The organism is Alsobacter sp. SYSU BS001988 (assembly GCF_054796215.1).
Genome location: NZ_JBTAMK010000001.1, coordinates 394034 through 505842 on the forward strand (window position 1 = coordinate 394034; position 111809 = coordinate 505842).

Genomic DNA, 111809 nt, shown 5'->3' on the forward strand with positions numbered 1-111809 from the left:
GAGCACGGGGGCCTACCGGGCGCTCGTCTACGAGACGCCAGGCTTCACGGACTATTTCTTCTCCGCCACCCCCATCGCGGAGATCGCCGAGCTCAATATCGGGTCGCGGCCCGCCTCGCGGAAAGCCAACCGCCGCATCGAGGACCTCAGGGCCATCCCGTGGGGCTTCTCATGGGGGCAGAGCCGGGTGACGCTGCCCGGCTGGTTCGGATTCGGGTCCGCGGTCGAGGCGTTCCTGACCGAGGACCGCCAGGACAGGCTCTCCACCCTGCGGCGCATGAACGCCGAGTGGCCCTTCTTCCGCACGCTGCTGTCCAACCTGGACATGGTGCTGGCCAAGGCGGATCTCGCGGTGGCCCGGCGCTACGCCGAGCTGGTGCCGGACCGCGCCCTGGCGGAGGCGATCTTCGGGGCCATCGAGGCGGAATGGCGGCGGACGGTGTCGGCCCTGGAGGCGGTCACGGGCGAGACGCAGCGGCTGGCGGACAATCCGTCGCTGGCGCGCTCGATCGCGCACCGTTTCGCCTATATCGCGCCACTGAACCATCTCCAGGTGGAGCTCCTGCGGCGATGGCGCGCCGGGCAGGTCGACGACAAGGCGCAGCGCGGCATCCTCATCTCGATCAACGGCATCGCGGCGGGGCTGCGCAACACCGGCTGAGCGGCCTCACTCGGCCGCCGGCTGGCTCTCCAGGCGGTAGGGGTGGGCGGGATAGACGCCCAGGATGCGCACCTCCTTGGAGAAGAAGGCCAGCTCCTCCAGGGCGAGCCGCAACGGCCTCTCCTCGGGATGGCCGTCGACGTCCGCCAGGAACTGCGTCGCCGAGAACTCGCCGCCCACCATGTAGCTCTCCAGCTTGGTCATGTTGACGCCGTTGGTGGCGAAGCCGCCGAGGCCCTTGTAGAGCGCCGCCGGCACGTTGCGGACGCGGAACAGGAACGTCGTGACCGTGGGCCCCTGGCCCGCCGGCGCCCAGTCCGGCGACTTGGAGAGCACCACGAAGCGGGTCGTGTTGTGCTTCTCGTCCTCGACGTCGCGGGCGAGCGTCTCCAGGCCGTAGATCTCGCCCGCCAGGCTGGTCGCCAGGGAGGCGCGGGTCACGTCGTTCCACTCGGACACCTCGCGGGCCGAGCCGGCGGTGTCGCCCGTGATCACCGGCTTGGCTCCCAGCGTGCGGATGATCTTGCGGCACTGCCCCAGCGCATGGACGTGGCTGAACACCGATTTGACGGTCGCCAGGGTGGCCCCCTTCACGCCCAGCAGCTGGAAGTGGATCGGCAGGAAGTACTCGCCCACGATGTGCAGGCCGGAGGCGGGCAGGAAATGGTGGATGTCGGCGACGCGGCCCGCGATCGAGTTCTCGATCGGGATCATGCCGAGGCCCGCCGTGCCGTCCTGGATGGCCGCGAAGGCGTCCTCGAAGGTGGCGCAGGGCATGGGCTCCCAGTCCGGATGCACGTCCAGGCAGGCGATGTGGGAGTTGGCGCCGGGCTCGCCCTGGTAGGCGATGACCTTCTTGACGTTCGGCATGGAGGGTCTCGTGCGTTGTGCGGGAGGCGCGGCGCGCTCCGGCGGTGTCAGTGCGGGCGCCGGCCGGCGAGGATCTCGCGGGCGCGTTCGAGGTCGTGGGGCGTATCGACGCCGAGCGGGACGTCGTCGACGATCGCGATGTCGATGCGCATGCCGGCTTCGAGCGCCCGGAGTTGCTCCAGCCTCTCGCGCAGCTCGAGCGGCGCCGGGGGCAGCGACACGAAGCGCTCCAGCGCCTTGCGGCGGTAGGCGTAGAGCCCGATGTGGTGGAACAGCGGCCCGGGGCCGCTCGGGGCCGTCGCGCGGGTGAAGTAGAGCGCGCGGTAGAGTCCCGGGGCGATCGGGGTGGCGACCGGCTTCACCACGTTGGGATCGTTGCGCTCGTCCTCGCGGACGATCGGCGCCGCGATGGTGGCGATGTCGACGAGCGCGTTGGCGAGCGGCAGCACCGCCGCCTGCACGGCGCGCGGGTCGACGGTCGGCAGGTCGCCCTGCACGTTGACCACCACGTCGTGCCGGCCCTCCGGATCGAAGGCCTGCACGGCCTCGAAGATCCTGTCCGAGCCCGACGGATGGTCCGAGCGGGTCAGGACCGCGGTTCCGCCGACCGCCTCGATGGCGGCGACGATGGCGGGCTCGTCGGTGGCGACCACGACCGGGCCCAGCGCGGCCTCCATGGCGCGGCGCCAGACATGCACGATCATCGGCTCGCCGAGAATGTCCGCGAGGGGCTTTCCGGGCAGGCGCGTGGACGCCATCCGGGCGGGGATCAGCACGACGGGATCGGACATGGGCGGTTCCGGCCAGAGCGCGACCGCCGCGGGCGAGCCGGGCGGCAAAAAGTATCAAAGGGAACGCGCTTATACGAGTTGCCAAGAGCCTCGCAAAGCGGGTAATCATCCGCCGCCCTGCGGTCGCCGCTGCGGGAGTCCTTTCGCCATGGGCGTTCGGGCTCCGGTCGACGCACCCGGGGCATGGTTCGCCTTCCGCCCGCCTGCCGGGACCTCCCCAGAACCATCGAGCCGAGACAAGCCCACACGGGTCGGAGCAAGCGAATGTTCGGTATGGATTCCTTCGAGTTCAACAAGATCGCGGGGGCTGTGCTCGGCGCCTTGCTCTTCGTCATGGGCATGGGCATCCTCGCCGAGGCGATCTTCGCCGAGAAGCGGCCGATCGTGGCCGGCTATGCGCTCCCGTCCGCCGAGCCCGAAAAGGGCGGCTCCGCCGCCGAGCCGGCCGCCCAGTCCGAGCCGCTCCCCGTGCTGCTCGCCAAGGCGGACGCCAAGAAGGGCGAAGGCCTGATCAAGCCCTGCACGGCATGCCACTCCTTCGAGAAGGGCGGCGCCAACAAGGTCGGTCCCAACCTCTACGGCGTCGTCGACCGCCCGCTGGCCTCGCATGCGGGGTTCAACTACTCGGCCTCCCTGAAGGAGCACGGCGCCAAGGGCGAGAAGTGGGACTTCGCCGCGCTCGACAAGTTCATCGCCAACCCGAAGGGCTACATCCAGGGCACCGCCATGGGCTACGCCGGCCTGAAGGAAGCCGATCGCCGCGCCGACGTGCTGGCCTATCTGCGCTCGCTGTCCGACAGCCCCGTCGAACTCCCCAAGCCCTGATCCCAGGCGCCTGACGACACCGAAAGCCGGGCCCTGAGCCCGGCTTTTGCGTGAAAGGGCCGGCTCTGGCCCGCCGGCGAAAAAGCGACATAATCCGCACGACACATCGTGGAGCCGCCGGACCGGCGCGCGACGGGAGACCTCATGCGGATCGCCAGGACGACGACGAGCGGCGCAGCGCGCCCCAGGACCGGGATCGGGATCGGGGCGCGCCTCTGGGCCGCGCTGGCGGTGGCGGCGGGTGTGGTCGCCGCAGGGGCGCTCTTTCCGGCGCGAGCGGCCGAACCGGGCTGGCGGACCGCGACCTCCCTGCTGGGCTCGCCCAAATACCAGGACGGCTTCAAGCATTTCGACTACGTGAACCCCGACGCGCCGAAGGGCGGCGCCGTGCGCCTCGCCCGCCAGGGGGCGTTCGACAATTTCAATCCGGTGGTGGCCGGCGTCAAAGGACAGCTCGAGGGAGGCGTCGGGCTCGTCTATGAGCAGCTTACCGAGCAGGCGCTGGACGAGGTCTCGACCGCCTACGGGCTGCTGGCCGAGGCGGTGCGCTTCCCGGAGGATTTCTCCTCCGTCACCTATCGGCTGAACTCCCGGGCGCGCTGGCACGACGGCAAGCCGGTCACGCCCGAGGACGTGATCTTCTCCTTCGAATCCTACAAGGCCGTCAGCCCGCAGATGGCCTTCTACTACAGCCACGTGGCCAAGGCCGAGAAGACCGGCGAGCGCGAGGTGACCTTCACGTTCGACCAGCCGGGCAACCGCGAGCTGCCGCAGATCGTCGGCCAGCTGACCATCCTGCCGCGGCACTACTGGCAGGGTGCGGGACCGGACGGCAAGCCGCGCGACATCCGCAACACCACCCTCGAGGCGCCGCTGGGGTCGGGGCCCTATCGCCTCAAGGGCTTCGACGCGCAACGCAACGCCGTGTACGAACGGGTCGCCGACTACTGGGGCAAGGACCTGCCCACCCGCGTCGGCATGAACAATTTCGACCAGGTCCGGTTCGAATATTACCGGGACTCGACCGTCCTGTTCGAGGCGCTGAAGGGCGACCAGTACGACTTCCGCGTCGAGAACAGCGCCAAGAACTGGGCGACCGGCTACGACTTCCCGGCCGTGAAGGACGGGCGCGTCGTCAAGGAGGAGTTCAGCGAGCGCGCCAGCGGGCGCATGCAAGGCTTCGTCTTCAACCTGCGGCGCGAGCGTTTCCAGGACCAGCGGATCAGGCGGGCGTTCAACCTGGCCTTCGATTTCGAGGAGATGAACAAGACCGTCTTCTACGGCCTCTACCAGCGCATCGGCAGCTATTTCGAAGGCACGGAGCTCGCCTCCAAGGGCCTGCCGGAGGGGCTCGAAAAGCAGATCCTGGAGAGCGTCAGGGACAAGGTCCCGGCCAGCGTCTTCACCACGCCCTATGTCAACCCTGTGAACGGCAATCCTACGGCGGTGCGCGACAACCTGCGCGAGGCGGACCGCCTCTTGAAAGAGGCGGGCTGGGAGATCAAGGGCGGCAAGCGCGTCAACGCCAAGGGCGAGCAGCTGAGCGCCGAGTTCCTCGCCTATGATCCCACCAGCGAGCGCTTCATCCTGTTCTACAAGCCCTCCCTGGAGCGGCTGGGGATCGCGGTTTCGCTGCGCATCGTCGATCCGTCGCAATACGAGAACCGGATGCGCAGCTTCGACTACGACATCACCACGGATCTGTGGGCCCAGTCGCTCTCGCCCGGGAACGAGCAGCGCGACTTCTGGGGTTCGGCGGCGGCGGACCGGCCAGGGTCGCGCAACACGGCCGGCATCAAGGACGCCGGGGTGGACGCGCTGATCGACCGGGTGATCTTCGCCAAGGATCGCGACGAACTCGTCGCCGCCACCAAGGCGCTCGACCGGGTGCTGCTGGCCCACGACTATGTGGTCCCGCAATGGACCTCGCCCACGACCCGCACGGCGCGCTGGAACCGCTTCGGCCGGCCGGCCACGATGCCCCGCTACGCGTCCCCGGCGTTCCCGACCGTGTGGTGGTGGGACGCCGCCCTGGCGCAGAAGACCGGGGGACGGCAGTGAAGCGCCGCGACGCGCCGCCGCTCTCGGGCGGGGCGGACCCCTCATCCGACCTCGCTTCGCTCGGCCGCCTTCTCCCCGTTCCGGGGCGAAGGGCGCACCCGGCGCCGCAGCCGCAATCGGCCCCCTCTCCCCGGGACGGGGAGAGGGCTGGGGTGAGGGTGGCCGGGGCAGACCCCTCATCCGGCCCTTCGGGCCACCTTCTCCCCGCAAGCGGGGCGAAGGAAACGTCCCGCCGGGCCGTGCTGGCTGGTGGGGCAGGGCTTTTCGCGGCGGCGCTGGGCTGGAAGTTGGATGGCGCGTCGGCGCAAACTGGCCCGCCCACCCCAGCCGTGCCGCCCGCGGCCGTGGGGGAGCATCACGGCCTGTCGACCTTCGGCGAGCTGAAATACCCCGCCGACTTCCCGCATTTCGCCTACGTGAACCCGAAGGCGCCGGTCGGCGGCGCGGTGTCGCTGCAGATCAGCAGCACCTTTGGCAACCAGGCCTTCGACACGTTCGACACGCTGAACGCCTATGTGCTCAAGGGCAACGGCGCGGCGGGCGTCGAGATGCTGTTCGACAGCCTGATGGCGCGGGCGCTGGACGAGCCGGACGCGCTCTACGGGCTCGTGGCGAAGAGCGTCTCCACGGCCGAGGACGGGCTGACGCAGACCTTCCGCCTGCGGGCTGAGGCGCGTTTCCACGACGGCTCGAAGCTGACCGCGCAGGATGCGGCCTTCTCGATCATGCTGCTGAAGCAGAAAGGCCATCCGCTCATCGCCCAGACCCTCCGGATGGTGGAGAGCGCCGAAGCGCCCGAAGACGCCACCCTCATGGTGCGCTACGCCAAGGGCCGCTCCCGCGACCTGCCGTTGACCGTGGCGATGCTGCCGATCTTCTCCAAGGCCTACTACACGGCGAGGAACTTCGAGGACGCCACCCAGGAGCCGCCGCTCGGCTCCGGCGCCTACAAGGTCGGGCGCTTCGAGCAGGGCCGCTTCATCGAATATGGGCGCGTGGCCGACTATTGGGCCAAGGACCTGCCCGTCAATGTGGGCCAGAACAACTTCGCCGGCGTGCGCTACGAGTATTACCGGGACCGTCAGGTCGCCCTGGAGGGCTTTAAGGCGGGGTCGATCACCTTCCGCGAGGAGTTCACCTCCCGCGACTGGGCCAACGGCTATGACTTCCCCGCCGTGAAGGACGGCCGGGTGAAGCGCGAGGAGGTTCCGGACGAGACCCCTTCGGGCACGCAGGGCTGGTTCTTCAACACGCGGCGCGAGAAGTTCCAGGACCGGCGGGTGCGCGAGGCGCTGGGGCTGCTGTTCGACTTCGAATGGACCAACGCCACCATCATGTTCGGCGTCTACAAGCGCACGGCCTCGTACTTCGAGAACTCCGAGATGAAGGCCGAGGGGCCGCCCTCGCCCGAGGAGCTGAAGCTGCTGGAGCCTTGGCGCGGCAAAATCCCGGACGAGGCGTTCGGCGAGCCCTTCGTTCCGCCCGTGACGGACGGATCGGGGCAGGACCGCGCTTTGCTGCGGCGAGCCGACCAGCTGCTGCGGGAGGCGGGCTGCAAGCGCGAGGGCAATGCGCTGAGGCTGCCCCATGGCCAGCCCTTCGAGATCGAGTTCCTCGACTTCTCGGGCTCGCTGCAGCCGCATACGGGCTCGCTGTTCAAGAACATGAAGCTGCTCGGGATCGAGCCGCGCTTCCGCATCGTGGACGCGGCGCAGTACCAGCGGCGCACGGACGAGTTCGACTACGACATCGTCTCGCGCCGCTACGGCATGTCGCCGACCCCCGGCGAGGGCCTGAAGCTGATGTTCGGCTCGGCCTCGGCGAAGACGCCGGGCTCCTCGAACGTCGCCGGCGTCCAGGATCCGGCCGTGGACGCGCTGATCGAGGCGGCCCTGGCGGCCGATGCGCGCTCCGAGCTGGAGGCCGCGTGCCGGGCGCTCGACCGTGTGCTGCGCGCCGGGCGCTACTGGATCCCCATGTGGTACAAGGCCTCCCACTGGCTGGCCTATTGGGACATGTTCGGCAGGCCGGCCACCAAGCCCAAATACGACCGGGGCGCTCCCCGCACGTGGTGGTATGACGAGGCCAAGGCCAAGCGAATCGGAAAGGCTTGATGCGCAGCCGCTGCGTTCTCGTGTTCAACAATGCCCCTCATCCTGAGGAGCAGGCCCGCTTGGGCCTGCATCTCGAAGGACGAGGGGTCCAGAGCGCTCAACCACCGCTCACACGCTGGAGTCCCTCGTCCTTCGAGACGCATCGCCGAGGGGCGATGCTCCTCAGGATGAGGGGATTGGTGGATCGTGGGCCGCTGCGGTTAGATGCGCTCGCAATGACGACGAGGCGCTGAGCCATGTTCGCCTATGTGTCCCGCCGCATCCTGCTGATGATCCCGACGCTGCTCGGGATCATGCTCATCTCGTTCACGATCGTGCAGTTCGCGCCGGGCGGGCCGGTGGAGCGCGTGCTGGCGCAGTTGCAGGGCAACGACGCCTCGGCGACGTCGCGCATCGCCGGCGGGGCCGGCGGCGACTTCTCGGGCGGGGGCCAGACCCAGCCGGGCGGCTCCGCCGGCGAGGGATCGTCCAAGTACCGCGGCGCGCAGGGGCTGGACCCCGCCTTCATCAAGCAGCTGGAGGCGCAGTTCGGTTTCGACAAGCCGGCGCCCGAGCGGTTCGGGCTGATGCTGTGGAACTATCTGCGCTTCGATTTCGGCAAGAGCTATTTCCGGGACGTCTCCGTTCTGCAGCTCATCAAGGAGAAGCTGCCCGTCTCGATCTCGCTCGGGCTGTGGATGACGCTGCTCTCCTACGCCATCTCGATTCCGCTCGGCATCCGCAAGGCCGTGCAGGACGGATCGCGCTTCGACACCTGGACCTCGGCGGTCGTGATCGTGGGCTACGCCATCCCGGGCTTTCTCTTCGCCATCCTGCTGATCGTGCTGTTCGGCGAGGGCTCGTCCTTCATGCCGTTCTTCCCGCTGCGCGGCCTCACGTCGGAGAACTTCGCCCAGTTGCCCTGGTACGCCAAGGCGCTGGACTATCTTCGCCACCTGACGCTTCCCATCCTGTCCATGGCGCTGGGCGCCTTCGCCACCTCGACCTTGCTCACGAAGAACTCGTTCCTGGACGAGATCCGCAAGCAATATGTCCTGACTGCGCGCATGAAGGGGCTCACGGAGCGTCAGGTCCTGTATGGCCACGTGTTCCGCAACGCCATGCTGATCGTGATCGCCGGGTTCCCCGGGGCGTTCATCCACGCCTTCTTCACCGGCTCGCTGCTGATCGAGACGGTGTTCTCGCTGGACGGCCTGGGGCTCCTGTCCTTCGAATCGATCGTCAACCGCGACTACTCGGTCGTCTTCGCCAATCTCTACATCTTCTCGCTGCTCGGCCTCGTGGTGAACCTGCTCTCGGACCTCACCTACACGTGGATCGATCCGCGGATCGACTTCGAGACGCGGGAGGTCTGAGACATGGACGCACCCGTCGCGGCCCGCGCCTTCGGACCCGAAACGTCGCCCGGCGGGCCGCTCGCGCCGCCGCTGCCGCGCAAGGGCCTGCTGCGGCTGTCGCCGATCAACGAGCGCAGGCTGGCCAATTTCCGGGCCAACCGGCGGGGCTACTGGTCGTTCTGGATCTTCATGGTCCTGTTCGTGCTGTGCCTGTTCGCCGAATTCATCGCCAATGACCGGCCGATCCTGGTCCGCTACAAGGGCGAGTGGCTCGCGCCGGTCTTCGTCGACTATCCGGAGGAGAAGTTCGGCGGCTTCCTGGCGCAGACCGACTACCGCGACCCGGTGATCCGCAAGGAGATCGCCGAGAACGGCTGGGCCGTCTGGCCGCCGATCCGGTTCGCGTCGAACACCATCAACCTCGATCTGCCGACGGCGGCGCCCTCGCCGCCGACCTGGACCCTCGCCGACGAGGTCTGCCGCCCCGTCGCGGAGAAGAAGGCCGGACCGGACGCCGCAGGCCGGAAGCTCGGCTGCCGCAGCCTCGAATGGAACTGGCTCGGCACGGACGACGGCGGGCGCGACGTGCTCGCCCGGGTGATCTACGGCTTCCGCCTCTCGGTGCTGTTCGGCCTGATCCTGGCCGCGATCTCGTCCGTGATCGGCATCATGGCCGGCGCGGTGCAGGGCTATTTCGGCGGCAAGGTCGACCTCTATTTCCAGCGCGTCATCGAGATCTGGTCGGCGATCCCGTCGCTCTATCTCCTGATGATCCTGTCCAACTTCTTCCAGCCGTCCTTCTTCACCCTGCTGGGCATCCTTCTGCTGTTCTCGTGGGTGGCGCTCGTCCATGTGGTGCGCGCCGAGTTCCTGCGCGCCCGCAACTTCGACTATGTCCGCGCCGCGCGGGCGCTGGGGCTGAGCGACGCCAAGATCATGGTCAAGCACGTGCTGCCCAACGCCATGGTGGCCACCATGACGTTCCTGCCCTTCATCCTGAACGGCTCGATCACGACGCTGACCTCGCTCGACTTCCTGGGCTTCGGACTGCCGCCGGGCTCGCCCTCGCTGGGCGAGCTGCTGCTGCAGGGCAAGAGCAACATCTCGGCGCCCTGGCTGGGCCTGACGGGCTTCCTGGTGATCGCCGTCATGCTGTCGCTGCTGATCTTCATCGGCGAGGCCGTGCGCGACGCGTTCGATCCGCGAAAGACGTTTGGATGAGGCGATGGTAAACTGTGGTTGGGAGACGAGCATGAACAAGATCGTCCGGCGCCATTACCCCGTCAGCGCACTGCCGGATGACCTTCGGCGCGAGTTCGCCGATGCTCGCGAGGTCACGGTCACGATCGAGACCACGGAGCCGGATTCGATGAGCCAAGAGGATTTGGGCGCGCGGGAGCGTGACCAAGTCATGAGTTTCGAGGATATCTTCGCGCAGCGCCGCCCTCCTTTCCGCTCGGCAGAAGAGATCATGGCCGAGATCCGGGAAGGTCGGGACGATGAACGCTGAGCCCGCCCAGCGCGTCTATCTGGACGCGAACGTCTTCATCTACGCATTGGAGGGAACGGGAGAGATCGCGAAGCCGGCGATCGCCATCTTTGATCTTCTGCGCCGACATCGGGGGCACGGGGTCACGAGCGAGGTCACGCTTCTTGAAGTTCTGTCGAGAGCGAAGCGAAGCGGCGGCGCAGCTCTTCATCGACGGTATCTCGATCTGCTGGTGCTGAACGGTTACTTCGGCCTCGTCCCGGTCACCCGGTCCGTCATCTACGCGGCTGTCGAATACCGGGAACGCATTCAGTTGAGGGGCGGATCGGACCCTCTCCTGAAGAGGGCCATCGACGCCATTCACGCAGCCTCGGCGTTGTCCGAAGGGTGCGCCGCCGTGTTGACCAATGATCAGCGGATTCGGATGCCGGAAACAATACCTGTGATGCCCCCTGACGACGCTGCCTTGCGCTTCGTGCAGGCTCTCCTGTGACCCCCTCCCCCCTCCTCTCCGTCCGTGACCTTTCGGTCGTCTTCCGCCAGGGCGGAAAGACCACCACGGCGGTGGACCACGTGTCCTTCGACGTCCATGCCGGCGAGACGGTGGCGCTGGTGGGCGAGTCCGGCTCCGGCAAGTCCGTCAGCGCGCTTTCGGTTCTGAAGCTGCTGACCTATCCGCCGGCGTCCCATCCCTCCGGCGAGGTGCTGTTCAAGGGCCGGGACCTTCTGCGCGCCTCCGAGGAGGAGTTGCGCAAGGTGCGCGGCAACGCCGTCACGATGGTGTTCCAGGAGCCGATGACGTCGCTCAACCCGCTCCATCCGATCGAGCGGCAGGTGGGCGAGATCCTCTCGCTGCACAAGGGCCTTTCGGGCGCGTCCGCCCGGGCGAGGACGATCGAGCTTCTGGAGCAGGTCGGCATCCGCGACCCGGAAGGGCGGCTCGGGGCCTATCCGCACGAGCTGTCGGGCGGGCAGCGCCAGCGCGTCATGATCGCCATGGCGCTCGCGAACGAGCCCGATCTCCTCATCGCGGACGAGCCCACGACCGCGCTGGACGTCACCGTCCAGGCGCAGATCCTGAAGCTGCTCGCCCGCCTCAAGGCCGATCACGGCATGGCGATGCTGTTCATCACCCACGACCTCGGCATCGTCCGCAAGATCGCCGACCGCGTCTGCGTGATGACGAACGGGCGGATCGTCGAGACCGGGCCCGTGCGCGAGGTGTTCGAGAACCCGCAGCACGCCTATACGCGCAAGCTCCTGGCGGCGGAGCCGAAGGGCCGCCCGCCGGCGCCGAAGGCCGATGCGCCCGTGATCGTCGGCGCTGAGGACCTGAAGGTCTGGTTTCCGATCCGGCAGGGCTTCTTCAAGAAGGTCGTCAGCCATGTGAAGGCCGTCGACGGCATCACGATCGCGGTGCGCCAGGGCGAAACAGTAGGGGTCGTGGGCGAGTCGGGATCCGGAAAGACGACGCTCGGCCTGGCGATGCTGCGGCTGATCTCCTCGGAGGGGCCGATCGTCTATCTCGGCCAGCGCCTCGACGGGCTCGGCTCCAAGGACATGCGCCCGCTCCGGCGCGATCTGCAGATCGTGTTCCAGGACCCCTACGGGTCCCTGTCGCCGCGCCTGTCCGTCGCCGACATCGTCGGGGAGGGGCTGGACGCGCTCGAACGCGGGCTCTCCTACGAGGCCCGGCGGGAGGTCATCGCCCGCGCCCTCCTGGATGTCGGGCTCGATCCCGCCGCCATGGACCGCTATCCGCACGAGTTCTCGGGCGGGCAGCGCCAGCGCATCGCCATCGCGCGCGCCATGGCGCTGGAGCCGAAATTCGTCGTGCTCGACGAGCCGACATCGGCGCTGGACATGTCCGTCCAGGCGCAGATCGTGGACCTTCTGCGCGATCTTCAGCAGCGTCGAAACCTGGCCTACATGTTCATCAGCCATGATCTCAAGGTCGTCCGGGCCCTGGCCAACGAGGTGATCGTCATGCAGAACGGCAAGGTCGTCGAACAGGGGCCCGCCGCGGAGCTGTTCGCGCGTCCCAGGACCGACTACACGCGCGCTCTGTTCGCCGCCGCCTTCGACCTCGAGACCGCGGATGTCGGCGTGGTCCGCGAATGAGCGGCGCGCGCGCCTTCGTCATCGTGCTCGACTCGTTCGGCTGCGGCGGCGCGGAAGACGCCGGCGCCTATGGGGACGAGGGGGCCGACACCCTGGGCCATATCGCCGCCGCCTGCGCGCGCCGGGAGGGAGACCGGAGCGGGCTGCGCTCCGGCCCGCTGCGGCTTCCCTTCATGGACGGCCTCGGCCTGGGGCTCGCCGGGCAGGCGTCGACGGGCGGCGCGCCGCTCGACATCGGCGGCTCCGGCGCCCCGCGCGGACAGTGGGGCTATGGGGTCGAGACCTCGCGCGGCAAGGACACGCCGTCCGGCCATTGGGAGATCGCCGGAACGCCCGTGGATTTCGAATGGGGCTACTTCCCGGCCACGCAGCCGAGCTTCCCGCCGGACCTCACGGCGGCGCTCATCCGCGAAGGCGGCCTGCCCGGCATCCTGGCCGACAAGCATGCCTCCGGGACCGAGGTGATCGACGAGTTCGGCGCCGAGCATCTGCGGACCGGGAAGCCGATCTGCTACACCTCCGTCGACTCCGTGCTCCAGATCGCCGCCCATGAGGAGAGCTTCGGCCTGGAGCGGCTCTACGCCCTGTGCCGGATCGGCCGGCGCCTGTGCGATCCGCTGCGCATCGGCCGCGTGATCGCCCGCCCCTTCGTGGGCGCGCCGGAAACCGGCTTCACCCGCACGCCCCACCGCAAGGACTTCGCCATTCCGCCCCCCGCCGGCACGATCCTGGACCGGGCCGAGGCCGCGGGCCGGGCCGTCGTCACGGTGGGCAAGATCGGCGACATCTTCGCCCACCGGTCCACGGGCCGCGAGGTGAAGGCCGCCGGCAACATGGCCCTCTTCGACGCCATGCTGGACGAAGCGGCCGCGCTCGCCCGCGGCGGGTTCCTGTTCGCCAATTTCGTCGATTTCGACACCGAGTTCGGCCATCGCCGCGACGTGGCCGGCTACGCGGCCGCGCTTGAGGCCTTCGACCGGCGGCTGCCGGAGCTGGAGCGCCTGCTCCGGCCGGGCGACCTCGTGGTCCTCACCGCCGACCACGGCAACGATCCCACATGGCGGGGCACGGACCATACGCGCGAGCACACGCCCATCCTGGCTTTCGGGCCGGGCTTGCAGCCGCGCAGCATCGGGCGTCGCGAAACCCTGGCCGACATCGGCGAGACGGTCGCTCGCCATCTCGGCCTTCCGGCCCATGCGCCGGGAGCGAGCTGGATCTGACGCGCTCCGGCGCGGACGGTTTCGCGCCATAAGCGTCAACGTTGACGTTCCGGAAAGCTGGCGTAACCATGACTGTGCGATGCGGGCCCCTCCGGCGACGGCCGCGAGGGGCCTCGGCGTTTTTGCAGGGTCGCAAAGGACCGCCATGAGCACGGACAACCGAAGCACTCACATCCGGCTGACCTCGCACCCTGAGCCAGGCACGGGAGCGGCGCGGTTTCCGATCCGCTGGGGCGCGGCGTCCCCCGCCGAGCGCGGCCCGGTGATCGGGTCGGTGACCAACCCGGCGGACCGCAACGTCATCGGGGCGCATGGCGGGGCCTACTCGCTTTACCGGGCGCTCGCGGTCTCCTCCGGAGCGCTCAACCCGCTGATCCGCCCGGACCTCACCAACACGCATCCGGTGGTCGGGATCGGCCCGAACCCGCAATGGGGACAGCCCGGCAAGATCGTGTCGCTCGACCCCTGGGGGGCTATGACCGGGGAGGCCTTCGGGACCGAGATCGCCCAGGGCGTCGACATCCGGCCCAGCATCGCGGTGACCAAGGCGAGGCTCAACATGCCGGAGATCGTCGCCTCGCTGGCGACCGGCAGGCTGGCGGCCGACGCGAGCGTGCTCCTGCCCAGCGGCGACATCTCGGTGACCAAGATCGCCATCGACCCCGTCTGGCACCTGCCCGGGGTGGCGGAGCGCTTCGACGTCTCGGAGACCAAGCTGCGGCGCACCCTCTTCGAGCAGACGGGCGGCATGTTCCCGGAGCTGGTGACGCGGCCCGACCTGTCGGTGTTCCTGCCCCCGATCGGGGGCGCGACGGTCTACATCATGGGCGACCCCGCGGGCCTGACCGATCCGCGGCGCACCATCGCATGCCGCGTCCATGACGAGTGCAACGGCTCGGACGTGTTCGGCTCGGACATCTGCACCTGCCGGCCCTATCTGGTGCACGGGATCGAGGAATGCGTCCGCGAGGCCCAGAAGGGCGGCGTCGGCGTGATCGCGTATAACCGCAAGGAAGGGCGCGCCCTCGGCGAGGTCACCAAGTTCCTCGTCTACAACGCGCGCAAGCGGCAGGAGGGCGGCGACCAGGCGGCGACCTATTTCGAGCGCACCGAATGCGTGGCGGGCGTGCAGGACGCGCGGTTCCAGCAGCTGATGCCGGACGTGCTGCACTGGCTGGGGATCACCCGCATCGACCGGTTCGTCTCCATGTCGAACATGAAGCACGACGCCATCACGAGCTCGGGCATCGAGATCGTCGAGCGGGTGCCCATCCCGGACGAGCTGGTGCCCCCCGACGCGTCGGTGGAGATGGAGGCCAAGAAGGCCGCCGGCTATTACGCCCCGAAGGGCGCGCCCGGGCAGGACGCCTTGCGGGACACCGTGGGACGCCCCCTGGAGCGGTACTGATGGGGGCTGAGGCCATGGACGCGGCGCTCGCCCGAACGCTGCTGTCCCCCAAGGCCGTCCGCGAGCGGGCGCATCGCCTCCTCCATCTCGGCGTGGCGGGCGAACTGCCCCATTTCGAGGTGGATTCCGGCAAGCTGTGCCGCTGCGCCGACTATGTGACGGCCACGATCCGGCGCAACTATCCGACCCTGCAGATCCCGCTCCACGCCCGCTGGCGGCATTTCGCGGCGGGCGGGTTCGACCGCTGGGGGACGCTGGCGCGGGACGCCGCATGGCCGTCCAGCGCCGCGAAGGGCCGGGCGGCGTTCGACCTCGCCATCGTGAGCGTGCTCCTGGACGCGGGCGCGGGACCGCGCTGGCGCTACCGCGAGGACGCCAGCGGCGAGAGCTTCAGCCGGTCGGAAGGGCTGGCGGTGGCGAGCTTCGACATGTTCTCGGCGGGGCTGTTCTCGGCCCGGCCGAACGAGCCGCTGCGGGCCGATGCGGCGCGGCTCGCCGCCCTGGAGCCGGCCGGCGTCGCGCGGGCCTTCCAGGTCGGCCCCGAGAACCCGATGACCGGCCTCGACGGCCGCCTCGCCCTGCTGGCGAGGCTGGGCGAGGTCGTCGCGGCCGCCCCGGGGGTGTTCGGCCGTCACGACGACCCGCGCCCGGGCGGACTCTTCGACCATCTCTGCGCCCAGGCCGAGGGCGGCGTGCTCCCGGCCGAAGCGATCCTGCGGGCCATCCTGGACCATCTGGGCCCGATCTGGCCCGGCCGGATCACGCTGGGCGGCGTCAATCTCGGCGACACATGGCGCCATCCGAGCCTCGTCACCGACGACGCGACCTCGGGCCTGGTCCCATTCCACAAGCTCTCGCAATGGCTGGCCTATTCGCTGATCGAGCCGCTCCAGGACGCCGGGATCGGCGTCTCGGGCATGGACGCGCTGACGGGCCTCGCCGAATACCGCAATGGCGGCCTCTTCATCGACACGGGCGTGCTCACCCTGCGGGACCCGGCGCTGGCCGAGACGGCCCACCCGGTCGACGCTCCGCTCATCGTGGAATGGCGGGCCCTCACCATCGCGCTCCTGGACGACACCGCCGCTCTGGTCCGCTCGTCGCTGGGCCTCACCGCCGAGCAATTCCCGCTGGCCAAGGCGCTGGAGGGCGGCGCCTGGGCGGCCGGCCGCAGGATCGCCCGGGAGAGGAGGCCCGACGGGTCCCCGCCCCTGCAGGTCGTCAGCGACGGAACGGTTTTCTGAAGCGCTACGGTTCTCCCCGCCCTGCGCCGCTGTATGCTGGCGCGATTCCACTGGCTCGCATCGAGGTCGAAATGCAGGACGTCAGCCACCCCGGCGTCACCGTCGTGTCCCACCCGCTGGTCCAGCACAAGCTGACGCTCATGCGCGACCGGACGCGCTCGACCAAGGGCTTCCGGCAGCTCCTGAACGAGATCGGCATGCTGCTCGCCTATGAGGTGACGCGCGATCTGCCGACGGAGCTCGTCGAGACCGAGACGCCCATCACGTCGATGATGGCCCCGATGATCTCCGGCAAGAAGCTGGTGCTCGCCCCCATCCTGCGGGCCGGAGTGGGCTTTCTGGACGGCATGCTCACCCTCGTTCCGTCGGCACGCGTCGCCCATATCGGGCTCTACCGAGACCCGGAGACGCTGACCGCGGTGGAATACTATTTCAAGGCGCCGTCGGACATCGCCGAGCGGCTGGTCATCGTGGTCGACCCGATGCTGGCGACGGCGAACTCCGCCGTGGCGGCGATCGACCGGCTGAAGGAGCGCGGCGCCAGGGACATCCGCTTCGTGTGCCTCCTCGCCGCCCCGGAGGGCGTCTCGCGCCTGACCGGCGCCCATCCGGATGTCCATGTATGGACCGCCGCCATCGACGAGAAGCTGAACGACCACGGCTATATCGTGCCGGGCCTCGGCGACGCGGGCGACCGCATGTACGGCACGCGCTGACATGGCGAACCCGACCCAGGCCGTCTTCGACATCGGCGAGGTGCTGCTCGACTGGAACCCGCGCCACCTCTACCGCAAGATCATCCCCGACCAGGACCGCATGGAGTGGTTTCTCGGCGAGGTCTGCACGCCCGCCTGGAACATCGAGCAGGATCGCGGCCGGCCTTTCGCGGACGCCGTGGCGCTCCTCACCGAGCGGCACCCGGACCTCGCTGATGAGATCCGCGCCTTCGACGAGCGCTGGGTCGAGACCGTGGCGGACGTGGTCCACGGCAGCGTGGCGCTGCTGGAAACGCTGCGGGCGGCGGGCGTGCCGACCTGGGCGATCACCAACTTCTCGCACGAGAAATTCGCCATCGCGCGCCGTCGCTGGCCCTTCCTGGACGGGTTCCGGGACGTGGTCGTGTCGGGCGAGGAGAAGCTCCTGAAACCGGACCCGGCCATCTACCACGTGCTGCTCGACCGCAACGGGCTCGACGCCGCCGACTGCCTTTTCATCGACGACTCGCCCAGGAACGTCGAGGGCGCGCGGGCGGTGGGCATGCACGCCGTCAACTTCACCACCGCCGAGCAGTTGGCGCTCGACCTGCGCCGCTACGGCTTCCCGGTGTGAGCCGCGCCGAGCTTGGCGGGCGCGCGAATAGGGCGCGGAGCCTTGCGGTTTAACTCCTCTCTCGGTTCCCCATCCCCTCATCCTGAGGAGCATCGCCCCTCGGCGATGCGTCTCGAAGGACGAGGGACTCCAGACCGCACCACGATGCAGCGTCCTGGACCCCTCGTCCTTCGAGACGCAGGCCCAGGCGGGCCTGCTCCTCAGGATGAGGGGCGTTGGTGAAGGCTGGGCCGAGGCCGAATTTCGTTCCACGCGCACCCTGGCGAGCTCCTCTCTCGGCTCCCCCCATCCCCTCATCCTGAGGAGCATCGCCCCTCGGCGATGCGTCTCGAAGGACGAGGGACTCCAGACCGCGCGACGGTTCAGCCTCCTGGACCCCTCGTCCTTCGAGACGCAGGCCCAAGCGGGCCTGCTCCTCAGGATGAGGGGCGTTGGTGAAGGCCGGGCCGGAGCCGCCGGTTAGGGAGCCGGCGACAGCCGCTCAGGGCGGGCTGGCGATGAGGTGGCGCGACACCGCGTAGCCGATGGCCTGCGCGGTGTTGTTTGCGCCCAGCTTGTGGCGGGCGCTGTCCAGATAGAGCTTCACGGCGCTTTCCGAGATCGCCAGCGCGAAGGCCACCGATTTGTGCGGCATGCCGCGGCCGGCCAGCGTCAGCACCTGCCGCTCGCGCGGCGAGAGCGGGCGGGTCTCGTGATCCTCGTCGACCCACATGTCCATGACGGCGGCGTGGAACTCATAGGCCGCGACCACGACGGCGCCGACGAGGCTGGCGAGGCGGTCGCGCCACGCCTCGCGCGACTCGCGGCTGGTGACGCTGAACAAGGCGAAATCGCCGACCGCCCCGCGGATCGGGACCGTCAGGCCGTGGGGACCGATGCCGACCACGAGCCGATCGCGCACCAGTTGCGCCACCTTGGGATCGCTCTGGTCGAACTCGTCCCAGTCGATCGGCATGATGTTGTACTGCGCGAGCTTCATGACCGGGTCGATCTGGAAGTAGTCGTGATCGATGTAATGCTGCACCCAGGGTTCCGGGTAGCTCGTATAGAGCACGATGTCCCGATCGATCTCGCCCGGAACGAGGCGGACATGATAGGCGTAATGCGCGAGATCATGGGCTTTGATGAACGCCGCCATGCGATTGTCGATCGCGGTTTCGGCTGAACTTGGGGCGGAACCGTCCCTGTGCATGACTACCATCGCGAGGCCCTGAAAAGAGAAAGTGCGAGCCGCCAGCCGAGGCCTGGCGACCCGCTAATCTCTCCATCATAGCACAAGCGCGTAAGGTTCAGCCTGGCGGCTTAGCCGTTGGAGGCGACGACCTTCAGCTTGCAACCTTGCTGACGCTCCAGGCTTCCGGCCAACTGATCGCAGGTCTTTCTGAGTTCATCGGCGCAATCTTTCCGACCGAGGGCGCTCAAGGTCTCGGAACAAAAATACAAGCAGCCGATGACGTAGGTGAGCGTCGAAGTCTCAGGTGTTGCGGCTTTCACTTTGGACCTCCCATATTGCCCAAGATATCTAGTGAACGACGCAGAGGTCGCAATCTGCCCGAAAGGACAGGGCGGACGGGGACGGCGTCCCGCCGCGGCTTCGGGCTTGCGCCGGGAAGCGGCCTCGGCCACACCCTCGCCATGCGCAGCTTCGATACGCCGCTCCCGATCGACGCCGTTCTGGCGCCCCTGGCCGACGCCCTGGCGGAGCGGACCGGCGCGGTGCTGGTCGCGCCGCCGGGCGCCGGCAAGACCACGCGCGTTCCGCTGGCGCTGCTCGACGAAGGCTGGACCACCCTCGCCGGCCGCCCAGGCAAGCTGATCCTGCTGGAGCCGCGCCGCCTCGCCGCCCGGGCGGCGGCGAGCCGCATGGCGGCGACGCTGGGCGAGCAGGTCGGCGACACGGTGGGCCTGCGCGTGCGGCTCGGCTCCAAGGTCGGGCCGCGCACCCGCATCGAGGTGGTCACCGAAGGCGTCTTCGCCCGCATGATCCTGGACGATCCGGAGCTCGCCGGCGTCGCGGCCGTGTTGTTCGACGAATTCCACGAGCGCTCGCTGGACGCCGATCTCGGGCTGGCGCTGGCGCTGGACGCCCAGGCGGGCCTGCGCGAGGACCTGCGCATTCTGGTGATGTCGGCCACGCTGGACGGCGCCCGGGTGGCGCGCCTGCTCGGCGACGCGCCCGTGATCCAGAGCGAGGGCCGGGCCTTCCCAGTGGAAACGCGCCATGTGGGCCGCGATCCGCGCCGGCGCACGGACGAGCAGGTCGCCGACCTCGTGATGACGGCGCTGCGGGCGGAGCCCGGCTCCGTGCTGGTGTTCCTGCCCGGCCAGGGCGAGATCCGCCGCGTCGCCGCCATGCTGGCCGACCGCATCAAGGACCCGGCCGTCGACATCGCGCCGCTTTACGGCGCCATGGACCAGCGCGACCAGGACCTGGCCGTGCAACCGGCGCGACCCGGCCGCCGCAAGGTCGTGCTGGCGACTTCCATCGCCGAGACCTCGCTCACCATCGAGGGCGTGCGGGTGGTGATCGACAGCGGGCTGGCGCGCGTGCCGCGCTACGAGCCCGCCATCGGGCTGACGCGGCTCGAAACCGTGCGCGTCTCGCGCGCCGCCGCCGACCAGCGGCGCGGCCGCGCCGGACGCACGGAGCCGGGGGTCTGCTACCGGTTGTGGGAGGAGGCCGCCACAGGCGCGATGGAGCCCTTCGCGCCCGCCGAGATCCTGAGCGCCGACCTCTCCGGCCTCGTGCTGGACTGCGCCGCCTGGGGCGTCTCCGACCCCACGACCCTGCCCTTCCTGGATCCGCCGCCCCGGCCGGCGCTGGCCGAAGCGCGGGCGCTTCTCACCGAGATCGACGCCATCGACGCGCAGGGCCGGCTGACCCCGGAGGGCAAGGTGATCCGCGGCCTGCCGCTGCCGCCCCGCCTCGCCCGCATGGTGGCGAGCGCCGCCGCGCGCGGGCAGGCGGCGCTGGCGGCCGAGATCGCGGCCGTGATCACCGAGCGGGGCCTGGGCGGCGACGCCGCCCATCTCGGCCACCGGCTCGACGCCTTCAGGCGCGACCGCGGCCGCCGCGCCGAGGACATGCGCCGCCTCGCACGCGGCTGGGCCGAGGCGGTCGGCGCGCCGTTCCGGCCGGTAGACGTCGCGGAGGCCGGGGCCGTGCTGGCGCTCGCCTATCCGGACCGCGTCGCCAAGGCGCGCGGCGCGCCCGGCGCCTTCGTGATGGCCAACGGCCGGGGCGCGCAAGTGGAGCCGCACGACGCGCTGGCGCGCGAGCCCTTCCTGGCGGTGGCCGAGATTGCGGGCGGCGCCGCGGCCGCGCGGATCCTGCTCGCCGCTCCCATCGATCTCGAGACCATCGAGGCCGAATTCGCCGGCCATATCCAGACCACGGACGACCTGGCCTTCGACCGTCAGGCCGCCGCGCTGCGCGCGCGCCGCGTGCGGCGGCTGCAGGCGATCACGCTGTCGGAGCAGACCCTGCCGACGCCGGCGACGCCCGAGGCCGCGCAGGCGCTGGCGCGTGGGATCGCGACGCTCGGCGTCGGCCGCCTGCCCTGGAGCAAGGCGCTGGCGCAATGGCGCAACCGGGTCATGTTCCTGCGCCGCGCCGATCCCGGCTGGCCGGACCTGTCCGACGAAGCGCTCGCGGGTTCGGCGGCCGAGTGGCTCGCGCCCTTCATCGAAGGCCGGGCCAGCCTGGCGCAGATCACCGCGGACGACCTCGACCGCGCCCTGAAGGCGCTCGTGCCCTGGGACATGGCGCGCCGGCTCGAGGCCGAGGCGCCCACGCATTTCGCCGCCCCGACCGGCAACAACGCCGCCATCGACTACGAGGCCGAGGAAGGGCCCGTGCTGGCCATCCGGGTGCAGGAGCTCTTCGGCCTGAAGCAGCACCCGGCCGTCGCGAACGGCCGGCTGCCGCTGGTGCTGCATCTCCTGTCGCCGGCGCACCGGCCGATCCAGATCACCCGAGACCTCCCCGGCTTCTGGCGCGGCTCCTGGGCGGCCGTGAAAGCCGAGATGAAGGGCCGCTATCCCCGCCATCCCTGGCCGGACGACCCCGCCGAGGCGGCCCCGACCGCCCGCGCCAAGCCGCGCGGGACGTAGGGTCCGAGCTTATCGACCGAACCCTGCGCTGACCTCCATCCCCTCGTCCTTCGAGACGCAGGCCCAAGCGGGCCTGCTCCTCAGGATGAGACGCATGGGGATGACGGGGCGATTCCCGTCCATCGAGACGCCATGCTGCGCATGGCTCCTCGGGACGAGGGGCTTCGCAACTCCCGTGGACCCGGTCCCTAGGCGGACGCCGGCGGCGCCTTGCGCCGCATCGCCCCGAAGCCGGCCACGACGAGATCCGCCGTGGCCTGGTTGCAGGCCATCGGGATGTCGTAGACGAGAGCGAGCCTCGTCAGCGCCTTGACGTCCACGTCGTGCGGATGCGGCGAGAGCGGATCGACGAAGAACACCAGTCCGTCGAGCCGCCCCTCGGCGATCAGCGCGCCGATCTGCTGGTCGCCGCCGAGCGGGCCGCTCTTCATCAGGGTGACGGACAGGTCGGGACAGCGCTCCATGATGCGCGTGCCGGTGGTTCCCGTCGCGAAGAGCTCGCAGCGCTTCAGGTCGTCGCGATGCCGCTCGGCCCAGGCCACCATGGCGGCCTTCTTCTGGTCATGCGCGATGAGGGCGAGGCGGAAGCGGGACATGGGACGACCGGGGCCAGGACAGCCCCATCTATGCGGCGCCCCGCTTCGCGGTGGCAAGAGCTTCGGCCTGCGGTCAGTTTCCCCAGCGCTGCTGCCACTGGCGCTCGCCGAAGAAGCAGGCGCTTCTCGGCTCCGTCGCCTGGGCCGGGATCACCCTCGCGGGCCAGCGCGGCGGCGGGGCGAGCGCGACCTCCAGCAGGATCTTGGTGCGGATCGCGTCGATGAAGTGGCTTCTTTCGCGGATGGGGATCATGAAGGATCCCGGGCCGCCGATCACGCAGTCGCGATAGTATTCGTCGAGATTCTCGACCTCAGGAAAGCCCCCGTTGGGGCGATTGAGCATGATCGGGAGCCCGTTGATGGTGACGCCCTTGGCGAGGGCCTCGTCCCTCGCCGCGGTGACCGGCCGGCCCTGGTTGTTCGATCCGTCGCCGGAGATGTCGACCACCTGCTTCAGGCCGCGATAGTCGTTCTTGTCGAAGAGCGGGACGGCGAAGTCGATCGCCCCGGAGATCGACGTGCGGTAGAGCCGCCGGATCGGCTTGGCGGCGAGCTGGGCGGTGAACTCCACCGCGCTCTCTCGCCCGTCGATCACCATCCAGTCGGCCACGATCTCCTGGGTGTTGACGCCGGCCCACTCCACATAGGTGACGGCGATCTTGCCGTTGACGCCCTTGCGGATGGCGTCGATCACCTCGGGCGAGCGCAGCGCCTCGATATAGCCCTGCCGCTGCAAGGCCTGCTCCTCCGGGTCCATCGAATAGGAGATGTCCACCGCCAGCACGAGTTCGACGTCGACCTCGTTCGGGCCGTCCCGGGCCTGCGCGGGGGCGGGCTGGAGCGCCATCGCCAGAAGCGCCAGCAGGGCGACGCCCGCCGCCCTGGCGTCGAAGGCTCGCAGGCGAGCGGAACGACGATTCTCGCGGGCGCGATGCGAGAACGTGCGGCGGTCCGGCATAGCGCCCTCCCTGACATGGCCCCTGCGGCAGTGTGCCACCTGAGATTGTCCGCGCCAATGGGCTGCTCCTGCGATGTTTGCGCGCTTCACCTCGGCAGGGCGGCATGCCATCCTGCGGGCCGTAAACGGCTCTTTTTCCTGAGACGTGGCATTGAGGGGGACATTGCACATGCGGACCGTGATCCTGGGGATGGCCGCCGCCATCGTGATGAACGGCGCGGCCTTGGCGCAGGGCCAGGCCCTCAAGCCCGCGATCGTCTACGATCTCGGCGGCAAGTTCGACAAATCCTTCAACGAGGGCGTCTATAACGGGGCCGAGCAGTTCAAGAAGGACGCGGGCGTCGAGTATCGCGACTTCGAGATCCAGAACGATGCGCAGCGGGAGCAGGCGTTGCGCCGGTTCGCGCGGGACGGCTTCTCCCCCATCGTGGCGGTCGGCTTCAGCCAGGCGAGCGCGGTCGAGAAGGTCGCCAAGGAATTCCCCAACGCGAAGTTCACCCTCATCGACATGGTGGTGGACGCGCCGAACGTGCAGTCCATCGTGTTCAAGGAGCATGAGGGCTCGTTCCTGGTCGGCCTCCTGGCCGCAAAGGCGTCCAAGACCGGCAAGGTCGGCTTCGTGGGCGGCATGGACATCCCGCTCATCCGCAAATTCGCCTGCGGCTACGTGCAGGGCGTGAAATACGCCAACTCCTCCGCCGAGGTCCTGCAGAACATGACGGGCACCACCGGCGCGGCCTGGAACGATCCCGTGAAGGGCGGCGAACTCGCCAAGGCGCAGATCGACCGCGGCGCGGACGTGATCTACCACGCGGCGGGCGGCACCGGCGTCGGCGTGCTGCGCGCCACCGCCGACGCGGGCAAGCTCGGCATCGGCGTGGACTCCAACCAGAACATGCTGCATCCCGGCAAGGTCCTGACCTCCATGACCAAGCGGGTCGACGTGGCGACGATCGACTCGTTCAAGGCCGCCAAGGACGGGACCTGGAAGCCCGGCGTCACCGTGCTGGGGCTGAAGGAGAACGGCGTCGGCTGGGCCCTCGACGACAACAACAAGGCCCTGATCACGCCCGACATGAAGGCCGCCGCCGACAAGGCCGCCGCCGACATCGTCAGCGGCGCCGTGAAGGTTCACGACTACATGTCGGACCAGAAGTGCCCGTGAAGGCGTAGCGAGCCAGCCTCTCCGTCGTGCGTCCCAACACACAACACCCCTCATCCTGAGGACGATGCGCCAGCATGGCGTCTCGAAGGACGAGGGGATCCAGTTCGCTCCGGCATTGCAGCTTTCTCAAATCCCTCGTCCTTCGAGCCGCAGGCCCAAGCGGGCCTGCTCCTCAGGATGAGGGTGTTCTGGGGCGTTGGGACTGGAATTCGTTGGGTGCAAGTCGGCCTTTTGAGATGACCATCCCCGCATGAACGCCACGCCCGCCCCTCCCCTCGCCATCGAGCTCGTCGGCGTCGACAAGCGCTTCGGCGAGGTGCACGCCAACAAGGCCGTGGACCTCGCGGTGCGCAAGGGCTCGATCCACGGCGTCGTCGGCGAGAACGGGGCCGGCAAGTCGACCCTGATGTCGATCCTCTACGGCTTCTACGAGGCCGACGCCGGCGAGATCCGGATCAACGGCGCGCCAGCCCGCATCCGCTCGCCGGGCGAGGCGATCGCGGCGGGGATCGGCATGGTGCACCAGCACTTCATGCTGGTGGAGCCGCTGTCGGTGACGGACAACGTCATGCTGGGCGCCGAGGGCGGGCCGCGCCTCGCCGCCGGGGCCAGACAGGTGCGGGCGAAGCTCGCGCGGCTGGCCGCCGACTACGGCCTGGCGCTCGATCCCGACGCCGTGGTGGGCGACCTGCCGGTCGGGCTCCAGCAACGGGTGGAGATCGTCAAGGCGCTGGTCAGGGGCGCCGACGTTCTCGTCCTCGACGAGCCCACCGCGGTGCTGACGCCCGACGAGGCGGACGGGCTCTTCCGGCTCCTGCGGATCCTGGCCGACGAGGACAAGACCATCATCCTGATCACCCACAAGCTGCGCGAGATCATGGCGGTCACGGACCGCGTCTCGGTCATGCGGCGGGGCGAGATGGTGGCCACGCTGGACACCGCCGCGACGTCGCCCCCGGAGCTCGCCGAAGCGATGGTGGGCCGGCGGGTGCTGCTTCGGGTGGAGAAGGCGCCCGCGACGCCCGGCGCGGCGGCTCTGGTCGTCGAGGGCCTGCAGGTGCGGGACGCGCGCGGGTCCCTGCGCGTCGACGGCGTGTCGCTGACGGTGCGGGCGGGCGAGATCGTCGGCATCGCCGGGATCGCCGGCAACGGCCAGAGCGAACTGCTCGAAGCGCTGGCCGGGATGAGGCCGATCGCGGCCGGCGCGATCACGCTCGAGGGCGCGCCGCTGGGCCGCCAGGACCTCGATCCCGCGCGCCTGCGGGCCCGCGGCCTGCTGCATGTGCCGGAGGACCGCCTGCGGACCGGCCTCGTTCCGTCCTTCGAGGCCTGCGAGAGCGCCATGCTGGGCTTCCAGCAGGAGGCCCGATACGGCGCCGGGATGTTCCTCGACCGCAGCGCCATCGTGGCGCACGCCCGCGCCGAGATGGAGGACTACGACGTCCGCCCTCGCGCGCCGACGCTGAAGACCTCGAAATTCTCCGGCGGCAACCAGCAGAAGATCGTGCTCGCCCGCGAGATCGAGCGCGGCCCGAAGGTGCTGCTGGTCGGCCAGCCGACGCGGGGCGTGGACATCGGCGCCATCGAGTTCATCCACCGCAGGCTGATCGCGCTGCGCGACGCGGGGGTGGCGATCCTGCTGGTCTCGGTGGAGCTCGAGGAGATCATGGCCCTGGCCGACAGGATCCTGGCGATGTGCGGCGGTCGCATCACCGGCGAGCGGCTTCCCGGGCGCACCGACGAGCGCGACCTCGGCCTGCTGATGGCCGGCGTGTCGGACCGGGCCGCATGAGCGCCGCCCCGCTCGAGCTGCCCCGCTGGGCCGACTACGCGCTGGTTCCGGTCCTGGCGGTCGCCACGTCCTTCCTGGCCGCCGGCCTCGTGGTGCTGGCGATCGGCGAGAACCCGCTGGAAGCCACCGCCATCATGCTGCGCGGCGCGCTCGGCACGGGCGAGGGGATCGGCTTCACGCTCTACTACGCGACCAACTTCATCTTCACGGGCCTCGCCGTCGCGGTGGCATTCCACGCCGGCCTGTTCAACATCGGCGGCGAGGGCCAGGCCGCCCTGGGCGGGGTGGGGGCTGCCCTCGTCTGCCTCCGCTTCGAGAGCCTGCCGGCCTGGGCGCTGATCCCCCTGGCGAGCCTCTCGGCCGCGTGCTTCGGCGCGCTCTGGGCGCTGATCCCGGCCTATCTGCAGGCCAGGCGCGGCAGCCACATCGTCATCACCACGATCATGTTCAACATGCTGGCCTCCGCCCTGCTGGTGTACCTCCTGGTGAGCGTCATCGGGCGGCCGGACTCCATGTCTCCCGAGACGCGGACCTTCGGCCCCAACGCTCATGTGCCGTTCATGCATGTGATGGCGGCGGGCCTGGGCTGGTCCATCCCGGCGACGCCGCTGAACGCCTCCTTCCTGCTGGCCCTGGCGGCCTGCGCGGCCGTGTGGGCGCTGATCTGGCGCACGCGGCTCGGCTTCGCCATCCGGACCGTGGGGGCGAACCCCTCCGCGGCGCTCTATGCCGGGATCTCGATCAGCCGCATCACGGTGATCGCCATGCTGATCTCGGGCGGGCTCGCGGGCCTGCTGGCGGTGAACGAGATCATGGGCGTGCAGGACCGGCTGCTGCTGGAGTTCACGGCCGGCTACGGCTTCATCGGAATCGCGGTCGCCCTGATGGGCAGGTCGCATCCGGTGGGGATCGTCCTGGCCTCCGTGCTGTTCGGCGTGATGTACCAGGGAGGGGCGGAGCTGGCCTTCGACAAGCCGGCGATCACGCGCGACATGATCGTCACGATCTCGGGGCTGGTGATCCTGTTCGCGGGCGCGCTGGACGGGATCTTCCGCGGCCCTCTCAGCCGCGCCTTCGCGGCCCGTCGCCGCGCGGGGCCGTGAGCATGGATCTCGGCGGCGTCGCCATCGCGATCTTCGACTCGGGCGTGCGCCTCGCCGCGCCGCTGCTCTTCGCCTGCCTGGCGGGCCTGTGGTCGGAGCGGGCCGGGGTCGTCGACATCGGGCTGGAGGGCAAGATGCTGGCCGCCGCCTTCGCGGCCGCTGCGGCCTCCCATGCGACCGGGAGCGCCTGGGCGGGCCTCGGCGCCGGCGTCGCGGCTTCGGTCGCGCTGGGGCTGGTGCACGGGTTCGCCTCCATCACCCAGCGCGGCAACCAGATCGTGTCGGGCGTGGCGCTCAACATGCTGGCCGCCGGGCTCACCGCCCTCATCGGCAACGCCTGGTACCGGCAGGGCGGCCGCACGCCGCCTCTGGACGGCGCCATGCGCTTCGAGCCGCTCACCCTGCCCGGCGCGGCGCAGCTTCGCGAGACGCCGGTGCTCGGCCCGCTCTACGGCGAGATCGTATCGGGGCAGACGGCGCTCATCTATGTCGCGCTCGCCGCCGTGCTGGCGACCGCCGTCGTCCTGAAGCGGACCCGCTTCGGCCTGCGCATCCGCGCCGTGGGCGAGAACCCGGCCGCGATCGACACGGCCGGCATCTCGGTGACGGGGCTGCGCTATGCGGCGGTCGTCATCGCCGGCGTGCTGTGCGGCCTCGGCGGCGCCTATCTGTCGCTCGCCCAGGCGGCCGGTTTCCTGCCGCAGATGACGGCCGGGAAGGGCTTCATCGCCCTGGCGGCGCTGATCTTCGCCAAGTGGCGGGCCTGGCCGGCGCTCGGCGCCTGCTTCCTGTTCGGCCTGCTGGACGCCGTGGCCATCCGGCTGCAGGGCGTCAGCCTTCCCGGGATCGGACTGGCGCCCGTGCAGGCGATCCAGGCCCTCCCCTATGCGCTGACCGTCATCCTTCTGGCGGGTTTCATCGGCAAAGCCATCCCCCCACGGGCCTCCGGCCTGCCCTATGTGAAGGAACGCTGATGAGCATCGAGGGCCCCGCCGACCTGCTGGCCGCGGCCGTCGCCGCGCGCGAGCACGCCTATGCGCCCTATTCGGGCTACCGCGTGGGCGCCGCGGCCCGCGGCGCTTCGGGGCGGATCTATGCGGGCGTCAATGTCGAGAACGCCTCCTATCCGGTCGGCGTCTGCGCGGAGGCCAGCGCCCTGTCCGCCATGGTGCTGGGCGGCGATGTGAGCCTTGTCGAGATCGCCGTGACGGCGGAGGGCGCGGAGCTCGTCACGCCCTGCGGGGCGTGCCGCCAGCGCATCTTCGAGTTCGGCGGACGCCATGCCCGCGTGTGGGCCGCGGACGCGCAAGCCTATCGGCGCAGCTTCACCGCCGAGGAGCTTCTCCCCTTCGGGTTCGGGCCGCACGCCATGCAGCCCCGGGACCCCCGCTGATGCAGGACACGCGAATGCCCGATCGTTGCGCCGACGCCACCGCCCTGCTGCAGCCGAAAGTGGGCGGCCCGGGCAGCATCGCCGTGATTCTGGGGACCGGCCTCGGCGGCGTGGCGGACGCCGTGGCGGATGCGGTCGCCATCCCGTACGCCGACATCCCGGGGTTCCCCCGAAGCGCCGTGTCCGGCCATGCCGGGCGCCTCGTCATCGGCAGGCTGGAAGGCCGGCGGGTGATCCTGCTGCAGGGGCGCAGCCACTACTACGAATCCGGCGACGCCGGCGCGATGCGCACCCCCATCGAGACCTTGTCGCGCCTGGGCGTGTCCACCATCGTGATCACCAACGCCGCCGGGGCGATCCGAAAGGACGCCCAGCCCGGGCAGCTGGCGCTGATCAGCGACCATATCAACATGACCGGCGCCAACCCGCTGATCGGCGACACGGATGACGGGCGGTTCGTGTCCATGACGGACGCCTACTCGCCGCGGCTGAGGGCCCGCATCAAGCGCGCCGCCACGCAGGCCGGGGTGAAGCTGCACGAGGGCGTCTATTGCTGGGTGTCGGGCCCGAGCTTCGAGACGCCCGCCGAGATCAGGATGATGCGCGCCCTTGGGGCGGACCTGGTGGGCATGTCCACGGTGCCAGAGGTGATCCTGGCGCGGCGCTTCGGGATCGACGTCGCCGGGATCTCGGTGGTGACCAACCTCGCCGCCGGCATGGAGGGCTCGAGCCCTTCGCATGGCGAGACCAAGACCGTAGCTTCGACCGGCGGCATCGTGCTGAAACGGCTGTTGCTGGCGTTTCTGAAAGGGCTGGACGATGTCTGAACCCGCAGTCGACACGGCCCGGCGGCTGATCGGCCTCCTCGACCTGACCAACCTGGAAGCCAATTGCGGGCCCGGCGAGGTCAAGGCGCTCTGCGCCCGCGCGGCGGGGCCGCACGGCCACGTCGCGGCGGTCTGCCTCTGGCCGCAATTCGTCGGCGAGGCCTCGCGCGCGCTGCGCGACACCGGCGTGAGGATCGCGACCGTGGTCAATTTCCCCGCCGGCGGGGAGGACCTCGAGCGCGTTCTCGACGACATGGGCGAGGCCCTGGGCGACGGCGCGGACGAGATCGACCTCGTGCTTCCCTACCGGGCCTTCCTGCGCGGCGAGGCCGACATCGCGGCCGGCATGGTGCGCGAGGCCAAGGCGGTGCTGCAGGGCGGCCAGCAGCTGAAAGTGATCCTGGAGACGGGCGCCTACCCGGACCAGGCCAGCGTGGCGGAGGCCTGCCGCCTCGCGATCGACGCGGGCGCCGACTTCCTCAAGACCAGCACGGGCAAGATCGCCGTCTCGGCGACCCTGGAGGCCGCCGGGACGATGCTCCAGGCGATCGCGTCGTCCGGACGGCCGGTCGGCTTCAAGGCGGCCGGCGGGATCCGCACCTACGAGGACGCGGTCGCCTATGTGAGCCTGGCCGAGCGGATCATGGGCCCGGGCTGGGTCGCCCCCACCACCTTCCGGATCGGAGCCAGCGGGCTGCTGGCGGCCCTGATCGCCGTCGTCGAGGGCGGCTCGCCCTCGCCCGCCCCGAACGCCTATTGAGGTCGTCGTGATCCCGCAGGAAATCATCCGCCGCAAGCGCGACGGAGCGGAGCTGACAGCCGAGGAGATCGCCTTCGTGATCCGCGGCCTGACCAGCGGCGCGGTGACGGAGGGCCAGGCCGCCGCCTTCGCGATGGCCGTGTTCTTCCAGGGCATGACCATGGACGAGCGCGTGGCCCTGACGCGGGCCATGGTGGACTCCGGCGTCACCATGGTGTGGCCGGACCTGCCCGGCCCGGTCCTCGACAAGCATTCCACAGGCGGCGTCGGCGACAATGTCAGCCTGATGCTGGCCCCCGCCGTGGCCGCCTGCGGCGGCTATGTGCCGATGATCTCCGGCCGCGGCCTCGGCCATACGGGCGGCACGCTCGACAAGCTCGACGCCATCCCGGGCTATCGCTCCCAGCCCGACAACGAGCTCTTCCGCCGCGTCGTCGCCGACGTCGGCTGCGCCATCATCGGCCAGACGGAGAACCTCGCCCCCGCCGACAAGCGGCTCTATGGCATCCGCGACGTCACCGCGACCGTGGAGTCGATCCCGCTCATCACGGCCTCGATCCTGTCGAAGAAGCTCGCGGCCGGGCTCGAGGGGCTGGTGATGGACGTGAAGACCGGCAACGGCGCATTCATGCCGACCTTCGAGCTGTCGGCCGAACTGGCGGAAAGCCTCGCCGAGGTCGCGACCGGGGCGGGCCTGCCGACCACCGCCCTGCTGACCAGCATGGACGAGCCGCTCGCCAGCGCCGCCGGCAACGCCGTGGAGGTGATGAACGCGGTCGCCTACCTGACCGGCGAGCACCGGGGCGCCCGGCTGCATGAGGTCGTCGTCGCGCTCGGGGGAGAGATGCTGCTGCTCGGCGGCCTGGCGGACTCGATCGAGGACGGCTGGGCCCGCATCGACGCCGCCATCATGTCCGGCGCGGCCGCGGAGACCTTCGGCCGCATGGTGCGGGCGCTCGGCGGGCCCGCTGATTTCGTCGAGAAGGCCAGGGACCATCTCCCGGCGGCCGAGATCGTCCGGGTGGTCAGGAGCGAACGCGCGGGCTTCGTCGGCGAGATCGACACGCGGGCGGTGGGCGTGGCCGTCATCCGACTGGGCGGGGGCCGCACCCGCCCGCAGGACGAGGTGGACCACGCCGTGGGGTTCTCCGACCTCGCCGGCGTCGGCTCCCGGATCGCGTCCGGCGAGCCGCTCGGGACTGTCCATGCCCGCACGGAAGCGGCGGCTGACGCCGCCCAGGCGGCGTTGCTCGCCGCCTATCGCATCGGCGACGAGGAGCAGGAGGTCGCGCCCGCCGTGGTGGCGCGTTTCGAGACGGAAAGCTCTGGACCGTGAGCTAAGCCCCACCGATGATGCAGGGGGCTGACGACGCCCGCGCCCGTTCGGGGGCGACGGATAGGGGCTGACGGTGATGACGATCTTGGTGGCCATCAGGGGCTGGGACGTGGAGCAGTGGGTCTCCCGGCTCAGGAGCGAGCTCCCCGGGCGGAGCGTCGTGGTTCCGGGCGAACCCTTCGACCGGCGGGCGGTGCACTACGCCCTGGCCTGGAAGGCGCCGGCGGGCGCCTTCGCGGGCCTGCCGAACCTGGAGGCGATCTTCTCGCTGGGGGCGGGGGTCGACCATCTGCTCGGCGATCCGAAACTGCCGGACGTGCCGATCCTGCGGGTCGTCGATCCCGACCTGACGAACCGCATGAGCGAATATGTGGTGCTGCACTGCCTCAAGATCCTGCGGCGGCAGATGCGCTATGTGCGGCAGCAGCAGGAGCGCGTCTGGGACGACGACGACTCCCAGCCGGCCGCGCGCCACGTGCGCGTCGGCGTTCTGGGCCTCGGCGTGCTGGGGCGGGACGCGGCGCGCAAGCTGCAGGTCATGGGCTTCGACGTGGCCGGGTGGAGCCGCAGCCCCAAGAGGCTGCCCGATCTGACCACGTTCTCCGGGGACGAGGGCCTCGCGACCTTCCTGGCCCGGACCGACATCCTGGTCTGCCTCCTGCCGCTCACCGACGACACGCGCGGCCTGATCGACCGCAAGCTCCTCGGCGGGCTGGCGCGTGACGGCCGCGTCGGCGGCGCCCACCTGATCAACGCCGGCCGCGGCGGGCTGCAGGTCGAGAGCGACATCCTCGCCTGCCTGGACGAGGGCTTGCTCGCGAGCGCCACGCTCGACGTCTTCGAGACCGAGCCGCTGCCCTCGGAGTCGCCGCTCTGGGCGCATCCGCGCGTGACCGTCACGCCGCACAACGCGGCGATGTCGGAGCCGGAGGCGATCATCTCGCTGGTGGCGGAGCAGATCCGGCGCCACGAGGGCGGCCAGCCCTTCGAGCACGCGGTCGACAGAACGGTCGGCTACTAGATCAGAACCGCTTGAAGCTCGTCACGTCCGCGCCGGTGGCGCCGAGGATGCGCGCCCGCGCCTCGGCGAAGGGCTCCGCCACCACCAGCATGTGATGGCCGTTGGCGTGCAGGAGCGTCTCGGCGTCCTGCATGATTCCGACATGGCCCCTCCAGAACACCAGGTCGCCGCGCTGGAGCGCGTCGTTCCTGAGGTCCGGGAGCGGCCGTCCGAGGCCGCGCTCCTGCATGTCGCTGTCGCGCGGCGCGGCCACGCCGCAGGCCGCCAAGGAGAGCTGCACGAGCGCCGAGCAGTCCAGGCCGAGGCTGGTGCGTCCGCCCCACAGATAGGGCGTCCCGACGAAGGCCGACGCGACGGGGACGAAGTCCGCCTCGCGGGAGGAGAGCGGCGCAAGATGGGCGGCGAACACGAAGCCGCCGGCGTCCGTCAGCGCGAACGGGCCCTGGCGGTCCAGCACGCGCAGCCGCGAGCCGATCGACAGCGCCATCAGGGGCGTCGTCTTGATGCTCGGGCCGGGATACACGAAGGTCCTCAGCACCGAGACGCGGTGATCGGCCTCGTCGCCGGCGGGCGACAGCGCCTCGGCGGACATCCAGCCCACATAGTCGTCCGTCTGGACCTGCCCCCAGGCCCAGCCTTCCTCGGTGGTCTCGTAGACGGCGACCCGCTCGCCGAACAGCACCTCCGTGTCCACCGGCGCGTCCGGCGCGGGCGCCCGACGGAGCCAGGCCGACGGCGCGCAGACCCGCATGAGCCGCGGCTCGACGAAGCGGGCGGATTCGACCTGCCCGGCGAGATGCGCGGCCGCCAGATCGGGCCGTACGGGAGTGATGCGCCGGTCGAAGCTCGTCATCGGGGCAGTTCCTTGGCTCGGGCCACGATCATGTCGCCGAGTTTCTCAACATACAACGCACCCTTTACGGTTCGTTGCACGACCACATTGCGGCGGTCCACATCGTCGCGCTTGCGCGACACGATCTCCATCTTGCCCATGGTGTCCAGCGCGCGCGTGATCGCGGGCTTGGTGACGCCGAGCTTCTTGGCCAGTCCCCGCACGGTGTGCGGCGGGGCGTCGAGATAGATGGACAGCAGGATGGCGGTCTGGCGAGCGGACAGGTCCTGCTCGCCGTCGCGAACCTGGTCGAGGGTGACGTCGCGCCAAAGCTTCAACGCCTGCAGTGGTCTGAGCAACGCGGACATGGGGGAACCCGATCGTTTCGGCTCCCAAACGTCTCACCCAACCGGCTCCCCATGCAAGCGTCCCCGCACGTCAGGGTTAAGTTCGGGAGCCGTAGCGCTTCTGCACGAGCTCGAACACGAGGCGCGCCGCCTGGGGCTCGCCGCCCTCCGGACGCCCCGGCTTGCCCGACGGCGTCCAGCCATAGATGTCGAAATGCGCGTAGGCCTTGGCCTTCTCGACGAAGCTTCGCAGGAACAGGGCCGCCGTGACCGAGCCCGCGAAGGAGCCGCCGATGTGGTTGATGTCGGCGACCTTGGAATCCAGCATCGTCCGGTAGGGCTTCCAGAGCGGCAGGCGCCAGACCGGGTCGTTCACCGCCTCCGCGGCCGCGGCGACCTGGGCCGCAAGGGCCTCGTCGTCCGTGTAGAAGGGCGGGAGATCGGGGCCGAGCGCGACTCGCGCCGCGCCGGTGAGCGTGGCGAAGTCGAGCAGCAGCTCCGGCTCGTCCTCGTCGGCCAGCGCGAGCGCGTCGGCGAGGATCAGGCGCCCTTCCGCGTCCGTGTTGCCGATCTCGACCGTGGGTCCCTTGCGGCTCGGCAGGACGTCTCCGGGGCGGAAGGCGGAGCCCGAAATGGCGTTCTCGACGGCCGGGACGATGACGCGCAGGCGCACCGGGAGTTCGGCCTCCATGATCATCTGGGCGGCCGCGAGGGCGGTGGCGGCGCCTCCCATGTCCTTCTTCATCAGCAGCATGGAGGCGTCGGGCTTGATGTTGAGGCCGCCGGTGTCGAAGCAGACGCCCTTGCCGACGAGCGTCACCTTCGGATTGAAGCTTTCGCCCCAGGTCAGGTCGATCAGGCGCGGCGCCCGGCTGGAGGCGCGCCCCACCGCGTGCACCATCGGGAAGTTCTGGGCCAGCAGGTCCTCGCCGACGATCACCTGAAGGCCGGCCCGGTGCTTGCCGGCGAGCGTCCGCGCCGCCTGCTCGAGTTCGGCGGGGCCAAGATCGTTCGCCGGGGTGTTGATGAGGTCGCGGCCCATCGCGACCGCCGCGGCGATGCGCTCCAGCGCGGCGCCGTCCAGCCGCCCGGGCGCGACGATGCGGATGTCGGGGGACGACGCCGCCGAGCGATACCGCGTGAACGCGTAGGACCCGAGCAGCAACGCCAGGACCGCGCCGGGGGCGACGTCGTCCGGCAGGCTGTAGCAGCCGGCGGGCAGGGCGGAGGCGAGCCGCCCGGCGTGGAAGGGGTCGCGCCGGCCCGCGGCCGCGTCGTCGCCGAACAGGACCGCGGCGATCCGGCCGTCCGGACCCGGCGCCAGCAGGACGGCGCCCGGCGCCGCCGCATAGCCGCTGGCTTCGGCGAAAGCGACCGCGACCGGCCCCAGCGCCGTCGCCCGCTCACGCCAGTCGCCCGGCCCCACGAACCAGATGGGCGCGCAGGGTTCTGAGCCTGTGTTCGGGACCAGCTTGATCATCGGGGCCTCTTCGGGGTGGACGATCCCCAGCTCTTAGCACGCCGCCGGGACCCGGCAAGCGTGAGCGGACCGCCTCTTTCCCGCCCGGCCTGCGAGCGATCGGGCCGTTTTAACCCAACATTAGGCTTAACGAGTCATTGATGGGGGTGGTCGGGGCTCCTCGTTCGCCCCCGGAGTATGACATGCCCGCCGCCCCCCTCCCCGTCTCGCGCCGGCTTCGGCCTCTCCTCCTGGCCTGCGTCGGCCTCGCCGCTCTCGCCGTCACGGGATGCAAGAAGGACGGACCCGATTCGACCGGCTCGCTGGCCGCCTCGGCCCCGCGCAGCCAGGAGGCCTGGCGCGTCGCGGCCGACGACCTCGGCAAGAAGTACGACGCCAAGCCGGGCGACAAGGGCGTCTCGCTCAGCTTCGCCCACGCGCTGCGCATGATCGACCAGCGCCAGCAGGCCGTCGCCGTCCTGCAGGCCGCCGCGCTGAAGGCCCCGCGCGACCCTGAGATCCTGTCCGCCTACGGCAAGGCCCTGATCGAAGTGGGCCAGCTGCAGCAGGCCCGCGACGTGCTCGCCAAGGCGCACACGCCCGAACGCCCCGACTGGCGGGTGCTCTCCGCGCAGGGCGCGGTCGCCGACCAGCTGGGCGACCACGGCGAGGCCCAGTCGCTCTACGAGAGCGCGCTTCGCCTGCGCCCGGAGGATCCCGGCGTGCTCTCCAATCTCGGGCTCTCCTATGCGCTGTCCAAGCGGCTGCCCGAAGCCGAGGCGGTGCTTCGCCGCGCGGCGGCGTCTCCGGCGGCCGACACGCGCGTCCGGCAGAACTTCGCGCTCGTCCTCGGTCTGCAGGGCAAGTTCGCCGAGGCGGAAGCGATCGCGCGGCGCGACCTCGCGCCCGTCGAGGCGGCCCAGAGCGTGTCCGCCATGAAGCAGATGGTGGCGCAGCCGAACAGCTGGGCCCAGATCCGCAAGCTGGACGGCAAGGCCGGCCCGGCCGCCGCCAGGACGGCGTCCACCGAGCCCGGCGCGAAGCCGGCCGCCGGAGGCACGACGGCCGCCAGGAAGGCGGGCGCCCCCAAGCCGGGCCCGGCGCTGGACCTGACCGCGCAGACCGCCGTCGACTGACGGCGCCCAGACCGGACTTTGCAGCAAGAAAGGCCGGGCCCTCGCGGGCGCCGGCCTTTTCGTCGTCCTCGAAACGGCCTCCGGATCAGGAGGGCCCGTCGGTTCGCCTCACGCTAATTCCATTCGAAAACCTGGATCAGCGCCGGCGTGATGATCACGATGATCAGCACGGGAAGGAAGAAGGCGATCATCGGGACGGTCAGCTTCGGCGGCAGGGCGGCGGCCTTCTTCTCGGCCGCGTTCATGCGCTCGTCGCGGCCCTCCTGGGCGAGCACGCGCAAGGCCTGGCCCAGCGGCGTGCCGTATTTCTCCGCCTGGACGAGAGCCGTCGTGACGCTCTTGACCGCGTCCAGGCCCGTCCGGTTCGACAGATTTTCGAACGCCTTGCGCCGGTCCGGCAGGTAGGACAGCTCCGCGGTGGTCAGCGACAGCTCTTCGGCCAGCGGGACCGACTGCGAGCCGATCTCCAGGGCCACCTTGCGGAAGGCGTGCTCGAGGGACATGCCGGCCTCCACGCAGATCAGGAGCAGGTCGAGCGCGTCCGGGAAGGCCAGCCGCATGCTGGCCTGGCGCTTGGTGATCTTGTTCTTGAGGAAGATCTCCGGCGCCTTGATGCCGATATAGGCGCTCGCGATGACGATGCCGCCCTTCACCAGCGCTCCCTGGTCCGTCTCCCACAGGACGAAGGAATAGAACGCCGCCGAAATCAGGCAGATGATCGGCATGACCAGACGGAAGAACAGGAAGGCGACCTCCGCCTGAGGTCCCCGATACCCCGCCTGGTTCAGCTGGATCTTGGCCGTTTCGGTGCCCAGCCACTTGTCGAGGCTGAACTGGTCGACGACCTGCTTCATCTGCGCCTTGGGGGCGTAGCGCAGCGACACCTTCTCGTTCGCGCCGCCGCCTCGTCCGAGGCGCTCGCGCTCGCGCGCGCGGATCTGGTCGCGCTCCACGGACACGTCGCGCATGCGCCGCTGCAACCGGTCCGTCTCGAGATACGGCATGGCCAAAGTCAGGACCGCGGCGGCCGCCGCGATCGCGGCGAAGATCATGACGAGGAATTTCGGGTCGCTCAGCTTCAGGACGAGCGCAGTCAGCATGTCAGGCCCTCCCTAGATGTCGAAGCTGATCATCTTCTTCATGACGAACGTTCCGGTGATCATCATCGCCGCCGCGAGGCCCATGAACATCCGCCCGTGGATCGTCGTCCAAAGCAGGGAGATGTAGTCCGGGGTCGTGGCGTACACCGAGAAGCCGACGAAGATCGGCAGCGAGCCGATGATGAGCGCCGAGACTTTCGCCTCCATGCTCATGGCGGAGATCTTGCCCCGCATCTTCTTGCGGTCGCGGATCACGCGCGAGAGGTTGCCGAGAACCTCCGACAGGTTGCCGCCCGATTTCTGCTGCACGGCGATGACGATGCCGAAGAAGTTCGCCTCCTGGACGGGCACGCGCTCATAGAGCTTGCCGACGGCGTCGCCGATGGACAGGCCCATGGTCTGGGCTTCGACGATCTGGCGGAACTCGCTCCGGACGGGCTCGGCCGCTTCGGACGCGATCATGCGGACGCAGTCGCCCAGCGGGAGCCCGGACCGCAGACCGCGCACGATGACGTCCATGGCGTTGGGCAGCTCGTCGATGAACTTGGCCATCCGCCGCTTGCGCATGAAATTCAGGATCCAGCGCGGCAGCCCCAGGCCGCCGACGAAGACCCCCGCGCCGCCCACCAGGGGGTGCTCGGTGATGAAGTAGAGCAGCCCCCCCAGCACCACCGCCGATGCGAGGCTGAAGAGGGTGAACTTCTTCTTGTCCCAGTCCAGGCCGGCCTGGAGCATGCGTCGTTCGAGGGAGATCTTCGAGGCCTTGCTCTGCTGGGCCTCGATCTCCTTCAGGCTGTTCGTCACCTTTTCGCGGCGGGCGAGAGCGGATGCGGCGGGGTCGCCGCCGGCCCGCGTCTGCCGGTCCGAGTTGACCAGCGCCCGCTGGCGCTTCTCGCCCCTGATCTCTCCGGACAGATAGGGATAGATCAGCGCGTAGGCGGCGCCGCCCACCGCCAGCGCGGCGAGCAGTCCGACCGCCAGTTGGGTCATGTTCATCGCCGCGTCCCCCGCGACCGATCAGGCGATCTTGGCATCGTCGACTTCTTCCATGCCGTCGAGGGCCGCCGCGAGGCGGTTCTCCTCGTTGTAGTATCGCGCCCGCTCCCACATGCGGGGGCGGCCGATGCCGGTCGACTGATGGCGGCCGATGAGGCGGCCGGAGGGATCCTCGCCCAGGATCTTATAGATCATGATGTCCTGGGTGATGATGGTGTCGCCCTCCATCCCCATCACCTCGGTGATGTGGGTGATGCGGCGCGAGCCGTCGCGAAGGCGGGCGGCCTGGACGATGATGTCCACCGACGAGCAGATCATCTCGCGGATGGTGCGCGACGGCAGCGTGAAGCCGCCCATCGTGATCATGGATTCGATGCGCGACAGCGCCTCGCGCGGCGAGTTGGCGTGCAGCGTGCCCATCGAGCCGTCATGGCCCGTGTTCATGGCCTGGAGCAGATCGAACGCCTCCGGGCCGCGGACCTCGCCGACGATGATGCGCTCGGGACGCATGCGCAGGCAGTTCTTGACGAGGTCGCGCATGGTGACCGCGCCGTTTCCCTCCAGGTTGGGCGGGCGCGTCTCCAGGCGCACCACGTGCGGCTGCTGGAGCTGCAGCTCCGCGGCGTCCTCGCAGGTGATGATGCGCTCGTCGTCGTCGATGTAGCGGGTGAGGCAGTTCAGCAGCGTGGTCTTGCCCGAGCCGGTGCCGCCCGAGACGACGACGTTGCAGCGCACGCGGCCGGCGATCTGCAGGATCTGCGCGCCTTCCGGGCTGATCGAGCCGAACTTGGTCAGCTGGTCGAGGGTCAGCTTGTCCTTCTTGAACTTTCGGATCGTGAGCGCGGCGCCGTCGATGGCCAGCGGCGGGGCGATCACGTTGACGCGCGACCCGTCGGGCAGGCGCGCGTCGCAGATCGGCGAGGATTCGTCGACGCGTCGGCCGACCTGGCTGACGATGCGCTGGCAGATGTTCATCAGCTGCGCCGCGTCGCGGAAACGCGTGTTCGTGAGCTGGATCTTGCCGGCGACTTCGATATAGGTCCGCTCCGGGCCGTTCACCATGATGTCGGCGATGTCGTCGCGCGACAGCAGCGGCTCCAGCGGCCCGTAGCCGAGCACGTCGTTGCAGATGTCGTCGAGCAGCTCCTCCTGCTCGGCGATCGACATCACCAGGTTCTTGAGCGCGATGATCTCGTTGACGATGTCGCGGATTTCCTCGCGCGCGGCGTCGCTGTCCAGCTTGCTCAGCTGCGACAGGTCGATCGCCTCGATGAGGGCGCCGAAGATCGTGCTCTTGGTCTGGTAGTAGTCCTCCGACTTCGACCTCTCGGCGGCGGCCGCGGTCGGATGGGACTTGGGCGCGGACGGCGCGGGGACGTCGAGATGCGGCACGGTCAGGGGCGGCGGCTCGCTCAGGCGCACCCCGGCGGGCGCAGGCGAAAAGCCGCCGCCGGGCTTCATCGTTCCTGGAGTGGAGCGCTTGCCGAACATGCTGTTTCCTTATGACGACCCGGCGTTTCGGAGTGGTGAACGCCGGTCCTTCTGGTGAACGTCAAATTTCCGGGTCAACCCTTGGCTCGCGCCAGCCGGCTGAGGAAGGGCGGCAGCCGGGACCGGCTGGGCTTCTTGACCTCCGAGCGCCCCACGAGGGTCCTGGCGAGATCGAGGATCGATTCGGTGATCCGGCCATTGGCCTGGATCTCGGCGATCATCTGGCCGTTGTTCGCCGCCGTCCCGAACAGATGCGGGTCGAACGGGATCACGGCCGAAGGCTCGCAGTCGAGCGCCTTGGCGAACTCTCCCACGCCGATCTCGGGCCGTTTCGGGACCCCCAGCATGTTGATGACGAGCTTCGGCCGATGATCGTTGGTGCGGGTCTGCCGCAGCACGTCCATCAGGATCTTGGCGTTGCGCAGATTGGCGAGGTCCGGCGCCGCCACGATGGCGATGTCGTCCGCCCCGATCAGCTGCCGCCGGGTCCAGGCCGTCCACTGGTGCGGGACGTCGAGCACGACGCAGGGCGTCGACGCCCGCAGGATGTCGATCGCCCCGTCGAAGCTGGTCTCCGGGAAGTCGTAGAGCCGGTCCAGCGTGGCGGGCGCGGCGAGCAGGTGCAGCTGCTCGGAGCATTTGGAGAGCAGCCGATCCATGAAGGCCGCGTCCAGGCGGTCCGGCGCGAACACGGCCTCGGCGATGCCCTGCGGCGGATCCTGGTTGAAGTTCAGGCCGGCGGTGCCAAAGGGCAGGTCGAGATCGGCGATCACCGTCGCGGTGGACAGGCCCCGCGAGATCGCCCAGGCGAGGTTGTGCGCGATCGTGGACGCGCCCACGCCGCCCTTGGCGCCGATCACCGCCACCGTCCGGCCGACCGGGTCGGCTCCCGGAGCGTGGTAGAGCTCCGAGACGGACTTGATGAAGCCCAGCGTCGTGATGGGGGCGATCAGATAGTCGCTGACGCCGCGGCGCAGCAGCTCGCGGTATAGGACGACGTCGTTGAAATGGCCGATCACCACGACCTTGGTGCCGGCGTCGCAGCTCTCGGCGAGCTCGTCCAGCGAGCTCAGCAGCTTGGCGCCGTCGCCCTGGGCGTATTCCAGGATGACCAGGTTGGGAGTCGCGGCGGTCCTGTAGACCTCCACGGCCGCCTGCGCGCCGCCCATCTGGACCTTGAGATGCGCCTTGTCCATCCGCCGGTCGGCGTTGGCCTCCTCGATGGTCCTCGCGACGGCCGAGGTCTCGCAGAAGGCCTGGATCGCGATTCGCGGAACGGGTCCGATGTGCCCGACCTCGGACGCGTCCTGCGTCCGGGCCATGGCCGACATGCTCTCTCTGGCCATCAGTTCACTACCCCGTTCACGGCCGCCGCTTCCGTCTTCCACGTGGTGCTCGGGTCGGAGCCCTTGCGGGCGTCGTCGAACACCTTCATGCGCTTGAGGACGTCGGACCGCTCCTCGACGCGCGAGCGTTGCAGGTCGAGCGGATCGGCGACCTGGTTGGCCAGGGCGGTCTGGCTGGCGCAGCCGAAGTTGTAGTAATCCCGGTTCTGCCAGCCCTCGATCGTGCCCCCCGTTCCGCCGACGTCGGTGCGGAACTGGCCGCACTCGGAGGTGACTTTCGCCTGCAGCTTGCTGAAGACCAGCCGGACCGGGCTGGCCAGGGAATTGCCGGGCCCGGGGTAGCTTTGCACCTGCAGATAGGCGCGGCTGACGCCTGCGGCCGCGAGGGCGGACCGGACCGCGTCCGCTCCCCGGCGGGACGCCGCCGGCGCGTTCGGCTCGACCGGGACCAGCACCGTCATCGGCCCGCGGCCGGAGCGGCGATACTCCGCCGCGAAGGCCCGCAGGTCCTCCGCCTGGCGGGCGTCGAGGCCGGTCATGTTCCGGCTGATGAACAGGTCCAGCGTGTTGGGGGCGTAGGTGAGCGCGATCGGGTGACGGACCCGGTAGTCGGCTGGATAGATCGAGGCGGTGACCTCGCCGTCGGTCCTGCAGCCGGCCGTCATCGCGGAGGCGGCCAGGACCGCTCCGAGCGCCGCTGCACGGGACCGGGCTGCAGTGTTGGACATGATGAGCTTACCCATGAGGACGTTGAGGGGTCGTGTGGTCGGCCGGGAGCGCATGCGGTCCTCCATCACTCGACCACGAAGCCGGCTCGGCCCTTGTAGGCGGCCCGGGCGGATCCGGCGCCGTTGACGCCGTAGATCCGGTTCAGCTGGCCCATCAGGATCGCCTGCGGGTCCGTGGAGTCGGCGAAGCCGTCGGTCGGACGGGCGACCTCCTGGGCGTTGGTGGGCTTGGCGATGTAGGGCGTGACCGTGATGAGGAGTTCGGTCTCTTCGCGGATGTAGTCGCGAGACCGGAACAGCGCGCCCAGGATCGGCAGGTTCATCAGGCCGGGCAGACCGTTGATGGTCTGGCTGCTCCGGGTCTGCATCAGGCCCGCCGAGGCCAGCGTCGCGCCGGAGGGCAGCTCGACCGTGGTCTCCATCTTGCGGGTCTTGAAGGACAGCGCGACGATGCCGGTGGCGGTGTTGATCTGGTTGGACGGGTCGATGTCGGTGACGTCGGTCGACACGTGCAGGACGATCCGTCCCTCCGACATCACGATCGGGGTGAAGTTCAGGGCCACGCCCACCGTCTTGTACTCGATGCCGTAGACGCAGCGCGCCGTCCCGGCGTCGCAGGTCGTGGAGCCGGCGGTCGGGATCTGCCCTCCGGCCGTGAACTTGGCGCTCTCGCCCGAGATGGCGGTGAGCGTGGGCTCGGCCAGGGTCTTCATGAGGCCGGCGCGCTCGGCCGCGTTCAGGGTGAACTTCGTCCCGTTCAGGGTCGCCGAGATGGCGTTGGCCGGAGGCGAGCTGAACGGATTGGTCAGCCCGAGCGCGCCGGCGAAGTTGCCGAGCTGCCAGTTCCCGGTGATGTTGATGCCGAGCTGCTTGAGCACGTTGCGCTGGATCTCGGCGATCGTGACCTTGAGCATGACCTGCTCGCGGCCGCGGACCGTCAGCGAGTTGACGACCGTGCCGGTGACGCCCGTCGCTCCGACGAGGCTGGTCCCGACGAAGCCCTTGGCGATGTCCATGGCCTGGAGCGCGTCGCCCGCGGACGCGACCGTGCCGGTCAGCACGATCGTGTCCTGGACGGCCACGATGTTGACGTCGCTCGTCGGCATCGCGGTCTTCAGGATGCGCCTGAGGACGTTCAGGTCCCGCCCGATGTTCACGTCCAGATTGGCGATCTGCCGGCCCTCGGTGTCCATCACGACGACGTTGGTCTGGCCGTCGGCCGCACCGATCACGAAGATCTTGCGCGTCGACCTGACGATCGCGTTGGCCACCTTGGGGTTGGCGACGAACACCTCCTTGGCGTCCCGCGGCAGGTCCACGATGACCGACTTGCCGATGCCGAGATCGATTCGGCGGGCCTGCCCGCCTTCGCTGTCGGACACCGTGATGGCGGGCGGCGATTGCTGGGCGTGGACGGTTCCGGCCGGGCCGAGAGCGCCCAGCAGCAGGGCGGCGATGGCGGCGTGACGGCGGACCGCGGCGAGCAAAGACATTTTCATGATCGTATTTCCCTGTCCCGTCACCGCTGCGAGGACGTGCCGTAGCGAACGATGGTGAGGTTCACGTCTTCGGGCTTCACGATCTGCTCGTCGGTCTTGGTCATGTCCCGGAGGCTGCGGAGCGACAGGGAGAGCTGCCCCTGGCGCTGCGCCAGGGTCACGGTCTCGACCTGGCGCGGGTCGAGCTCCAGCGTCGCCGTCTCGCCGACGACGACCTTTTCGCCGTTCCGCTCCTGGATGTTCTGGCCGATCGCCAGGACCCTGATGTTGCGCAGCAGGGTTTCGCTCACGACCACGTCCGTTCCCTGGACCTTGGAGGCGGCGTCGTCCCGGTAGATCCGGATCACGTCGACCCTGTCGTTGGGGAGGATGAAGCCGCCCGCCGTGTTGGCGCCGCGGTTGTCGATCGTGATCGCGATGGCGCGGGAGCCGGCGGGCAGCATGGCGGAGAGCACGCCTGCCGTGTCGCTCTTGATCAGCTTCTCGCGGCGGACAGGCTCGCCCGGCAGCATGGAGACGCGGGCGATGGACCCGGTGAAGTCCTCGACGCCGGTCGGCTGCGCCTGGCGGGTGATGAAGCCGTCTCCCGCGCCGTCAGCCGGCCAGGTCTGCCATTTGAGCTCCTTCTGGCCCACCGTCCCACCGAGCGGGATCTCGACGGCCGAGACCAGCACCTCCACGGTCCTGATGGCCGGCGCCGCCTGTTGCACCGGCGGAGGAGCGGCGGGGTCGGAGCCCGACGCCAGATACGCCGCGACCGCACCGGCCGAGACGGCGATACCCAGGATGGCGATACGCGCAGGGGTCATGTGAACCTGTCCAGATCGAACCGAGCCGAAGACATCGGCCCGTTCCCGATCAGGATCATCGCGTCATCATGGTTAAGGATTAGTAATCCCGAAATGCGGAAGCAATCATTCCTCAAGTCCGTGCGAGGGTCCGACTATACAGTCAGAGATTGCATCCAGATCTGGCTGTCGGGGTAGACCGCCAACCCTGCCGCGGCCAGGGCGATGCCGTAGGGCACCCCGGTCTGGTGATGATGCAGGTGGAGCAGCCACGGCCAGCGCGCGAATTGAGGCAGCGGGAAGGTTCTGAAATTCAGGAGAGCGAGGGTGAGCGCGCCGCCGAACAGCGAGGCGATGGCGCCGTATTCGATGAGCAGGGATCCCCAGCCCATCCACATCGCGGTCACGGCCGCGAGCTTGGCGTCGCCGCCCCCGATCCAGCCCGCCGCGAACATGCCGAAGGTGATCAGCAGCACGAGCCCCCCTGCGGCGAAGTGCATCAACCACGTCTCCCACGGCAGCCCGACCGCCAGGCCCATGACGATGAAGCCCGCGAACAGCAGCAGGGAGACCCGGTTCGAGATCCGCATCGAGAGAAGGTCGCTGCACGCGGCGTAGGCCATCAGGGCCGGGAAGAGCGACAACAGAGCGAAGTGGGTCAGGGTCATCGGGCCGTCCTGCGTCGAATGGCGCTAGTCGAAGACCGAGTATGGACCAAAGAAGTTGATCCCTCGTTAGGAGGCGCGAGCGACGCCGCCCTAAAGAAAACGGCCCCGCGTGGGGGCCGTTCTCGTCTCAAGCACAGACGCGCGGCGGATCAGTTGGCCGAGCCGACGTTGGTGCTGATCTTGTTGAAGGTCGAGTTCAGGTTGGACTTCAGGCCCTGCAGAGCGGCGATGATGCCGACCGCAATGATGGCGGCGATCAGGCCGTACTCGATGGCCGTCGCGCCAGACTCGTCCTTCACGAAACGCGAGAAAAGGGTCTTCATGATCTGCTCCTTGCGAACACTGTTGCACCCGTCTGGCTTTTCTTTGCGTGCATTGACCGAAACTCGCCAGAACCGATTACGACCATAGGTTGTGGTCAGTTGCATCCAGGTTAATCGCCGGGCCCAAAACACAACTTTTGCGTGCGTCACGATTGAGGGTTAATGCCTGCTATACAGGCGGACGTCGGCGCTTCTGCTTCAAACGGGCGTCCCGCGCGGCCGGAGGCGCCCTCCGGCGGCCTCGTTATCTCAATATTCACCATTCTGACCCAGTCTTCGCCTCACATCGACCGAGGACTCATCATGCTTGCTTCCCGCTTCGCGAACGCCGACACCATCGTGACGTCGCTGGCGGTTCGCGCGGCCTGCGCGATCCTGCTCGGCGCGGCCGCCGTCGCGCCGGCCGCCGCCGTCGACAGCATCGTCGTCCAGACGGACCGCGCCCAGGTGCTGAAGATGCCGCCGAAGGCCACCACCATCGTGATCGGCAACCCGATGATCGCGGACATCGCCGTCCAGAAGAACGGCTCGATGATCCTCACCGGCAAGAGCTACGGCGTGACCAACCTGATCGCCCAGGATTCCAGCGGCGCGGTGATCGGGGAATCGCTGATCCGCGTCGAGGCTTCGGCGGACAACGTCATCGTCGTCCAGCGCGGGATGGAGCGCGAGACCTACTCCTGCGCTCCCAATTGCCAGCCGACGCTGTCGCTGGGCGACGTTCCCCGCCACTTCGACGGCGTGGGCGGACAGACGACCGTCCGGAACGGCCTCGCCAAGTAGGCGACGGCCGCCGCCCCGGCGTCGACCGCCGTTTCCATCGATCTTCTTTCGAACTTGTTAAGCAAGACGTTCTTCTGATCCTGCCTTTTGCAAGTCAGCAAGGTAACATCAACGGGTTCATGCCCATGGTGCTTGGCCAGAGCCTGATCTGGCCCTTGCGAGACTTCATCATGAAGGTGTTCCCGTTTCGAAACGCACTCGGCGCCAAGCGCCGCTTGATGCGGCGTCTGCGCCGTGACGAGCGCGGTTCGACTGCGATCGAATTCGCCATGCTGGCGATCCCGTTCATGAGCCTGATCTACGCCATCTTCGAAACGTCGATGGTGCATGTGAGCGGCCAGGTGCTGCAGACCGCGGTGACGGACGCATCGCGCAAGATCCTGACCGGCCAGGCGCAGTCGGGAAGCTGGACGCAGCAGAAATTCAAGGACGAGGTCTGCAGCCGCGTGAAGGCGATGTTCGACTGCAAGAACCTGCTGCAGGTGGACGTCCGCACGGTGGGCAGCTTCGACACCGCCCAGATCGACGGCCCGCCGATCGACAGCGGCAAGAACCTCGACACCAGCGGCTTCGCCTTCAATCCGGGCGGACCCAAGACGATCAACATCGTGCGGGCGGTGATCGCCTACCCGATCGTCGTTCCCCTGATCGGAACCAGCTTCGTGAACCTGAAGGGCGGCAAGATGCTGATCATGGCGACTGCCGCGTTCCAGACCGAGCCCTATGCGGCTCCGAGCTCGCCGTGAGATGACCAGCATGACAGCCCTCTCCGCCGCGGCCCGCGCCTTCGCCGCCCGACGTCTCCGTCCCTGCGCCGATTTCGTGCGGGACGCGCGCGGGATCGCCGCCATCGAATTCGCCCTGATCTTGCCGGTGATGCTCAGCCTGTATATCGGCTCGGTCGAAGTCAGCATGGGCCTCAGCGCCGACCGCAAGGTGGTGCTGCTGACGCGCACCCTGGCCGACCTGGTCAGCCAGAACGACACGACCGAGATCAATCAGCTGAAGACGATCATGAACGCCGGAAAGGTCGTGCTCTCGCCGCTCAAGACCGCCGACGCCCGGATGCGGATCACCAGCATCGCGATCTCCAACACCTCCGGCAAGGAGGCGACGGCCTGCTGGAGCGAGGTCGGACCGAGCTCGCCCAGCGGCTGGACCGCCTATGCGCGCGGGCGGACGTTCAACACGGCCGAGGTTCCCTCGGCGCTGCGCAGCGACAGCGGCACGTCGCTCGTGATGGCGGAAGTCGAGTACACCTACAAGCCCGTGATGGGCTACGTGATCACCGGCTCCCTCAACCTCCAGGAGCGCATCTTCATGCGCCCCCGGATCTCGACCTATGTGGGCCGGACGGAGTCCAGCATTCCCAGCAGCGGCAAGCCGGCGACCGGGCAGACCTACTGCTCCTGACCGCCGTCCGGCCGGCGCCCAAGCGGCCCGCCCGTCGGGCCGCTTCGCGTTTCCGACAGGGTCAGATCGTCTGGTTGTAGGCGCCGACCTCGGGGTTTTCCCGCAGGACGCCGTCGACGGCCTTGAACATCGCGCGCATGCGTTCCTCGGAGACCGGACTCTCGATCACCACGACCAGCTCGGGCTTGTTCGAGGACGCCCGCACCAGCCCCCAGGTGCCGTCGGTCGCGGTCACCCGCACGCCGTTCACGGTGACGAGATCGCGGATCGGCTCGCCGGCGATGGTCTCGCCCTTGGCCTGCATGTCCTGGAAGCGCTTCACCACCCGTTCGACGACCTGGTATTTGACCTCGTCGTCGCAATGGGGAGCCATCGTGGGCGTGCCATAGGTCTTGGGCAGGTCGCGGTAGAGGTCCGCCATCGACTTCTCGGGGCTGCGGTCCAGCATGTCGAGCACCGCGATGGCCGTCACCAGGCCGTCGTCGTAGCCGCGTCCCACGGGCTTGTTGAAGAAGAAGTGCCCCGATTTCTCGAACCCGGCCAGCGCCTGCAGGTCGGCGACGCGGCGCTTGATGTAGGAGTGGCCGGTCTTCCAGTAGTCCGCCTTCACGCCGTTGGCCTGGAGGACCGGGTCGGTGGCGAAGAGGCCGGTGGACTTCACGTCGACCACGAAGGTCGCGTTGGGGTGCAGCTTGGAGAGGTCGCGCGCCAGCATCACGCCGATCTTGTCGGCGAAGATCTCGTTGCCCTCGTCGTCCACCACGCCGCAGCGGTCGCCGTCGCCGTCGAAGCCGAGCCCGACATCGGCGCCATGCTCCTTCACGGCGTGCGCGATGGCGTGCAGCATCTCCATGTCTTCGGGGTTGGGATTGTAGCGCGGGAAGCTGTGGTCGAGTTCGGTGTCGAGCGGGATCACCTCGACCCCGAGCTTCTCCAGGATCTGCGGCGCGAACGCGCCGGCCGTCCCGTTGCCGCAGGCCGCGACCACCTTCAGCTTGCGCCGGATGGGCGCGCGAGAGGTCAGGTCGGCGATGTAACGCTCGGGGAAGTTCTCGACATAGTTGTAGGATCCGCCCTCGGCGGTCCGGTACTCGCCCTTCAGGACGATGTCCTTCAGGCGGTTCATTTCGTCCGGCCCGAAGGTGACGGGGCGCTGCGACCCCATCTTGACGCCCGTCCAGCCATTGTCGTTGTGCGAGGCCGTCACCATGGCGACGCAGGGCACGTCGAGCTCGAACTGGGCGAAATAGGCCATCGGCGACATGGCCAGCCCGATGTCGTGGACCTTGCAGCCCGCCGCCATCAGCCCGCTGATCAGCGCCAGCTTGATCGAAGCCGAGTAGCCGCGATAGTCGTGGCCGGTGACGATCTCCGGCTTGACGCCCATGTCGCGGATCATGGTCCCGAGGCCCATGCCGAGGGCCTGGATCCCCATCAGGTTGATCTCTTTCTCGAACAGCCAGCGGGCGTCATACTCCCGGAAGCCGGTGGGCTTGACCATCGGAATGGTCTCGTACTCGTAGGTGTTGACCTTGAGGGCGGGTACGGGCTTGGGGAACATGGGGCCTGTCGCTGCAAGAGGAGAAGGGCGTCGCAAGCCATACCTGAACGGCGCGCGCTTGCAACGGTTCCAGCACCCTTGACGCCGACTGCGGCGGAAGCTTGGCCTGCGGCTACTGCGTCAGGATCAGCCGTCCGTCGGAAACCTCCATGCCGGTCAGGCGGCGCAGGAAGGACATGCCGAGCAGCGTCCCGCCGAGGCGGCCCTGGGGCAGCACCATCGCTTCGACGTCCCGCAGGACGATGTTGTCGATGCGCACCTCGCGCAGCCGGACGGCGGCCGCCTTGACGACGCCGTTGGCGGTCGAGACGGGGATCTGGAAGTCCGCTCCGGCCGGGAAGACTCCGGCCCGCTGCGCATCCTCCGCCGACATCGCCACCACCGAGGCCCCGGTGTCGACGAGGGTCCGGATCTTCACGCCGTTGATGGACGGCTCCGCCGAGAAATGCCCGCGCGGATCCGCCGCCAGCACGACGGTGGCGCGCCCGTAGGAGCCGTGGAGCTGGCCCTTGGGCGCGGCCGGCGGCGCGGCGACCTGCGCCGAGGCGGCCTGGGCCATCGGGGACGCCGGCCGGGCCGGGAGGTTTCCGGCGAACCGCACCGCCACGACGCTGGCGACGATCATCAGGGCCGCCCCAAACGCGATTTTCAGCATCGAACCCTCCGTCTCGGCCGGGAGAGCCTAGCCGGACGGCGTTCAGGAACCGTCTGGACCGTCGCGCGAATGCGACCCGACCCGGTAAGCGCCGCGCAAGGATCGCAGGGCGGCGTCAGGCCAGGAAATCGGCCGCGACCGCATCGATCGCGGCCTTCACGGGGATGCTCGGCTGGGCGCCGGCCGTCGCGCAGGCGAGGCTGCCGGCGGCGGCCGCTCTCGCCAGGGCCGTGGTGAAGCCGAGACCCTGGTCCATGGCGGCCGCGAAGGCGCCGCAGAACGTGTCCCCCGCCGCCGTGGTGTCGACGACCTCGACGGGGAGCGCGGGCGCGCTGCGCCGGACGCCGCCCGTCCAGCCGACCGCGCCCTCGCCGCCGAGCGTCACGATGGTGGCCACGCCATGGTCCGCGTCGATCTGGCGGGCGAGATCGTCGGGACCTCCCGCCAACCCCAGCCCGGCCGCCACGATGGCGACCTCGTGTTCGTTGACGACGAGGATGTCGAGCGCGTCGAGGAGCTCGCGGCTCACCTCGCCGGCCGGCGCGGCGTTCAGGATCACCCTGGCCCCGGCCCGTTTGGCCGCGCGCGCCGCCTTCAGGACCTCCTCTTCGGGGACCTCTCGCTGCAGGAGGAGCGTGTCGCCCGCGCCGAGGGGAAGCCCGTCCATCTGGCTCGCGACGACCCTGGCGTTGGCGCCGGCCGCGACCACGATGGCGTTCTCGCCCGCCGCCGACACCGCGATGAAGGCGGCCCCGGTCGGCGCGTCCACGGCCGCCGCGCGGGACAGGTCGACGCCGTCCCGCCGCAGCAAAGACAGCGCGATGGCGGCGAACGGATCCTGTCCGACGGCGCCGACCAGCGCGACCTCGGCGCCGGCGCGCCGGGCCGCGAGCGCCTGGTTGGCGCCCTTGCCGCCCGGAATGACCGCGTAGTCGGGGCCCATGACCGTTTCGCCCGGGGAAGGGATGCGCTCCACCCGGGTGACGAAATCGACGTTGACGGAGCCGAACGTCACGATCACGACGCGGTCCTCCGCCAGGCCGCATGGGCGGCCATGAAGGCCCGGGCGCGCTCGGCCACCGCGGCGGCGTCGAGGCCGGGCTTGAACAGGGCCGAGCCGATGCCGAAGCCGTCGGCGGGCGCGCCCGCATAGGCCTGCAGGTTCTCGGGCGTGACGCCGCCGACGATCACGAGGGGCGGGCCCTTGGGCAGGACCGAGCCCATCGCCTTGACGCCGGCGGGCCCGATGAGTTCGCCCGGGAACAACTTCAGCACGTCCGCCCCGGCGTCCAGCGCGGCGACGGCCTCGGTCGGCGTCATGACCCCCGGGGCGGAGACGAGCCCCAGCTCCTTGGTCCTGCCGATCACGGCCGGGTTGGCGTTGGGAGACACGATCAGGGTTCCGCCCGCCTCGGCCACGGCGTCGACCTCGGCCGGCCGGTAGACCGTGCCGGCGCCGACGACCGACCGGCCGGCCAGCGCCCGGGAGAGCCTGGCGACGCTGTCCAGCGGATCGGGAGAATTCAGCGGCACCTCGAGGATGGTGAAGCCGGCGCCGACCAGAGCCTCACCGATCGAGACGGCCTCGTCGGGCCGGAGCCCGCGCAGGATGGCGATCAGCGAGCAGCGCCGGAACGCGTCGTCGAAGAGGCTGCGAAAGGACATGGTCTGGCTCGCGGTCAGCGGTGTGTGGCGTCGAGGATGCGCAGCAGCCCGGCGACGATGACGGCCTCGGGATCGAGGACGCGGCAGGTCCGGCCCCGGTCCGCCAGCGCGGCCGCATAGGATGCGGCGAAGACGCCCTCGGCCACCAGCGTGATCTCCGCGCCGGGCGGCGCCATCGCGAGCCCCTGGTCGATCTCGACGCCGATCAGGAGGCCCGACAGATAGGGGCCGACCTGGGCGGGAGCGAGTTCTCCCATCAGGACGAGCGTCCGCGCCGAGAACGCCAGATGCGTCAGCCCGCCCGCGCCGCGGGCGGCGGCGAGGCCGCGGGCGAAGCCCGTCTCGTCCGGCGGGTCCTGGGCCAGCATGCCCAGGATCGTATGGTCCTTCAGCGCCGCGTAGACGTCGCCCGTCATGAAGGTGGAGAAGCCCGTGATTCGCCCCTGCGCCACCTCGGCCCATTTGGAATGGGTGCCCGGCGTCAGCACGACGCCGTCGCGCACGCCGGCGCCGGCGATCTTGGTCTCCTCGCCGCGCATGACGTCGGGCGCGCCGCCCGGCCGGCGGCATGTCAGGCCGGGGACGATCAGCGCCTCGCGGCCGCCTCCGAGGTCGGCACGGGCGAAACTCCGGCCAAGGTCGTCGATCTCGACGGGGCACTCCAGGTAGGGCGCCTCGACCCAGCCATTGCGGCTTCCGACCATGCCGGCCATCACGACCGGGAGGGAGGGGTCGCGGTCGAGCCAGGGGCCGACATGCCGGCGCAGGGTCGCCGGGAACCCTCCCGCCGGCACGGCGGCGATCCCGTCGTCCGCGCCGAGGCGGTCGCGCACCGCCCCGGAAGCCGACACCAGATAGGCGCGCAGCCGCGACGTGCCCCAATCCAGGGCGATGAGGGCGGGGCTGTCCGGGTCCGCGGCGGTCATCGGACGGAAGTCCCGCTCAAACCCAGCCGCCGTCGACGACGTAATGCTGGTTGGTGCAGGCGCTGGCCTCCTCGGACGCCATGAAGACCGCGACCCGGGCGATGTCGTCGGGAACCAGCTTGCGCTTCAGGCACTGGCGATCCATCAGCTCCTTCTCGCCTTCCGGGGTGAGCCAGAGGTCGATCTGGCGCTGGGTCATGATCCAGCCCGGCGCGATGGCGTTGACCCGGATGTTGTAGGGGCCGAAGTCGCGGGCGAGCGAGCGGGTGAGGCCGAGCACGGCCGATTTGGAGGCCGTGTAGGCCGCCATGCCCCCCTGCCCCACCATCCAGGACACCGATCCGAAATTGATGATGACGCCGTCGCGCGCGGCCTTCATGTCCTCCAGCACCGCCTGGGCGCAGAAGAACTGGTGCCGCAGATTCACCGCGACGCGGCCGTCCCAGTATTCGGGGGTGACGTCCTCGGTCCGGTGGCGCTCGTCATGGGCGGCGTTGTTGATCAGCACCGAGACGGGTCCCAGCTGCTCCCTGATCGCCGCGATGGACCGGCGCAGCGCCTCCACGTCCGTCAGGTCGCAGTGCTCGAAGCGCACCGTGGCGCCTTTGCCGGCGAGATCGGCGGCGAGCGCCTCGGAGGCGGGCTTGTTGATGTCGAGGAAGCCGACCTTGGCGTTCTGCCGCGCGAAGGCCCGGACGATGGCCTCCCCGATGCCGCTTCCGCCGCCGGTCACGATGACCACCTTGCCGGCGAGATCGGGATAAAGCGCGCCCTGGCCCATTCGGAGCTCCTGCTGATTGCGGCCCCTCATCGGCCTGCATGGTTCCAAGGCATACACGGGCGGACGGCGGCGAAGCAATGCGCTGGTGAGCGCGGTCGCGGCGGGAGGGCTGCGGTTGCGCGCGCCCGCCGCGCGTCTAAGCTCTCGCGACCACGGAGGAACGCCCCATGCAGATCCGTCGCTTCCTGCTCGCCGCCGTCGCCGTCCTGGGCGTGAGCGGCGGCGCTTTCGCGCAGACGTCTCCCCAGCTCGCTCCCGCCCCCGAGGCGCCCACGGGGCGGAGCGTCCGGGACCACGGCGCTTCGACCCGCTACATGGCGGCGGCCGCGAACCCGCTCGCCACCGAGGCGGGACGCGAGATGCTGCGCGCCGGCGGCGGCGCGGTCGACGCCGCCATCGCGGCGCAGCTGGTGCTGAACCTGGTCGAGCCGCAGAGCTCGGGCATCGGCGGCGGCGCGTTCATGGTGCATTGGGACGAGGCCCGGCGGACGCTGACCACGCTCGACGGGCGCGAGACCGCCCCGGCGGCGGCGACGCCCGACCGGTTCATGGCCCCCGACGGCAAGCCGATGAAATTCTACGACGCCGTGGTGGGCGGACGGTCCGTCGGCGTTCCGGGCACGCCGCGGCTGCTCGCCGAGGCCCACAAGCGCTGGGGCAAGCTGCCCTGGCCGCAGCTGTTCGAGCCCGCGATCCGCCTCGCCGAGAACGGCTTTTCGGTCTCGCCGCGGCTCAGCGGCCTGCTCGGGCAGGAGAAGTTCCTCTCCGCCAACCCGGCGGCCCGCGCCCTGTTCTACGACGCGGACGGCAAGCCGCTCGCGGTCGGCACGACGCTGAAGAACCCGGCCTTCGCGCAGACGCTGCGCACCCTCGCCGAGAAGGGCGTGGAGGCCTACTACGCCGGGCCGATCGCCGAGGACATCGTCGCCACCGTGAAGGGGCATCCGACCAATCCGGGCGACATGACCCTGGCGGACCTGGCCTCCTATGCGGTGAAGGAGCGCGAGCCCGTCTGCGGGGCCTACCGGGCCTACCGGATCTGCGGCATGGGCCCGCCCAGCTCCGGCGCGGTCGCCGTGCAGCAGATGCTGGGCGTGCTCGAGACCCGCGACATGGGCCGCCTGAAGCCCGGCCCGGAGGCCGCGCACTGGTTCGCCGAGGCGGGGCGGCTCGCCTTCGCGGACCGTAACCTCTATCTGGGCGACCCGGCCTTCGTGAGCGTGCCGGTGGAGGGCCTCATCGACCCCGCCTATGTGAGGAGCCGCGCCGCGCTGGCCAGCCCGGACCGCAGCATGGGCGCCGCCAAGCCGGGCGAGCCGCCGATGCGCAAGACGCTCCTTCTCGGCCCGTCCGATGGCGTCGAGCATGGCACCAGCCACATCTCCATCGTGGACGCCCAGCTGAACGCCGTGTCGATGACCACCACGATCGAGGACGGCTTCGGGTCCCGCCTGATGACCAAGGGCGGCTTCCTGCTCAACAACGAGCTCACCGACTTCAACTTCGCGCCCGTCGCCGACGGCAAGCCGGTCGCCAACCGGGTCGAGCCCGGCAAGCGCCCGCGCAGCTCGATGGCGCCCACGATCGTGTTCGACGCCTTCGGGCGGCTCTACGCCGTCACGGGCTCGCCGGGCGGGAGCCAGATCATCAACTTCGTGGGCAAGACCCTGGTCGGCCTGCTGGACTGGAAGCTCGACCCGCAGGTCGCGGTCGACCTGCCCAACATGGGCAGCCGCAACGGCCCGACCGAGCTGGAGGCCGGCACCGAGGCCGAAGCCTGGAAGCCGGCGCTGGAGGCCAAGGGCCACGAGGTGAAGCTGCTGGAGATGACCTCCGGCATTCAGGCCATCGTGCTGACGCCCTCCGGCTTCGTCGGCGGCGCCGACTCCCGCCGCGAGGGCGTGGCGATCGGCGACTGACGCGCGCCAGGGCTCAGGCGCGGTCGATGCGGCCGGAGTAGCAGCCGCGCCTGGCGTTGTGGGCGTGCAGGTAGGCGACCGCCGGGTTCCCGAACAGGCGCGCGATGAGGGGCTCCACCTCGCGCCCGTCGACCACGTCGGCGTCCAGCATCATGCCGGCCTCGTCATAGGCGCGCACCGACAGGAGCCGGCTGCGCATGACCTCCGGGACCTCCCCGGTGCGGTCATAGGCGGTCTCGGCCCCCTCGCGCACATAGATGGCGTGGGTGGCCCGATAGGGCGACGGCGCCGGCTGGCAGACATGGTTGAGGAGCAGCACGGTCTCGCCGGGCCGGGCCTCGCGCATCTCGATCCGGTCGGGGTAGCCCGACGCGGCGTCGACGGCGTAGCGCAGGACGCCGCGGGCGGCGAGCTCCGCGTCCGGGAGGCCGTAGAGGGGGCGGAACGGTTCGGCCGACAGGCCGGTGATTCGGAACGTCATGAGGGACTCCTGCGTGGCGAGGCCCTCATGACAGTGCAGACGGCGACCGGGCTCCACCCGAAAGCTGCGCCCGAAAACCGCTTCTTCGTCCGCCGGCCTAGCCGCCGACGTTGAAGGCGGCCAGGGCCGCCATGTTGACGATGTCGCTGTCCTTGGCCCCCAGCGGCACGATCTGGACGGCCCGGTCCATGCCCACCAGCAGCGGCCCGATCACCGTCGATCCGCCCAGGCTCTGCATCATCTTGGTGGAGATGGAGGCGGAGTGGAACGCCGGCATTACCAGCACGTTGGCGGCGTCCGACAGGCGGCAGAACGGGTACTGGGCCATCAGCTCCTTATCCAGGGCCACGTCCGCCGCCATCTCGCCGTCATACTCGAAGTCGACGCGGCGCTGGTCGAGCAGGCGCACGGCCTCCTGCACATGGGCGGTGCGCTCGCCGGGCGGATGCCCGAAGGACGAGAAGGCGAGCAAAGCCACCCGGGGCTCGTAGCCGAGCCTGCGCGCCACGCCGGCCGCCTCCACGGCGATGTCGGCGAGGTCCTTGGCGCTGGGCAGCTCCGTGATGGCCGTGTCGGCCACCAGCACGGTGCGGCCGCGCGCCAGCACCAGCGAGACCCCGATCACCCGGTGGCCGGGCTTGGGATCGATGACGTGCCGCACGTCGTCCAGCGCCACCGAGAAGTTGCGCGTGACGCCCGTCACCATGGCGTCCGCGTCGCCCAGCGCCACCATGGCGGCGGCGAAGTGGTTGCGGTCCTGGTTGATCATGCGCTGGCAGTCGCGGAACAGGTAGCCCTTCCGCTGCAGCCGGTCATACAGGTACTGCGCATAGGCGGTGTTGCGGTGGCTCAGCCTGGCGTTGTGGATCTCGATGCCGCTGCGCCCGTCGATCTCGATGCCGACCTGCTGGGCCGTCGCCTTCACCCGGTCGTCGCGGCCGACCAGGATGGCGGTGCCGAAGCCCTGGCTGACGAAGCTCACCGCCGCGCGGATCACCTGCTCCTCCTCGCCCTCGGCGAAGACGACGCGCTTGGGATAGCGCCGCACGCGCTCCACGGTGCGCTGCAGGGCGCCGGCGACGGGGTCGCGCCGGGCCGAGAGCTGCGCCTTGTAGGCGCCCATGTCGACGATGGGCCGCTGCGCGACGCCCGAATCCATGGCCGCCTGGGCCACGGCCAGCGGCACGGTGGAGATCAGCCGCGGGTCGAACGGCACCGGGATGATGTAGTCCCGCCCGAAGCGCGGCCGCGCGCCCTGGTAGGCCGACGCCACCTCGTCGGGGACGTCCTCCTGGGCGAGGCTGGCCAGCGCCTTCGCGGCGGCCATCTTCATCTCCATGTTGATGGTGCGGGCCCTGACGTCCAGCGCGCCGCGGAAGATGTAGGGAAAGCCCAGCACGTTGTTGATCTGGTTGGGATAGTCCGAGCGCCCCGTCGCCATGATGACGTCGTCGCGGACCGCGAAGGCCTCCTCGGGCGTGATCTCCGGGTCCGGGTTCGCCATCGCGAAGATGATGGGGTTGGCGGCCATCGAGCGCACCATCTCGGCCGAGACCGCGCCCTTCACCGAGAGGCCGAAGAACACGTCCGCGCCGGCGATCGCCTCCTCCAGGGTGCGCAGCTTGGTCTCGACCGCGTGGGCCGACTTCCACTGGTTCATGCCCTCGGAGCGGCCCTTGTAGACCACGCCCTTGGTGTCGCACAGGATGACGTTCTCATCCCTGAAACCGAGCGCCTTGAGGATCTCCAGCGAGGCGATGCCGGCCGCCCCGGCCCCGTTGCACACCAGCCGGGCCGTCGCGATGTCGCGCCCGGTGAGCTGCAGCGCGTTCATGATGCCGGCGGCCGCGATGATGGCGGTGCCGTGCTGGTCGTCGTGGAAGACCGGGATCTCCATCAGCTCGCGGAGCTTCTCCTCGATGATGAAGCATTCCGGGGCCTTGATGTCCTCCAGGTTGATGCCCCCGAAGGTCGGCCCGAGATAGCGCACCGCGGCGATGAACTCGTCCGGGTCCTCCGTGCCGATCTCCAGGTCGAAGGCGTCCACGTCGGCGAAGCGCTTGAACAGCACCGCCTTGCCCTCCATCACGGGCTTGGACGCCAGCGCGCCGCGGTTGCCGAGCCCCAGGATGGCGGTGCCGTTGGAGATCACCCCGACGAGGTTGCCCTTGACGGTGAGGTCATAGGCTTTCGACGGGTCCTCGGCGATGGCCAGCACCGGGATGGCGACGCCGGGCGAATAGGCCAGCGACAGGTCCCGCTGGGTCGTCATCGGCTTGGTGGCGACCACCTCCAGCTTGCCCGGCCGGCCGCGCGAGTGAAACGTCAGCGCCTCCTGGTCCGTGATGGTGGGACGGGTGCGTTTCCTCGGAGTCTCGTTCTTGTCTGTCATGGCCGGCCCGGTTGATGGGTGGAGCGGGGGCGGCCAACTTACGGACACGCTTGCGGTTTCTCAAGCGGCGATGCGCCCGCGGCCCCGTCGCCTGCGGGCGCGGGGTTGCACGGTCGGCGGCTCTCGCGCGCGGCGCCTGAGGCTGGCGCAGTCTCCCCCGCCGTCCCGCGGCGGGTCGGGCCGCGCATCTCCCGGACGCGGCTCGGAGCGGAGGTCTCCCCATCCGCTGGAGCGAAGCCTGACCCCGCTTCACGAGGGACGACCGTCACCCTGCGTCGTCCGGGACCGGGCCTGACCCCGCTCCGGCAAGGGGCGGCCCGAAGGCCGCGGCAGTCGCGGACGTATGCTGCGTCCGCCCAGGAGGCTTGAGCCTCGGCGCGCGAGAGCCCGACCGCTCCGGCCCGCACGTCCTGGTGGAGATGCGGGCGCGAAACCATGAAGCTCGTTGCGGATGGGCGGGGAGCCGGTGCCGGCTCCCGGGACGCATCCGGGCTGGAGGTGTGTAGGATTATTTTGCTAGGTTGTCAAGGTGGGGGAACGCGAGACGCGATCAATCGCCCGGCCCGTCAGTCCTGTTGAGCGGTCGGTCAAAACCGTCCAGCAATGGCAACAATTTCCTGGGGTTTAGCCGCGACAGTTGTGCTGTCTCCTTTTCGCCAATAAATCTGCCCATTGAAGTAACAAAGCTCTTTTTGCTCCGGAACTGTGATAACAATCAACCCTAATCCGAAGTATGAATTAAAGTCAATACTTGACATAACACTATCTCGAACGGAAGAAGTGATCGTTGAGTTCTTTATCCCGTCTTTCCATTTTGCCAAATACTGCTCCATGTTGATGCCTAGGAATTTTGCCTCCCGAGCGATTCCGACAACTCGCCGTTTCCCAACTTGTCTCGCTTCAATACCATCAAGCTTTTTTATTATTGCCGCATCCGAATCTTTGTCAGTGACTCCAATAACGATTCGGCCGTACCGTCCAGGCCCGTTATTTGCCATTGCGCAGATAGTCTTAAGTACTTTATCGATAATGTTTCCATCGATAGTACGCGGCTCCTTTAAAGTCAGCAATCCTTGCTTCAACTCATAGTCAGATAACTCTAGCTCTGAGCGCCTTATAGCGGTGTCAATGTCGGCAGTGCTATGATTGCTGTATATTTTTGGCTTTACATTAGGTTCAATGAACTTCGATGCAATTAGCCCCTTGACAATATCAATATTCTTCCGACGTTCTTCTGGAGACGTTGCCTTCCTACCACGCTCTATACGCTCAGCACTGTCCTTCATCGAATTTTTCACGCCAGAATAATCTGAGATGATCAGAGAATCCCGCACGATCAATTCATGGAATGCGAGTATAATTATGGCAAACACAGATGGAAACGCATTAGTTTGGCTTTTCTTAAAAATTAGCTCTCTAAGCTTCGTCCCCCCACCTTCGCCACAGACTTTCAGAATTTCGTCAATACAGAATTTGAACTCGTCAGAAAATCTATCGGCACCATAAACCGTCAACGCGTTACTGATTCTGTCCGCCTCGGCCGTTCCTTCGGTGTAGACTAAATCCAGGGCTTCCTTGGATCGATCGATCAATTCTCCGCCTACGACGCACGCCGCAATATCCGCAATACACTGCTCGTCCATGCTATCACGAAGATCTGTAGCACGCAGAATTCCGTGCTCAACCCAAAATACCTCGTCAGCCTGCACATGGTAGCCATGCTTCGTCATCGGCAAATCGATACTAATAGAAGGCATTGCCCTTAAACGAACAATGTCATGAGTTTCGTCTCCTCGTATTGTGCATGCAATATTTCGGATCATCTCTGAGAATTCGTTTTGCACACCCGCTTGGCGTGGCTCTTGGTCACTAAGTCGATGCCCATACGTATTAATTCTGTCAAAAACATCATTTATTTCAACTTCTGTAGCACCTCGCATGTATGAAATTGCTAAGTTATAGTTTAGCATATCACTTACGGCTCGCTGTGATAGCATTTCCTCCGACTTTCCAGGCTCGAACCCGCCCTCATCTGCAACACGCTTGGCATTCGGAAAATGCTCAATGTTAAAACGCCGACCGGCAAGGTCAGGAAACGCAGTCTCGATGAAGGAAATAATTGCGTGTAAACGTTGTAGCCCATCAATAATTTCGTAAGTTCCTGAATTCTCTTCGCGTTCCGCGATAAGTATGGCCGGGATTGGATATTTTTTTTGAATTGACTCAACTAATTTTTGTTTTTCTTGCAGTGTCCACACTAACTTACGCTGCTAACGCCTATTAACAAAAAGTTTTTCGTCGCTAAACATGGAGTAAATTGTCTGAATTGAAGTTGATTGAGATGAAAGTTCAGCCATTTTTCTCAGCCCTGATTCGACATGGACACCTTATTTATAGCTGCTATCCCACAGCTGTCACGGTGCCATCTCAGCTAAGATCTGTCATGAGCTACTCCCCGAGTGCGCCAGCACACGTCCGCTTGAGTTCACGCCTAATGCAGGACAGAATTTCTGAGCGGTGGCGCCAAGGTCGCACTGGAACGTCGCCCTTCTGAACTCGGCGACTATCGCCGGCAACCCACAGAAGCTGTGTTAGCTCGGGACAACCCCAGAAATACGGCCCTGAAAGGCAACCTAACGAGAGTCTCTCAGTCCCTCCCCGTTCAGCCGTGCCGGACAGGCGCCACCCCCAACCCCATTCCCCGTGCAAAACCCCCCGCGCCCCCGCGCCAGCGCGGCCTGCCTCTGCTAGCGTCGCGCGCATGAGTCTCGAAGGTCCAGCCCTGACCCTGCCGCAGCCGGCCGCCGATGCGTCGGAGGGGCGGCTGACGCCCATGATGGCGCAGTATCTGGAGATCAAGCACGCCAACCCGGATTGCCTGCTGTTCTACCGGATGGGCGACTTCTACGAGCTGTTCTTCGGCGACGCCGAGGTCGCGTCGCGGGTGCTGGGCATCGTGCTGACCAAGCGCGGCAAGCACCTGGGCGAGGACATCCGCATGTGCGGGGTGCCGGTGGAGCGCTCCGAGGACTACCTGCACCGCCTGATCGCGGCCGGCCACCGGGTGGCGGTCTGCGAGCAGCAGGAGGACCCGGCCGAGGCGAAGAAGCGCGGCGGCAAATCGGTGGTGAAGCGGGGCGTGGTGCGGCTGGTAACGCCGGGCACCATCACCGAGGAGACGCTGCTGGAGCCCTCGCGCGCCAACCTGCTGGCGGCGCTGTCGCGCGTGCGCGCCGGCGAGGCGTGGCTCTACGGCCTGGCCTATGTGGACATCTCGACCGGGACCTTCACGGTCGGGGAGGTCGCCCAGGCGGGGCTCGCGGCGGCCATCGCCCGGCTGGAGCCGAGCGAGATCCTGGTCCCCGACGCGGTGATCGACGAGCCCGAGCTGAAGGCGCTGTGGCGCGAGACGCGCGCCCACGTGACGCCGCTGGCGCGCGACGGGTTCGACGCCGCCTCGGGCGAGCGGCGGCTCTGCGCCTTTTTCGGCGTGTCGACGCTGGCGGGCTTCGGGCAGTTCTCCCGCGCCGAGATCGCCGCCGCGGCCGCCGTGGTCGCCTATGTGGAGCGCACGCAGTTCGGCGCGCGGCCGCCGCTGTCGGCCCCCACGCGCGAGGCCGCCGACGCCACGCTGGCGATCGACGCCGCCACGCGGGCCAATCTGGAGCTCACCCGCACGCTGGGCGGCGAGCGCGCCGGCAGCCTGCTGGCCGCGATCGACCGCACGCTGACGCCCGCCGGCGGGCGCCTGCTGGCCGAGCGGCTGGCCGGCCCCCTCACCGATCCGGCCGCCGTCAACGAGCGGCTCGACGCGGTGGCGTGGTTCGCCGACGACCCGGACGCGCGCCGCCGGGTGCGCGAGGCGCTGAAGCGGGCCCCGGACGTGACGCGGGCGCTGTCGCGGCTGACGCTCGACCGCGGCGGGCCGCGCGACCTCGCCTGCCTGCGCGACGGGCTGGCCGCGGCGCGCGCGGTCGGGGCGATCCTGCAGAGCGCGGCGCTGCCGCCGCGCGAGATCGCCGAGGCGGCGGCCCTGCTGGCCGGGATCGACGGCGCGCTCGAAGCCGCGCTCGGCGACTGCCTCGACGACGAGCTGCCGCTCAACCGCCGCGACGGCGGCTTCGTGCGGGCCGGGTTCGACCCCGCTTTGGACGAGGCGCGGGCGCTGCGCGACGAGAGCCGGCGCGTCATCGCCGCCCTGCAGGCGCGCTACGCGGAGGAGACCGGGGCGCGCACGCTGCGCGTCAAGCACAACAACTTCCTCGGCTATTTCGTCGAGGTGACGCAGGCGGTCGGCGAGACGCTGGTCCGGCCGCCGCTGAACGCCGTCTTCGTGCACCGCCAGACCATGCAGGGCGCGATGCGCTTCTCCACCGCCGAGCTGGGCGACCTGGAGAGCCGCATCGCCTCGGCGGCGGACCGGGCGCTGGCCCTGGAGCTCGCCCATTTCGACCGGCTGAGGGCCTTCGCGGTCGCGGGCGCGGCCGGCCTGAAGGCGGTCGCGGCGGCGCTGGCCCGCATCGACGTCGCGGCCGCGCTGGCGGAGCTGGCCGACGCCGGCGCGTGGGTGCGCCCGGTGGTGGACGAGAGCCTCGCCTTCGAGATCCGGCGGGGCCGCCACCCCGTCGTGGAGGCGGCGCTGAAGCGCGACGGCCAGTCCTTCGTGGCCAATGACGCGGACCTCTCGGCCCCAGCCTCGGCCCGGGGCGGGCGGATCGCGCTGATCACGGGCCCCAACATGGCCGGCAAGTCCACCTATCTGCGCCAGAACGCGCTGATCGCCGTGCTGGCCCAGATGGGCTCCTTCGTGCCGGCCGAGAAGGCCCATATCGGCGTCGTCGACCGGCTGTTCTCGCGCGTCGGCGCCGCCGACGACCTCGCCCGGGGCCGCTCCACCTTCATGGTGGAGATGATCGAGGCCGCCGCCATCCTCAACCAGGCGACGGCGCGGTCGCTGGTCATCCTGGACGAGATCGGGCGCGGCACCGCCACCTTCGACGGCCTGTCGATCGCCTGGGCGGCCATCGAGCACCTGCATGACGGCAATCTGTGCCGGTCGCTGTTCGCGACGCATTTCCACGAGCTCACCGCCCTGGCCCGGCGCCTGCCGCGGCTCCTCAACCTCACCGTGCGGGTGACCGAGTGGCAGGGCGACGTGGTGTTCCTGCACGAGGTCACGCCCGGCGTGGCCGACCGCAGCTACGGCGTCCAGGTGGCCAAGCTGGCCGGCCTGCCGAAGTCGGTCGTCGAGCGCGCCCGGGTGATCCTGGAGGAGCTGGAGGCCTCCGAGCGGCAGGCGCCGGTCGAACGGCTGGTCGACGACCTCCCGCTCTTCGCCGCGGCGCGCCCGGCCGGCGGCCTCGCCGCCCCGCCCGCAGGCGGGCCGGACGCCCTGCGCGACGCGCTCGACGCGATATCGCCGGACGAGCTCAGCCCGCGCGAGGCGCTGGAGGCGCTCTACCGGCTGAAGCAGGCCAGGGCCGGCGAGGCCGGCTGAGGCGGGCGAGGCCGGCGGGGCGCAACTTCGCGCAGCTTCGGGTTGCTTGAGTCGTGGGCCGGATCGACTAGGCTCGGCCGAGTTTCAGCACGTCTTTTCAGCCTGCGGATTTCATGACGATTGCGTTCAGCGTCCGGAAGCGACGCCCCCCGCCATGGTGACGCGCGTCGCCACCGTGGCGTTCGAAGGCGTCGAGGCGCGCCCGGTGGACGTCCAGGTGCAGCTCATGCCCGGGAGCGTCGTCTTCACCATCGTGGGGCTGGCCGACAAGGCGGTGGGCGAATCGCGCGAGCGCGTCCGCTCGGCGCTGGTCGCGTCCGGGCTGGCGCTTCCCTCCAAGCGGATCACCGTCAACCTGGCCCCGGCCGACATGCCCAAGGAGGGCAGCCACTACGACCTGCCGATCGCGCTGGGCGTGATGGCCGCCATCGGGGCGATCCCGTCCGACGCGCTGGACGGCTTCACGGTGCTGGGCGAGCTGGCGCTGGACGGCTCCATCACGCCGGTGTCGGGCGTGCTGCCGGCCGCCATCGCGGCGAACGAGCGCGACCATGGGCTGATCTGCCCCGCCGCCTGCGGCCCGGAGGCCGCGTGGGCCTCGGCGGACATGACCATCCTGGCGCCGCGGTCGCTGATCCAGCTCGCCAACCACTTCCGGGGGACGCAGGTGCTCTCCCCGCCGGCGCCGGCGGTGCGCCGGGCGGGGCCGCCCTTGCCGGACCTGCGCGACATCAAGGGCCAGGAGAGCGCCAAGCGCGCCCTGGAGATCGCGGCGGCCGGCGGCCACAACCTGCTGATGTGCGGCCCGCCCGGCTCCGGCAAGTCGATGCTGGCGGCGCGCCTTCCCTCCATCCTGCCGCCGCTGCGGCCGGCCGAACTGCTGGAGGCGTCGATGGTCCAGTCCGTCGGCGGGCTCCTGGCGGAAGGCGGGCTCACGGACCGCCGGCCGTTCCGCGCGCCGCATCATTCGGCCTCCATGGCGGCGCTGGTGGGCGGCGGCGTCAACGCCAGGCCGGGCGAGGCGTCGCTCGCCCATCACGGCGTGCTGTTCCTCGACGAGCTGCCGGAATTCGCCCCGCAGGCGCTCGACAGCCTGCGCCAGCCGCTGGAGACCGGCGAGGTGGCGATCGCGCGGGCCAACCGGCGGGTGGTGTATCCGGCGCGCTTTCAATTGGTGGCGGCCATGAATCCGTGCCGCTGCGGCCGGGCGAACGAGCCGGGCTACGCCTGCCGGCGCGCGCCCAACGCCAAATGCGCCGCCCAGTACCAGAGCCGCATCTCTGGCCCCTTCCTGGACCGGATCGACCTGCATATCGACGTGCCGGCCGTCAGCGCGGCGGACCTGATCCTGCCCGCGCCGGCGGAGGGATCGGCCGAGGCGGCCGCCCGGGTGGCGGCGGCGCGGGAGCGCCAGGCCCGCCGCTATGCGGCGCTCGGCGACGCCGGCGCGGGGGTGAACGCCGCCTGCCCGGCCGGCCTGGTGGAGGAAGTCGCCCGGCCGGACGCCGCCGGCGTGAAGATCCTGCGCGACGCCGCCGACGCCATGCGGCTGACGGCGCGCGGCTTCCATCGCGTCATGAAGCTGGCGCTGACCCTGGCGGACCTCGACGGCGCCGACCGGGTCGGCCGCATCCACATCGCCGAGGCGCTGTCCTATCGCCCGCGCGAGAACGCCGGGGAGGCTTGACGGCGGATCGGGCCGTTTCGAACGGTTTCTCAATCCTCGCGCGCGTAAGGTGGCGGCGAGGACCGACATGAGCTTTTTCCAGACCATCACGACCGGGGGGTTGGCGTTGACGGCGTTCGGCACGCTGTCCTTCGTCGCCGTCGTGGTCGCCGCGCTGCTGCTGCGCGACCATTTCCGCATCAGCGCCCATGCGGCCGCGCTGGAGGCGGAGAACGAGGGCCTGCAGGACACGGTTTGGGAGCTTCGCGAAAGCGAGGACCGATACCGCAACCTGATCGAGGGGCAGGACGACCTCATCCTGCGCCGCGACCAGTCGGGCCGGCTGACCTATGTGAACGCCGCCTTCGTCATCCTGGCCAACCGGTCGCGGGACGACCTCTTGGACACGACGTTCCAGATCCCCGCCATCGAGACCAGCGGCGATCGCCGCGACCCGGACGGCTCGCGCAGCTACGACCAGCAGATCGAGACCGTTCGCGGCCCGCGCTGGATCTCCTGGCTGGAGACCCCGGTCCGCAGCGCCCATGGCGACACCGAGATCCAGTCCGTCGGCCGCGACATCACCGACCGGCGCGCCGCCGAGGCCGCCCTGGCGGAGGAGCGCGCCAAGGCCGAGGCCGCCAGCGAGGCGAAGTCGCGCTTCCTGGCCACCGTCAGCCACGAGATCCGCACGCCGCTCAACGGCGTGCTCGGCATGGCGGACCTGCTGGCGGGCACCCGGCTCGACCCGGAGCAGACGACCTATGTGCGGGCCGTCAAGACGTCCGGCGAGGCGCTGCTGTCGATCATCGACGAGATCCTGGACTTCTCCAAGATCGAAGCCGGAAAGCTGGAGCTGGCGTGCGAGCCCTTCGATCTCGCGTCGCTGGTGGAGGGGGCGGTGGAGCTGCTCGCGCCGCGCGCCCAGGGCAAGGGCATCGAGATCGCCGGATTCGTCGCGGCCGATCTGCGCCGCACCGTGATGGGCGACGCCGCCCGCCTGCGGCAGGTGCTCACCAACCTGGCCGGCAACGCGGTCAAGTTCACCGACCAGGGCGGCGTCGGGGTCTCGGTCGAGCGGACGCCGGACGGACGCATCGCCTTCTGCGTCACCGACACCGGGATCGGCATCCCGGCCGACCGGCTGGCGCGCATCTTCGAGGAGTTCGAGCAGGTGGACGGCTCGGCGTCCAGCCGGCACGGCGGCACCGGCCTGGGGCTGGCGATCTCCCGCCGCCTCGTGGCCGGCATGGGAGGAGAGCTCTCCGTCGCCAGCGAGCCGGGCCGGGGCTCGGCCTTCTCGTTCACGCTGGACCTGGAGGAGGCGGCGCCCGGGATCGCGGGCGACGCGTCCCCGCGCTGCGACGGGCGGACCGCGCTGGTGGTGTCCCGCTCGCCCTTCGAGGGGCCCTACATGGTGCGGCGCCTGCAGGAGCTCGGGTTCCGGGCGCATGCGACCGGGACGACCGCAGGCGCCATCGTCCGCCTGAACGACGGCGGCTATGTTCCCGACCTCCTGGTGATCGACGGCGCCGTCGGCGAAGAGGACGCGCGCACGCTGGCGGCCCTCGCCAAGCGCTCCGGCGTCGAGAAGAGGCTGGTGCTGCTGTCGCCCTTCGAACGGCGCTCCTTCGGGCCGCCCTCCGCAGCGGGCTTCGACGGCTACCTGGTGAAGCCGGTGCGGGCGCGGTCCCTGTCGTCGCGGCTGACGCCTTCGGAGGACGCGGCGGTCCCGGGCGTCGCGGCGGCCGGCGCGGCCCAGGGCGTCCACGGAGCGGTCGCGGCGGGCATGAAGGTCCTGCTGGCGGAGGACAACGACATCAACGCTCTCCTGGCCACGCGGCTGATGCAGAAAATGGGCGCAAGCGTCACCTGGGCCAAGAACGGCGTCGAGGCCGTCCAGTGCTTTTCGGCCGCGTCCACGACGCCGCAGGAGCGTTTCGACCTGGTGCTGATGGACGTGCGCATGCCCGGGCTGGATGGGCACGAGGCGGCGAGGCGCATCCGCGAGACCGAAGCGGCGCTGGACCTTCCGCGCACCCGCATCGTCGCGCTGACCGCCAACGTGTTCGAGGAGGACCGCAGGCTCGCCCTCGCGTCCGGCATGGACGCCACCGTGGCCAAGCCCCTCGACCCCGCCGCCCTGATCGCGTCGCTCGGGCTGGAGAGCCTCGCCCGGACGGGCTGAGGCCGCGCCGCAGGCCCGTTTGTCACAATCCCGTCAGGCGGATATGGTCTGCCTGCCGTCGCGAGCGCGGCGCTTCGCCTTCATCGGGCGGCTCCTGCGCCGCTCAGGCTCACCGGTGTCAGCGCCCGCATGTCGAACCCGTCCGATCTCGCCGATCGCCCCACAGGCTTCGCCGCCCGGCTGCTGGGAGGCCTCCAGAAGGGCTCCGCGATCCTGGCGCCGCATGTAGGCCGGGCGACGCCCCTGCCCTCGCCCGCCGGGCTCGACGGCGTGCTCGGCCGCATCGGGTCGCTCGAGGTGCGGCTGGCCCAGACCGCCAAGGACGTGAAGCGCGCGCAGAAGTTGCGCTACCGCGTCTTCTACGACGAGATGGCCGCCGTGCCCGACCTGCGCTCGCGGTTGAAGCGCCGCGACATCGACGCCTATGACGCCATCTGCGACCACCTGCTGGTGATCGACCACGACGCCCCGTCGGCGATCGTCGGCGCGTCCGGGCCGGGGGCCCGAAAGCCCAAGGTGGTCGGCACCTACCGGCTGCTTCGCCAGGAGATCGCCGAGCGGCACGCCGGATTCTACTCGGCGGGCGAGTTCGAGATCCAGCCGCTGCTGGACGCCCATCCGGGCAAGCGTTTCCTGGAGCTCGGGCGCTCCTGCGTGCTCCAGCCCTACCGCGACAAGCGGACGGTCGAGCTGCTGTGGCACGGCGTCTGGACCTATGTCCGGCGGCACGGCATGGACGTGATGTTCGGATGCGCCAGCCTGGAGGGCGTCGACCCCGCCCGGCTGGCGTTGCCGCTCAGCTTCCTGCACCACCATGCCCAGGCCCCCGCCGAGTGGCGCGCCTCGGCGACGCGGTCCAGGCGGGTGGACATGAACATGCTGGCGGCCGCCGACATCGACCCGAAGGCCGCCCTCCACAGCCTGCCGCCGCTGATCAAGGGCTATCTGCGGGTCGGCGCCCGCTTCGGGGACGGCGCGGTGGTGGACCGTCAGTTCGGCACGACCGACGTGCTCGTGGTCCTGCCGGTCAGCGCGATCCACTCCCGCTACATCGAGCATTTCGGTGCGGACGCCACCCGGCACGCAGGCTGAAAGCTAGCTGCGGCCCTCGCCGGCGGCGGCCAGCGCCTGCAGGCCCTCGCGATAGGTCGGATAGCGGAAGGCGTAGCCGAGCTCCTCGCGGACGCGCCGGTTGGAGACGCGCTTGTTCTCGCCGTAGAAGCTGCGCGCCATCGGCGACAGGTGGGCCGTCTCGAAGGCGATCTCGGGCGGGGGCTGGACGCCGAGCAGGCCCGCCGCGTAGGTCACCACGTCCTGCGGGGGCGCGGGCTCGTCGTCAGTGACGTTGTAGATCCCGCCGCCGGGCCGCTCGAGCGAGGCGGCCAGGACGCCGGCGATGTCGTCCACGTGAATGCGGTTGAACACCTGGCCGGGCTTCACCAGCCGCCGCGCCGTGCGCGCCTGCAGATTGACCAGCGCGTTCTGGCCCGGGCCGTAGATGCCGGACAGCCGGAAGACGTGCACGGGCTTGCCGGACCGCCGCCCCAAGGCGAGCCAGGCTTCCTCGGCGTGGACGCGGCGGGCCGACCGTTCGCTCACCGGGCGAAGCGGCGTCTGCTCGTCCACCCACTCCCCCCCATGGTCGCCATAGACCCCGACCGTCGAGAGGTAGCCGATCCAGCGCAGGGGAGCGGAGGCCCCGATCCGGTCCTCGAAGGCGCGCAGGACGGGATCGCCCTCGGCGTCCGGCGGAATGGAGGCCAGCAGCGCGTCCGCCTGGGCGATCGAGGCGAGGATCTCCGGATCGACGCGGCCGGTCGGGTCCGCGTCGCGCGCGTGGGCGTCGAACACCAGCCCGCGCACCCCGTCGCGGCCGAGCAGGGCGGCCTTTTCGGGCGTCCTGACCGTCGCGGCGATGTCCGTGAAGCGCCCGCGCTCCGCGCGGATGAAGGCCGACGAGGTGTATCCGTAGCCGAAGACGAGCAGGTTCAAGGTTCGGCGCTCCATTCGGCGAGAACGTCGGGGTCGGATTCGACGCTCATCCTAGCAGCCCTGAGACGCGAAAGGCGGTCGGGCGGGCTGAGGCGCGATACCGCCCACACGGCGGCGCCGCGCACCAGCGGGGAGGCGTCGTCCAGGAGCGCCTCGGCGGCGGCGGCGAGGTCCGGCGATCCGGAGTTGCCGATCGCCACCAGCACGTTGCGCACGAAGCGGTCGCGGCCGGTGCGCTTGACGGGCGTGCCGGAGAAGCGGGCCCGGAACGCCGCGTCGTCGAGGCGGGCGAGGTCGGCCAGCGGCAGGGCGTCGAGGTCCTCCCGGGCCTGGAGCTTCGCCTCGCGGCCGGCCTCGGCGAACTTGTTCCACGGGCAGACGGCCAGGCAATCGTCGCAGCCGAACACCCGGTTGCCGACGCCCGCCCGCAGCTCGCGCGGGATCGGGCCCTTGTGCTCGATGGTGAGGTAGGAGACGCAGCGCCGCGCGTCGAGCTGATAGGGGCGCGGGAACGCGTCCGTCGGGCAGACCGCCATGCAGCGCGTGCAGGATCCGCAATGGTCCTCGCCCGGCGGGTCCGGCGGCAGCTCGGCCGTGGTGAAGATCGCGCCCAGGAACAGCCAGGATCCGTGCTCGCGCGACACCAGCACGCTGTGCTTGCCCTGCCAGCCCAGCCCGGCGGCGGCGGCCAGCGGCTTCTCCATGACGGGCGCGGTGTCGACGAAGACCTTGACGTCGGCCCCGCCCGACGCCGCGAGCCGGCCGGCGATCAGCTTCAGCTTGCCCTTGAGGACGTCGTGATAGTCGCGCGACCGGGCATAGACCGAGATGGCGCCGCGGTCCCGCCGCGAGAGGCTCGCCAGGGGGTCGGCGGAGGGCGCGTAGCTGGCGCCCAGCATCACGACGCTGCGGACCTGCGGCCAGAGCACGCGCGGGTCGGCCCTGCGGTCGCGGTTCTGCTCCATCCACGCCATGTCGCCGTGCCGCCCCTCGGCCAGGGCCTCCTCCAGCTGGGCGGGAGCCTGCGGGATGGAGTCCGGCGTGGTCACCCGCACCGAGACGAAGCCTTCGCGGCGCGCGTCCGCCGCCAGGGCGGCTTTCAGCGCCGCGCCGGTCAGAAGTCCAGGTCCGCGTAGTGCTCCGCCGGGTCCATTCCGAGCACCCGGTCGGCGAGCAGCGGCCGGAAGGACGGCCTCGATTTCACCCGCGCATACCAGTGCTTGGCGGTTTCGTTCTCGTTCCACGGCACGTCGCCCAGGTAGTCGGCCGCCGAAAGCTGCGCCGCGGCCGCGAGATCGGCCCAGCTCAGCTTGTCGCCGGCGAGCCAATTTCGGCCCTGCATCAGGAAGCCGATATAGGACAGATGGTAGCGGATATTGGACCGCGCCGCGCGGATCGCGGCCATGTCGGGCGCGCCGCCGCCGGCCTCCACGGGCATGAAGCGCTTGAACACCTTCTCGGTGACCAGATAGCCGGTCACCTCGGCGTGCATCTTGCCGTTGAACCAGTCGACGAGGCGGCGGACCTCGACGCGCCCCTTGGGATCGGACGGCAGCAGGCGCCGATCGCCCAGCGCGAGCCCGCGCGTCTCGTCCAGATACTCGGCGATGACGGAGGCGCCGGGGACGTTCCCGATCTGCTCCTCGCAGAACACCGGCGTGGTCCCGGCCGGGTTCATGACCAGGAACTCGGTGCGGCGCTCGAAGGCGCGCTCCTCGACCAGGGACGCATCGATCCCGAACTCCCCCAGCAGAAGCCGAACGAACCTGGAATGCGGGCAGAGGGGGTGATGGAAGAGCGTCGCCATGGGCAGAGGCTTCGTCTCCGGAAGGGGAGCATGGGACGCCGCAGCGGCGGCGACGGCCGTTTCGACGCACGCAGGGTGGCGTCGCGAGGGGTCAGCGTATAAAACCGCGACGCGCTCGCCACAACACCAATCGTCCCCCGCGCACAGCTTACGTCCGGTCCCGAGGCCCACCGCGAGCCCGGGCGCCCCCCTCAGTCAGGACCTCCCCATGGATCTCGCTTCCGCCCTGAAGGCCATCGTGCTCGGGATATTCGAAGGCTTCACGGAGTTCCTGCCCGTGTCGTCGACCGGGCACCTCCTGCTGGCGGAGCACTTCCTCGGCCTCAACTTCGCCGACGACAAATTCGACAAGACCTTCGCGGTGCTGATCCAGCTCGGCTCGATCTTGGCGATCCTGGGCGTGTACTTCCACAAGCTCCTGCAGATCGTCCTGGCGCTCCCCACGGATCCGCGGGCCCGCAACTTCGTCATCGGCGTGCTGGCCGCGTTCCTGCCCGCCGCCGTCATCGGGGCGGTTCTGCACGGCTTCATCAAGGGCGTGCTGTTCAATCCGCTGATCGTCTGCGTCGCGCTCATCGTGGGAGGCTTCGTGCTCCTCGTCGTCGACGTCCGCAGCCCGACGGCCAAGCACCACGACGCCACGCAGTTCCCGCTCTCGATGTACGTCAAGATCGGCTTCGCCCAGTGCCTGGCGATGATCCCGGGCGTGTCGCGCTCCGGCGCGACCATCGTGGGCGCGATGCTGATGGGCGCCGACAAGCGCGCCGCGGCCGAGTTCTCGTTCTGGCTGGCGATGCCCACCATGGCGGGCGCCTTCGCGTATGACCTCCTGAAGAACTACAAGACGCTCGACACGCAGGGCATCGGCATCATCGCGATGGGCTTCGTGGCGGCGCTGGTCTCCGGCCTCTTCGTCGTGAAAGGCCTGCTCGGCTACGTGTCGCGCCACGGCTTCGCGGTGTTCGCCTGGTGGCGGATCCTGGTCGGCTCGGCGGGGCTGGCCGCGCTCTGGGTCTATGGCTGAGCAGGGTCACGCGGGCAGCGGCGCGTCCTCCGGGTCGGGCGAATCGGGCGGGCTCTCGCCGGGCGGCGTCTTGGGCTCGAAGCGGCAGATGTCGCTGACGATGCAGCGCGGGCAGTCCGGCTTGCGGGCCTTGCACACATAGCGGCCGTGCAGGATCAGCCAGTGATGCGCATGCTGGAGGAATTCGGCCGGGATGACGCGCAACAGCCCGAGCTCCACGTCCAGCGGCGTCTTCCCGGGCGCGAGCGGCAGGCGGTTCGAGACCCGGAACAGATGCGTGTCGACCGCGATCGTGGGCTGGCCGAAGGCCGTGTTCAGGACCACGTTGGCGGTCTTGCGGCCGACGCCGGGCAAGGTCTCCAGCTCCTCCCGGGTGCGGGGCGTCTCGCCCCCGAACTCGTCCACGAGACGGCGCGAGAGCGCGACGACGTTCCTGGCCTTGTTCCGGAAGAGCCCGATCGTCTTGATCGCCTCGCGGACGGCGTCCTCGCCGAGGTCCAGCATCTTCTGCGGCGTGTCGGCGACCGCGAACAGGGCGCGGGTCGCCCGGTTCACGCCGACGTCGGTGGCCTGCGCGGACAGCACCACGGCGATCAGCAGGGTGAAGGGATTGACGTATTCCAGCTCTCCCTTGGGCTCCGGCTCGGCCTCGCGGAAGCGCTCGAACATCTCCCGCACCAGCGGCGGCTCCAGCGGCTTGGGGGCCTTGGGGGCCTTGCCGGCTTTGAGCTTGGCGACTTTCGGCTTGGCGGAACCTTTCGGTTTGGCCGCGCCTTGGTGGGACGCCGGTTTGGGGACGCCCCTCTGACCGGCGTCCGGAGCCGGCCCCGCGTCAATGGGTCTCTTGGCCTTGTGAACGGAGAGCGGCTTACGCGACGGCATGGCTGGCCTATAGTTTCGGGGGTCGTCTGGCGGCAAGGCTAACCTGCGATGTCCGTGTCCGATTCACCACCCGATTTCGCGCCGGCCGTGTTCTCGGCGGTGCTGACGCCGCATCGCTCGCTGGATCTGCGCGGCGTCAGGCTGGTGCTCGTGCTCGTCGCGCTGGCGAGCTGCGTCGCCAGCGTGCCGTTCCTGATCCTGGGTTTCTGGCCCGTGGCCGGGTTCTACGGCCTGGACGTCGCCATCCTGTATTTCGCGCTGCGCTCCAGCATGGCGCAGGCCCGCTCCTACGAGGAGGTGAGCGTCACGCCCCTCGAGGTGCTGTTGCGCAAGGCGCCGGTGGACGGCCCGGTGAGCGAGTGGCGGTTCAACCCGGCCTGGACCCGCCTCCACCGCGAGGAGCACGCCGAGTTCGGGGTCCAGCGGCTCGCCTTGGTGTCGCGGGGGCAGTTCGTCGGCCTGGCGGCCTTTCTGTCCCCGGACGAGAAGGCCAGTTTCGGGACGGCGCTCTCCGCAGCCCTCGCCGAGGCGCGGCGCGGCGTCACCTACAATCCCTGACGCGGCCGGCGCGCAGGTTTCGGGTGTCGGCGGCGGCGGGCCGCCCCTAGATTGGGGCGACCTGGGAGAGAGCCATGCTTCAGTCCACCGCCGAATTCGCTCCGCTGTCCGCCGCGGACATCGACGCCGGCCCGCTGTCCGACTATGACCGCGTCCGCCGCGCCCTGGCCTACATCACCGAGCGCTGGCGCCAGCAGCCGTCGCTGGACGACATCGCCGCCCATGTGGGGGTGTCGTCGTCGCATCTTCACCACGTGTTCCGCCGCTGGGCCGGGCTGACCCCCAAGGCCTTCCTGCAGGCGATCACGCTCGACAACGCCCGCGCGCTGCTGCGCGATTCGGCCAGCGTGCTGGACACGGCCTATGAGGTGGGCCTGTCGGGGCCCGGGCGCCTGCACGACCTGTTCGTGACCCACGAGGCGATGAGCCCGGGCGAGTGGAAGGCCGAGGGCGGCGGCGTCGCCATGGCGTACGGGTTCCACGCGTCGCCCTTCGGAGAGGCCATCGTGGTCGCGACGGAGCGCGGGCTGGCCGGCGTCGGCTTCGTGGACGACGGCGACCGCGACGCCGCGCTGGCCGACATGCGCCGGCGCTGGCCGCAGGCGCAATTCGCCGAAAGCGCCGAAGCCACGGCCGACCTGGCGTGGCGCTGCTTCGATCCGCAGGCCTGGAGGAGCGAGACTCCCCTGCGGGTCGTGCTGATCGGATCCGATTTCGAGGTCCGCGTCTGGCAGGCGCTGCTGCGCATCCCGATGGGGCGGGCGACCACCTATTCGGACATCGCCCGCCATATCGGCAAGCCCAAGGCCGCCCGCGCGGTCGGGGCCGCCGTCGGGCGCAACCCGATCTCCTTCGTGGTGCCCTGCCACCGCGTGCTGGGCCGGTCGGGCGCGCTCACGGGCTACCACTGGGGCCTCACCCGCAAGCAGGCCATCCTGGGCTGGGAGGCGGGCCAGACCGCGGCGGGCTGAGCCCTCCGCGCGCCGGATCAGCGGAAGATGTCGAACAGCGACTTTCGCGCCGGCGCCGGCGCCTCGGGCGGAGGCGCGAGGGCGGGCGAACTCGTCGGAACCTCGCCCACCGTCGCGGCTTCCGGCCTGGGCTTGGGCTTGCGCGGCTTGGCGGCGGCCACGACCGCGCCCTCCGGCTTGCCGTCCAGGCGGTTGAGGCGGGCGGCGAGCCCGGCTGCGCGCAACTCCGTGTAGCGCGACGCGCAATAGCCGTGCGCCGCCTCCCGGGCGTAGTCGCGGCAGACCGTCTCGCGCTCGGAGGTGAAGCCTGCCTGCTCGGCGGCGACGGCCTTGATCTCCTGCTTGCCCTGGGTGCGATGGATCAGCGCCTTGAAGTTCTCGCGCACCGCCTTGTCGGCGCGCGAGCGGTCGCTCTCGATCCATTTCTGGCCTTCGAACGCCGTCGGGGCCGGACCCCACAGGCCGCGCGCCTCGACGCGGCAATCGGCGTCCTTGAACGTGCAGGCGGCTTCCGCCCCGCGCACCAGGACCGCGCCGTCGAGCACGTCCAGCGTGAGCGGGCAGGAGGGAGCGTCCAGCGACAGCCGGATCACGCCCTCGGGCCGGCCGGCGGGCGCAAGGTCCAGCGGGCGCCCTCCCCCGAGATCGACGCCGCAGGCCTGCGACGGATCGGAGATCTTCTCGCCGACCGCGATCATGGTGGCCTGCAGGGAGCTTTTGTCCTTGCGCTCGATCTGCAGCTTGCCGCGCGCGCCGTTCAGCAGCAGCGTCTTGCCGACCACGCTCTCCTCGCCGACGAGCTTCACGACGACGGGGCCGGGAGGCGGCTTCGGGGCGGACGGGACGGGGGCGGCCGGCTGGACGGCTCCGGGCGCGGTCCCCGGCCCCGCTCCGGGAAGCACGAGCTGGGCCGCCGCGACGTCCGGGCGCAGCAGGAGGGCCGCGAGGCCGAGGCCTGAGAATGCGATCGCTAAAGGTCGGTTCAAATGGGTCGCTCGAGGCTGAAACACAGCGCGGAATGTATCATGCCCTACAGTCGTCGCGAATCGCCTGTTGGGTGGAGGCCCGGAGAACCTGTCGAGGTGTGGCCTTCTTGCGTCGCGGGCCCGGGCGGAACCGGTTCGCCGTCTCGCCTTGCAGGCCCGTTCAGCCCTCCTTATATACCCGGCGACTGCGGGAATACCCGCCAAACCTAGGGGATCTGGCTCTCGGTCCCGCCTCGGTCGAGGCGTGGCGGAAAGCCTTCAGCCGGAGCGCTTTCGGGGCTCGGCGGTCTCGCCGCAAAAGGGGACTACCACCATGGGTAAAGTGATCGGAATCGATCTTGGAACCACCAACTCGTGCGTCGCCATCATGGAAGGCACGACGCCGAAGGTGATCGAGAACGCCGAGGGCGCGCGCACGACGCCGTCCATCGTGGCGTTCACGGACGAAGGCGAGCGCCTCGTCGGCCAGCCGGCCAAGCGCCAGGCGGTGACGAACCCCGAGCGCACCTTCTTCGCCATCAAGCGCCTCATCGGGCGCACCTATGACGACCCGATGACCCAGAAGGACAAGGGCCTCGTGCCCTACAACATCGTGCGCGCCGGCAATGGCGACGCCTGGGTGGACGCGGACGGCAAGCAGTATTCTCCCTCCCAGATCTCGGCCTTCATCCTGCAGAAGATGAAGGAGACCGCGGAGGCGTTCATCGGCCAGCCGGTCACCCAGGCGGTGATCACCGTGCCGGCCTACTTCAACGACGCCCAGCGCCAGGCCACCAAGGACGCCGGCAAGATCGCCGGACTCGAAGTGCTGCGCATCATCAACGAGCCGACCGCGGCCGCGCTCGCCTATGGCCTCGACAAGAAGAAGACCGGCGTGGTCGCCGTGTACGACCTCGGCGGCGGCACCTTCGACGTGTCGATCCTGGAGATCGGCGACGGCGTGTTCGAGGTGAAGTCCACGAACGGCGACACCTTCCTGGGCGGCGAAGACTTCGACATGCGGCTGGTCGAATATCTGGCCGAGGAGTTCCGGAAAGAGAACGGCATCGACCTCAAGAAGGACAAGCTGGCCCTCCAGCGCCTGAAGGAGGCCGCCGAAAAGGCCAAGATCGAGCTGTCCTCGGCCCAGCAGACCGAAATCAACCTGCCCTACATCACGGCGGACGCGTCCGGGCCCAAGCATCTCACGCTGAAGCTGACCCGCGCCAAGTTCGAGGCGCTGGTGGACGACCTCGTCCAGAAGACCATCGAGCCCTGCCGCAAGGCCCTCAAGGACGCCGGCCTGTCGGCGGGCGAGATCGACGAGGTGATCCTCGTCGGCGGCCAGACGCGCATGCCGAAGGTCCAGGAGATCGTGAAGCAGTTCTTCGGCAAGGAGCCCCACAAGGGCGTCAACCCGGACGAGGTCGTGGCCATCGGCGCGGCGGTCCAGGCGGGCGTGCTGCAGGGCGACGTCAAGGACGTGCTGCTTCTCGACGTGACGCCGCTGTCGCTCGGCATCGAGACGCTGGGCGGCGTGTTCACGCGCCTGATCGACCGCAACACCACCATCCCGACCAAGAAGGGACAGGTGTTCTCCACCGCCGAGGACAACCAGACCGCCGTGACGATCCGGGTGTTCCAGGGCGAGCGCGAGATGGCGGCCGACAACAAGCTGCTCGGCCAGTTCGACCTCGTCGGCCTGCCGCCGGCGCCGCGCGGCGTGCCGCAGGTCGAGGTGACCTTCGACATCGACGCCAACGGCATCGTCAACGTGTCGGCCAAGGACAAGGCCACCGGCAAGGAGCAGCAGATCCGCATCCAGGCGTCTGGCGGACTCAGCGAGACCGACATCGAAAAGATGGTGAAGGACGCGGAGGCGCACGCCTCCGAGGACAAGAAGCGCCGCGAGCTGGTGGAAGCCCGCAACCAGGGCGAGAGCCTCGTCCATCAGACCGAGAAGACCGTGGCCGACCTCGGCGACAAGGCCGCGGCCGCGGACAAGTCGGCCATCGAGGGCGCGATCGCGGCCCTGAAGACCGCCATCGCGGGTGAGGACGTCGAGGCCATCAAGGCCCGGACCAACGACCTCATGCAGCTCTCGATGAAGCTCGGCGAGGCCATGTACGCGGCCCAGCAGGGCGGCGGCGAGGCGGGCGAGCAGGAAGCCGGCGCGGAGAAGAAGGACGACGTCATCGACGCGGACTTCCGCGAAGTCGGCGACGACGACAAGAAGAAGCGGGCCTGATCGTCCGTTCCGGAGAACAGGCGTCCCCCGGCCCGGCCAGGGGGCGCCAAATCTCTCACACTCTTTGAAAGCTTGCCTTGGACGCGCCGCGTTCATGTTGCAGGCGCTGTGATTCTGTGGCGCTGTAGGTTGACGGCCCCTGGGGCCGAATTCCTCTGCACGACCGTGCCGGACATCCATGGCCAAGACAGATTATTACGAACTGCTCGAGGTCAGCCGCACCGCGACCGAAACGGAGCTGAAATCCGCCTTCCGCAAGCTTGCGATGAAGCATCACCCGGACCGCAATCCGGGCGACAAGGCGGCCGAGGCGAAGTTCAAGGAGCTCAACGAGGCCTACCAGGTTCTCTCCGACGGGCAGAAGCGGGCGGCCTATGACCGCTTCGGGCACGCCGCCTTCGAGAATGGCGGCGGGGGCGGCCCGGGCTTCGGCAATGATTTCGCCTCCTCGATGGCCGACATCTTCGAGGACCTGTTCGGCGACTTCACGGGCCGCGGCGGGCGCCAGCAGGCCAACGGCCGCGAGCGCGGCTCGGACCTGCGCTACAATCTCGAGATCACCCTCGAGGAGGCCTATGCGGGCAAGACCGCGACCCTCAAGGTCCCGACCTCCATCGCCTGCGAGGCGTGTTCGGGCACGGGCGCGAAGCCGGGCTCCAAGGCCAAGCAGTGCCCGACCTGCGGCGGACATGGCCGCGTGCGGGCGAGCCAGGGCTTCTTCTCCATCGAGCGCACCTGCCCGAGCTGCCACGGCCGCGGCGAGGTGATCGAGGACCCGTGCCGCTCCTGCGGCGGGGCCGGCCGGGTGACGCGCGAGCGGACCCTGTCGGTCAACATCCCGGCGGGCGTCGAGGACGGCACCCGGATCCGCCTGGCCAACGAGGGCGAAGCGGGGCTGCGGGGCGGCCCCAATGGCGACCTCTACATCTTCCTGTCGCTGAAGGCGCATGCGTTCCTGCAGCGGGACGGTTCCGACCTGTTCTGCCGCGTGCCGGTCTCCATGGTGACGGCGGCGCTCGGCGGCGAGGTCAGCGTGCCGGTGCTCGACGGCGAGCAATGCACCGTCAAGGTGCCGGAGGGCACCCAGACGGGCAAGCAGATCCGCATCCGCGGCCGCGGCATGCCGATCCTGCGCTCGCGCGACCACGGCGACCTCTACATCCAGGTGGTCGTTGAGACGCCGCAGAAGCTCAGCAGCCGCCAGAAGGAGCTCCTGCGCGAGTTCGAGACCGAGAGCTCCAAGGACACCCAGCCCGAAAGCGCCAGTTTCTTCGCCAAGGTCCGGGATTTCTTCGGCGGGGCGGAATAGGCCGCCTCGCTCGTCGACGCGCCGCGCCGGTCCGCTTGCGAAAGTTGACCGCCTCAGCCCACGCTCCTAAGTGTGGGTGTCGACAGGATCGCTGGAGTTCCCCTTGCAGCCGCAAGCTCGACGTCCCAAGGCCAAAGCCAAGGAGGCCCGTTTCCACGGGCCCCTGGGCAGGCGGCTGCAGGACGAGGCGCGGTTCCTCAAGAGCTGGCTCGACAATCCGCTGCTGACCGGGGCGATCGCGCCGTCCGGGCCGGCCCTCGCCCGTGAGATGGCCTCGCTGGTCGACCCGTCGCAGCCCGGCCCCGTGATCGAGCTCGGGCCCGGCACGGGCCCCGTCACCGAGGCCCTGATCCGGCGCGGCGTCGCGCCCGACCGGCTCATTCTCGTCGAATTCGACCCGGAATTCTGCAAGCTCCTCGCCCGCCGCTTCCCGCGCGCCCGGATCGTCCAGGGCGACGCCTACGCCATCGACGAGACGCTGCGGGGATTGCTCCCCGCCCCGGCCGCGGCGGTGGTGTCGAGCCTGCCGCTGCTGACGCGCCCCGAAGCCGAGCGGGCGCAGCTGCTCGTGCGGGCCTTCGGGCTGATGGCGCCGAGCGCGCCCTTCATCCAGTTCACCTATGGGCTGACCTCGCCCGCGCCGCGCGGGCCCGGCGTGGCCGCCGAGGTGTCGCCTCCGGTCTGGCTCAACATCCCGCCGGCGCGGGTGTGGGTCTATCGCCGGGCGGACGAGGCCACGCTGGAGGCCGCCCGCGCGCCGCGCCGGGTCGACGCCGCCTTCATCCGGCGCCTGAAGGCCCACACGGACCGGGTGCGGGACGATCTGCTCGACGGCGCCGACAAGATGAAGCAGGCCTGGGAGGAGCGCTCCGACCGGGTGCTGCGCGACGAGCGCGTGCGTCCCACGCTGGAGCTGCTGCGCCGCATCAACGCCCATATGGAAGGCCCCGACGCGCATGTGGCGGCGGACGCGCAATTGCGCGCGCTCAGGACGCGCCAGCACGCCCGCAAGGGCTGAGCCCGCGTGCCGACGGTCTATTACGTCAGCCATCCCCAGGTCCGCATCGACCCTTCCGTCCCGGTCCCCCGGTGGTCCCTGTCGCCTCTCGGGCGCGAGCGGCTGGCCGCCGTCGCCGGCCGGCCCTGGGCCGCGGCGCTCAAGGCGATCATCTCCTCGGACGAGGTCAAGGCGGTGGAGACGGCGATGCTGCTGTCGGAGGCTTCCGGGGCCCCGGTGACCGTGATGGAGGGGCTTCACGAGAACGACCGCAGCGCCACCGGCTTCCTGCCCCCGCCGGAGTTCGAGGCGACCGCCGACGCGTTCTTCGCTCGCCCGACGCACAGCGTGCGCGGCTGGGAGCGCGCCGTCGACGCGCAGGCCCGCGTGCTTGCGGCCGCCCGGCGCGCGCTCGACGCCGCCCCGGCGGGGGACGTCGCGCTCAGCGGGCATGGCGGCGTCGGCACGCTGCTCTCCTGCGCCCTGAGCGGCGTCCCGATCGACCGCAGCTTCGATCAGCCCGCGAATGGCGGCGGCAACGTCTTCGCCTTTGACAGGGCCACCCTGCGCGTGCTCCACCGCTGGCGCCCCATCGAGGACGCCAGAATCGGAGAGCCCGAATGACCGGAGCACAGAACCCGCGCGACCGCATGATCGTCGCGCTCGACCTGCCCAGCGTCGCCGAGGCGCAGGCCATGACCGAGCGGCTGGGTGACAGCGTCGCGTTCTACAAGGTCGGGCTCGAGCTCATCTACGCCGGCGGGCTCGACTTCGCCAAGCGGCTCATCGGCGACGGCAAGAAGGTCTTCCTCGATCTGAAATTCCACGACATTCCCAACACGGTCACCCGCGCCACGGAGCAGATCGCCCGGCTCGGCGCGACCTATCTGACCGTCCACGCCTATCCGCAGACCATGAGGGCGGCCGTCGCCGCCAGCCAGGGCTCCGGGCTCAAGATCCTGGCCGTCACCGTGATGACGTCCTACGACGACGCGGACCTCGCCGAAGCCGGCTACGGGCTGGCCGTGAAGGATCTGGTGGCGCGCCGCGCCCGCCAGGCCCGCGACCTCGGGGCCGGCGGGTTGATCCTGTCGCCCGAGGAGCTTGCCGCCATCAGGCCGCTGGTGGGCCCGGGCGTCGACCTCGTCACGCCGGGCGTCCGGCCGGCGGGCGCGGCGCTGGGGGACCAGAAGCGGGCCGCCTCTCCGGCCGCGGCGATCCGAGCCGGGGCGGACGCGCTGGTGGTGGGCCGGCCGATCACGCAGGCCGCGGATCCGCGCGCCGCCGCGGATGCGATCGTCGACGAGATCGCCGGCGCGCTCTGAGCGCCTCTGCGCGATTGACCCCGCGTCCCTGATGGGCTTGGCTGCCCGGATCGGGGCGAAGACCCCGCGAGGATCATGATATGCCCAAGGGATACATCGTCGCCCGTGTCGACGTGGACGACGCGGACCAGTACGCGCTCTACGCCAAGGGGGCGCTCGAAGCCATGCGGATCCATGGCGCGCGCATCCTGGCGCGAGGCGGCCGAAGCGAGGCGCTGGAAGGCGAGGCCCGCAAGCGCAACGTCATCCTGGAGTTCGAAAGCTACGAGCAGGCCCGGCGCTACTACGACTCGCCCGAATACCAGGCCGCCAAGAAGCACCGCGAGGGCGTCAGCCGCGGCGAGTTCCTGCTGGTCGAAGGCTTCGATGGAGAGCAGCCGTGAGCAAGGGCTACTGGATCGCGCATGTCGAGGTGACCAACCCCGAGGAGTACGAGAAGTACCGGGCCGCCAACGCCGAGGCCTTCGCTAAATACGGCGCGAAGTTCCTGGTGCGGGGCGGCCCCTTCGAGGTGGCCGAGGGCGGCGCCAAGTCCCGCAACATCGTCATCGAGTTCCCGACCTACCAGCAGGCCGTGGACTGCTTCCACTCGCCCGAATACAGCCGCGCCCGCGCCTTCCGCAAGAACGCGGCCTATTCCGACCTGATCATCATCGGCGGGTATGACGGGCCGCAGCCCTCGTGAAGCGCGAACTCGCGGACGGGCTCTCCATCCGCTACGCGGAGGGATCGGAGTCCGACGCGCTCTTCGCGCTCGCGGCCCGGTCCGGCCATCCGGTCGACCTGCCGATGCTGGAGGCTCTCTCGATCGCCGGGCGGGGCTTCGTGGCGGTCCGGGACGACACCGGCGAGTTCGTCGGGGTGGCGGCGGTCGGCGACATCGACGGCATGATGACCGTCGAGACGCTCGCGGTGGCCCCGGACGCGCGCCGGCAGGGGGTGGGTTCGGCGCTGGTCACCACCGTCGAGGAATATGGCCGCTGGGCCTATTACGCCTCCGTCCTGGCCGTCCCGCAGGACGCGGAGGCGGCCGAGTTCATGTTCCGCCGCGGCTACCTGGCGCTGGACGAGGCCCGGACGCCCGACGCCGTCGCGCGCCTCGGCCATGGCCGGCCGGTCGTGACCAAGCGCCTCTGAGTCGGGGGCTCGCCCGGGCCGCGCAAGCCGGGTCCCTTTTGGCCGGAAATGCTCTATACCGGCGCGGTTGAGAGGAGTTCAGCCATGTCCGAGATGCGTCTCGTCGTCGTCGGCGCCGCCGGGCGCATGGGCCGGATGCTGGTCAAGACCATCCACGAGACCCCCGGCGCGACGCTGTGCGGGGCGGTCGAGCATGCCGGCTCCATCGCGCTGGGCCAGGACGCCGGGCTCCTCGCCGGGATCGGCGAGACGGGCGTGCGCATCGTGGACGATCCCCTGCCGGTGTTCGCCCAGGCCGAAGGCGTGCTCGATTTCACCAGCCCGGCGGCGACCTCCGGCTTCGCGGAGTTGGCCGCGCAGGCCCGCATCGTCCATGTCGTCGGGACCACGGGCCTCGACGCGTCCGACATGGGACGGCTCGAGGCCGCGGCCCGGCACGCGGTGGTCATCCAGTCCGGCAATATGAGCCTCGGCGTGAACCTGCTGGCGGCGCTGACCCGGAAGGTCGCGCGGACGCTGGGGGAAGAGTTCGACATCGAGATCGTCGAGATGCATCACCGGGCCAAGGTGGACGCGCCGTCCGGCACGGCGCTGCTGCTGGGCGAGGCCGCCGCCTCGGGCCGCGGGATCTCGCTGGCCGAGCGTTCCGACCGCGGCCGCGACGGGCAGACCGGCGCGCGAAGGGCGGGCGACATCGGCTTTGCGGCGCTGCGCGGCGGCACCGTGGTGGGCGAGCACAGCGTCGTCTTCGCCGGGCCGCATGAGCGCCTCGTCCTCACGCATCTCGCCGAAGACCGCAGCCTGTTCTCGCGCGGCGCCGTCCGGGCCGCCCTGTGGGGCAAGGGCCGCAAGCCCGGCCTCTACGGAATGGACGACGTGTTGGGCCTCGGCGACATCTGACACCCTTTCCACGCATCGGAGACACCGCCCCATGGATCGACTGCTCGTCCTCGTCCGCCACGGCCAGAGCGACTGGAACCTGAAGAACCTGTTCACCGGCTGGAAGGACCCCGGCCTCACCGAGAAGGGCGTCGCCGAGGCGAAGGCGGCGGGCCAGCGGCTGAAGGCGCTGGGGCTGTCCTTCGACATCGCCTTCACGTCGGCGCTGACGCGCGCGCAGAACACCAACGACCTGATCCTGGCCGAGCTCGGCCAGACCGGGCTCCAGACCATCCGCGACCAGGCGCTCAACGAGCGCGACTATGGCGACCTCTCCGGCCTCAACAAGGACGACGCGCGGGCGCGCTGGGGCGAGGAGCAGGTGCATGTCTGGCGCCGCAGCTACGACGTCTCGCCGCCCGGGGGCGAGAGCCTCAAGGACACCGTCGCGCGCGTGCTGCCCTATTACTGCCAGGAGATCCTGCCGCGCGTGCTGCGCGGCGAGCGCGTGCTGGTGGCCGCGCATGGCAACTCGCTGCGGGCCCTGGTGATGGTGCTCGACCGCCTCACCCCCCAGACCATCCCGTCGATGGAGCTCGATACGGGCGTGCCGCTGGTCTATCGACTGAACGCCGACTCCACCGTGGCCACCAAGCAGGTCCTCGCCGCGTGAGCGAGGCCGGCGCCCCGCAGGCCCGCGCCATGCAGGTGCGGACGCTGGAGGCCGCGGAAGCCCGGGCCAGGATCCCGGACCTCGCGGCCGTGCTCGTCGACTGCGTCGAAGGCGGCGCGTCGGTGAGCTTCATGGACGGTTTCTCGATGGCCGAGGGAGTCGGCTTCTACGCCGAGGTCGCGGCGGCCGTGGAGGCCGGCGAGGTCGTGCTGTTCGGCGCCTTCGACGGCGACCGGCTGGTCGGCACGGTGCAGCTCGCGCCCTCCGGCAAGCCGAACCAGCCGCATCGCTGCGAGATCATGAAGCTCCTGGTGCGCCGCGACAGCCGGCGCTTCGGCCACGCCGAGCGCCTCATGCTGGCGGCCGAGGCGCACGCCCGGGCGCTGGGCCGCACCATGCTGACGCTCGACACCCAGCTGGAGGGCGACGCGGCGCGGCTCTACGACCGCCTGGGCTACCGGCGCGTCGGCGTCATCCCCGGCTACGCGCTCTGGCCGGACGGGCGGCCCTGCGACACGCTCTTCTACTGGAAGCCGATCTGACCGGCGCGGCGGCTCACGCCTGGCGGTCGACGCCCGCGCCCGCCGGCTCGCCGCCGTTCTGCCCGGGCTTCGGCCCGCCCTTGGCGACGCCCACCAGCGCCGGCCTGAGCACGCGATCGCCGATCACGAAGCCGGACTGCACGACCTCGCGCACCGTGCCGTTGGGGACGGACGGATCCGGCACCTCGAACATGGCCTGGTGCAGGTTGGGGTCGAACTTCTCGCCCTTGGGCTCCAGCTTGCGGATGCCGTGGCGCTCGAGCGTCTTCAGAAGATCGCGCTCGGTGAGCTCGATGCCGTCGATCAGCGCCTTCAGCGGACCTTCGGCTCCGGCGGCGGCCTCGGCCGGCAGCGCCTCCAGGGCGCGCCGCATGTTGTCGGCCACGGTCAGCATGTCGCGGGCGAAGTTCGTCGTGGCGTAGACGCGCGCGTCCGCCACCTCCTTCTCGGTCCGGCGACGCAGGTTCTCCATCTCGGCCAGCGTCCGCAGGACCTTGTCCTTCAGGCCCGTGTTCTCGGCGTTCAGCGCCTCGATGACCGAGTGGACGTCGCGCTCCGCGTCCGCGCCCTGCGCCGAGAATTCGGGCGCGCCCTCCTGGCCGGCGGCCGGCGACGAAGCGGATTCGGGGGACTTGTCGGTCTGCGGATCGTGATCGGTCATGACTGTCGCTTGTACACGCAATGGACGGGGATGGGGCGCATATCAGGCCCCGCAGCCCAAAAATCAAGGGCGGAAGCGCGCCGTCGGCGGCGCCGACCTCAGGCGCCCGGCGTGAAGGAGCGCGGCGCCGGGCTGATCACGCTGGCCGATCCAGCGCCGACCTGCAGCACGGCGAGCCCGCGCTGGCTGACGCCGTCCTGCCGGAAGCGGAACAGCCCGTCGGTGCCGATGATGCCGTCCGGGTTGGTCAAAGTGGGCTCGCTGAAGGCCTGGGCCCCGTATTTGGCGTTCAGCGCATTGACCAGGAACACCGCGTCATAGGCCAGCGTGGCGATGCGGGTGGGATCGCTGCCGAAGCGGGCGCGGTAGCGCGCGGCGAAGTTGTTGAATCCGGCCTTGTCGGGAGCGGCGAACCAGCCGCCCTGCAGGCCCTTGGCGGCGAACACGCGCGGGTCGTCCCAAAGCCCGGTGCCGAGAAGCTGCATGCGCGCGCCCGCCACCCCATTGGCGGCCAGGGCGGCGCCGACGAGGCCCATGCCGTCGCCGCCGTCCGGAACGAACAGCGCGTCGGCCTGGTCGCCCAGGGCGGCGATCCGTTTGGCGGCCGCCTCGATGGACGCGCGATCGGGATTGTAGCGATCCAGCGCCGGCACGCGCACGCCGCGCCGGGCCGCGGCCTCCTGGAAAGCGGCGGTCACCACCGTGCCGTAGGCGGTGTTCGGGATCATCGCGGCGATCGAGCGCTTGCCCTTGGAGGCCGCGAACTCGACGATCCGGTCGACCTCGGATTCCGGCATGAAGCTGAGCAGGTAGACGCCGCGCGACGCGGCGCCGGCGTCGGTCGAGAAGGCGATGACGGGCTTGCCGGCCTGCCGGGCGACCTGGCCGGCGGCCTGCACGGAGGGAGCGAAGAGCGGTCCGACGATGACCTCCGCGCCCTCGGCCAGCGCCTGCTGGGCGGCGTCGCGGGCGCCGTCGGGCGCGCCGCGGTCGTCCTTGACGAGCAGCGCGACATTGGAGTTGGAGAACTCGGCCACCGCCATGTCGGCGGCGTTCTTCAGCGAGTTCGCCGCCACGGCCGCGTTCCCGCCGCCGGTGAGCGGAAGGATGAGGCCGACCCGCAGCTTCCCGGCCTCGATGGCGGGCGCCTCCGGGGCGGGCGCAGGGGCGGGAGCGGCGCCGAGCGAACCGATGCCCGGCATGGAGCCGACGCAGGCCGAGGTGAGGGCGGCGGCGAGGCTGACGGCGGCGAGCCGGGCGAAGATCCGCGCGGACCCGAACGGCCGAATGGCCGGCGTCGCTATCCAGGACACGTCAACCTCCTCGCCTGCCCGATCGCCCGCACGGACGGCGGACCCCCGCTCCGATGACGGAACATCGTCCTGTCTAGCCGCTGGGGGGCCTTTTGCGAACCCTGCGCCGCGTGCGATGGTCGATCCAACCGGGAATCGAGGCAATGGCGCAACACACGCATCAGGGATCCGGGGCCGACAGGCCCTCCGGGTTCACCGCTTTCGGCATGCGGGCGGAGGCCACGCGCCTCGGCCCCGGGCTGCATGTCGTCGCCACGCCCATCGGCAACCTGGGAGACGTCTCCTTCCGGGCGCTCGGCACCCTGGCCGCCGCCGCCGCCGTGCTGGCGGAGGACACGCGCGTGACCAAGACGCTCCTGGCGCATTACGGCATCACGACGCCGCTGGTGGCCTATCACGAGCACAACGCCGAGGAGATGAGGCCGCGCATCCTGGCCCGCCTCAAGCAGGGCGAGCCGCTGGCGCTGGTCTCCGACGCCGGAACGCCGCTGGTGTCGGACCCCGGCTACAAGCTCGTGCAGTCGGCTTTGGCGGAGGACATCCCGGTCACCACCGTGCCGGGGCCATCGGCGGTGCTGGCCGCGCTGGTGGTGGCCGGCCTGCCGACGGACCGCTTCTTCTTCGAAGGCTTCCTGCCGCCCAAGAGCGTCGGGCGCCGCGAGCGGCTGGAGATCCTGCGGGCCATCCCGGGCACCCTGGTGTTCTTCGAATCGCCCCGCCGCGTCGCCGAGATGCTGGCCGACGCGCGCGACGTGCTGGGCGACCGGCCCGCCGCGGTCGCGCGCGAACTGACCAAGTTCTACGAGACGGTGCGCCGCGGGCCGCTGAGCGAGCTCGCCGCGCGATACGCCGGGGAGGACGCCCCGAAAGGCGAGATCGTGGTCCTGATCGGCCCGCCCGGCGCCGAGGCGGCCCACGAGGCCGGCGACGACGAGGCCATCGACGCGAAGCTGCGCGAGCATCTCGCCAAGCTCTCCGTCAAGGACGCGGTCGCGATCGTCGCGCAGGAGACGGGGCTGCCCCGCAAGCGCGTCTACGGACGCGCGGTGATGATCGTCAAGGAGTGACCATGCGCCCTCGCCGCGATCCGTCCGCACGCCGGGCGGCTCTGCGGTGGGGATTGCGCGCTGAGGTTGCCGCTGCGCTGTTCCTGCTCGCGAAAGGCTACAGGATCGTGGCCTGGCGCTATGGCGGCAAGGGCGGCGAGATCGACCTGATCTGCCGGCGCGGCGACACCATCGCGTTCGTGGAGGTGAAGGCGCGGGCGACCCTGGACGCCGCCGCCGTCGCGATCGGAGCCGAGAAACAGAGGCTGTTCGGCCGGGCGGCCCGGCGCTGGCTCGCCCGCAACGGCTGGGCCATGCGCTTCACGCTGCGCTGCGACGCCGTCCTGCTCGCGCCCTGGCGCTGGCCCCGGCATATCCCCGACGCGTTCACGATGCAGGACTGAACGGGCCGGAGCCTTGCGCCGGCGCAAAGCCGCGGCGGGTTGCCTCCGCGCCTGAACCGGACGAAGGTGCCGCCGAACCGTCCAGCCCGGCCCCGCGCCGCCGCCGATGCAGGAGTACCCCATGTCGCTGACCGTGGCCGTCCAGATGGACCCCATCGAGCGCATCAACATCGCCGGAGACTCCACCTTCGCGTTGATGCTGGAGGCGCAGGCGCGCGGCCACACGCTCTTCTACTACACGGCCGACAAGCTCTCGATGCGGGACGGCCGGATCACCGCGCCCGCCTTCCGGATCGAGGTGCGGGACGTGAAGGGCGACCATTTCAGCCTGGGCGACGCCGAGCGGCTCGACATCGGCCAGATGGACGTGGTGCTGCTGCGCCAGGATCCGCCCTTCGACCTCGCCTACATCACCACCACCCATCTCCTGGAGCGCATCCATCCCAAGACGCTGGTGGTCAACGATCCGGCCCATGTCCGCAACGCGCCGGAGAAGATCTTCGTCACCGAGTTCCCGGACCTGATGCCGGCGACGCTGATCACCCGCGACATGGACGAGATCAACGCCTTCCGGCGCGAGTTCGGCGACATCGTGATGAAGCCGCTCTACGGCAACGGGGGCGCGGCCGTGTTCAAGGTCGGCCAGAAGGACCCGAATTTCGGCTCGCTGTTCGACCTGTTCTCGGTCACCTTCCGCGAGCCCTGGGTGGTGCAGCGCTTCCTGCCGCAGGTCAGCGAGGGCGACAAGCGCATCATCCTGGTCGACGGCGAGCCGCTGGGAGCGGTGAACCGCGTTCCGGCTGAGAACGACATCCGCTCCAACATGGTGCGCGGCGGGGCGGCCGAGACCACCATGCTGTCGGACCGCGAGCGCGAGATCTGCGAGCGGATCGGGCCGCATCTGCGCAAGATGGGCCTGCTCTTCGTCGGCATCGACGTCATCGCGGGCAACCTCACCGAGATCAACGTGACGTCGCCGACCGGCCTGCGCGCCATCAAGCGCCTGGGCGGGCCCGACCTCGCCGTCTCGATCTGGGAGTGCATCGAGGACAAGGTCGGGCGGAGCTGAGGCGCGTCGCGTAAGTCTCTCCCGCGCAGCGGGGGAGATGTCGGCGGAGCCGACAGAGGGGGAGGGCGTGCGCCCCGATTTCGCGGACGCCGGCGCTCGGCCGCCCCCTCCCCGCCCTCCCCCGCTTCGCGGGAGAGGGTTCCGGCTGTGGCGCAGCCCGCAAAGACGCGAAGCCTTCCTACCCCCGGTTCACCTGCACGCTGAGCTGCGGCTTGGCGTTGATGGTCTGGAAAACCACGCAATAGCGCTCGGTGAGCTTGATCAGCGAATCGATCTTCTCCTGCGGCGCGTCGGTGTCGAGGTCGAAGGCGAGGCGGATGGCGCGGAAGCCCACGGGCGCCTCGCGGTCGACGCCCAGCGTGCCGCGGAAGTCGAGGTCGCCCTCGGCGCGGACCACGCCCTTGCGCAGCGGCACTTCGAGGGCCGTTGCGACGGCCTTGAGGGTCACGCCCGCGCAGGCGACCAGCGCCTCCAGCAGCATGTCGCCCGAGCAGAGCTCGGCGCCCGAGCCGCCGGTCGCCGGGTGCAGGCCCGCGACCGCGAGCGCGCGGCCGGTCTCCACCTTGCAGGCGATCTTGGCCTCGTCGATCTCGCCCGAGGCCTTCAGGGTGATGACGGCCGCGTCCGGCGCGTCCTTGTACTTGGCCTTGATGGGGGCCTGCATGGCCCGCAGGGCGGTCGCGTCGATGGCGTCGGTCATGAGCTGTCCTCCGGAGGTCACCACCACAGCTCGGCGCCGCCGGCGGTGGGGTTCTGGGCGTCTTCGCCCGTGTTCTTGAGCGAGCGGTCGAGCGCATTCAAGACCCTGCGCTTGGCTTTGTCGAAACCCGGCGCGAACTTGTCGCGCGGGCGGGGCGCCGTCACCCTGACGGTCTCGAAGACGCGGCCCGGCCGCGGGCGCATGATCACCACCCGGTCGGCCAGGGACACCGCCTCATCGACGTCGTGCGTGACGATGACCACCGTGGGGCGGCTCGCCTCCCACAAGGCGATCAGGTGCTCGTGCAGGCTGGCGCGGGTGAAGGCGTCGAGCGCCGAGAAGGGTTCGTCGAGCAGCAGCACCTTGGGTCCGGCGACCAGCGCCCGCGCGATGGAGACGCGCTGCTGCTGGCCTCCGGAGAGCTCCCGCGGCCAGCGGGCCGCATGTTCGGCGAGCCCGACCCGCTGCAGCGCGGCGGCGGTGCGCGCCTCCCGCTCGGCGCGGGGCAGGTCCATGAGCCCGAAGGCCGCATTGTCGGCCACCGTCAGCCACGGGAGCAGCCGGGGCTCCTGGAAGACGATGCCGACGGCCGGATGAGGGGCGGCGATGCGCTCGCCGTCCACCGTGATCTCGCCGTCGGTGGCGACGTCGAGCCCGGCCACGAGGCGCAGCAGCGTGGTCTTGCCGCAGCCGGAGCCGCCCACGATGGCCAGGATCTCGCCGGCCTCGACCGACACCGAGACGTCCTGGAGCGCGCGGGTGCCGTCCGCATAGGTCTTGGAGAGGCGATCGACGATGAACATCACAGGAGACTCACAACCGGCCCCGGGCCGTGTCCTGCCACGCCACGAAGCGCGACGTGGAGGCCACCAGGACGCCGTCGCAGAGCTTGCCCAGAAGGGCGAAGGCGATGATGGCCGCGAGGATCTGGTCCGGGCGGCCCATCTGCTGCCCGTCGAGCAACAGATAGCCGAGGCCCTCCGAGGCGCCCATCAGCTCGGCCGCCACCACGAACATGAAGCCGAGGCCCAGGCCGGACCGCAAGGCGATGATCCATTCCGGCAGGACGGCCGGGAGCATCACGCGCCGGACCATCGCGGCGTCGCCCAGCCGGAAGACGCGGCCGACCTCCAGGAGCTTGCGGTCGATGCTGGCGATCGCGCCCGCGACGCCGAGATAGACGGGAAAGAAGACCCCCACCGCGATCAGGACGACCTTGGACGTCTCGAAAATGCCGAACCAGAGCAGGAACAGCGGCACCCAGGCGATGGACGGCACGGCCCGCAGGGCCTGCAGGCTGGGATCGACGAGGGCGCGGAACCTGACGGAGGCGCCCGCGAGCGCCCCGGCCAGCGTGCCGAAGATCGCCCCGAGCGCGAACCCGGCCAGGACGCGCGCGAGCGTCGCCCCCACATGCGTCCACAGTTCGCCGGTGCGGGCGAGGCTCCAGAACGCGGCGAGGATGCGGGAAGGCGGCGGCATCAGCCGCCCCTGCGCCAGGCCGAGGCGCACGGCCGCCTCCCACCCGAGGGCCAGCGCCAGCGGAAGGAGCAGGCCGACGGCCCAGCCGGGCCGACGCACACGCGAACGCGGCGCCGTGAGGGGCGGCGCCGCGTTGCTTGCGTCCGTCGGAGGGGAGGTCGACGGACGCGATGGGATCGTCGAGGCGTCCAAACGTGGCGTCTCCGGTCTTGGCTCCGGACAGGCTTTACTGGGTCGCGGCTTTTCCGGCGAGGTATTTCGGCTCGATCAGGCTCGCCACGGTCGCCTTGACGTCCACGCCGGCGTCGATCACGCCCGCCTGCTGCAAGGCGAGACCGGCGGCCAGGATGGTCTCGGCCTGGGGCTGGCCGATCGGTCCGTGCGTCAGCTCGGTGCGCTCGAGCTGCTTGGCGATGACCGGATCCGGCAGCTTGGTGGCCGCAACCAGCGTCGCGGCGAGGTCCTTGGGGTTGGCGAGCGACCACTGGCGGGCCTGCTCATAGACCTTCAGCACGCGCGAGACGATCTGCGGGTTCTGCTGCGCGAACTCCTCGCGGACGTTCAGCACGCCCCAGGTGTTGGCGGCGGGGTTGCGGAAGAACAGGCGGGCGCCGCCCTCCACCTCGAAGGCGGCCATCAGGGGATCGAGCCCGGCCCAGGCCTCCACGTCGCCGCGCTCCAGCGCGAGCCTTCCGTCCGGATGCTGCAAGAGGACGAGCTTCACGTCCTTCTCGGTGAGCTTGGCGTCGGCCAGGGCGCGGACCAGGAAGATGTGCGGATCGGTGCCGCGGGTCACGGCGACGCGCTTGCCCTTGAGGTCCTGCACGGTCTTGATCGCGTCGGACTTCGTCACCAGCGCGGTCCATTCCGGGCGGGAATAGACGTAGACGGACTTGATCGGGTTGCCGTTGATCTTGGCCACCAGGGCGGCGGAGCCGGCCGTCGAGCCGAAATCCAGCGATCCGGCGTTCAGGAACTCCAGGGCCTTGTTGGAGCCGAGCGACTGGACCCAGCGGATCGTGATCCCGTCCTTCTTGAACTCCTCCTCGAGCAGGCCCTTGTCCTTCAGGACGAGGCTGACCGGGTTGTAAGTGGCCCAGTCGATGCGGATCTCCTTGACCTCGGCGGATGCGGTCCGGGCCGCGCCGGCCGTCATGCAAAGGGCGGCCGCCAAGGCGAGCGTGTGGCGTCGATTGATCGTGAACATGCGTCCTCCTCATCATCCCGGCTGCAGGGCGCGGTCGTGGGAGGAGGGCGCTGAACCCCGATCCGCCCGCGGCGCTTTAGCTGCATTTGTGTGGCCGAAGACCCTGCGGATCCCGGCCGCCGCGCCCAGCAAGCTGCTCGCTCAAATCGGCGCGTGTTTGGTTTATAGGTTCGATCGTTCTGTATGTCAAACGCAACGTGGTTCCTGAAATTCCACATCGCATTGCGTGATTTAGCCTGGCGGCGCGGCGGCGGGTCGATGCGGCAAGGCCGCATTTGACGGATGCCGTGAATCCTCCGAAACCTAGCCCTTCTCTGGAACGGACGTCCATGGTCGCGCCCCGAAGCAGCCCAGCCCACCCGTCGCCTGTCTTCGACAGCGCCCACCTGGCCCTCTCCCTCGAGCAGGCGGTCCGCGAGGCCGGATCCGACCCGGCGGTGCGCCGCACCGCGGTGGTCGCCGTGCTGCGCGACACCCTGAACGAGGGCCGGGAGAAGGCGCGGGCGCTGCTGGACGTCGAGCGCAACGGGCTCGCCTGCGCCCGGCGCCTGTCGGGGCTGATGGACGCGCTGGTCGGCGCCCTGCACGACATCGCCGTGCGGGTGCTGCATCCGGCCGTGAACCTGTCGGCCTCCGAACGTCTCGCCGTCGTCGCGGTGGGCGGCTACGGCCGCGGCACGCTGGCGCCGGGATCGGACGTCGACCTGCTCTTCCTGCTGCCCTACAAGACGACGCCCTGGTCCGAGAGCGTCATCGAGAGCATCCTCTACGCGTTGTGGGACCTGAAGCTGAAGGTCGGCCATTCGACCCGCAGCCTCGACGAATGCATCCGCGAGGCGAAGGGCGACCTCACCATCCGCACCGCGCTGCTGGAGGCGCGGCTGCTGCTGGGCGACGCGGCCCTGTTCGAGGAGTTCGAGCAGCGCTACGACCGCGAGGTGGTGCAGGGCACGGCCGCCCAGTTCGTGGCGGAGAAGCTGGGCGAGCGGGAGCGGCGGGTCAACCGGGCCGGCCAGTCGCGCTATCTGGTCGAGCCCAACGTCAAGGACGGCAAGGGCGGCCTGCGCGACCTCAACACGCTCTTCTGGATCGCCAAATACGTCTACCGCGTGAAGCGCAGCGCCGACCTGGTGCAGGCCGGACTGTTCTCGCAGGAGGAGGCGGACCTCTTCCGCCGCTGCGACGAGTATCTGTGGCGCGTGCGCTGCCAGATGCACTACGTGACCGGACGCGCCGAGGAGCGCCTCGCCTTCGACCTGCAGCGCCAGATCGCCGAGCGGCTCGGCTATTCCAGTCATGGCGGCATGTCGGCGGTGGAGCGCTTCATGAAGCGCTACTTCCTGGTGGCCAAGGACGTGGGCGACCTCACCGCCATCGTGTGCGCCGCCCTGGAGGCGCGCCACGCCAAGCCGCGCGCCATGCTGGACCGGCTGGTGGGGCGGTTCCGCCGCAGCGGCCGCGCGATCTCGGAGAGCAAGGACTTCGTCATCGACAACGACCGCCTGAGCGTGGCGCGCGACGACGTCTTCGCCCGCGATCCGGTGAACCTGATCCGGCTGTTCTGGATCGCCGACAAGCTCAACCGGGCGATCCACCCGGACGCCACGCGCCTCGTCACGCGGTCGCTGAAGCTGATCGGCCCGGAGGTCCGCAGCTCGCCCGAGGCCAACCGGCTCTTCGTCGAGATCCTGACCTCGACCAACGCCCCCGAGGTGGTGCTGCGGCGCATGAACGAGGCCGGCGTGCTCGGCCGGTTCACGCCGGAATTCGGCCGCGTCGTGGCGATGATGCAGTTCAACATGTACCACCACTACACGGTGGACGAGCACCTGATCCGCTCGATCGGCATCCTGGCCGACATCGAGAACGGGCGGCTCAAGGACGAGCTGCCCGTCGCCAACGAGATCCTGCCGGCGATCCGCAACCGCACCGTCCTGGCGGTGGCGCTGTTCATCCACGACATCGCCAAAGGCCGCCCGGAGGACCACTCCATCGCGGGCGCGCGGATCGCCCGCAAGCTGGGGCCGCGGCTCGGGCTCACGCCTGCCGAGACCGACACGGTCTCCTGGCTGGTGGAGCACCACCTGCTGATGTCGACCATCGCGCAGAGCCGCGACCTGTCGGACCCCAAGACGATCGAGACCTTCGCGGCCACGGTGCAGACGCTGGAGCGCCTGCGCATGCTGCTCGTGCTGACGGTCTGCGACATCAAGGCGGTCGGGCCCGGCGTGTGGAACGGCTGGAAGGGCCAGCTGCTGCGCACGCTCTATTGGGAGACCGAGATCGTGCTGGCCGGCGGCCACTCCCAGATCGAGCGCGCCCAGCGCGTCCGCTACGCCCAGGACGAGCTGCGCAAGGCCCTGCCGACCTGGCCGGACGCCGAGGTGGACGCCTATGTGGCGCGCCATTACCCCGCCTATTGGCTGAAGGTGGACCTGCCGCGCAAGGTGAAGCACGCGCTTTTCCTGCGCGGGGCCGAGAAGGAGCTGCGCTCTCTCGCCACCGAGGTGGCGACGGACAGCTTCCGGGGCGTGACGGAGCTCACCGTCACCGCGCAGGATCATCCCCGCCTGCTGGCGATCATCACCGGCGCCTGCGCGGCGGCGGGGGCCAACATCGTCGACGCCCAGATCTTCACCACCACGGACGGGATGGCGCTGGACACGATCTTCGTCTCGCGCGCCTTCGATCTGGACGACGACGAGCTGCGGCGCGCCAACAGGGTGGCGCAGCACATCGAGCGCGCCCTGAAGGGCGAGATCAGGATCGCCGAGGCGGTCGCGGCCCGGTCGCCGGACCGCAGTTCGGCGTCCAAGGCTTTCACGGTGTCTCCGGACGTGATGATCGACAACGCGCTCTCGATGCGCCACACGGTCATCGAGGTGTCGGGGCTCGACAGGCCCGGCCTGCTCTACGAACTCACCACCGCGCTCGGGAAGCTGAACCTCAACATCGCGTCGGCCCACATCGCCACCTTCGGCGAGAAGGCCGTGGACGTCTTCTACGTCACCGACCTCACCGGCTCGAAGATCGCGAACGCGGCCCGCCAGGCCTCCGTGCGCCGGCACCTGATGGACGTGCTGCAGGCGCGCGACCCCGGACGGGAGCGCGACCGCGAGCCGAAGCTGGCGCGGGCCGGGGGGAGGTGAAGCCCCGGACGCTTCAGGCCGCCAGATCCGCCACGATGGCGTCCAGCACCGGGAAGCCTTCGCGGGTGACGCGCAGGCGGCTGTCGGGCAGCTGCTCCACGAGCCCCTCGCCCGACAGATCCGCGATGCGGCGCGGATCGAGGTCGCGCCCGGCGAGTGCGGCGTAGCGGGCGGGATCGACGCCCTCCACCAGCCGCAGCCCCATCAGGAGGAACTCGTCGCCCTGCGCCTCGGCGGACAGGCGCTCGACGTCGACCACGCCGTGCCCTTCGGTCTCCACCCGGGCGAGCCAGCTCTCCGGGACGAGTTCGGTCGACATCGCCAGCCGGCCGTTGCCGGTCGCCAGCCGCGCATGGGCGCCGGGGCCGACGCCGGCATACTCGCCGTAGCGCCAGTAGACGAGGTTGTGGCGGCACTCGGCGCCCGGCCGGGCGTGGTTGGAGATCTCGTAGCCGGGCAGGCCATGCGCCTCGCAGACTTCCCGGGTGGTCTCGTAGAGAGCTCTGGCGGCGTCCGCATCCGGCACCACGAGTTTCCCGGCGTCGCGCAGGCGCTCGAACATGGTGCCCGGCTCGATCGTGAGCTGGTAGAGCGACAGGTGCTCCGCCGCGCGGGCGATCGCCTCCTTGAGCTCGGCGGCCCAGGCGGCCGGCGTCTGGTCCGGACGGGCGTAGATCAGGTCGAACGAGTAGCGGTCGAAGACGCTGGCGGCCACCGCGACGGCCGCCATGGCCTCCTCGGCCGTGTGCAGGCGCCCGAGCGCGACGAGGTCGGCGTCGTTCATCGCCTGCACGCCGAGGGAGACGCGGTTGACGCCCGCGGCCCGGTATCCGCGCAGGCGCGCGGCCTCGACGGAGGTCGGGTTGGCCTCCAGCGTCACCTCGACGTCGGGCGCCACCTCCCAGTTCGCCGCGACGGCGTCGAGCACCGCCCCGACGGTGGCGGGCTGCATGAGCGACGGCGTGCCGCCGCCCAGGAAGATGGAGCTGACCTTGCGGCCCGGCGCCAGGGCCGCCTGGTGGGCGATCTCGCGCCGGAAGGCGGCCACATAGCGCGCCTCGTCCACCGGGGCGCGCCGGACATGGCTGTTGAAGTCGCAATACGGGCACTTCGAGGCGCAGAAGGGCCAGTGGATATAGACCCCGAAACCGGCGTCGAAGGGAGGGCGTGCGTCCATGCCGGTGGTTTGAGCGCTCGCCGCGCGGAACGCAAGCGCCAAGGCGGCCCGGACGCAGGCAGGCCGGCCCTTGCGAGGCCGGCCTGCCCGGAGTCCTGACGCAGGACGGCTATTCGGCCGCGTCCGCCCGCCGCGCGCCGCCCTCCCGCTTGCCGTCCGTGTAGGTCGCGCCCTCGCGGTTGCGGCCGGGCGCGGGCTTGCCCTCGAGCGGCGGCAGCGCCTTGGCCTTCTCCAGGTCGATCCCCGCGCCCTCGGCGACGCGGCGGCCGTAGTCGGGATCGCAATGCCAGAAGTGCCAGACCATGCGCAGCGCGATGGGCTCCGGGCACTGCTTCATGTCGTCCACCAGGTTGGCGATCAGGTCGTCCCGCTCCCAGTCCTCGAAGGTCCGGTAGCGTTCGCCGGCCTGCTTGTAGTCGTCGGCCGTACGGGTGGTCTGGTAGCGGCCGAGATGGCCCTCGACCCACGGATGGTAGTCCTTGGCGGGCTTGGGCGCCTCGCTCAGGCCGCCCATGGCGCTCGGCTCGTAGTTGACGTGCGGGTTCTCGCCGCCGCCGTCCACCAGGTAGGTCATCTGCCCGTCGCGCTGGTTGGTGGCGGCGCGGGCCCGCTCCTGCGGGGCGTTGACGGGCAGCTGCAGGTAGTTGGGGCCGACCCGGTAGCGCTGCGTGTCCGAGTAGGACAGCGTGCGCCCCTGCAGCATCTTGTCGTCCGAGAAGTCGATCCCGTCCACCAGCACGCCGGTGCCGAAGGCCGACTGCTCGGTCTCGGCGAAGAAGTTGTTGGGGTTCTTGTCCAGCACCAGCCGGCCGACCGGCAGCAGCGGGAACTGGTCTTCGGGCCAGCGCTTGGTGTCGTCCAGCGGATCGAAGTCGAGCTCCGGATGATCGTCGTCCGACATGATCTGGACGCACATCTCCCATTCGGGATAGTCGCCGCGGTCGATGGCGTCATAGAGGTCGCGGGTGGCGTGGCCGACGTCGCGGGCCTGGATCTCGGCGGCCTGCGGGCTCGTCAGGTTCTTCACGCCGAGCTTGGGCTCGAAGGAGAACTTCACCAGCACGGCCTCGCCCTGGTCGTTGACCAGCTTGTAGGTGTTCACGCTGGAGCCCTGCATGTGCCGGTAGTCGGCCGGGATGCCCCAGGGGCTCTTCACCCAGGTCACCATGTGCAGGGACTCGGGGTGGTGCATGACGAAGTCGTAGAAGCGCCACGCCTCCTGGCGATTGCTCACCGGGTCCGGCTTGAACGCGTGGATCATGTCCGGGAACTTGATGGCGTCGCGGATGAAGAAGACCTTCAGGTTGTTGCCCACCAGGTCCCAGTTGCCGTCCACGGTCTTGAACTTGATGGCGAAGCCGCGCGGGTCGCGGGCCGTCTCGGGGCTCTCCTTGCCGCCGACCACCGTGGAGAAGCGCAGAAACACCGGCGTCTTCACGCCCGCCTGGGTCAGCACCTTGGCGCGGGTGTACTTGGCGGCCGGCTCGTCGCCGATCTTGCCATAGGCCTCGAAATAGCCGTGCGCGGCCGTGCCGCGGGCGTGCACCACCCGTTCCGGGATGCGCTCGCGGTCGAAATGGGTGATCTTCTCGATGAACTGGTAGTTCTCGAGAGTGGCGGGGCCGCGTTCGCCGACCGAACGCAGGCTCTGGTTGTCGGAGACGGGGCGTCCCTGACGCGTCGTGAGTGTCTTGCGCGTGTCGCTCATGTCGCTCCCCTGTGATGAAATGATGCGCAGCCGAATGCGCGAACGGCGGCTCCGCCGCCGGCGTCACGCGACAACGCCCATTGCCGTCCTGAGGTTGCACGCGGCGGCATGATCCGCGGCGACATGAAACCGATGGCCGGAGCGGACCGTAGACGCATCGTGCCTGCAGAGCGAGCCGGAGGAATCCCATGAACCTCGATCGTCGCGCCATCCTGGCCGGCCTGGCGGCCTCCTGGGCCGCTCCGGCCTTGTCCCAGACCGCTCCCGGGATGAGCGGCAGGACCGCGTGGAGCTTCACCTTCGCGGGGCTGGACGGAAAGGACCTGCGGCTGGCCGAATATGCGCCGCGGCCCGTCCTGGTGGTCAACACGGCCTCTTTCTGCGGCTTCGCCTCGCAACTGGGCGGGCTGCAGGCGCTCTGGACCGCGATGCAGCCGCGGGGCCTCACCGTCATCGGCGTCCCGTCGAACGATTTCGGCGGCCAGGAGCCCGGCGGGTCCGACGAGACGGCCGGGATCGCGCGCCAGCACGGGGTGACGTTCCCGATGGCCGCCAAGGTCAAGGTGCTGGGGCCGGACGCCCATCCGTTTTACCGGTGGGCCGCGGCGGAGCGCCCGCGCGACCTGCCGCGCTGGAACTTCCACAAATATCTCGTCGGCGCGGACGGGCGCCTGGCGGGGGTGTTCCCGACGACGACCGAACCGAACGCCTCCGCCCTCATCGCCGCCGTCGAGCGCGAGATCGCCAAGGCCGGATGAGCGTCATTCGGTCCAGTAGAAGATGAACAGCAGGATCAGGGGCACGGCGAGCGCCACATATTGGCATCCGCGGACGAACATCCGGTAGGTGCGCTCGTGCTCCTCAAGGTCCACCTGGGGCGGCTGGCCTGCGACGCGCTGTTCCATGACCGATCCTCCTCGGCCCTCGCCCCCTCGCGGGCGTGATTCTAGACCGCCTTCCGGCTGCGGCGCAGCCCATCGGCGTCTGTGTTCGCGACCGTGCGCCGGACGTCAGCGGCCGGGCAGCGCGCCCGCAGCGAGCTGGCTGGCCTGCAGGGCGGCGAGACGGCGCTTGAGCAGGGCCTTCGTCCAGCGCAGGTCGGGCGCGGAGGCGCAGTCCGGCTCCGCCGCCATGCTCCAGGCCTCCTTAAGGTCGGCCGCGTAGTAGCCCGCCTCCGCGACGGCCTCCCGCGGGTCGAGATCCGCCCAGAAGTCCACCCAGAACCGGTGCTCGTCCGCCGACGCGATCCGCGTCGCCAAGGCCTGGCCGTCGCAGGCGCTGGCCTGGCCCGCCGCCGCGAGCGCCAGGAACGCCGCCGCATAGATGGATCGATGGCGCATGGTCATCCCTCGACGGGATCATGGACCCTGAGCGCCGCTTCAGGTGTGACAATCGGCACAGAGCCGACAGGTTCGTGCGTTGAATCCGGGCCGCCGTCCGTTTACGAGACCCGGCTGGGACACGTGTCGCCGCTGGCCGGCGCCGACCGGGCGGAAGGCGATCTGGAATGCCGAATCGGAACGAGGGCGGAGCGACGCTCCTCCAGGATGCGTCCGGCGACCCGCGATCCGAGCGGCGCGCCGAGGACCTCCGCTTCCTGACCGGACGCGGGACCTATGTGGACGACGACGGGCCGGCCCAGACGCTGCACGCGGCGGTGCTGCGCTCGCCCCATGCGCACGCCAGGATCCTGAGCGTCGACGTGTCGGCCGCGCTGCAGGCGCCGGGCGTGCGCGGCGCCTTCACGGGGCGGGACCTGGCCGCCGACGGCCTGGGGCCGCTGCCGTGCTCCCTCGCGCTCGGGCCGGAATGCGGCCTCGTCGTCCCGGAGCGCCCGGCGCTCTGCCTCGACCGCGCGCGCCATGTGGGCGACCCGGTCGCCCTGGTGGCGGCCGACACGCGTCAGCTGGCCATCGACGCCCTGGACCTCATCGTGGTCGCCTACGAGACCGAGCCGTCCACCACCGACACGCAAGCCTCGCTGGACGCCGGCGCGCCCCAGGTCTGGCCCGAGGCGCCGGGCAACCTGGCGTTCCGGTATCGCCGCGGCGACGGCGACCAAACCGCGGCGGCCCTGGCGGGGGCGGCCCACGTCGTCGAGATCACCCTCGTCAACAACCGGATCGCGGCCGCGGCGCTGGAGACGCGGGGCGCTATCGGCGCCTGGGACGCGGCGGCGCAGCGCTACCTGCTCACGCTGAGCGGGGCCTCGGCGCACCAGATCCGCCGCGAGCTGGCCGAGGGCGTGTTCCGCATCCCCCTCGACCGGCTGGACGTGGTCTGCCCCGACGTCGGCGGCGGGTTCGGGATGAAGAACGTCGTCTATCCCGAATACGCGCTCGTGCTCTGGGCGGCGAAGCGGCTGGGGTCGCCCGTCCGCTGGACGGCCGAACGGATCGACGAGTTCGCGGCCGGCGTGCATGCGCGGGACAACGTGACCCGGGCGCGGCTCGGCCTCGCCCCGGACGGCCGCTTCCTGGCCCTGGCGGTCCAAACGATCGCCAATCTGGGGGCCTATGTGAGCTCGCTCGGGCCCGGCAGTTCGACGACGGCCCCGACCCCGGCGATGGGCGGGCTCTACGACATTCCGGCCGTCAGCATGGATGTCCGCGGCGCGTTCACCCATACGGCCCCGATCGACGCCTATCGGGGCGCGGGCAAGCCGGAGGCGAACTACGTGATCGAGCGGCTGGTCGACGTCGCCGCGCGGCGGCTCGGCCTCGACCCGGCCGAGCTTCGCCGGCGCAACCTGATCCGCAGCTTCCCGCACCGGAACGCGCTGGGCTATGCGATCGATTCGGGCGACGCGCTCTCGAACCTCGACAGGGCCCTGGCGGCGGCCGACCACGCCGGATTTCCGGCGCGCCGCGAGGCGTCCCGGGCCGCAGGCCGGCTGCGCGGGATCGGGATCGGCTGCTTCCTGGAGACCTCGCGCGGGCAGCCCAAGGAGGACGCCTGGCTCAGGGTCGCGCCGGACGGCCGCATCGACCTCGCCGTCGGGACGCAATCCAACGGGCAAGGCCACGAGACCAGCTTCGTGCGCCTCGCGGCCGACAGACTGGGCCTGCCGGCCCAGGCGTTCCGCTTCGTGCAGGGCGACACCCGCGAGCTTCCGCGGGGCGGAGGCCATGGCGGCGCCCGCTCCCTCCACATGGGCGGCGCGGCGCTGCTGCTGGCCGCCGACGACCTCGTCCGGAACGGACGCATCCTGGCCGCCCGCCTGCTGCAGGGCGAACCGGACGCCGTGACCTATGCGGCCGGCGAGTTCGTGCTGCGCCCGCGCGACGGAGGGCCGTCCCGCTCCATCTCGCTGGCCCGCGCGGCGGCGGAGGCCGCCTCGGCCGGCGACGAGGCGCTGCAGGGCCACGGCCACAATCCCTCGGAGAGCTACACCTTCCCGAACGGGTGCCATGTGGCCGAAGTCGAGATCGATCCGCAAACCGGCGAGACGCGGCTGCTGGCCTACACGGCGGTGGACGACTACGGCGCGCTGGTGAACCCGCTGCTCGCCGAGGGGCAGGTGCATGGCGGCCTGGCCCAGGGCGTCGGCCAGGCGCTGATGGAGGAGATCCGCTACGATCCCGACTCGGGGCAGCTCCTCACCGCGACCTTCATGGACTACCAGGCCCCCCGCGCGGCGGACCTGCCCCGTTTCGACGTCCGCTTCGTCGAGATCCCGACCGACGCGAACCCGATCGGGGCGAAGGGCGCCGGGCAGGCGGGCGCGATCGGGGCGCCGCACACGATCATGAACGCCGTCCTGGACGCGCTTGCGCCGTTCGGGATCGAGCACCTCGACATGCCCGCCACGCCCCAGCGCGTCTGGGCCGCGCTGCGGGGCGCCGGGGAGCGCGAACCGTCCCCAGGGCCGGCTTGAACGACCGCCGCAAAGATGCTCTGTGCGGTGTCGCAGGCGCGCCATCCTGGCCCCTGCGCAGCGGCGAGAGCTTCATCATGGCGATGCTTGCCACCCTGGAGGGCTCCGGCCCGCGCGCGCCCGACAGCGCCTACGCGTATACGCGCCTCGCTCTCTCGCTCCTGATCGCCACGATCGTGGGCGCGGGCATGTGGGCGGTGATCGTCGTCCTGCCCAGCGTGCAGGCGGAGTTCGGCGCGGACCGCGCCGGCGCCTCCCTGCCCTACACGCTGATGATGTTCGGCGTCGCCTTCGGCACCATCATGCTGGGGCGCATCATGGACCGGACCGGCGTCGCGGCGCTGCTGGCCGTCGCCGCGGCGGGGCTCGGCGGAGGCTTCGTGCTCGCCGGGATGGCGCCCAGCCTGGCCGTGTTTTCGGCCGTGCACGGCCTGCTCATCGGCATCTTCGCCGGCGTCGGCTTCGCGCCGATGATGGCCGACATCTCCCACTGGTTCATCAAGCGGCGCGGGCTGGCCGTCGTGGTGGTGGCGTCGGGCAACTACCTCGCCGGCACGATCTGGCCGCTGGTGATCAAATGGGGCATCCCGGCGGTGGGGTGGCGCGCCACCTATATCGGCATCGGCGTCTTCATCGCCGTGACGGTGATTCCGCTCGCCTATTTCATGCGGGGCCGGCCCTCGGCGCAGATGATGGCCGAGGCCGAGGCGGCGACCGAGTCCGCGCGGGCCGGCATCGGCGTCTCGCCGCGGCTCCTGGTGATGCTGCTCGTCGCGGCCGGCTTCTCCTGCTGCGTGGCGATGTCGATGCCGCAGGTCCACATCGTCGCCTATTGCGGCGACCTCGGCTACGGCGTCGCCCGCGGGGCCGAGATGCTGTCCCTGATGCTGTCGCTCGGCATCGTGTCGCGCATCGGGTCTGGCCTCGTCGCCGACCGGATCGGGGCGACCACGACGCTGCTCATCGGATCGCTGATGCAGGGCGTCGCCCTGGCGCTCTACACCCTCTTCGACGGCCTGACCTCGCTCTACATCGTGTCGGGCATCTTCGGCCTGTTCCAGGGCGGGATCGTGCCGATGTACGCGGTGATCTGCCGCGAACTCCTGCCGCCGCGCGAGGCGGGATCGAAGATCGGCCTCGTCGTCTCGGCCACCATCCTGGGCATGGCCTTCGGCGGCTATGTGTCGGGCGTGATCTTCGACGAGACGAGCTCCTACCGCATGGCCTTCCTGAACGGCATCCTGTGGAACGCCTTCAACCTCGCGGCGGTCTGCTGGCTGATCTTCAGCCGCAGGAAGATGGCCGGCGGCCTGTCGCGCACCGCCGCGTGAGCGACGCGGACGGCCGCCCGGCCGTCCGCGCGACAGCGCCCGTCAGGCCGGCGGGTTGGACGAGCCGCCCGGCTGGGCCGCGCCGCCCTGCCCCGCGCCGGAACCCTGGCCGGACTGTCCTCCCGCCTGGGGGGCGATCTCGGCGCCGCCCTGCGACGCGCCTCCCGTCTGCACCTGGATGCGGCGGGCGCGCTCCTGCCTGGCGTTCTTGGGCAGGGTGACGGTGAGCACGCCGTTCTCGAAATGCGCCTTCACCTGGTCGGGATCGGCCGGGAACGGCAGTTGCAGCGCGCGCTGGAAGGTGCCGTAGGACCGCTCGATATAGTGGAAGTTCTCCTTGTCTTCCTTCTTCTCCAGCTTCTTCTCGCCGCGGATCACCAGGATGTCGTCATTCAGGTCGACATGGATGTCCTTGTCCGTCACGCCGGGCAACTCGGCGGTGACGCGGACCTCTGTGTCGGTCTCGCTGACATTGATGTTCGGCGCGATCAGGGTGGAGCCGCCCTGCCCGCCTGCGGCGGAGAGCGGCGCCCCCCGCATGACGTCGTCGAACAGCCTGTTCATCTCGCGATGCAGCGACAGGAACGGGTCCGCCCCGAGCAGGCCGCCCGAGCGGAAGGGCGTCAGGGAAGTGCGCGCCATGGTGGTCTCCTCACCGGTGAGTGTGGGAGACGCCGCCCGCCGCCGGGGCCTTCCGAATGAGCATCCGTCCGCCCCTCGGGAGCGACGCCGTCCGCGCTCCCGGAACCCCTCACGGCCTGCGCCGACGGGCCCGCACCGGCCCCCGCCATCGCCGCCTCATCGAGGCTCCGACATCGCGCGTAACGGTGAGACAAACTCGAGCGGAGCCATCCGGTTGCACGCGGCGCCCGCCCGGTCATGGGACGTACGATCGCGAGCGCGAAGGGGCGCGGCGGCAGTCCACTCACCAGAACTGATAGTTACGCCGCCTGCGCTCCAGGGCTAATTTTCCCAGGCCAACCTCTTCCCCGCCCTGGGAGCCCTCGTGATGGAAGGTCTTTCCGCCAAGATCCACGCCCCGCCGCCGTCGCCGCGTCGGTCCGCAAGCTGAACGCCTGCAACAAGACGCAGGCCGTGACGACGGCGCTCGTCTGCGACGAGCTTCGGCTCTAACCGCCTCTTCCCCGGCGCGAAGCGACCTACAGCGGAAGCCTCCGCTGCCTCCCGCCGAGCCCCCGACGGGACCGTTTCTTGATGCACGGTGACCCTACCAGATCTAGGTATGGCCGACCCACCGCGCTCCTCCTATCAAGACAAGCGCGACAAACCGCTCCATGCTGGAAGGCGGGGCGGCCGAGATGAAATCATCGGCTTCACTTTCGCCAACATGATCTATCTGTGAGGCCGGCGATGCGTCCCTTCGATCGCAAGCTTGCGCCCAAGCGCTACAAGGTCCCCTTGAGTGGACCCGTTGGCAGACCCCTTGTCTGACATCGTGGGCGTGCGTGGCGCTAACCCTATGGCTGCCCGTGCGGTGAGGCCTCTTCCACCGTCCCCGCCCTCCGGTGGGCTTGAGGTTAGGGCTTGAAGGGGTCGGGTGCTTGAGGGTGCGCAGGGTGTAGGGCGCTCCGATCACCCCAGGAGACGAAACCTCGAAGCCCCACTATGCAGTCGCTTTGAGGGATGGTGATGAGGAGCGGTCCAATGCCGGAAGGGACCCCGAGGTGGCCAGCATCAGGTCTACCTCATAGCCACCTTAGGCCACCCCAAGCTGCCCTTTATGGGGGACGCCAAGCGGCGGGAGATGGAAGAGGGAGTGGGTCTGGTTTGCGCAGGGCGCCCGGGTGAGGGGTAGCGTGGGGGGCACCAACGCAGGCCCTTCGGCCTAAGATTCTAAAACCGTTTACAAATTTGGATGAATGAGGCTGGCGGAGGGAGCGGGATTCGAACCCGCGATACGGTTTCCCGTATACACACTTTCCAGGCGTGCGCCTTCAACCACTCGGCCACCCCTCCGTGCGTCCCGTGGGGACGCGAGGCAGCCTCCTAGCATCAAGACGGCGGGAGGCGCAAGGCGAACCGGACAAAGGCCGCGGCGTTCCGGGCGGCGGCGGCGGACGGGGCGCGGGCGGCGCCGGGAGCAGGCAGGAGGCGCGCCGGAGCACGGGGCGGGGGGTTTCGGGCGGGCGGAAGGCTTCGGTTGCGCGGCGGGCGGCGAGGCGGTAGCCGTACCGTCGAGGCCGCATCGAGACGCGGGTCGCGAATCGCGGGGGCGTGGAGCCGGGATGATCCGCTTTCTGATCAGGGCCATCGGGTATTTCGCGCTGGCGGGCGCCTTCGTGAGCGCGACCGTGGACGGCACGCGCTCCATCGCGTCGGCGGCGCTGACCTGGACCTCGATCGGCGCCGCGCTGGAGCGCGCCGCGCCCGCCGCCCAGGCGTGGATGCAGGCCGGGCTCGGCCGGGTTCACCCCGCCCTGTGGGATTCCGGCGCCGCCCTGCTGCTGCGCGCGCCGCTGGCGCTGGCGCTGCTGGGGCTGGGGCTCCTGCTCGTCCGGCTCGCGGCGGATCCGGAGCCCGTGGTGGGCCACGCCCCGCGCGACTAGACCATGCTGCGTCTTGATGGAAACACAGCAGGGTCTAGGTGTTTTGGTTGCCGCATGCATCGTGCGAAAAGCCGGATTCCACCTTTTCGCTGCATGCTCTCAGCCGCGACGGCGCGCCGCGAGCCCTCTCGAAAAAACGCCCGCCGCACCCCACATTGCAGCTTTCCCTCCCGCCGCGAGGTCCCCCATGTTCGCTTTTCGCAAGAAGACCGCCCTGCCCACGCGCGAGGAGGCCCTGCCGGGCCGCGCCCAGCCGCTGCCAACGGCGGAGACGCACTTCGTCAACGGCTCGCCGCTGAAGGGCCCCTATCCGGCCGGCTCGGAGACCGCGATCTTCGCGCTGGGCTGCTTCTGGGGCGCGGAGCGCAAGTTCTGGCAGACGCCGGGCGTGCTGACGACCGCCGTGGGCTATATCGGGGGCGTCACCCCCAACCCGACCTATGAGGAGACCTGCACGGGCATGACCGGCCACACCGAGGCGGTGCTGGTGGTCTATGATCCGAAGCAGGTCAGCTACGAGGAGCTCCTGCGCGTGTTCTGGGAGAACCACGACCCCACGCAGGGCATGCGCCAGGGAAACGACGTCGGCACGCAGTACCGGTCGGGCGTCTACGCCACGTCGCCGGAGCAGCGGGCCGCGGCCGAGGCCTCCAGGGCCGCCTATGGGCGGGCGCTCGCCGCCCGGGGCTACGGGCCGATCACCACCGAGCTGGCGGACGCCGGGCCGTTCTACTTCGCCGAGGACTATCACCAGCAATATCTGGCCAAGAACCCGATGGGCTATTGCGGCCTGGGCGGCACCGGGGTTTCGTGCCCCATCGGGACGGGCGTCGCCATCGGCTGACCGTCGCGATTCTGAGGAATTCATTGAGCGGGCGGTCCGGATGCGGCCGCCCGCACTGACGTTGAGAGCCGCGGGGGACCCATGATCGAGCGGAATCTGGAGCGTTTTCTGTTTGCCAGCCGCTGGCTGCTGGCCCCTTTCTACGTGACGCTGGTGTTCGGGCTCCTGGTGCTGCTGGCCAGGACGCTGCGGGAAATCTGGCACTTCGTGCTGCACATTCCGAGCGCGACCGAGTCGGACGTCATCCTCGGCGTTCTGTCGCTCATCGACCTCACCTTCACGGGCTCGCTCATCGTGATCGTGATCTTCTCCGGCTACGAGAACTTCGTCTCGAAGATCGACGAGGCCGCCCACAAGGACTGGCCGGACTGGATGAGCAAGATCGACTTTACGGGGCTGAAGCTGAAGCTCCTGTCGTCGATCGTGGCGATCTCGGCCATCCAGCTCCTCAAGGCGTTCATGAACGTCAAGAACACGAGCGACCGCGACCTCATGTGGTACGTCGTCATCCACATGGTGTTCGTGATCTCGGGCGTCTTCCTGGCGCTGACGGACAAGATCTCAGGCGAGGCCAAGGGCCACTGAGCGCCGCGCGCGCCTCTCAGGGGGCCTTCAGGACCGCCCGGCAGGCCTGGGGCAGCGCCGACATCTCCATCGGGGGCTTGGGCTTGCCGCCGGGCCTGGGGTGCAGCACCGCATCGGAGAACCAGTAGTCGAGCTCCTTGCCGCAGCCCTCGCCAGCCGGCACGGGGTCCTGCGACTGGCAGTCCGTCTCGCCGGCCGGGCAGGCCATGCGGATATGCATGTGCCAGTTGTGCCCATACATCGGCCGGACGCGCCGCAGCCAGCTGCGGTCGCCCGTCGCCTCGCGGCACAGCGCCTTCTTGATCGCCGCGTTGACGAAGATGCGCTCCACCTGCGGCTGCTGGGCCGCCGCCTTAATCAGCGCGTGCTGGCCCTTGGTCCAGTTCTGCGAGACGTCGAGCTTGTCGTCGCGGACCATGTCGGCGGCGGCGATGTCCTCGCGCTCCTGGCTGGAGAGCACGCGGGGCGGCATGGGGGTGAGCCAGACATCAGCATCGAGGCCGATCTGGTGGGAGGCGTGGCCCGTCTTCATCGGCCCGCCGCGCGGCTGGGCGATGTCGCCGACCAGGATGCCGGGCCAGCCATTGGTCCTGGGCACGGCGCGGGCGAATTTCTCGAGGAACTCGATCAGGGCGGGATGCCCCCAGGCGCGGTTGCGCGACAGGCGCATCACCTGCCAGGCCGGGCCGTCGGCCGGCAACGCCTCGGCGCCGGCGAGGCAGCCCTTGGCGTAGAAGCCCAGCACCCGCGAGGGCATGTCCGCCGGTCGGGTCACCGCGCCGAACAGCTCCTTGGCGGGAGGCTCCGCCGAGGCGGGCGCCGTCCAGAGCGAAAGCGCCACGGCGGCGGCCGTCATGGCGGCGGGCATGAGCGGCGACACGGAAAGGCGCATGCGGGGCTCCTCGTGGTCTCGGCGCCGGCCGCCTGTCAGCGCGGCGCGACGCGGTACAGCTGCAACACTCCGCCGGTCGGAATCGGCTCCAGCCCGGCCACGGCCTCTCCGCGGATCAGCCGGGCCTTCAGTCCATCATGATCCCGGGCCTGGGGCGAGCGGGAGCAGAGCAGGAGATAGGCTGCGCCCCGGGCGCGGAGCCTGTCCAGCGCCAGGGCGGGCGGGGCGGACAGAATGGCGTCCCCGTCCACGATCCCGCGCGACTGCCGGTGATAGGGGGCGGACAGGACGCTGTGGGGCGTCCCCGCCAGCACGAAGGGGCCGAGGCCCAGGGGGCTCACCACGAGGCCGGGGGCCTGCCGGGCCAGGACGTCGTATTGGCGGAGATCCTGGCAGGCGGAATCGTCCACGCCGGCCCTGGGGCGGGCGACCGCGGTCGCGGCGGCGCCGGCCGAGTGGTCCGTCTGGGCGGAGTCGTCGGGAAAGACGGCCGAGGCCAGGACGGCCCAGGTCGTGCTGCCCAGCATCACCCCGCCGGTCAGGGCGACCAGCAGGGCGGACCTGCCGGCGCCGGCGGCCGCTTCGGCCCGCCTGCCGATCGCGGCCGCGACCAGCGGCAGCGCGAAGATGTTGGCGTAGAACATCGTGCGAATCTGCAGGCATCCCGCCACGAAGGCGAGCAGGGCCGAGGCCAGATAGGCCAGGACGGCCCAGTCGCGCCGGCGCCAAAGATCGCGCAGGAGCCCGGCCGCCGAGGCCAGGCCCAGAGCCGGTCCGAGCGCCATGACGGTCGCGCTGGTCGGGTCATCGGCGAAGATCGTCGTCCAGGGCCTGAGTTCGTCGACGTAGTCGAGCCAGACCGGCCAGAGGCGGCGGTCCACCTGGCCGAAGGGACCCTTGAGGCAAGCCGGCTCGATCGCCGCGAACAGGGCGAGGACCACCCCTGCGAGGCCGCACAGGCAGGCCAGCCGGGCGCCCTGGGAGAGGCGGCCCGACGCCAGCGCGGCCAGGCCCAGGCCGCCGGTCGCGGCGGTCGCCGCATAGGTGAGCGAGAGGCTGTCGCAGGCGCCGGCCGTCCAGAGCGCGGGCGGAACGGTCGCGACCGTCAGCGCCGCGACCGCGACGGCGAGGACGAGTCCGTAGGCCCGGGCTTCGGCCCGTCGGGCGTCCCCCTCGAAGCAGCGCGCGGTCATCACGAGCGCGCCCGCCAGCGCATAGGGCAGCGTCTCGAGCCCGACCGCGAGCATGAGGGCCGTGAGCAGGCCGCATCGGGCCGCCTGGCGCGGGCCGTCCCGAAGCAATGTCGCGAACATCCAGAGCGTCAGCACGGCCTGGACGTTGTGGTGATCGATCCGGCCCGGCGCGAACTGCCAGAGCATCGAGAGGCCGAGGCCCAGCATCATGAGGGCGGGCAGCGCCGCCTTGGGTCCGCCGAGGCGCAGCGCGAGTTCGCGCACGGCCAGCAGCGCGGCCAGCAGCACGAGCGCCGGCCATGTCGCCAGCGCCAGGCGCTCGGCCGCGGCCGCGTCCGCGACGAGCCCGAACGCGCGGATCAGCAGGGCGAGAGGCGCGTCGATCAGGCGCGACCAGTGCATCGGCACGGGATGGGCGGGATCGAGCCGATGCTGCACGAGGTCGAACCACCCCTGCCCGGCCAGGAGGTCGCGCACCTGCACGAGCCGCATGGCGTCGTCGGTGTCGCGGAACGCGACCCCCAGGGTGGGCGGCAGGCCCCCGAACAGCAGGGCGACCACCCAGGCGAGCAGGACGGGCGGCCAGAAGGATGTCGGCCTCGGCTCCCCGCAGGCCTTCGGGCTCGCGTCCGCGCTCGCGGTCATGTCGATCATCGGATGGGCCTCGGCACTTCTGCTCTCATAGCGCGAGGGCGTTAACGGCTCGTTCAGCGTGGCGGACCGGCCGGCGAGGTCGTTTACCGAATATTCCAAGGTCCAGCGCTAGATCTTCGCGGCGGAGCCAGGGCCAAGTCCGCGGCTGACAAGGAATTCGAAGTCGATGCGACAGATGACGGCCCTCGCCCACCCCGCCTTGCTGGCCAGGCTGTGGCGGTGGGCGGGACTGCGCTCGACGCGGTTCCGGTCGACGCCGCTGGGCGCCCTGCTGTCGCTTCCGATCGTCCAGGCCTTCAGCCGCTTCCTCAGCGTCGGGGCCTTGGGGCTTGCGACGGACGCCACGATCTTCAGCGTGCTGGACGCCCGCCACATGGCTCCGGAGATCTCGCGGGCGATCTCGCTGGGCGTGGCGACCTGCGTCACCTGGCGGCTCAACCGCGCCTTCACCTTCGCGGCGAGCGGCCGGAAGGCTCCCGTCGAGGCGCTGCGCTACACGGCTGTCGCGCTCCTGGCCCAGGGGCTCAGCTACGGCGTGTTCCTGACCCTGGTCTATTCGGTCCCCGCCCTGCCCCGGCTGTTCGACCTGCTGGTCGGGGCCGGACTGGCGGCGTTCGCCGGCTTCGCCGGACACAAGTTCTTCGCCTTCGCCCCCGCCAAGGCCTGACTCTTCGCAAGGTGCGCGTCATGACCCAGAGCCCAGCCTGCCAGCACACGGACGTCCTCATCATCGGCGCGGGCCCGGCCGGGCTCACCGCCTCCTACCTGCTGACCAAGGAGGGCCGCGACGTCACCGTGATCGAGCGCGACCCGGACATGGTCGGCGGCATCAGCCGCACGGTGAACTACAAGGGATTCCTGTTCGACATCGGCGGCCACCGGTTCTTCTCCAAGGCGAAGGAGGTGGTCGATCTGTGGAAGGAGATCCTGCCGGACGACTTCATCGAGCGCCCGCGCATCTCCCGCATCTACTACAAGGGCAAGCTCTATTCCTATCCGCTGAAGGCGTTCGAGGCGCTGTGGAACCTCGGCGTCCTCCAGAGCGCGCTTTGCATGCTGAGCTATGGCGTCGCCAAGCTGCGGCCGATCGAGAACCCGAAGACCTTCCACCAGTGGGTGCGGAACGCGTTCGGGGAGCGGCTCTTCTCCATTTTCTTCAAGACCTACACCGAGAAGGTGTGGGGCATGTCCTGCGACGAGATCTCGGCCGACTGGGCGGCCCAGAGGATCAAGGGCCTCAGCCTCGGCGGCGCGGTCCTGAACGCGCTCGGGCGCGCGTTCCGGGGCAAGCCGAAGCCGCAGGCCGGCGGCGAGGTCATCAAGACGCTGATCGAATCCTTCCAGTATCCCCGCAAGGGTCCCGGCATGATGTGGGACGCGGCGGCGCGCAAGACGCGCGAGCAGGGCGGCCGGGTGCTGATGGACCGCAGCCTCGACACGATGCGCTATGACGACGCGGCGAAG

General features: G+C 69.9%; 103 protein-coding genes, 1 tRNA gene and 1 pseudogene (2 of these 105 running past the window's edge). 59 read left to right on the plus strand and 46 right to left on the minus strand.

Annotated features, from left to right (window positions below; genetic code table 11):
- Positions 1-661, plus strand: the 3' end of a protein-coding gene (gene ppc, locus ACYVO7_RS01700; RefSeq protein ID WP_460448119.1) for a phosphoenolpyruvate carboxylase. The gene continues 2108 nt to the left of window position 1, outside the view; the window shows 661 of its 2769 coding nt (coding positions 2109-2769); its start codon lies off the left edge, out of view; it ends in the stop codon at positions 659-661.
- Positions 662-667: 6 nt separating this feature from the next.
- Here the strand turns inward: ppc and ACYVO7_RS01705 are convergent, their stop codons facing one another.
- Both ACYVO7_RS01705 and ACYVO7_RS01710 read right to left on the minus strand, forming a co-directional pair.
- Entirely contained in the window at positions 668-1531 is an 864-nt protein-coding gene (locus ACYVO7_RS01705; protein ID WP_460448120.1) for a prephenate dehydratase, read from the minus strand.
- A 47-nt stretch (positions 1532-1578) separates the two neighbouring features.
- Positions 1579-2322, minus strand: a complete 744-nt coding sequence (locus ACYVO7_RS01710) for a 3-deoxy-manno-octulosonate cytidylyltransferase (protein ID WP_460448121.1) — start codon at positions 2320-2322, stop codon at positions 1579-1581.
- 264 nt (positions 2323-2586) lie between these two features.
- Here ACYVO7_RS01710 and ACYVO7_RS01715 point away from each other — a divergent pair, with 264 nt between their 5' ends.
- The 13 genes from ACYVO7_RS01715 (at position 2587) to ACYVO7_RS01775 (ending at position 17473) form a co-directional block, all read left to right on the plus strand.
- Complete coding sequence (locus tag ACYVO7_RS01715; protein WP_460448122.1) at positions 2587-3147, plus strand: c-type cytochrome; 561 nt, start codon at positions 2587-2589, stop codon at positions 3145-3147.
- Positions 3148-3291: 144 nt separating this feature from the next.
- A complete protein-coding gene (locus ACYVO7_RS01720; protein ID WP_460448123.1) occupies positions 3292-5208 on the plus strand; it encodes an extracellular solute-binding protein in 1917 nt (638 codons plus the stop codon).
- A 242-nt stretch (positions 5209-5450) separates the two neighbouring features.
- Positions 5451-7322 carry an extracellular solute-binding protein gene (locus ACYVO7_RS01725; protein ID WP_460448533.1) on the plus strand — a complete coding sequence of 624 codons (1872 nt, stop codon included), beginning with the start codon at positions 5451-5453 and terminating at the stop codon, positions 7320-7322.
- Between the two features lie 236 nt (positions 7323-7558).
- Positions 7559-8677, plus strand: coding sequence for a microcin C ABC transporter permease YejB (locus ACYVO7_RS01730; protein WP_460448124.1), 1119 nt, complete (start codon positions 7559-7561; stop codon positions 8675-8677).
- 3 nt (positions 8678-8680) lie between these two features.
- Positions 8681-9880 carry an ABC transporter permease gene (locus ACYVO7_RS01735; protein ID WP_406856192.1) on the plus strand — a complete coding sequence of 400 codons (1200 nt, stop codon included), beginning with the start codon at positions 8681-8683 and terminating at the stop codon, positions 9878-9880.
- Between the two features lie 31 nt (positions 9881-9911).
- Entirely contained in the window at positions 9912-10169 is a 258-nt protein-coding gene (locus tag ACYVO7_RS01740) for a hypothetical protein (protein WP_460448125.1), read from the plus strand.
- A complete protein-coding gene (locus ACYVO7_RS01745; RefSeq protein ID WP_460448126.1) occupies positions 10159-10641 on the plus strand; it encodes a type II toxin-antitoxin system VapC family toxin in 483 nt (160 codons plus the stop codon). The genes ACYVO7_RS01740 and ACYVO7_RS01745 overlap by 11 nt, the downstream gene beginning before the upstream one ends.
- Positions 10638-12269, plus strand: coding sequence for an ABC transporter ATP-binding protein (locus ACYVO7_RS01750; RefSeq protein WP_460448127.1), 1632 nt, complete (start codon positions 10638-10640; stop codon positions 12267-12269). Before ACYVO7_RS01745 ends, ACYVO7_RS01750 begins: the two co-directional genes overlap by 4 nt.
- The gene (locus ACYVO7_RS01755) at positions 12266-13492 is read left to right on the plus strand and encodes a phosphopentomutase (RefSeq protein ID WP_460448128.1); all 1227 of its coding nucleotides are present in this window, start codon (positions 12266-12268) and stop codon (positions 13490-13492) included. Before ACYVO7_RS01750 ends, ACYVO7_RS01755 begins: the two co-directional genes overlap by 4 nt.
- 145 nt (positions 13493-13637) lie before the next feature.
- Positions 13638-14900: a GTP cyclohydrolase II gene (locus ACYVO7_RS01760; protein WP_460448129.1), complete on the plus strand. Its 1263-nt coding sequence runs from the start codon at positions 13638-13640 to the stop codon at positions 14898-14900.
- The gene (locus tag ACYVO7_RS01765; RefSeq protein ID WP_460448130.1) at positions 14900-16144 is read left to right on the plus strand and encodes a URC4/urg3 family protein; all 1245 of its coding nucleotides are present in this window, start codon (positions 14900-14902) and stop codon (positions 16142-16144) included. The genes ACYVO7_RS01760 and ACYVO7_RS01765 overlap by 1 nt, the downstream gene beginning before the upstream one ends.
- A gap of 71 nt (positions 16145-16215) precedes the next feature.
- Positions 16216-16860, plus strand: a complete 645-nt coding sequence (gene upp, locus ACYVO7_RS01770; protein WP_460448131.1) for a uracil phosphoribosyltransferase — start codon at positions 16216-16218, stop codon at positions 16858-16860.
- A gap of 1 nt (position 16861) precedes the next feature.
- Positions 16862-17473 carry an HAD family hydrolase gene (locus ACYVO7_RS01775; RefSeq protein WP_460448132.1) on the plus strand — a complete coding sequence of 204 codons (612 nt, stop codon included), beginning with the start codon at positions 16862-16864 and terminating at the stop codon, positions 17471-17473.
- A gap of 481 nt (positions 17474-17954) precedes the next feature.
- Here ACYVO7_RS01775 and ACYVO7_RS01780 read toward each other — a convergent pair whose 3' ends face one another.
- Both ACYVO7_RS01780 and ACYVO7_RS01785 read right to left on the minus strand, forming a co-directional pair.
- Positions 17955-18611: a helix-turn-helix transcriptional regulator gene (locus ACYVO7_RS01780; protein ID WP_460448133.1), complete on the minus strand. Its 657-nt coding sequence runs from the start codon at positions 18609-18611 to the stop codon at positions 17955-17957.
- A 164-nt stretch (positions 18612-18775) separates the two neighbouring features.
- On the minus strand, positions 18776-18967 hold the full coding sequence (locus ACYVO7_RS01785; RefSeq protein ID WP_460448134.1) for a hypothetical protein: 192 nt from the start codon (positions 18965-18967) through the stop codon (positions 18776-18778).
- Between the two features lie 141 nt (positions 18968-19108).
- Between ACYVO7_RS01785 and hrpB the strand changes: the two genes are divergently transcribed.
- Positions 19109-21586 carry an ATP-dependent helicase HrpB gene (hrpB, locus tag ACYVO7_RS01790; protein WP_460448135.1) on the plus strand — a complete coding sequence of 826 codons (2478 nt, stop codon included), beginning with the start codon at positions 19109-19111 and terminating at the stop codon, positions 21584-21586.
- A 188-nt stretch (positions 21587-21774) separates the two neighbouring features.
- On the opposite strand, the gene ACYVO7_RS01795 is transcribed toward hrpB, so the two are convergent.
- Positions 21775-22182, minus strand: a complete 408-nt coding sequence (locus tag ACYVO7_RS01795) for a methylglyoxal synthase (RefSeq protein WP_460448136.1) — start codon at positions 22180-22182, stop codon at positions 21775-21777.
- A 73-nt stretch (positions 22183-22255) separates the two neighbouring features.
- Positions 22256-23029, minus strand: a complete 774-nt coding sequence (locus ACYVO7_RS01800; RefSeq protein ID WP_460448534.1) for a DUF1194 domain-containing protein — start codon at positions 23027-23029, stop codon at positions 22256-22258.
- 280 nt (positions 23030-23309) lie between these two features.
- Between ACYVO7_RS01800 and ACYVO7_RS01805 the strand changes: the two genes are divergently transcribed.
- The 9 genes from ACYVO7_RS01805 to ACYVO7_RS01845 all read left to right on the plus strand — a co-directional run bounded on the left by ACYVO7_RS01805 (position 23310) and on the right by ACYVO7_RS01845 (position 32537).
- Complete coding sequence (locus ACYVO7_RS01805) at positions 23310-24305, plus strand: BMP family lipoprotein (RefSeq protein ID WP_460448137.1); 996 nt, start codon at positions 23310-23312, stop codon at positions 24303-24305.
- A 250-nt stretch (positions 24306-24555) separates the two neighbouring features.
- The gene (locus ACYVO7_RS01810) at positions 24556-26097 is read left to right on the plus strand and encodes an ABC transporter ATP-binding protein (RefSeq protein ID WP_460448138.1); all 1542 of its coding nucleotides are present in this window, start codon (positions 24556-24558) and stop codon (positions 26095-26097) included.
- The gene (locus ACYVO7_RS01815; protein ID WP_460448139.1) at positions 26094-27200 is read left to right on the plus strand and encodes an ABC transporter permease; all 1107 of its coding nucleotides are present in this window, start codon (positions 26094-26096) and stop codon (positions 27198-27200) included. The genes ACYVO7_RS01810 and ACYVO7_RS01815 overlap by 4 nt, the downstream gene beginning before the upstream one ends.
- Positions 27201-27202: 2 nt before the next feature.
- Entirely contained in the window at positions 27203-28174 is a 972-nt protein-coding gene (locus tag ACYVO7_RS01820; protein ID WP_460448535.1) for an ABC transporter permease, read from the plus strand.
- A complete protein-coding gene (locus ACYVO7_RS01825) occupies positions 28174-28593 on the plus strand; it encodes a cytidine deaminase (RefSeq protein ID WP_460448140.1) in 420 nt (139 codons plus the stop codon). The genes ACYVO7_RS01820 and ACYVO7_RS01825 overlap by 1 nt, the downstream gene beginning before the upstream one ends.
- A gap of 14 nt (positions 28594-28607) precedes the next feature.
- Positions 28608-29420 (plus strand): purine-nucleoside phosphorylase, encoded by an 813-nt coding sequence (locus ACYVO7_RS01830; RefSeq protein ID WP_460448141.1) that lies wholly within the window; start codon positions 28608-28610, stop codon positions 29418-29420.
- Positions 29413-30180: a deoxyribose-phosphate aldolase gene (gene deoC / locus ACYVO7_RS01835; protein ID WP_460448142.1), complete on the plus strand. Its 768-nt coding sequence runs from the start codon at positions 29413-29415 to the stop codon at positions 30178-30180. The genes ACYVO7_RS01830 and deoC overlap by 8 nt, the downstream gene beginning before the upstream one ends.
- A gap of 7 nt (positions 30181-30187) precedes the next feature.
- Complete coding sequence (deoA, locus tag ACYVO7_RS01840; protein ID WP_460448143.1) at positions 30188-31516, plus strand: thymidine phosphorylase; 1329 nt, start codon at positions 30188-30190, stop codon at positions 31514-31516.
- A gap of 76 nt (positions 31517-31592) precedes the next feature.
- Positions 31593-32537: a 2-hydroxyacid dehydrogenase gene (locus ACYVO7_RS01845; protein WP_460448144.1), complete on the plus strand. Its 945-nt coding sequence runs from the start codon at positions 31593-31595 to the stop codon at positions 32535-32537.
- Position 32538: 1 nt separating this feature from the next.
- Here the strand turns inward: ACYVO7_RS01845 and ACYVO7_RS01850 are convergent, their stop codons facing one another.
- The 3 genes from ACYVO7_RS01850 to ACYVO7_RS01860 all read right to left on the minus strand — a co-directional run bounded on the left by ACYVO7_RS01850 (position 32539) and on the right by ACYVO7_RS01860 (position 35196).
- A complete protein-coding gene (locus ACYVO7_RS01850) occupies positions 32539-33390 on the minus strand; it encodes a C40 family peptidase (RefSeq protein WP_460448145.1) in 852 nt (283 codons plus the stop codon).
- Complete coding sequence (locus ACYVO7_RS01855; RefSeq protein ID WP_460448146.1) at positions 33387-33737, minus strand: MarR family transcriptional regulator; 351 nt, start codon at positions 33735-33737, stop codon at positions 33387-33389. Before ACYVO7_RS01855 ends, ACYVO7_RS01850 begins: the two co-directional genes overlap by 4 nt.
- Positions 33738-33813: 76 nt before the next feature.
- Entirely contained in the window at positions 33814-35196 is a 1383-nt protein-coding gene (locus ACYVO7_RS01860; RefSeq protein WP_460448147.1) for a leucyl aminopeptidase family protein, read from the minus strand.
- 182 nt (positions 35197-35378) lie between these two features.
- Between ACYVO7_RS01860 and ACYVO7_RS01865 the strand changes: the two genes are divergently transcribed.
- Complete coding sequence (locus tag ACYVO7_RS01865; RefSeq protein ID WP_460448148.1) at positions 35379-36311, plus strand: tetratricopeptide repeat protein; 933 nt, start codon at positions 35379-35381, stop codon at positions 36309-36311.
- Positions 36312-36424: 113 nt separating this feature from the next.
- On the opposite strand, the gene ACYVO7_RS01870 is transcribed toward ACYVO7_RS01865, so the two are convergent.
- The 9 genes from ACYVO7_RS01870 to ACYVO7_RS01910 form a co-directional block, all read right to left on the minus strand.
- The gene (locus ACYVO7_RS01870) at positions 36425-37411 is read right to left on the minus strand and encodes a type II secretion system F family protein (protein ID WP_460448149.1); all 987 of its coding nucleotides are present in this window, start codon (positions 37409-37411) and stop codon (positions 36425-36427) included.
- 12 nt (positions 37412-37423) lie between these two features.
- Positions 37424-38407, minus strand: coding sequence for a type II secretion system F family protein (locus tag ACYVO7_RS01875; protein WP_460448150.1), 984 nt, complete (start codon positions 38405-38407; stop codon positions 37424-37426).
- 21 nt (positions 38408-38428) lie between these two features.
- Entirely contained in the window at positions 38429-39898 is a 1470-nt protein-coding gene (locus ACYVO7_RS01880; protein ID WP_460448151.1) for a CpaF family protein, read from the minus strand.
- A 74-nt stretch (positions 39899-39972) separates the two neighbouring features.
- A complete protein-coding gene (locus ACYVO7_RS01885) occupies positions 39973-41244 on the minus strand; it encodes a CtpF protein (RefSeq protein ID WP_460448152.1) in 1272 nt (423 codons plus the stop codon).
- Positions 41244-41972, minus strand: a complete 729-nt coding sequence (locus ACYVO7_RS01890) for a CpaD family pilus assembly protein (RefSeq protein ID WP_460448153.1) — start codon at positions 41970-41972, stop codon at positions 41244-41246. The genes ACYVO7_RS01885 and ACYVO7_RS01890 overlap by 1 nt, the downstream gene beginning before the upstream one ends.
- Before the next feature lie 65 nt (positions 41973-42037).
- Positions 42038-43471, minus strand: coding sequence for a type II and III secretion system protein family protein (locus ACYVO7_RS01895; RefSeq protein ID WP_460448154.1), 1434 nt, complete (start codon positions 43469-43471; stop codon positions 42038-42040).
- Between the two features lie 20 nt (positions 43472-43491).
- Positions 43492-44280 carry a Flp pilus assembly protein CpaB gene (cpaB, locus tag ACYVO7_RS01900; protein WP_460448155.1) on the minus strand — a complete coding sequence of 263 codons (789 nt, stop codon included), beginning with the start codon at positions 44278-44280 and terminating at the stop codon, positions 43492-43494.
- 134 nt (positions 44281-44414) lie between these two features.
- On the minus strand, positions 44415-44927 hold the full coding sequence (locus tag ACYVO7_RS01905; protein ID WP_460448156.1) for an A24 family peptidase: 513 nt from the start codon (positions 44925-44927) through the stop codon (positions 44415-44417).
- A 149-nt stretch (positions 44928-45076) separates the two neighbouring features.
- Entirely contained in the window at positions 45077-45250 is a 174-nt protein-coding gene (locus tag ACYVO7_RS01910) for a Flp family type IVb pilin (RefSeq protein ID WP_406856159.1), read from the minus strand.
- A gap of 303 nt (positions 45251-45553) precedes the next feature.
- On the opposite strand from ACYVO7_RS01910, the gene ACYVO7_RS01915 reads away from it, so the two are divergent.
- The 3 genes from ACYVO7_RS01915 to ACYVO7_RS01925 all read left to right on the plus strand — a co-directional run bounded on the left by ACYVO7_RS01915 (position 45554) and on the right by ACYVO7_RS01925 (position 47446).
- Positions 45554-46033, plus strand: coding sequence for a pilus assembly protein N-terminal domain-containing protein (locus tag ACYVO7_RS01915; protein WP_460448157.1), 480 nt, complete (start codon positions 45554-45556; stop codon positions 46031-46033).
- Between the two features lie 119 nt (positions 46034-46152).
- Positions 46153-46779: a TadE/TadG family type IV pilus assembly protein gene (locus ACYVO7_RS01920; RefSeq protein WP_460448158.1), complete on the plus strand. Its 627-nt coding sequence runs from the start codon at positions 46153-46155 to the stop codon at positions 46777-46779.
- Between the two features lie 10 nt (positions 46780-46789).
- On the plus strand, positions 46790-47446 hold the full coding sequence (locus ACYVO7_RS01925; RefSeq protein WP_460448159.1) for a TadE/TadG family type IV pilus assembly protein: 657 nt from the start codon (positions 46790-46792) through the stop codon (positions 47444-47446).
- Positions 47447-47507: 61 nt separating this feature from the next.
- Here the strand turns inward: ACYVO7_RS01925 and ACYVO7_RS01930 are convergent, their stop codons facing one another.
- The 6 genes from ACYVO7_RS01930 to ACYVO7_RS01955 form a co-directional block, all read right to left on the minus strand.
- Positions 47508-49007, minus strand: coding sequence for a phosphomannomutase/phosphoglucomutase (locus tag ACYVO7_RS01930; RefSeq protein WP_460448160.1), 1500 nt, complete (start codon positions 49005-49007; stop codon positions 47508-47510).
- 112 nt (positions 49008-49119) lie between these two features.
- Entirely contained in the window at positions 49120-49662 is a 543-nt protein-coding gene (locus tag ACYVO7_RS01935; RefSeq protein WP_460448161.1) for a retropepsin-like aspartic protease family protein, read from the minus strand.
- Between the two features lie 115 nt (positions 49663-49777).
- Entirely contained in the window at positions 49778-50683 is a 906-nt protein-coding gene (locus ACYVO7_RS01940; RefSeq protein ID WP_460448162.1) for a ribokinase, read from the minus strand.
- Positions 50680-51327, minus strand: coding sequence for a 2-dehydro-3-deoxy-6-phosphogalactonate aldolase (locus tag ACYVO7_RS01945; RefSeq protein ID WP_460448163.1), 648 nt, complete (start codon positions 51325-51327; stop codon positions 50680-50682). The genes ACYVO7_RS01940 and ACYVO7_RS01945 overlap by 4 nt, the downstream gene beginning before the upstream one ends.
- A gap of 14 nt (positions 51328-51341) precedes the next feature.
- Positions 51342-52253: a 2-dehydro-3-deoxygalactonokinase gene (locus tag ACYVO7_RS01950; protein WP_460448164.1), complete on the minus strand. Its 912-nt coding sequence runs from the start codon at positions 52251-52253 to the stop codon at positions 51342-51344.
- Positions 52254-52269: 16 nt separating this feature from the next.
- Complete coding sequence (locus tag ACYVO7_RS01955; RefSeq protein ID WP_460448165.1) at positions 52270-53034, minus strand: SDR family NAD(P)-dependent oxidoreductase; 765 nt, start codon at positions 53032-53034, stop codon at positions 52270-52272.
- A 167-nt stretch (positions 53035-53201) separates the two neighbouring features.
- On the opposite strand from ACYVO7_RS01955, the gene ggt reads away from it, so the two are divergent.
- The gene (gene ggt / locus ACYVO7_RS01960; protein ID WP_460448166.1) at positions 53202-54953 is read left to right on the plus strand and encodes a gamma-glutamyltransferase; all 1752 of its coding nucleotides are present in this window, start codon (positions 53202-53204) and stop codon (positions 54951-54953) included.
- A 13-nt stretch (positions 54954-54966) separates the two neighbouring features.
- Here the strand turns inward: ggt and ACYVO7_RS01965 are convergent, their stop codons facing one another.
- From ACYVO7_RS01965 to ACYVO7_RS01975, 3 genes are all read right to left on the minus strand, one after another.
- Positions 54967-55434, minus strand: coding sequence for a DUF1203 domain-containing protein (locus ACYVO7_RS01965; RefSeq protein WP_460448167.1), 468 nt, complete (start codon positions 55432-55434; stop codon positions 54967-54969).
- A gap of 97 nt (positions 55435-55531) precedes the next feature.
- Positions 55532-57826, minus strand: coding sequence for an NADP-dependent malic enzyme (locus tag ACYVO7_RS01970; protein ID WP_460448168.1), 2295 nt, complete (start codon positions 57824-57826; stop codon positions 55532-55534).
- 587 nt (positions 57827-58413) lie between these two features.
- Positions 58414-60084, minus strand: coding sequence for a GmrSD restriction endonuclease domain-containing protein (locus ACYVO7_RS01975; protein ID WP_460448169.1), 1671 nt, complete (start codon positions 60082-60084; stop codon positions 58414-58416).
- Positions 60085-60587: 503 nt separating this feature from the next.
- Between ACYVO7_RS01975 and mutS the strand changes: the two genes are divergently transcribed.
- The 4 genes from mutS (at position 60588) to olsB (ending at position 68269) form a co-directional block, all read left to right on the plus strand.
- Positions 60588-63323, plus strand: coding sequence for a DNA mismatch repair protein MutS (gene mutS / locus ACYVO7_RS01980; RefSeq protein WP_460448170.1), 2736 nt, complete (start codon positions 60588-60590; stop codon positions 63321-63323).
- Between the two features lie 154 nt (positions 63324-63477).
- Entirely contained in the window at positions 63478-65010 is a 1533-nt protein-coding gene (locus tag ACYVO7_RS01985; RefSeq protein ID WP_460448171.1) for a YifB family Mg chelatase-like AAA ATPase, read from the plus strand.
- A gap of 67 nt (positions 65011-65077) precedes the next feature.
- The gene (locus ACYVO7_RS01990) at positions 65078-67177 is read left to right on the plus strand and encodes an ATP-binding protein (protein ID WP_460448172.1); all 2100 of its coding nucleotides are present in this window, start codon (positions 65078-65080) and stop codon (positions 67175-67177) included.
- A gap of 129 nt (positions 67178-67306) precedes the next feature.
- Positions 67307-68269, plus strand: a complete 963-nt coding sequence (gene olsB, locus ACYVO7_RS01995; RefSeq protein WP_460448173.1) for a l-ornithine N(alpha)-acyltransferase — start codon at positions 67307-67309, stop codon at positions 68267-68269.
- A gap of 3 nt (positions 68270-68272) precedes the next feature.
- On the opposite strand, the gene ACYVO7_RS02000 is transcribed toward olsB, so the two are convergent.
- Genes ACYVO7_RS02000 through ACYVO7_RS02010 form a run of 3 tightly spaced genes read right to left on the minus strand, consistent with a single transcriptional unit; the run spans position 68273 to position 70976 of the window.
- Positions 68273-69169 (minus strand): SDR family oxidoreductase, encoded by an 897-nt coding sequence (locus ACYVO7_RS02000; RefSeq protein ID WP_460448174.1) that lies wholly within the window; start codon positions 69167-69169, stop codon positions 68273-68275.
- Positions 69166-70224: a tRNA epoxyqueuosine(34) reductase QueG gene (queG, locus tag ACYVO7_RS02005; RefSeq protein WP_460448175.1), complete on the minus strand. Its 1059-nt coding sequence runs from the start codon at positions 70222-70224 to the stop codon at positions 69166-69168. Before queG ends, ACYVO7_RS02000 begins: the two co-directional genes overlap by 4 nt.
- Positions 70225-70283: 59 nt before the next feature.
- Positions 70284-70976, minus strand: a complete 693-nt coding sequence (locus ACYVO7_RS02010) for a glutathione S-transferase family protein (RefSeq protein WP_460448176.1) — start codon at positions 70974-70976, stop codon at positions 70284-70286.
- 208 nt (positions 70977-71184) lie between these two features.
- On the opposite strand from ACYVO7_RS02010, the gene ACYVO7_RS02015 reads away from it, so the two are divergent.
- Positions 71185-72000 carry an undecaprenyl-diphosphate phosphatase gene (locus ACYVO7_RS02015; RefSeq protein WP_460448177.1) on the plus strand — a complete coding sequence of 272 codons (816 nt, stop codon included), beginning with the start codon at positions 71185-71187 and terminating at the stop codon, positions 71998-72000.
- A gap of 6 nt (positions 72001-72006) precedes the next feature.
- Here the strand turns inward: ACYVO7_RS02015 and nth are convergent, their stop codons facing one another.
- The gene (gene nth / locus ACYVO7_RS02020; RefSeq protein ID WP_460448178.1) at positions 72007-72882 is read right to left on the minus strand and encodes an endonuclease III; all 876 of its coding nucleotides are present in this window, start codon (positions 72880-72882) and stop codon (positions 72007-72009) included.
- 48 nt (positions 72883-72930) lie between these two features.
- On the opposite strand from nth, the gene ACYVO7_RS02025 reads away from it, so the two are divergent.
- Both ACYVO7_RS02025 and ACYVO7_RS02030 read left to right on the plus strand, forming a co-directional pair.
- Positions 72931-73440, plus strand: coding sequence for a DUF2244 domain-containing protein (locus ACYVO7_RS02025; RefSeq protein WP_460448179.1), 510 nt, complete (start codon positions 72931-72933; stop codon positions 73438-73440).
- 74 nt (positions 73441-73514) lie between these two features.
- The gene (locus ACYVO7_RS02030) at positions 73515-74411 is read left to right on the plus strand and encodes a methylated-DNA--[protein]-cysteine S-methyltransferase (RefSeq protein WP_460448180.1); all 897 of its coding nucleotides are present in this window, start codon (positions 73515-73517) and stop codon (positions 74409-74411) included.
- Positions 74412-74428: 17 nt separating this feature from the next.
- Here the strand turns inward: ACYVO7_RS02030 and ACYVO7_RS02035 are convergent, their stop codons facing one another.
- Positions 74429-75397, minus strand: a complete 969-nt coding sequence (locus tag ACYVO7_RS02035; protein WP_460448181.1) for a hypothetical protein — start codon at positions 75395-75397, stop codon at positions 74429-74431.
- A 313-nt stretch (positions 75398-75710) separates the two neighbouring features.
- On the opposite strand from ACYVO7_RS02035, the gene dnaK reads away from it, so the two are divergent.
- From dnaK to ACYVO7_RS02090, 11 genes and pseudogenes are all read left to right on the plus strand, one after another.
- Positions 75711-77624 carry a molecular chaperone DnaK gene (dnaK, locus tag ACYVO7_RS02040; RefSeq protein WP_460448182.1) on the plus strand — a complete coding sequence of 638 codons (1914 nt, stop codon included), beginning with the start codon at positions 75711-75713 and terminating at the stop codon, positions 77622-77624.
- A 178-nt stretch (positions 77625-77802) separates the two neighbouring features.
- Complete coding sequence (gene dnaJ / locus ACYVO7_RS02045) at positions 77803-78933, plus strand: molecular chaperone DnaJ (RefSeq protein WP_460448183.1); 1131 nt, start codon at positions 77803-77805, stop codon at positions 78931-78933.
- Between the two features lie 103 nt (positions 78934-79036).
- Positions 79037-79657, plus strand: a pseudogene (locus tag ACYVO7_RS02050) (class I SAM-dependent methyltransferase); the annotation flags it as partial.
- A gap of 300 nt (positions 79658-79957) precedes the next feature.
- A complete protein-coding gene (locus tag ACYVO7_RS02055; protein WP_460448184.1) occupies positions 79958-80554 on the plus strand; it encodes a histidine phosphatase family protein in 597 nt (198 codons plus the stop codon).
- Positions 80551-81255, plus strand: coding sequence for an orotidine-5'-phosphate decarboxylase (gene pyrF / locus ACYVO7_RS02060; RefSeq protein WP_460448185.1), 705 nt, complete (start codon positions 80551-80553; stop codon positions 81253-81255). Before ACYVO7_RS02055 ends, pyrF begins: the two co-directional genes overlap by 4 nt.
- 80 nt (positions 81256-81335) lie before the next feature.
- On the plus strand, positions 81336-81638 hold the full coding sequence (locus ACYVO7_RS02065) for a DUF1330 domain-containing protein (protein ID WP_406856097.1): 303 nt from the start codon (positions 81336-81338) through the stop codon (positions 81636-81638).
- Positions 81635-81940, plus strand: coding sequence for a DUF1330 domain-containing protein (locus ACYVO7_RS02070; RefSeq protein WP_460448186.1), 306 nt, complete (start codon positions 81635-81637; stop codon positions 81938-81940). Before ACYVO7_RS02065 ends, ACYVO7_RS02070 begins: the two co-directional genes overlap by 4 nt.
- On the plus strand, positions 81937-82392 hold the full coding sequence (locus ACYVO7_RS02075) for a GNAT family N-acetyltransferase (RefSeq protein ID WP_460448187.1): 456 nt from the start codon (positions 81937-81939) through the stop codon (positions 82390-82392). The genes ACYVO7_RS02070 and ACYVO7_RS02075 overlap by 4 nt, the downstream gene beginning before the upstream one ends.
- A 93-nt stretch (positions 82393-82485) precedes the next feature.
- Entirely contained in the window at positions 82486-83292 is an 807-nt protein-coding gene (gene dapB, locus ACYVO7_RS02080; RefSeq protein WP_460448536.1) for a 4-hydroxy-tetrahydrodipicolinate reductase, read from the plus strand.
- Between the two features lie 31 nt (positions 83293-83323).
- The gene (locus ACYVO7_RS02085; RefSeq protein WP_460448188.1) at positions 83324-83944 is read left to right on the plus strand and encodes a 2,3-bisphosphoglycerate-dependent phosphoglycerate mutase; all 621 of its coding nucleotides are present in this window, start codon (positions 83324-83326) and stop codon (positions 83942-83944) included.
- Between the two features lie 29 nt (positions 83945-83973).
- The gene (locus ACYVO7_RS02090; protein ID WP_460448537.1) at positions 83974-84486 is read left to right on the plus strand and encodes a GNAT family N-acetyltransferase; all 513 of its coding nucleotides are present in this window, start codon (positions 83974-83976) and stop codon (positions 84484-84486) included.
- Positions 84487-84499: 13 nt separating this feature from the next.
- Here ACYVO7_RS02090 and grpE read toward each other — a convergent pair whose 3' ends face one another.
- Together grpE and ACYVO7_RS02100 are read right to left on the minus strand one after the other, a co-directional pair.
- A complete protein-coding gene (gene grpE / locus ACYVO7_RS02095; protein ID WP_460448189.1) occupies positions 84500-85147 on the minus strand; it encodes a nucleotide exchange factor GrpE in 648 nt (215 codons plus the stop codon).
- A 98-nt stretch (positions 85148-85245) separates the two neighbouring features.
- Entirely contained in the window at positions 85246-86460 is a 1215-nt protein-coding gene (locus ACYVO7_RS02100; protein WP_460448190.1) for a penicillin-binding protein activator, read from the minus strand.
- Positions 86461-86603: 143 nt separating this feature from the next.
- Here ACYVO7_RS02100 and rsmI point away from each other — a divergent pair, with 143 nt between their 5' ends.
- From rsmI to gshB, 3 genes are all read left to right on the plus strand, one after another.
- Positions 86604-87527, plus strand: a complete 924-nt coding sequence (gene rsmI, locus ACYVO7_RS02105; protein WP_460448191.1) for a 16S rRNA (cytidine(1402)-2'-O)-methyltransferase — start codon at positions 86604-86606, stop codon at positions 87525-87527.
- 2 nt (positions 87528-87529) lie between these two features.
- Positions 87530-87910, plus strand: coding sequence for a YraN family protein (locus ACYVO7_RS02110; RefSeq protein WP_460448192.1), 381 nt, complete (start codon positions 87530-87532; stop codon positions 87908-87910).
- A 121-nt stretch (positions 87911-88031) separates the two neighbouring features.
- Complete coding sequence (gshB, locus tag ACYVO7_RS02115) at positions 88032-88979, plus strand: glutathione synthase (protein WP_460448193.1); 948 nt, start codon at positions 88032-88034, stop codon at positions 88977-88979.
- Between the two features lie 178 nt (positions 88980-89157).
- Here gshB and ACYVO7_RS02120 read toward each other — a convergent pair whose 3' ends face one another.
- From ACYVO7_RS02120 to ACYVO7_RS02135, 4 genes are all read right to left on the minus strand, one after another.
- Positions 89158-89667, minus strand: a complete 510-nt coding sequence (locus tag ACYVO7_RS02120; protein ID WP_460448538.1) for an OsmC family protein — start codon at positions 89665-89667, stop codon at positions 89158-89160.
- Between the two features lie 29 nt (positions 89668-89696).
- A complete protein-coding gene (locus tag ACYVO7_RS02125; RefSeq protein WP_460448194.1) occupies positions 89697-90482 on the minus strand; it encodes an ABC transporter ATP-binding protein in 786 nt (261 codons plus the stop codon).
- 10 nt (positions 90483-90492) lie between these two features.
- A complete protein-coding gene (locus ACYVO7_RS02130) occupies positions 90493-91260 on the minus strand; it encodes an ABC transporter permease (protein ID WP_460448195.1) in 768 nt (255 codons plus the stop codon).
- 127 nt (positions 91261-91387) lie between these two features.
- Positions 91388-92368, minus strand: coding sequence for an aliphatic sulfonate ABC transporter substrate-binding protein (locus ACYVO7_RS02135; RefSeq protein WP_460448196.1), 981 nt, complete (start codon positions 92366-92368; stop codon positions 91388-91390).
- Positions 92369-92697: 329 nt separating this feature from the next.
- On the opposite strand from ACYVO7_RS02135, the gene ACYVO7_RS02140 reads away from it, so the two are divergent.
- Positions 92698-95517: a [protein-PII] uridylyltransferase gene (locus ACYVO7_RS02140; protein WP_460448197.1), complete on the plus strand. Its 2820-nt coding sequence runs from the start codon at positions 92698-92700 to the stop codon at positions 95515-95517.
- Between the two features lie 13 nt (positions 95518-95530).
- Here the strand turns inward: ACYVO7_RS02140 and hemW are convergent, their stop codons facing one another.
- Entirely contained in the window at positions 95531-96694 is a 1164-nt protein-coding gene (gene hemW / locus ACYVO7_RS02145; RefSeq protein WP_460448198.1) for a radical SAM family heme chaperone HemW, read from the minus strand.
- A gap of 109 nt (positions 96695-96803) precedes the next feature.
- Complete coding sequence (locus tag ACYVO7_RS02150) at positions 96804-98402, minus strand: catalase (protein ID WP_460448199.1); 1599 nt, start codon at positions 98400-98402, stop codon at positions 96804-96806.
- Positions 98403-98590: 188 nt separating this feature from the next.
- Between ACYVO7_RS02150 and ACYVO7_RS02155 the strand changes: the two genes are divergently transcribed.
- Positions 98591-99160, plus strand: a complete 570-nt coding sequence (locus ACYVO7_RS02155) for a glutathione peroxidase (RefSeq protein WP_460448200.1) — start codon at positions 98591-98593, stop codon at positions 99158-99160.
- Positions 99161-99163: 3 nt separating this feature from the next.
- Here the strand turns inward: ACYVO7_RS02155 and ACYVO7_RS02160 are convergent, their stop codons facing one another.
- Complete coding sequence (locus tag ACYVO7_RS02160; protein ID WP_460448201.1) at positions 99164-99307, minus strand: aa3-type cytochrome c oxidase subunit IV; 144 nt, start codon at positions 99305-99307, stop codon at positions 99164-99166.
- 105 nt (positions 99308-99412) lie between these two features.
- Entirely contained in the window at positions 99413-99742 is a 330-nt protein-coding gene (locus tag ACYVO7_RS02165; protein ID WP_460448202.1) for a hypothetical protein, read from the minus strand.
- Between the two features lie 167 nt (positions 99743-99909).
- Here ACYVO7_RS02165 and ACYVO7_RS02170 point away from each other — a divergent pair, with 167 nt between their 5' ends.
- Complete coding sequence (locus ACYVO7_RS02170; protein WP_460448203.1) at positions 99910-102279, plus strand: xanthine dehydrogenase family protein molybdopterin-binding subunit; 2370 nt, start codon at positions 99910-99912, stop codon at positions 102277-102279.
- Positions 102280-102356: 77 nt separating this feature from the next.
- The gene (locus ACYVO7_RS02175) at positions 102357-103610 is read left to right on the plus strand and encodes an MFS transporter (RefSeq protein WP_460448204.1); all 1254 of its coding nucleotides are present in this window, start codon (positions 102357-102359) and stop codon (positions 103608-103610) included.
- Between the two features lie 42 nt (positions 103611-103652).
- Here the strand turns inward: ACYVO7_RS02175 and ACYVO7_RS02180 are convergent, their stop codons facing one another.
- Together ACYVO7_RS02180 and ACYVO7_RS02185 are read right to left on the minus strand one after the other, a co-directional pair.
- Positions 103653-104252, minus strand: a complete 600-nt coding sequence (locus ACYVO7_RS02180) for an Hsp20/alpha crystallin family protein (RefSeq protein ID WP_460448205.1) — start codon at positions 104250-104252, stop codon at positions 103653-103655.
- A gap of 1245 nt (positions 104253-105497) precedes the next feature.
- Positions 105498-105587, minus strand: a tRNA-Ser gene (locus tag ACYVO7_RS02185).
- Positions 105588-105856: 269 nt separating this feature from the next.
- On the opposite strand from ACYVO7_RS02185, the gene ACYVO7_RS02190 reads away from it, so the two are divergent.
- The 3 genes from ACYVO7_RS02190 to ACYVO7_RS02200 all read left to right on the plus strand — a co-directional run bounded on the left by ACYVO7_RS02190 (position 105857) and on the right by ACYVO7_RS02200 (position 107606).
- Positions 105857-106177 carry a hypothetical protein gene (locus ACYVO7_RS02190; protein ID WP_460448206.1) on the plus strand — a complete coding sequence of 107 codons (321 nt, stop codon included), beginning with the start codon at positions 105857-105859 and terminating at the stop codon, positions 106175-106177.
- 187 nt (positions 106178-106364) lie between these two features.
- Positions 106365-107021 carry a peptide-methionine (S)-S-oxide reductase MsrA gene (gene msrA / locus ACYVO7_RS02195; protein WP_460448207.1) on the plus strand — a complete coding sequence of 219 codons (657 nt, stop codon included), beginning with the start codon at positions 106365-106367 and terminating at the stop codon, positions 107019-107021.
- Between the two features lie 81 nt (positions 107022-107102).
- Positions 107103-107606 (plus strand): TIGR00645 family protein, encoded by a 504-nt coding sequence (locus tag ACYVO7_RS02200; RefSeq protein WP_460448208.1) that lies wholly within the window; start codon positions 107103-107105, stop codon positions 107604-107606.
- Between the two features lie 16 nt (positions 107607-107622).
- On the opposite strand, the gene mepA is transcribed toward ACYVO7_RS02200, so the two are convergent.
- Together mepA and ACYVO7_RS02210 are read right to left on the minus strand one after the other, a co-directional pair.
- Complete coding sequence (gene mepA, locus ACYVO7_RS02205; RefSeq protein ID WP_460448539.1) at positions 107623-108474, minus strand: penicillin-insensitive murein endopeptidase; 852 nt, start codon at positions 108472-108474, stop codon at positions 107623-107625.
- A gap of 59 nt (positions 108475-108533) precedes the next feature.
- Positions 108534-110336 carry a hypothetical protein gene (locus ACYVO7_RS02210; RefSeq protein ID WP_460448209.1) on the minus strand — a complete coding sequence of 601 codons (1803 nt, stop codon included), beginning with the start codon at positions 110334-110336 and terminating at the stop codon, positions 108534-108536.
- 175 nt (positions 110337-110511) lie between these two features.
- On the opposite strand from ACYVO7_RS02210, the gene ACYVO7_RS02215 reads away from it, so the two are divergent.
- Positions 110512-111012, plus strand: a complete 501-nt coding sequence (locus tag ACYVO7_RS02215) for a GtrA family protein (protein WP_460448210.1) — start codon at positions 110512-110514, stop codon at positions 111010-111012.
- A 20-nt stretch (positions 111013-111032) separates the two neighbouring features.
- Positions 111033-111809, plus strand: the 5' portion of a protein-coding gene (locus tag ACYVO7_RS02220) for an NAD(P)/FAD-dependent oxidoreductase (protein WP_460448211.1). It continues 741 nt past the right edge of the window; 777 of the gene's 1518 nt are visible here — the first part of the coding sequence; the start codon lies at positions 111033-111035; its stop codon lies off the right edge, out of view.

Excerpts from the sequence above, each read along its gene's own strand:
- ACYVO7_RS01705 (WP_460448120.1), bottom strand. The coding sequence starts at position 1,531 with ATGCCGAACGTCAAGAAGGTCATCGCCTACCAGGGCGAGCCCGGCGCC.
- ACYVO7_RS01710 (WP_460448121.1), bottom strand. The coding sequence starts at position 2,322 with ATGTCCGATCCCGTCGTGCTGATCCCCGCCCGGATGGCGTCCACGCGC.
- ACYVO7_RS01715 (WP_460448122.1), top strand. The coding sequence starts at position 2,587 with ATGTTCGGTATGGATTCCTTCGAGTTCAACAAGATCGCGGGGGCTGTG.
- ACYVO7_RS01720 (WP_460448123.1), top strand. The coding sequence starts at position 3,292 with ATGCGGATCGCCAGGACGACGACGAGCGGCGCAGCGCGCCCCAGGACC.
- ACYVO7_RS01730 (WP_460448124.1), top strand. The coding sequence starts at position 7,559 with ATGTTCGCCTATGTGTCCCGCCGCATCCTGCTGATGATCCCGACGCTG.
- ACYVO7_RS01735 (WP_406856192.1), top strand. The coding sequence starts at position 8,681 with ATGGACGCACCCGTCGCGGCCCGCGCCTTCGGACCCGAAACGTCGCCC.
- ACYVO7_RS01740 (WP_460448125.1), top strand. The coding sequence starts at position 9,912 with ATGAACAAGATCGTCCGGCGCCATTACCCCGTCAGCGCACTGCCGGAT.
- ACYVO7_RS01745 (WP_460448126.1), top strand. The coding sequence starts at position 10,159 with ATGAACGCTGAGCCCGCCCAGCGCGTCTATCTGGACGCGAACGTCTTC.
- ACYVO7_RS01755 (WP_460448128.1), top strand. The coding sequence starts at position 12,266 with ATGAGCGGCGCGCGCGCCTTCGTCATCGTGCTCGACTCGTTCGGCTGC.
- ACYVO7_RS01760 (WP_460448129.1), top strand. The coding sequence starts at position 13,638 with ATGAGCACGGACAACCGAAGCACTCACATCCGGCTGACCTCGCACCCT.
- ACYVO7_RS01765 (WP_460448130.1), top strand. The coding sequence starts at position 14,900 with ATGGGGGCTGAGGCCATGGACGCGGCGCTCGCCCGAACGCTGCTGTCC.
- upp (WP_460448131.1), top strand. The coding sequence starts at position 16,216 with ATGCAGGACGTCAGCCACCCCGGCGTCACCGTCGTGTCCCACCCGCTG.
- ACYVO7_RS01775 (WP_460448132.1), top strand. The coding sequence starts at position 16,862 with ATGGCGAACCCGACCCAGGCCGTCTTCGACATCGGCGAGGTGCTGCTC.
- ACYVO7_RS01780 (WP_460448133.1), bottom strand. The coding sequence starts at position 18,611 with ATGGCGGCGTTCATCAAAGCCCATGATCTCGCGCATTACGCCTATCAT.
- hrpB (WP_460448135.1), top strand. The coding sequence starts at position 19,109 with ATGCGCAGCTTCGATACGCCGCTCCCGATCGACGCCGTTCTGGCGCCC.
- ACYVO7_RS01795 (WP_460448136.1), bottom strand. The coding sequence starts at position 22,182 with ATGTCCCGCTTCCGCCTCGCCCTCATCGCGCATGACCAGAAGAAGGCC.
- ACYVO7_RS01800 (WP_460448534.1), bottom strand. The coding sequence starts at position 23,029 with ATGGCGCTCCAGCCCGCCCCCGCGCAGGCCCGGGACGGCCCGAACGAG.
- ACYVO7_RS01805 (WP_460448137.1), top strand. The coding sequence starts at position 23,310 with ATGCGGACCGTGATCCTGGGGATGGCCGCCGCCATCGTGATGAACGGC.
- ACYVO7_RS01810 (WP_460448138.1), top strand. The coding sequence starts at position 24,556 with ATGAACGCCACGCCCGCCCCTCCCCTCGCCATCGAGCTCGTCGGCGTC.
- ACYVO7_RS01815 (WP_460448139.1), top strand. The coding sequence starts at position 26,094 with ATGAGCGCCGCCCCGCTCGAGCTGCCCCGCTGGGCCGACTACGCGCTG.
- ACYVO7_RS01820 (WP_460448535.1), top strand. The coding sequence starts at position 27,203 with ATGGATCTCGGCGGCGTCGCCATCGCGATCTTCGACTCGGGCGTGCGC.
- ACYVO7_RS01825 (WP_460448140.1), top strand. The coding sequence starts at position 28,174 with ATGAGCATCGAGGGCCCCGCCGACCTGCTGGCCGCGGCCGTCGCCGCG.
- ACYVO7_RS01830 (WP_460448141.1), top strand. The coding sequence starts at position 28,608 with ATGCCCGATCGTTGCGCCGACGCCACCGCCCTGCTGCAGCCGAAAGTG.
- deoC (WP_460448142.1), top strand. The coding sequence starts at position 29,413 with ATGTCTGAACCCGCAGTCGACACGGCCCGGCGGCTGATCGGCCTCCTC.
- ACYVO7_RS01845 (WP_460448144.1), top strand. The coding sequence starts at position 31,593 with ATGACGATCTTGGTGGCCATCAGGGGCTGGGACGTGGAGCAGTGGGTC.
- ACYVO7_RS01850 (WP_460448145.1), bottom strand. The coding sequence starts at position 33,390 with ATGACGAGCTTCGACCGGCGCATCACTCCCGTACGGCCCGATCTGGCG.
- ACYVO7_RS01855 (WP_460448146.1), bottom strand. The coding sequence starts at position 33,737 with ATGTCCGCGTTGCTCAGACCACTGCAGGCGTTGAAGCTTTGGCGCGAC.
- ACYVO7_RS01860 (WP_460448147.1), bottom strand. The coding sequence starts at position 35,196 with ATGATCAAGCTGGTCCCGAACACAGGCTCAGAACCCTGCGCGCCCATC.
- ACYVO7_RS01865 (WP_460448148.1), top strand. The coding sequence starts at position 35,379 with ATGCCCGCCGCCCCCCTCCCCGTCTCGCGCCGGCTTCGGCCTCTCCTC.
- ACYVO7_RS01870 (WP_460448149.1), bottom strand. The coding sequence starts at position 37,411 with ATGCTGACTGCGCTCGTCCTGAAGCTGAGCGACCCGAAATTCCTCGTC.
- ACYVO7_RS01875 (WP_460448150.1), bottom strand. The coding sequence starts at position 38,407 with ATGAACATGACCCAACTGGCGGTCGGACTGCTCGCCGCGCTGGCGGTG.
- ACYVO7_RS01880 (WP_460448151.1), bottom strand. The coding sequence starts at position 39,898 with ATGTTCGGCAAGCGCTCCACTCCAGGAACGATGAAGCCCGGCGGCGGC.
- ACYVO7_RS01885 (WP_460448152.1), bottom strand. The coding sequence starts at position 41,244 with ATGGCCAGAGAGAGCATGTCGGCCATGGCCCGGACGCAGGACGCGTCC.
- ACYVO7_RS01890 (WP_460448153.1), bottom strand. The coding sequence starts at position 41,972 with ATGTCCAACACTGCAGCCCGGTCCCGTGCAGCGGCGCTCGGAGCGGTC.
- ACYVO7_RS01895 (WP_460448154.1), bottom strand. The coding sequence starts at position 43,471 with ATGAAAATGTCTTTGCTCGCCGCGGTCCGCCGTCACGCCGCCATCGCC.
- cpaB (WP_460448155.1), bottom strand. The coding sequence starts at position 44,280 with ATGACCCCTGCGCGTATCGCCATCCTGGGTATCGCCGTCTCGGCCGGT.
- ACYVO7_RS01905 (WP_460448156.1), bottom strand. The coding sequence starts at position 44,927 with ATGACCCTGACCCACTTCGCTCTGTTGTCGCTCTTCCCGGCCCTGATG.
- ACYVO7_RS01910 (WP_406856159.1), bottom strand. The coding sequence starts at position 45,250 with ATGAAGACCCTTTTCTCGCGTTTCGTGAAGGACGAGTCTGGCGCGACG.
- ACYVO7_RS01915 (WP_460448157.1), top strand. The coding sequence starts at position 45,554 with ATGCTTGCTTCCCGCTTCGCGAACGCCGACACCATCGTGACGTCGCTG.
- ACYVO7_RS01920 (WP_460448158.1), top strand. The coding sequence starts at position 46,153 with ATGCCCATGGTGCTTGGCCAGAGCCTGATCTGGCCCTTGCGAGACTTC.
- ACYVO7_RS01925 (WP_460448159.1), top strand. The coding sequence starts at position 46,790 with ATGACAGCCCTCTCCGCCGCGGCCCGCGCCTTCGCCGCCCGACGTCTC.
- ACYVO7_RS01930 (WP_460448160.1), bottom strand. The coding sequence starts at position 49,007 with ATGTTCCCCAAGCCCGTACCCGCCCTCAAGGTCAACACCTACGAGTAC.
- ACYVO7_RS01935 (WP_460448161.1), bottom strand. The coding sequence starts at position 49,662 with ATGCTGAAAATCGCGTTTGGGGCGGCCCTGATGATCGTCGCCAGCGTC.
- ACYVO7_RS01945 (WP_460448163.1), bottom strand. The coding sequence starts at position 51,327 with ATGTCCTTTCGCAGCCTCTTCGACGACGCGTTCCGGCGCTGCTCGCTG.
- ACYVO7_RS01950 (WP_460448164.1), bottom strand. The coding sequence starts at position 52,253 with ATGACCGCCGCGGACCCGGACAGCCCCGCCCTCATCGCCCTGGATTGG.
- ACYVO7_RS01955 (WP_460448165.1), bottom strand. The coding sequence starts at position 53,034 with ATGGGCCAGGGCGCGCTTTATCCCGATCTCGCCGGCAAGGTGGTCATC.
- ggt (WP_460448166.1), top strand. The coding sequence starts at position 53,202 with ATGCAGATCCGTCGCTTCCTGCTCGCCGCCGTCGCCGTCCTGGGCGTG.
- ACYVO7_RS01965 (WP_460448167.1), bottom strand. The coding sequence starts at position 55,434 with ATGACGTTCCGAATCACCGGCCTGTCGGCCGAACCGTTCCGCCCCCTC.
- ACYVO7_RS01970 (WP_460448168.1), bottom strand. The coding sequence starts at position 57,826 with ATGACAGACAAGAACGAGACTCCGAGGAAACGCACCCGTCCCACCATC.
- mutS (WP_460448170.1), top strand. The coding sequence starts at position 60,588 with ATGAGTCTCGAAGGTCCAGCCCTGACCCTGCCGCAGCCGGCCGCCGAT.
- ACYVO7_RS01985 (WP_460448171.1), top strand. The coding sequence starts at position 63,478 with ATGGTGACGCGCGTCGCCACCGTGGCGTTCGAAGGCGTCGAGGCGCGC.
- ACYVO7_RS01990 (WP_460448172.1), top strand. The coding sequence starts at position 65,078 with ATGAGCTTTTTCCAGACCATCACGACCGGGGGGTTGGCGTTGACGGCG.
- olsB (WP_460448173.1), top strand. The coding sequence starts at position 67,307 with ATGTCGAACCCGTCCGATCTCGCCGATCGCCCCACAGGCTTCGCCGCC.
- ACYVO7_RS02010 (WP_460448176.1), bottom strand. The coding sequence starts at position 70,976 with ATGGCGACGCTCTTCCATCACCCCCTCTGCCCGCATTCCAGGTTCGTT.
- ACYVO7_RS02015 (WP_460448177.1), top strand. The coding sequence starts at position 71,185 with ATGGATCTCGCTTCCGCCCTGAAGGCCATCGTGCTCGGGATATTCGAA.
- nth (WP_460448178.1), bottom strand. The coding sequence starts at position 72,882 with ATGCCGTCGCGTAAGCCGCTCTCCGTTCACAAGGCCAAGAGACCCATT.
- ACYVO7_RS02025 (WP_460448179.1), top strand. The coding sequence starts at position 72,931 with ATGTCCGTGTCCGATTCACCACCCGATTTCGCGCCGGCCGTGTTCTCG.
- ACYVO7_RS02030 (WP_460448180.1), top strand. The coding sequence starts at position 73,515 with ATGCTTCAGTCCACCGCCGAATTCGCTCCGCTGTCCGCCGCGGACATC.
- dnaK (WP_460448182.1), top strand. The coding sequence starts at position 75,711 with ATGGGTAAAGTGATCGGAATCGATCTTGGAACCACCAACTCGTGCGTC.
- dnaJ (WP_460448183.1), top strand. The coding sequence starts at position 77,803 with ATGGCCAAGACAGATTATTACGAACTGCTCGAGGTCAGCCGCACCGCG.
- pyrF (WP_460448185.1), top strand. The coding sequence starts at position 80,551 with ATGACCGGAGCACAGAACCCGCGCGACCGCATGATCGTCGCGCTCGAC.
- ACYVO7_RS02065 (WP_406856097.1), top strand. The coding sequence starts at position 81,336 with ATGCCCAAGGGATACATCGTCGCCCGTGTCGACGTGGACGACGCGGAC.
- dapB (WP_460448536.1), top strand. The coding sequence starts at position 82,486 with ATGCGTCTCGTCGTCGTCGGCGCCGCCGGGCGCATGGGCCGGATGCTG.
- ACYVO7_RS02085 (WP_460448188.1), top strand. The coding sequence starts at position 83,324 with ATGGATCGACTGCTCGTCCTCGTCCGCCACGGCCAGAGCGACTGGAAC.
- ACYVO7_RS02090 (WP_460448537.1), top strand. The coding sequence starts at position 83,974 with ATGCAGGTGCGGACGCTGGAGGCCGCGGAAGCCCGGGCCAGGATCCCG.
- grpE (WP_460448189.1), bottom strand. The coding sequence starts at position 85,147 with ATGACCGATCACGATCCGCAGACCGACAAGTCCCCCGAATCCGCTTCG.
- rsmI (WP_460448191.1), top strand. The coding sequence starts at position 86,604 with ATGGCGCAACACACGCATCAGGGATCCGGGGCCGACAGGCCCTCCGGG.
- ACYVO7_RS02110 (WP_460448192.1), top strand. The coding sequence starts at position 87,530 with ATGCGCCCTCGCCGCGATCCGTCCGCACGCCGGGCGGCTCTGCGGTGG.
- gshB (WP_460448193.1), top strand. The coding sequence starts at position 88,032 with ATGTCGCTGACCGTGGCCGTCCAGATGGACCCCATCGAGCGCATCAAC.
- ACYVO7_RS02125 (WP_460448194.1), bottom strand. The coding sequence starts at position 90,482 with ATGTTCATCGTCGATCGCCTCTCCAAGACCTATGCGGACGGCACCCGC.
- ACYVO7_RS02135 (WP_460448196.1), bottom strand. The coding sequence starts at position 92,368 with ATGTTCACGATCAATCGACGCCACACGCTCGCCTTGGCGGCCGCCCTT.
- ACYVO7_RS02140 (WP_460448197.1), top strand. The coding sequence starts at position 92,698 with ATGGTCGCGCCCCGAAGCAGCCCAGCCCACCCGTCGCCTGTCTTCGAC.
- hemW (WP_460448198.1), bottom strand. The coding sequence starts at position 96,694 with ATGGACGCACGCCCTCCCTTCGACGCCGGTTTCGGGGTCTATATCCAC.
- ACYVO7_RS02150 (WP_460448199.1), bottom strand. The coding sequence starts at position 98,402 with ATGAGCGACACGCGCAAGACACTCACGACGCGTCAGGGACGCCCCGTC.
- ACYVO7_RS02155 (WP_460448200.1), top strand. The coding sequence starts at position 98,591 with ATGAACCTCGATCGTCGCGCCATCCTGGCCGGCCTGGCGGCCTCCTGG.
- ACYVO7_RS02160 (WP_460448201.1), bottom strand. The coding sequence starts at position 99,307 with ATGGAACAGCGCGTCGCAGGCCAGCCGCCCCAGGTGGACCTTGAGGAG.
- ACYVO7_RS02165 (WP_460448202.1), bottom strand. The coding sequence starts at position 99,742 with ATGCGCCATCGATCCATCTATGCGGCGGCGTTCCTGGCGCTCGCGGCG.
- ACYVO7_RS02170 (WP_460448203.1), top strand. The coding sequence starts at position 99,910 with ATGCCGAATCGGAACGAGGGCGGAGCGACGCTCCTCCAGGATGCGTCC.
- ACYVO7_RS02175 (WP_460448204.1), top strand. The coding sequence starts at position 102,357 with ATGGCGATGCTTGCCACCCTGGAGGGCTCCGGCCCGCGCGCGCCCGAC.
- ACYVO7_RS02180 (WP_460448205.1), bottom strand. The coding sequence starts at position 104,252 with ATGGCGCGCACTTCCCTGACGCCCTTCCGCTCGGGCGGCCTGCTCGGG.
- ACYVO7_RS02190 (WP_460448206.1), top strand. The coding sequence starts at position 105,857 with ATGATCCGCTTTCTGATCAGGGCCATCGGGTATTTCGCGCTGGCGGGC.
- msrA (WP_460448207.1), top strand. The coding sequence starts at position 106,365 with ATGTTCGCTTTTCGCAAGAAGACCGCCCTGCCCACGCGCGAGGAGGCC.
- ACYVO7_RS02200 (WP_460448208.1), top strand. The coding sequence starts at position 107,103 with ATGATCGAGCGGAATCTGGAGCGTTTTCTGTTTGCCAGCCGCTGGCTG.
- mepA (WP_460448539.1), bottom strand. The coding sequence starts at position 108,474 with ATGCCCGCCGCCATGACGGCCGCCGCCGTGGCGCTTTCGCTCTGGACG.
- ACYVO7_RS02210 (WP_460448209.1), bottom strand. The coding sequence starts at position 110,336 with ATGACCGCGAGCGCGGACGCGAGCCCGAAGGCCTGCGGGGAGCCGAGG.
- ACYVO7_RS02215 (WP_460448210.1), top strand. The coding sequence starts at position 110,512 with ATGCGACAGATGACGGCCCTCGCCCACCCCGCCTTGCTGGCCAGGCTG.